The 115,037-nt window shown below is 71.1% G+C and carries 102 protein-coding genes, 1 tRNA gene and 1 riboswitch (2 of these 104 running past the window's edge); of the genes, 27 read left to right on the forward strand and 76 right to left on the reverse strand.

Annotation, left to right across the window (positions count from 1 at the left end):
* On the forward strand, positions 1-178 hold the final stretch of the coding sequence (locus ACGFNP_RS08845; protein WP_393316371.1) for an ATP-binding protein. It extends 257 nt beyond the left edge of the window; 178 of the gene's 435 nt are visible here — the last part of the coding sequence; the start codon falls outside the window, past its left edge; it ends in the stop codon at positions 176-178.
* 2 nt (positions 179-180) lie between these two features.
* Here the strand turns inward: ACGFNP_RS08845 and ACGFNP_RS08850 are convergent, their stop codons facing one another.
* Positions 181-1,965 carry an ABC transporter ATP-binding protein gene (locus ACGFNP_RS08850; RefSeq protein ID WP_393316374.1) on the reverse strand — a complete coding sequence of 595 codons (1,785 nt, stop codon included), beginning with the start codon at positions 1,963-1,965 and terminating at the stop codon, positions 181-183.
* Positions 1,962-3,740 carry an ABC transporter ATP-binding protein gene (locus ACGFNP_RS08855; protein WP_393316632.1) on the reverse strand — a complete coding sequence of 593 codons (1,779 nt, stop codon included), beginning with the start codon at positions 3,738-3,740 and terminating at the stop codon, positions 1,962-1,964. The genes ACGFNP_RS08850 and ACGFNP_RS08855 overlap by 4 nt, the downstream gene beginning before the upstream one ends.
* A gap of 113 nt (positions 3,741-3,853) precedes the next feature.
* Here ACGFNP_RS08855 and ACGFNP_RS08860 point away from each other — a divergent pair, with 113 nt between their 5' ends.
* The 3 genes from ACGFNP_RS08860 (at position 3,854) to ACGFNP_RS08870 (ending at position 6,239) form a co-directional block, all read left to right on the forward strand.
* Positions 3,854-4,483 (forward strand): TIGR03085 family metal-binding protein, encoded by a 630-nt coding sequence (locus ACGFNP_RS08860; RefSeq protein WP_358318594.1) that lies wholly within the window; start codon positions 3,854-3,856, stop codon positions 4,481-4,483.
* A gap of 171 nt (positions 4,484-4,654) precedes the next feature.
* Positions 4,655-4,816 carry a hypothetical protein gene (locus tag ACGFNP_RS08865; protein ID WP_358318593.1) on the forward strand — a complete coding sequence of 54 codons (162 nt, stop codon included), beginning with the start codon at positions 4,655-4,657 and terminating at the stop codon, positions 4,814-4,816.
* Positions 4,817-4,877: 61 nt separating this feature from the next.
* Positions 4,878-6,239 (forward strand): glutamine synthetase family protein, encoded by a 1,362-nt coding sequence (locus ACGFNP_RS08870; protein WP_358318592.1) that lies wholly within the window; start codon positions 4,878-4,880, stop codon positions 6,237-6,239.
* Here ACGFNP_RS08870 and hisF read toward each other — a convergent pair.
* The 9 genes from hisF to hisD are packed head-to-tail and all read right to left on the reverse strand — an operon-like array spanning position 6,236 to position 12,246.
* Positions 6,236-6,997, reverse strand: coding sequence for an imidazole glycerol phosphate synthase subunit HisF (gene hisF, locus ACGFNP_RS08875; protein ID WP_393316379.1), 762 nt, complete (start codon positions 6,995-6,997; stop codon positions 6,236-6,238). The two genes, ACGFNP_RS08870 and hisF, sit on opposite strands and share 4 nt — an antisense overlap.
* Entirely contained in the window at positions 6,994-7,386 is a 393-nt protein-coding gene (locus tag ACGFNP_RS08880; protein ID WP_358318590.1) for a Rid family hydrolase, read from the reverse strand. Before ACGFNP_RS08880 ends, hisF begins: the two co-directional genes overlap by 4 nt.
* Positions 7,387-7,414: 28 nt before the next feature.
* Positions 7,415-8,137, reverse strand: a complete 723-nt coding sequence (priA, locus tag ACGFNP_RS08885; RefSeq protein ID WP_393316382.1) for a bifunctional 1-(5-phosphoribosyl)-5-((5-phosphoribosylamino)methylideneamino)imidazole-4-carboxamide isomerase/phosphoribosylanthranilate isomerase PriA — start codon at positions 8,135-8,137, stop codon at positions 7,415-7,417.
* Entirely contained in the window at positions 8,137-8,466 is a 330-nt protein-coding gene (locus ACGFNP_RS08890; protein ID WP_358318588.1) for a hypothetical protein, read from the reverse strand. The genes priA and ACGFNP_RS08890 overlap by 1 nt, the downstream gene beginning before the upstream one ends.
* Entirely contained in the window at positions 8,459-9,094 is a 636-nt protein-coding gene (gene hisH / locus ACGFNP_RS08895) for an imidazole glycerol phosphate synthase subunit HisH (protein WP_358318587.1), read from the reverse strand. The genes ACGFNP_RS08890 and hisH overlap by 8 nt, the downstream gene beginning before the upstream one ends.
* Complete coding sequence (locus ACGFNP_RS08900) at positions 9,091-9,246, reverse strand: hypothetical protein (protein ID WP_358318586.1); 156 nt, start codon at positions 9,244-9,246, stop codon at positions 9,091-9,093. The genes hisH and ACGFNP_RS08900 overlap by 4 nt, the downstream gene beginning before the upstream one ends.
* Complete coding sequence (hisB, locus tag ACGFNP_RS08905) at positions 9,243-9,836, reverse strand: imidazoleglycerol-phosphate dehydratase HisB (protein WP_219538427.1); 594 nt, start codon at positions 9,834-9,836, stop codon at positions 9,243-9,245. The genes ACGFNP_RS08900 and hisB overlap by 4 nt, the downstream gene beginning before the upstream one ends.
* Positions 9,833-10,927 carry a histidinol-phosphate transaminase gene (locus tag ACGFNP_RS08910; protein ID WP_358318585.1) on the reverse strand — a complete coding sequence of 365 codons (1,095 nt, stop codon included), beginning with the start codon at positions 10,925-10,927 and terminating at the stop codon, positions 9,833-9,835. Before ACGFNP_RS08910 ends, hisB begins: the two co-directional genes overlap by 4 nt.
* Positions 10,924-12,246, reverse strand: a complete 1,323-nt coding sequence (hisD, locus tag ACGFNP_RS08915; protein ID WP_393316389.1) for a histidinol dehydrogenase — start codon at positions 12,244-12,246, stop codon at positions 10,924-10,926. The genes ACGFNP_RS08910 and hisD overlap by 4 nt, the downstream gene beginning before the upstream one ends.
* A 134-nt stretch (positions 12,247-12,380) precedes the next feature.
* Here hisD and ligD point away from each other — a divergent pair, with 134 nt between their 5' ends.
* Positions 12,381-13,370, forward strand: coding sequence for a non-homologous end-joining DNA ligase (gene ligD / locus ACGFNP_RS08920; protein WP_358318583.1), 990 nt, complete (start codon positions 12,381-12,383; stop codon positions 13,368-13,370).
* Between the two features lie 246 nt (positions 13,371-13,616).
* Here the strand turns inward: ligD and ACGFNP_RS08925 are convergent, their stop codons facing one another.
* A complete protein-coding gene (locus ACGFNP_RS08925; RefSeq protein ID WP_393316393.1) occupies positions 13,617-14,780 on the reverse strand; it encodes an MFS transporter in 1,164 nt (387 codons plus the stop codon).
* A 57-nt stretch (positions 14,781-14,837) separates the two neighbouring features.
* Here ACGFNP_RS08925 and ACGFNP_RS08930 point away from each other — a divergent pair, with 57 nt between their 5' ends.
* A complete protein-coding gene (locus ACGFNP_RS08930) occupies positions 14,838-15,578 on the forward strand; it encodes a helix-turn-helix transcriptional regulator (protein WP_358318581.1) in 741 nt (246 codons plus the stop codon).
* A 20-nt stretch (positions 15,579-15,598) separates the two neighbouring features.
* Positions 15,599-16,093, forward strand: coding sequence for a Cys-tRNA(Pro) deacylase (ybaK, locus tag ACGFNP_RS08935; RefSeq protein ID WP_358318580.1), 495 nt, complete (start codon positions 15,599-15,601; stop codon positions 16,091-16,093).
* Here the strand turns inward: ybaK and ACGFNP_RS08940 are convergent.
* Both ACGFNP_RS08940 and murA read right to left on the reverse strand, forming a co-directional pair.
* Positions 16,074-18,329 carry a transglycosylase domain-containing protein gene (locus ACGFNP_RS08940; RefSeq protein WP_393316397.1) on the reverse strand — a complete coding sequence of 752 codons (2,256 nt, stop codon included), beginning with the start codon at positions 18,327-18,329 and terminating at the stop codon, positions 16,074-16,076. The genes ybaK and ACGFNP_RS08940 overlap by 20 nt on opposite strands.
* Before the next feature lie 51 nt (positions 18,330-18,380).
* Positions 18,381-19,691 (reverse strand): UDP-N-acetylglucosamine 1-carboxyvinyltransferase, encoded by a 1,311-nt coding sequence (gene murA / locus ACGFNP_RS08945; RefSeq protein WP_358318578.1) that lies wholly within the window; start codon positions 19,689-19,691, stop codon positions 18,381-18,383.
* A 63-nt stretch (positions 19,692-19,754) separates the two neighbouring features.
* On the opposite strand from murA, the gene ACGFNP_RS08950 reads away from it, so the two are divergent.
* Positions 19,755-20,264, forward strand: a complete 510-nt coding sequence (locus ACGFNP_RS08950) for a hypothetical protein (RefSeq protein ID WP_393316400.1) — start codon at positions 19,755-19,757, stop codon at positions 20,262-20,264.
* A gap of 19 nt (positions 20,265-20,283) precedes the next feature.
* Here the strand turns inward: ACGFNP_RS08950 and ACGFNP_RS08955 are convergent, their stop codons facing one another.
* Positions 20,284-21,651 carry an amidase gene (locus ACGFNP_RS08955; protein ID WP_393316403.1) on the reverse strand — a complete coding sequence of 456 codons (1,368 nt, stop codon included), beginning with the start codon at positions 21,649-21,651 and terminating at the stop codon, positions 20,284-20,286.
* Between ACGFNP_RS08955 and ACGFNP_RS08960 the strand changes: the two genes are divergently transcribed.
* Positions 21,642-22,856: an SGNH/GDSL hydrolase family protein gene (locus ACGFNP_RS08960; protein ID WP_393316406.1), complete on the forward strand. Its 1,215-nt coding sequence runs from the start codon at positions 21,642-21,644 to the stop codon at positions 22,854-22,856. The genes ACGFNP_RS08955 and ACGFNP_RS08960 overlap by 10 nt on opposite strands.
* Here ACGFNP_RS08960 and ACGFNP_RS08965 read toward each other — a convergent pair.
* The gene (locus ACGFNP_RS08965) at positions 22,853-23,764 is read right to left on the reverse strand and encodes a chorismate mutase (RefSeq protein ID WP_393316409.1); all 912 of its coding nucleotides are present in this window, start codon (positions 23,762-23,764) and stop codon (positions 22,853-22,855) included. The two genes, ACGFNP_RS08960 and ACGFNP_RS08965, sit on opposite strands and share 4 nt — an antisense overlap.
* Before the next feature lie 283 nt (positions 23,765-24,047).
* Here ACGFNP_RS08965 and ACGFNP_RS08970 point away from each other — a divergent pair, with 283 nt between their 5' ends.
* Genes ACGFNP_RS08970 through ACGFNP_RS08995 form a run of 6 tightly spaced genes read left to right on the forward strand, consistent with a single transcriptional unit; the run spans position 24,048 to position 30,612 of the window.
* A complete protein-coding gene (locus tag ACGFNP_RS08970) occupies positions 24,048-25,778 on the forward strand; it encodes a serine/threonine-protein kinase (protein WP_393316412.1) in 1,731 nt (576 codons plus the stop codon).
* Between the two features lie 10 nt (positions 25,779-25,788).
* Complete coding sequence (locus tag ACGFNP_RS08975) at positions 25,789-27,369, forward strand: serine/threonine-protein kinase (protein WP_393316415.1); 1,581 nt, start codon at positions 25,789-25,791, stop codon at positions 27,367-27,369.
* 5 nt (positions 27,370-27,374) lie between these two features.
* The gene (locus ACGFNP_RS08980) at positions 27,375-28,220 is read left to right on the forward strand and encodes an AraC family transcriptional regulator (RefSeq protein WP_358318572.1); all 846 of its coding nucleotides are present in this window, start codon (positions 27,375-27,377) and stop codon (positions 28,218-28,220) included.
* A 10-nt stretch (positions 28,221-28,230) separates the two neighbouring features.
* Positions 28,231-28,893: an AzlC family ABC transporter permease gene (locus ACGFNP_RS08985; RefSeq protein WP_393316418.1), complete on the forward strand. Its 663-nt coding sequence runs from the start codon at positions 28,231-28,233 to the stop codon at positions 28,891-28,893.
* Complete coding sequence (locus ACGFNP_RS08990) at positions 28,890-29,201, forward strand: AzlD domain-containing protein (RefSeq protein WP_358318570.1); 312 nt, start codon at positions 28,890-28,892, stop codon at positions 29,199-29,201. The genes ACGFNP_RS08985 and ACGFNP_RS08990 overlap by 4 nt, the downstream gene beginning before the upstream one ends.
* 10 nt (positions 29,202-29,211) lie before the next feature.
* Positions 29,212-30,612 (forward strand): protein kinase, encoded by a 1,401-nt coding sequence (locus tag ACGFNP_RS08995; RefSeq protein WP_393316421.1) that lies wholly within the window; start codon positions 29,212-29,214, stop codon positions 30,610-30,612.
* A gap of 8 nt (positions 30,613-30,620) precedes the next feature.
* Here ACGFNP_RS08995 and ACGFNP_RS09000 read toward each other — a convergent pair whose 3' ends face one another.
* Genes ACGFNP_RS09000 through ACGFNP_RS09010 form a run of 3 tightly spaced genes read right to left on the reverse strand, consistent with a single transcriptional unit; the run spans position 30,621 to position 32,474 of the window.
* On the reverse strand, positions 30,621-31,550 hold the full coding sequence (locus ACGFNP_RS09000; protein ID WP_358318568.1) for an RluA family pseudouridine synthase: 930 nt from the start codon (positions 31,548-31,550) through the stop codon (positions 30,621-30,623).
* The gene (lspA, locus tag ACGFNP_RS09005) at positions 31,543-32,121 is read right to left on the reverse strand and encodes a signal peptidase II (RefSeq protein WP_308127526.1); all 579 of its coding nucleotides are present in this window, start codon (positions 32,119-32,121) and stop codon (positions 31,543-31,545) included. Before lspA ends, ACGFNP_RS09000 begins: the two co-directional genes overlap by 8 nt.
* A complete protein-coding gene (locus ACGFNP_RS09010; RefSeq protein WP_214637658.1) occupies positions 32,085-32,474 on the reverse strand; it encodes a TraR/DksA C4-type zinc finger protein in 390 nt (129 codons plus the stop codon). Before ACGFNP_RS09010 ends, lspA begins: the two co-directional genes overlap by 37 nt.
* A 441-nt stretch (positions 32,475-32,915) precedes the next feature.
* On the opposite strand from ACGFNP_RS09010, the gene ileS reads away from it, so the two are divergent.
* Positions 32,916-36,062, forward strand: coding sequence for an isoleucine--tRNA ligase (ileS, locus tag ACGFNP_RS09015; RefSeq protein ID WP_393316426.1), 3,147 nt, complete (start codon positions 32,916-32,918; stop codon positions 36,060-36,062).
* A gap of 262 nt (positions 36,063-36,324) precedes the next feature.
* On the opposite strand, the gene ACGFNP_RS09020 is transcribed toward ileS, so the two are convergent.
* The 18 genes from ACGFNP_RS09020 to mraZ all read right to left on the reverse strand — a co-directional run bounded on the left by ACGFNP_RS09020 (position 36,325) and on the right by mraZ (position 58,566).
* Positions 36,325-38,490, reverse strand: a complete 2,166-nt coding sequence (locus ACGFNP_RS09020) for a hypothetical protein (RefSeq protein WP_393316429.1) — start codon at positions 38,488-38,490, stop codon at positions 36,325-36,327.
* A 41-nt stretch (positions 38,491-38,531) separates the two neighbouring features.
* Positions 38,532-39,407 carry a DivIVA domain-containing protein gene (locus ACGFNP_RS09025; protein ID WP_219538410.1) on the reverse strand — a complete coding sequence of 292 codons (876 nt, stop codon included), beginning with the start codon at positions 39,405-39,407 and terminating at the stop codon, positions 38,532-38,534.
* 107 nt (positions 39,408-39,514) lie between these two features.
* Positions 39,515-39,808 carry a YggT family protein gene (locus tag ACGFNP_RS09030; protein ID WP_219538409.1) on the reverse strand — a complete coding sequence of 98 codons (294 nt, stop codon included), beginning with the start codon at positions 39,806-39,808 and terminating at the stop codon, positions 39,515-39,517.
* 80 nt (positions 39,809-39,888) lie between these two features.
* On the reverse strand, positions 39,889-40,389 hold the full coding sequence (locus ACGFNP_RS09035) for a cell division protein SepF (RefSeq protein WP_358318565.1): 501 nt from the start codon (positions 40,387-40,389) through the stop codon (positions 39,889-39,891).
* Positions 40,390-40,531: 142 nt separating this feature from the next.
* Positions 40,532-41,254 carry a YggS family pyridoxal phosphate-dependent enzyme gene (locus ACGFNP_RS09040; protein ID WP_393316434.1) on the reverse strand — a complete coding sequence of 241 codons (723 nt, stop codon included), beginning with the start codon at positions 41,252-41,254 and terminating at the stop codon, positions 40,532-40,534.
* Positions 41,255-41,566: 312 nt separating this feature from the next.
* Entirely contained in the window at positions 41,567-43,015 is a 1,449-nt protein-coding gene (ftsZ, locus tag ACGFNP_RS09045; RefSeq protein WP_358318563.1) for a cell division protein FtsZ, read from the reverse strand.
* A gap of 458 nt (positions 43,016-43,473) precedes the next feature.
* Positions 43,474-44,136: a cell division protein FtsQ/DivIB gene (locus ACGFNP_RS09050; RefSeq protein ID WP_393316437.1), complete on the reverse strand. Its 663-nt coding sequence runs from the start codon at positions 44,134-44,136 to the stop codon at positions 43,474-43,476.
* 246 nt (positions 44,137-44,382) lie between these two features.
* On the reverse strand, positions 44,383-45,783 hold the full coding sequence (gene murC, locus ACGFNP_RS09055; protein ID WP_358318561.1) for a UDP-N-acetylmuramate--L-alanine ligase: 1,401 nt from the start codon (positions 45,781-45,783) through the stop codon (positions 44,383-44,385).
* Positions 45,780-46,856: an undecaprenyldiphospho-muramoylpentapeptide beta-N-acetylglucosaminyltransferase gene (gene murG, locus ACGFNP_RS09060; RefSeq protein WP_358318560.1), complete on the reverse strand. Its 1,077-nt coding sequence runs from the start codon at positions 46,854-46,856 to the stop codon at positions 45,780-45,782. The genes murC and murG overlap by 4 nt, the downstream gene beginning before the upstream one ends.
* 12 nt (positions 46,857-46,868) lie before the next feature.
* The gene (ftsW, locus tag ACGFNP_RS09065; RefSeq protein ID WP_393316441.1) at positions 46,869-48,164 is read right to left on the reverse strand and encodes a putative lipid II flippase FtsW; all 1,296 of its coding nucleotides are present in this window, start codon (positions 48,162-48,164) and stop codon (positions 46,869-46,871) included.
* On the reverse strand, positions 48,161-49,540 hold the full coding sequence (gene murD, locus ACGFNP_RS09070; RefSeq protein WP_358318559.1) for a UDP-N-acetylmuramoyl-L-alanine--D-glutamate ligase: 1,380 nt from the start codon (positions 49,538-49,540) through the stop codon (positions 48,161-48,163). Before murD ends, ftsW begins: the two co-directional genes overlap by 4 nt.
* A complete protein-coding gene (gene mraY / locus ACGFNP_RS09075) occupies positions 49,525-50,583 on the reverse strand; it encodes a phospho-N-acetylmuramoyl-pentapeptide-transferase (RefSeq protein ID WP_358318558.1) in 1,059 nt (352 codons plus the stop codon). The genes murD and mraY overlap by 16 nt, the downstream gene beginning before the upstream one ends.
* Entirely contained in the window at positions 50,580-52,262 is a 1,683-nt protein-coding gene (murF, locus tag ACGFNP_RS09080; RefSeq protein ID WP_393316445.1) for a UDP-N-acetylmuramoyl-tripeptide--D-alanyl-D-alanine ligase, read from the reverse strand. The genes mraY and murF overlap by 4 nt, the downstream gene beginning before the upstream one ends.
* Positions 52,259-53,791 carry a UDP-N-acetylmuramoyl-L-alanyl-D-glutamate--2,6-diaminopimelate ligase gene (locus ACGFNP_RS09085; RefSeq protein WP_393316448.1) on the reverse strand — a complete coding sequence of 511 codons (1,533 nt, stop codon included), beginning with the start codon at positions 53,789-53,791 and terminating at the stop codon, positions 52,259-52,261. The genes murF and ACGFNP_RS09085 overlap by 4 nt, the downstream gene beginning before the upstream one ends.
* Positions 53,792-53,831: 40 nt before the next feature.
* Positions 53,832-56,444: a penicillin-binding transpeptidase domain-containing protein gene (locus tag ACGFNP_RS09090; protein WP_393316451.1), complete on the reverse strand. Its 2,613-nt coding sequence runs from the start codon at positions 56,442-56,444 to the stop codon at positions 53,832-53,834.
* Positions 56,441-56,965, reverse strand: coding sequence for a hypothetical protein (locus ACGFNP_RS09095; RefSeq protein WP_358318554.1), 525 nt, complete (start codon positions 56,963-56,965; stop codon positions 56,441-56,443). Before ACGFNP_RS09095 ends, ACGFNP_RS09090 begins: the two co-directional genes overlap by 4 nt.
* A complete protein-coding gene (gene rsmH / locus ACGFNP_RS09100) occupies positions 56,949-57,920 on the reverse strand; it encodes a 16S rRNA (cytosine(1402)-N(4))-methyltransferase RsmH (RefSeq protein ID WP_393316455.1) in 972 nt (323 codons plus the stop codon). The genes ACGFNP_RS09095 and rsmH overlap by 17 nt, the downstream gene beginning before the upstream one ends.
* 214 nt (positions 57,921-58,134) lie before the next feature.
* Positions 58,135-58,566: a division/cell wall cluster transcriptional repressor MraZ gene (gene mraZ / locus ACGFNP_RS09105; RefSeq protein WP_214637671.1), complete on the reverse strand. Its 432-nt coding sequence runs from the start codon at positions 58,564-58,566 to the stop codon at positions 58,135-58,137.
* A 408-nt stretch (positions 58,567-58,974) separates the two neighbouring features.
* Between mraZ and ACGFNP_RS09110 the strand changes: the two genes are divergently transcribed.
* From ACGFNP_RS09110 to ACGFNP_RS09120, 3 genes are read left to right on the forward strand one after another with little or no spacing between them, the layout of a single operon-like run.
* Positions 58,975-60,018: an AAA family ATPase gene (locus tag ACGFNP_RS09110; RefSeq protein ID WP_393316458.1), complete on the forward strand. Its 1,044-nt coding sequence runs from the start codon at positions 58,975-58,977 to the stop codon at positions 60,016-60,018.
* The gene (locus tag ACGFNP_RS09115; RefSeq protein WP_358318551.1) at positions 60,015-61,277 is read left to right on the forward strand and encodes a DUF58 domain-containing protein; all 1,263 of its coding nucleotides are present in this window, start codon (positions 60,015-60,017) and stop codon (positions 61,275-61,277) included. Before ACGFNP_RS09110 ends, ACGFNP_RS09115 begins: the two co-directional genes overlap by 4 nt.
* Complete coding sequence (locus ACGFNP_RS09120) at positions 61,274-63,703, forward strand: transglutaminaseTgpA domain-containing protein (RefSeq protein WP_393316462.1); 2,430 nt, start codon at positions 61,274-61,276, stop codon at positions 63,701-63,703. Before ACGFNP_RS09115 ends, ACGFNP_RS09120 begins: the two co-directional genes overlap by 4 nt.
* Positions 63,704-63,778: 75 nt before the next feature.
* On the opposite strand, the gene ACGFNP_RS09125 is transcribed toward ACGFNP_RS09120, so the two are convergent.
* From ACGFNP_RS09125 to ACGFNP_RS09135, 3 genes are all read right to left on the reverse strand, one after another.
* Entirely contained in the window at positions 63,779-64,174 is a 396-nt protein-coding gene (locus tag ACGFNP_RS09125) for a DUF3040 domain-containing protein (RefSeq protein WP_214637675.1), read from the reverse strand.
* Between the two features lie 203 nt (positions 64,175-64,377).
* Entirely contained in the window at positions 64,378-65,619 is a 1,242-nt protein-coding gene (gene dinB / locus ACGFNP_RS09130) for a DNA polymerase IV (protein WP_358318549.1), read from the reverse strand.
* Between the two features lie 42 nt (positions 65,620-65,661).
* Positions 65,662-66,381: a methyltransferase domain-containing protein gene (locus ACGFNP_RS09135; RefSeq protein ID WP_358318548.1), complete on the reverse strand. Its 720-nt coding sequence runs from the start codon at positions 66,379-66,381 to the stop codon at positions 65,662-65,664.
* A gap of 239 nt (positions 66,382-66,620) precedes the next feature.
* Between ACGFNP_RS09135 and ACGFNP_RS09140 the strand changes: the two genes are divergently transcribed.
* A complete protein-coding gene (locus ACGFNP_RS09140) occupies positions 66,621-67,301 on the forward strand; it encodes a hypothetical protein (protein WP_393316467.1) in 681 nt (226 codons plus the stop codon).
* 326 nt (positions 67,302-67,627) lie between these two features.
* Here the strand turns inward: ACGFNP_RS09140 and nusB are convergent, their stop codons facing one another.
* The 3 genes from nusB to ACGFNP_RS09155 are packed head-to-tail and all read right to left on the reverse strand — an operon-like array spanning position 67,628 to position 69,674.
* Positions 67,628-68,038 carry a transcription antitermination factor NusB gene (gene nusB, locus ACGFNP_RS09145; protein WP_358318546.1) on the reverse strand — a complete coding sequence of 137 codons (411 nt, stop codon included), beginning with the start codon at positions 68,036-68,038 and terminating at the stop codon, positions 67,628-67,630.
* Position 68,039: 1 nt separating this feature from the next.
* Positions 68,040-68,600 carry an elongation factor P gene (efp, locus tag ACGFNP_RS09150; protein ID WP_358318545.1) on the reverse strand — a complete coding sequence of 187 codons (561 nt, stop codon included), beginning with the start codon at positions 68,598-68,600 and terminating at the stop codon, positions 68,040-68,042.
* Between the two features lie 24 nt (positions 68,601-68,624).
* Positions 68,625-69,674: a M24 family metallopeptidase gene (locus ACGFNP_RS09155; protein ID WP_393316471.1), complete on the reverse strand. Its 1,050-nt coding sequence runs from the start codon at positions 69,672-69,674 to the stop codon at positions 68,625-68,627.
* Positions 69,675-69,776: 102 nt separating this feature from the next.
* Between ACGFNP_RS09155 and ACGFNP_RS09160 the strand changes: the two genes are divergently transcribed.
* Positions 69,777-71,654: a glycoside hydrolase family 9 protein gene (locus ACGFNP_RS09160; protein ID WP_393316474.1), complete on the forward strand. Its 1,878-nt coding sequence runs from the start codon at positions 69,777-69,779 to the stop codon at positions 71,652-71,654.
* Between the two features lie 32 nt (positions 71,655-71,686).
* On the opposite strand, the gene ACGFNP_RS09165 is transcribed toward ACGFNP_RS09160, so the two are convergent.
* The 4 genes from ACGFNP_RS09165 to ACGFNP_RS09180 all read right to left on the reverse strand — a co-directional run bounded on the left by ACGFNP_RS09165 (position 71,687) and on the right by ACGFNP_RS09180 (position 75,548).
* Entirely contained in the window at positions 71,687-73,171 is a 1,485-nt protein-coding gene (locus ACGFNP_RS09165) for a serine/threonine protein kinase (RefSeq protein ID WP_393316477.1), read from the reverse strand.
* Positions 73,172-73,425: 254 nt separating this feature from the next.
* Positions 73,426-73,731 carry a hypothetical protein gene (locus ACGFNP_RS09170; RefSeq protein WP_357639637.1) on the reverse strand — a complete coding sequence of 102 codons (306 nt, stop codon included), beginning with the start codon at positions 73,729-73,731 and terminating at the stop codon, positions 73,426-73,428.
* A 646-nt stretch (positions 73,732-74,377) separates the two neighbouring features.
* Positions 74,378-74,454 (reverse strand) — tRNA-Met (locus tag ACGFNP_RS09175).
* 53 nt (positions 74,455-74,507) lie between these two features.
* Positions 74,508-75,548 carry an LLM class F420-dependent oxidoreductase gene (locus tag ACGFNP_RS09180; protein WP_358318541.1) on the reverse strand — a complete coding sequence of 347 codons (1,041 nt, stop codon included), beginning with the start codon at positions 75,546-75,548 and terminating at the stop codon, positions 74,508-74,510.
* A gap of 104 nt (positions 75,549-75,652) precedes the next feature.
* Between ACGFNP_RS09180 and ACGFNP_RS09185 the strand changes: the two genes are divergently transcribed.
* On the forward strand, positions 75,653-76,540 hold the full coding sequence (locus tag ACGFNP_RS09185; protein WP_358318540.1) for an endonuclease/exonuclease/phosphatase family protein: 888 nt from the start codon (positions 75,653-75,655) through the stop codon (positions 76,538-76,540).
* A 46-nt stretch (positions 76,541-76,586) separates the two neighbouring features.
* Here the strand turns inward: ACGFNP_RS09185 and ACGFNP_RS09190 are convergent, their stop codons facing one another.
* The 11 genes from ACGFNP_RS09190 to ACGFNP_RS09240 all read right to left on the reverse strand — a co-directional run bounded on the left by ACGFNP_RS09190 (position 76,587) and on the right by ACGFNP_RS09240 (position 86,307).
* Positions 76,587-77,150, reverse strand: coding sequence for an NTP transferase domain-containing protein (locus ACGFNP_RS09190; protein WP_393316482.1), 564 nt, complete (start codon positions 77,148-77,150; stop codon positions 76,587-76,589).
* Positions 77,147-78,238: an XdhC family protein gene (locus ACGFNP_RS09195; RefSeq protein WP_393316485.1), complete on the reverse strand. Its 1,092-nt coding sequence runs from the start codon at positions 78,236-78,238 to the stop codon at positions 77,147-77,149. Before ACGFNP_RS09195 ends, ACGFNP_RS09190 begins: the two co-directional genes overlap by 4 nt.
* Positions 78,231-79,301 carry a VWA domain-containing protein gene (locus tag ACGFNP_RS09200; protein WP_393316488.1) on the reverse strand — a complete coding sequence of 357 codons (1,071 nt, stop codon included), beginning with the start codon at positions 79,299-79,301 and terminating at the stop codon, positions 78,231-78,233. The genes ACGFNP_RS09195 and ACGFNP_RS09200 overlap by 8 nt, the downstream gene beginning before the upstream one ends.
* Positions 79,294-80,160: a MoxR family ATPase gene (locus ACGFNP_RS09205; RefSeq protein ID WP_358318536.1), complete on the reverse strand. Its 867-nt coding sequence runs from the start codon at positions 80,158-80,160 to the stop codon at positions 79,294-79,296. The genes ACGFNP_RS09200 and ACGFNP_RS09205 overlap by 8 nt, the downstream gene beginning before the upstream one ends.
* A 93-nt stretch (positions 80,161-80,253) precedes the next feature.
* Positions 80,254-80,706 carry a PH domain-containing protein gene (locus ACGFNP_RS09210; protein ID WP_358318535.1) on the reverse strand — a complete coding sequence of 151 codons (453 nt, stop codon included), beginning with the start codon at positions 80,704-80,706 and terminating at the stop codon, positions 80,254-80,256.
* A 20-nt stretch (positions 80,707-80,726) separates the two neighbouring features.
* Positions 80,727-81,197 (reverse strand): 6,7-dimethyl-8-ribityllumazine synthase, encoded by a 471-nt coding sequence (gene ribH, locus ACGFNP_RS09215; RefSeq protein ID WP_358318534.1) that lies wholly within the window; start codon positions 81,195-81,197, stop codon positions 80,727-80,729.
* Positions 81,194-82,411 carry a bifunctional 3,4-dihydroxy-2-butanone-4-phosphate synthase/GTP cyclohydrolase II gene (locus ACGFNP_RS09220; RefSeq protein WP_358318533.1) on the reverse strand — a complete coding sequence of 406 codons (1,218 nt, stop codon included), beginning with the start codon at positions 82,409-82,411 and terminating at the stop codon, positions 81,194-81,196. The genes ribH and ACGFNP_RS09220 overlap by 4 nt, the downstream gene beginning before the upstream one ends.
* Positions 82,408-83,067: a nicotinamide riboside transporter PnuC gene (locus ACGFNP_RS09225; RefSeq protein ID WP_393316493.1), complete on the reverse strand. Its 660-nt coding sequence runs from the start codon at positions 83,065-83,067 to the stop codon at positions 82,408-82,410. Before ACGFNP_RS09225 ends, ACGFNP_RS09220 begins: the two co-directional genes overlap by 4 nt.
* Positions 83,064-83,654: a riboflavin synthase gene (locus ACGFNP_RS09230; RefSeq protein WP_219538381.1), complete on the reverse strand. Its 591-nt coding sequence runs from the start codon at positions 83,652-83,654 to the stop codon at positions 83,064-83,066. Before ACGFNP_RS09230 ends, ACGFNP_RS09225 begins: the two co-directional genes overlap by 4 nt.
* A complete protein-coding gene (gene ribD, locus ACGFNP_RS09235) occupies positions 83,654-84,967 on the reverse strand; it encodes a bifunctional diaminohydroxyphosphoribosylaminopyrimidine deaminase/5-amino-6-(5-phosphoribosylamino)uracil reductase RibD (RefSeq protein WP_393316635.1) in 1,314 nt (437 codons plus the stop codon). Before ribD ends, ACGFNP_RS09230 begins: the two co-directional genes overlap by 1 nt.
* Before the next feature lie 300 nt (positions 84,968-85,267).
* A riboswitch (FMN riboswitch) is annotated at positions 85,268-85,398 on the reverse strand.
* Positions 85,399-85,497: 99 nt separating this feature from the next.
* The gene (locus ACGFNP_RS09240; RefSeq protein WP_358318530.1) at positions 85,498-86,307 is read right to left on the reverse strand and encodes an oxygenase MpaB family protein; all 810 of its coding nucleotides are present in this window, start codon (positions 86,305-86,307) and stop codon (positions 85,498-85,500) included.
* Between the two features lie 269 nt (positions 86,308-86,576).
* Between ACGFNP_RS09240 and ACGFNP_RS09245 the strand changes: the two genes are divergently transcribed.
* The 5 genes from ACGFNP_RS09245 to ACGFNP_RS09265 are packed head-to-tail and all read left to right on the forward strand — an operon-like array spanning position 86,577 to position 92,450.
* Positions 86,577-87,578 (forward strand): ABC transporter permease, encoded by a 1,002-nt coding sequence (locus ACGFNP_RS09245; RefSeq protein WP_393316497.1) that lies wholly within the window; start codon positions 86,577-86,579, stop codon positions 87,576-87,578.
* A gap of 9 nt (positions 87,579-87,587) precedes the next feature.
* Positions 87,588-89,375, forward strand: a complete 1,788-nt coding sequence (locus tag ACGFNP_RS09250; RefSeq protein ID WP_358318528.1) for an ABC transporter substrate-binding protein — start codon at positions 87,588-87,590, stop codon at positions 89,373-89,375.
* Positions 89,376-89,428: 53 nt separating this feature from the next.
* On the forward strand, positions 89,429-90,409 hold the full coding sequence (locus tag ACGFNP_RS09255; protein WP_393316500.1) for an ABC transporter permease: 981 nt from the start codon (positions 89,429-89,431) through the stop codon (positions 90,407-90,409).
* Complete coding sequence (locus tag ACGFNP_RS09260; protein ID WP_393316503.1) at positions 90,409-91,422, forward strand: ABC transporter ATP-binding protein; 1,014 nt, start codon at positions 90,409-90,411, stop codon at positions 91,420-91,422. Before ACGFNP_RS09255 ends, ACGFNP_RS09260 begins: the two co-directional genes overlap by 1 nt.
* Positions 91,419-92,450, forward strand: coding sequence for an ABC transporter ATP-binding protein (locus tag ACGFNP_RS09265; protein ID WP_393316505.1), 1,032 nt, complete (start codon positions 91,419-91,421; stop codon positions 92,448-92,450). Before ACGFNP_RS09260 ends, ACGFNP_RS09265 begins: the two co-directional genes overlap by 4 nt.
* 159 nt (positions 92,451-92,609) lie before the next feature.
* On the opposite strand, the gene rpe is transcribed toward ACGFNP_RS09265, so the two are convergent.
* From rpe to carB, 18 genes are all read right to left on the reverse strand, one after another.
* Entirely contained in the window at positions 92,610-93,278 is a 669-nt protein-coding gene (rpe, locus tag ACGFNP_RS09270; RefSeq protein ID WP_358318524.1) for a ribulose-phosphate 3-epimerase, read from the reverse strand.
* A 186-nt stretch (positions 93,279-93,464) separates the two neighbouring features.
* Positions 93,465-95,210: an RsmB/NOP family class I SAM-dependent RNA methyltransferase gene (locus ACGFNP_RS09275; RefSeq protein ID WP_393316507.1), complete on the reverse strand. Its 1,746-nt coding sequence runs from the start codon at positions 95,208-95,210 to the stop codon at positions 93,465-93,467.
* Between the two features lie 8 nt (positions 95,211-95,218).
* Complete coding sequence (gene fmt / locus ACGFNP_RS09280; protein ID WP_393316510.1) at positions 95,219-96,148, reverse strand: methionyl-tRNA formyltransferase; 930 nt, start codon at positions 96,146-96,148, stop codon at positions 95,219-95,221.
* Positions 96,149-96,150: 2 nt separating this feature from the next.
* Entirely contained in the window at positions 96,151-96,699 is a 549-nt protein-coding gene (gene def, locus ACGFNP_RS09285; protein ID WP_219538371.1) for a peptide deformylase, read from the reverse strand.
* Between the two features lie 26 nt (positions 96,700-96,725).
* A complete protein-coding gene (locus ACGFNP_RS09290; RefSeq protein ID WP_393316513.1) occupies positions 96,726-98,063 on the reverse strand; it encodes a hypothetical protein in 1,338 nt (445 codons plus the stop codon).
* Positions 98,064-98,100: 37 nt separating this feature from the next.
* Positions 98,101-99,606, reverse strand: a complete 1,506-nt coding sequence (locus ACGFNP_RS09295) for a hypothetical protein (protein ID WP_393316516.1) — start codon at positions 99,604-99,606, stop codon at positions 98,101-98,103.
* Positions 99,607-99,655: 49 nt separating this feature from the next.
* Positions 99,656-102,460 carry a primosomal protein N' gene (locus tag ACGFNP_RS09300; RefSeq protein ID WP_393316519.1) on the reverse strand — a complete coding sequence of 935 codons (2,805 nt, stop codon included), beginning with the start codon at positions 102,458-102,460 and terminating at the stop codon, positions 99,656-99,658.
* 78 nt (positions 102,461-102,538) lie between these two features.
* Positions 102,539-104,743, reverse strand: a complete 2,205-nt coding sequence (locus ACGFNP_RS09305; protein ID WP_393316522.1) for an ATP-binding protein — start codon at positions 104,741-104,743, stop codon at positions 102,539-102,541.
* Between the two features lie 137 nt (positions 104,744-104,880).
* A complete protein-coding gene (gene metK, locus ACGFNP_RS09310) occupies positions 104,881-106,068 on the reverse strand; it encodes a methionine adenosyltransferase (RefSeq protein ID WP_358318516.1) in 1,188 nt (395 codons plus the stop codon).
* Positions 106,069-106,187: 119 nt separating this feature from the next.
* Positions 106,188-106,556 carry a hypothetical protein gene (locus tag ACGFNP_RS09315; RefSeq protein ID WP_358318515.1) on the reverse strand — a complete coding sequence of 123 codons (369 nt, stop codon included), beginning with the start codon at positions 106,554-106,556 and terminating at the stop codon, positions 106,188-106,190.
* Positions 106,557-106,583: 27 nt separating this feature from the next.
* A complete protein-coding gene (gene coaBC / locus ACGFNP_RS09320; protein WP_393316526.1) occupies positions 106,584-107,801 on the reverse strand; it encodes a bifunctional phosphopantothenoylcysteine decarboxylase/phosphopantothenate--cysteine ligase CoaBC in 1,218 nt (405 codons plus the stop codon).
* Positions 107,802-107,809: 8 nt separating this feature from the next.
* Positions 107,810-108,079, reverse strand: a complete 270-nt coding sequence (gene rpoZ / locus ACGFNP_RS09325) for a DNA-directed RNA polymerase subunit omega (protein ID WP_214637710.1) — start codon at positions 108,077-108,079, stop codon at positions 107,810-107,812.
* A 5-nt stretch (positions 108,080-108,084) separates the two neighbouring features.
* A complete protein-coding gene (gene gmk / locus ACGFNP_RS09330) occupies positions 108,085-108,657 on the reverse strand; it encodes a guanylate kinase (protein WP_358319171.1) in 573 nt (190 codons plus the stop codon).
* A 139-nt stretch (positions 108,658-108,796) separates the two neighbouring features.
* Complete coding sequence (mihF, locus tag ACGFNP_RS09335) at positions 108,797-109,120, reverse strand: integration host factor, actinobacterial type (RefSeq protein ID WP_214637712.1); 324 nt, start codon at positions 109,118-109,120, stop codon at positions 108,797-108,799.
* A 964-nt stretch (positions 109,121-110,084) separates the two neighbouring features.
* Positions 110,085-110,783, reverse strand: coding sequence for an orotidine-5'-phosphate decarboxylase (gene pyrF / locus ACGFNP_RS09340; RefSeq protein ID WP_358318513.1), 699 nt, complete (start codon positions 110,781-110,783; stop codon positions 110,085-110,087).
* Complete coding sequence (locus ACGFNP_RS09345; RefSeq protein ID WP_308127197.1) at positions 110,780-111,757, reverse strand: dihydroorotate dehydrogenase; 978 nt, start codon at positions 111,755-111,757, stop codon at positions 110,780-110,782. Before ACGFNP_RS09345 ends, pyrF begins: the two co-directional genes overlap by 4 nt.
* Before the next feature lie 116 nt (positions 111,758-111,873).
* A complete protein-coding gene (locus ACGFNP_RS09350) occupies positions 111,874-112,725 on the reverse strand; it encodes a dihydroorotate dehydrogenase electron transfer subunit (protein WP_214637714.1) in 852 nt (283 codons plus the stop codon).
* 56 nt (positions 112,726-112,781) lie between these two features.
* Positions 112,782-115,037, reverse strand: partial view of a carbamoyl-phosphate synthase large subunit gene (gene carB / locus ACGFNP_RS09355; RefSeq protein WP_358318511.1) — the 3' portion only. The gene runs 1,041 nt beyond the window's last position; only the last 2,256 of its 3,297 coding nucleotides appear in the window; the start codon falls outside the window, past its right edge — the gene reads right to left on this strand; the stop codon is at positions 112,782-112,784.

Genomic DNA, 115,037 nt, shown 5'->3' on the forward strand with positions numbered 1-115,037 from the left:
CGCCTCATGCACTCCGCCGGGGCACGAGTCGCGCGGGCGGGGGTTGTGGCTGACCCGCCTGCTCTGCGACGAGGTCACGGTCCTGTCCGGCCCTGGCGGCACCAGCGTACGGTTCGCCGCCAGGGAAGCGGACAGTGAAGCCAGCAGCGAAGCCGGCAGCGAAGCCGGCAGCGAATGAGCCTACGAGTGCGCGGCCGACACCCAGGAGGCGTGCAGGTCGGCGTAGACGCCCGGCTCGGTCACCAGTTCGGCGTGCGACCCTCGCTGCACCAGCCGTCCCGTGTCGAAGACGAGCACCTCGTTGGCGTTCTCGGCCGTCGACAGCCGGTGCGCGATCGAGATGGCCGTCCGGCCCCGGGTGACGCCTTCCAGCGCCCGCGCCAGCCGTACCTCCGTCGCCGGGTCGACCGCCGAGGTGGCCTCGTCGAGCAGCAGCAGGTCGGGGTCGGCCAGGTAGGCGCGGGCGAGCGCGACGAGCTGGCGTTCGCCCGCCGAGAGCGACTCGCCGCGCTGGCCGACCGGGGTGTCGAGGCCCGCGGGCAGGCCTTCCAGCCAGTCGGCCAGGCCGAGTTCGGTCATGGCCAGCACGATCTCCTCGCGCGTGGCGGCGGGGCGGCCGTACTGGATGTTCTGCTCCAGAGTGCCGTCGAACAGGAAGCCGTCCTGCGGCACCATCACGATGCGCTCGCGCAGCGAGGAGAAGCGCACGTCGCGCAGGTCGTGGCCGTCGACGGTGACGCGGCCCGAGACCGGGTCCATGAGCCGGGTGAGCAGTTTGGCGAACGTGGTCTTGCCGGAGCCGGTCTCGCCCACGATCGCGATGCGCGAGCGCGGCGGGATCGACAGCGTGACCTCGCGCAGCACGGGGACGCCGCCGGGGTAGCTGAAGTGCACGTCCTCGAAGGCGACGGAGATCGGGCCGCGCGGCAGTTCCACGCCGGAGTCGCCGGGATCGGCCACGTCCGGCGGCGTGTCGAGGACGCCGAGGATGCGCCGCCAGCCGGCGACCGCGTTCTGGGCCTCGTTCAGCACCTCGGTGGCGGTCTGCAGGGGCGAGACGAACAGCGTGACCAGGAACAGGAACGCCACCAGCCGCCCGGCCGTGATCTCGCCCGACAGCCCGAGCCGGACCCCGAGCAGGACGATCCCGGAGATGGCCACGGCGGCCACGATCTCGGTCAGCGGGAACACGAACCCGACGATCGTCTGCGCCTTGGTCTGCGCGGCCCTGTTGGCGTCGACGGCCGTGTCGATGCGGTCGGCGGTGCGCCGCTCGGAGGCGTACGCCCTGATGACGGTGGCGCCGACGACGGACTCGCTGACGGCGGCGAGCATGTCGCCGGTCCGCTCGCGGACGGTGGTGTAGGCGCCCGACAGCCAGCGCTGGAAGCGCGGCAGCGCGATCACCAGCGGGATGAAGCAGACCCAGACCAGCAGCGTGAGCTGCCAGGAGTAGACGAACATCAGCACGCTGGCCACGAGCACCTGGCCGAACGCCACGATGATCATCAGCCCGCCCCACTGCATGAACGTGCTGATCTGGTCGACGTCGTTGGTGACGCGGGAGACCAGGGCGCCGCGGCGCTCGGTGTTCTGGGTGAGCACGGACAGGTCGTGCACGTGGCGGAAGCCGCGGACCCGCAGGGTGGCCAGTGAGGACTCGGTCGCCTTGTAGAGGCGAACGTTCATGACATATCCGGCGATGGCGGTCAGGATCACGGCGGCGGCGCACAGGGCGACGGCCCGCCAGATGTACGGCATGTCGGGCGCGCTGCCCTTGAGGCCGGTGTCGATGGTCTGCTGCACCGCGATCGGCACGATGATCTTGCCGACGGTGGCGACGACGGCCAGCGCCAGCGTCCCCGCCAGGCCCCTGCGGAACTCCGGCGTGAGCGAGAACCCCTGGCGGATCGTGGCCAGCGCGGATCGCTCGGCGTTGCCGCGGATCCCCTGCTCCACGCTCATGCGCTGACCTCTTCCTCGGTGATCTCGATCTCGATCGCGGCCCGTTCGGCTTCCTCCCGCTCGTAGGCGGTCACCAGGTTCCGGTAGCCCTCGCAGCGCCCCAGCAGCTCCTCGTGGCCGCCTCGGTCCACGACCCGGCCCCGGTCCAGGTAGACGATCTCGTCGGCCAGGGCGATCGTGGCCATCCGGTAGGCGACGACCACGACGCTGGACGCCGCGTCGCGCAGGCCGTACAGGATCTTGGCCTCGACCTGCGGGTCGACGCTGGAGGTCGCGTCGTCGAGGATGAGCAGGCGCGGGCGGCGGACGACCGCGCGGGCCAGCGCGAGCCGCTGGCGCTGGCCGCCGGACAGTGACGTGCCGCGCTCGCCGACGCGCGTGTCGATTCCCGAGGCGAGCCTGCCGACGAACGCGTCGGCCTGGGCCACGCGCAGCGCCGCCCACACCTCCTCGTCGTCGACGTCCAGGCCGAGCGCGATGTTGCCGCGTACGGTGTCGTCGAACAGGAAGGTCTGCTGCGGCACCAGCGCGACGGACCCGGCCAGCGCGCCGTAGGCGAGCCGCCGCACGTCGACGCCGTCGAGCAGCACCTGTCCCGAGGCCGGGTCGACCAGTCGCACGAGCAGCTGGACCAGCGTCGACTTGCCGGAGCCGGTCGGTCCCACCAGAGCGACGGTTCGGCCGGCGGGCACGCCGAAGGTGACGTCGTGGAGCACCGCGTCCGTGCCGTAGGCGTAGGAGACGCCCGACACCTCCAGCTCGGCGGGCCGGGCCTCGCTCAGCTCGGCCTCGCCGTACTCCATCGACCCTTCGGCGTCCAGTACGGCCTGCACCCGCTGCCAGCCGACGACGCTGCGCGGCAGCTCGGCCAGCACCCAGCCGAGCGCCCGGATGGGAAAGGACAGCAGCGTGAACAGGTAGGCGACCTGCACCAGTTCGCCGGAGTCGATCGAGGCGGTGGACAGCCGCAGCGCGCCGACGCCGAGCACCGCGAGCACGCCGAGCGTGGGCAGCGCCTCCAGCATGGGGTCGAACAGCCCGCGTACCCGGCCGACCGCGATGTTGGCGTCGCGCAGCTCGTGCGCGCGCCGCCGGAAGCGCTCGGTCTCCGTCGCCTCCCTGCCCAGGGTCTTGACGACGAGCGCGCCGTCGAAGCTCTCATGGGCGATCTCGCTGACCTCCGCGCGCAGTTGCTGGGCGCGGGTGGCGAGCGGGCTCAGCCGGCGCTGGTACACCAGGTTCAGCACGGCGATCGCCGGGAAGATGAGGAAGCCCACCAGGGCGAGCATGGGATCGGTGAGCAGCATCCCGATCGCCGCGGTGAACAGCATGACGATCACGCCGACGGCCATGGGCAGCGGCGCCAGCGGCGCCCAGGCCGCCTCGGCGTCGGCGCTGGCGTTGGACAGCAGCTGTCCGGTCGGGTGCCGGTGGTGCCACGACAGCGGCAACTGCAGATACTGCCTGGTGACCGCGCGCCGCGACCGGGCCTGCATGCGGTACTGCATGAGCCCGGCCAGGATGCGCCGGCCCGCCACGCCGATCGACTTGAGCAGCGCGGCGCCCATGATGAGCAGCGTCCCGGTCCACAGCGCGCCCGCGGTGGCGTCGCCCTTGTCGAAGGCGGGAAGGACGACGTTCTGCGTGGCCCAGCCGAGCGCCCAGGCGGAGGCCACGGTCATGCCTCCATACAGCGCGCTGGCCAGGACGGCCGCGGCGAACACCGCCTTCTCCGCGCGAACGGCCACCCCAAGGACGCGCAACCCTTGACGCATGACAGCCGAGGTGACCTTGCTCGCCACTCGTAAAGTTTCCTTTCCCCGTCTATTTCTACATATGTGACTATCACGGCTGATCATCACGTTATTCCCGCGGGTAGGGTTGGCGGGTGACTCACGCTCGCAGCGAACGCGCCGCGCTATGCGACCTGCTCGACCGGCTCGGCCCGGACGCCCCGACGCTCTGCGAGGGCTGGAAGACCGCCGACCTGGCCGCCCACCTGGTCCTGCGCGAGCGCAGGCCCGACGCCGCGGGCGGCATCGCCCTCAGACCACTGGCCGGCTACACGGCCTCGGTGCAGGAGGGGCTGAAGGCCAAGCACCCCTACCCCGAGCTGGTCGACCTGGTCCGCACGCCGGGCGGCGTGTACGGCCTGCTCCCCTTCCTCGACGACGCCGTCAACACCCTGGAGTACTTCGTCCACCACGAGGACGTGCGCCGCGCGCAGCCGGAGTGGGAGCCACGCGAGCTGCCGGCCGACCTGGAGCAGATCATGTGGAAGCGGGTCGCCAGCGGCAGCCGGCTGATGCTGCGCAGATCCCCCGTGGGCGTGGTGCTGCACCGCCTGGGCGGCGGCGTCACGCTGGGCGGCGCGCGCCAGGGCCCGAAGGTGGAGGTGACGGGCCGGGCGGGCGAGCTGGTGCTGTTCTGCTTCGGGCGCCAGGAGCACGCGAGAGTCGAGCTGACCGGCGATGCCGACGCCATCGCCCGGCTCAAGAACGCCAGACTGGGTATGTGATCGGTACGCCAGGTTTCCGGGTTCGGTAGGCGCTCGGCCGATACCTCTTGGCCTTACCATGGCGTGAGAAACGAGCCCCCCGGTTAGGATCAAGGAACGTCTTCATAGAAGATGCCAAGGATCGCCCAGATCCGGGTATATACGGCTGGGAATGGACTGCAGGAGGCCCCCATGCAGGTCAAGAAGGTGGTCACGTACGTTGCAGTAGCGTTCGTGATCTTCTACCTTTTCACCAAGCCGACCCAGGCCGCAGCCGCGGTCAACGGCGTGTTCGACGGGATCGTCCACGGCGCCAACCAGTTGGCCGTCTTCTTTACCAATGTGTTGACCTGACGTGTGGTTCTGTCTGCGTTAGACGCTTCCCCACGATGCCAGATCGTGTTACGCAGGCAGAATGAGAGATCGTCCGAGCGTCACCAAGATCAATCAGCCTGATCCCCACGTCCGGCGCATCCTCGAACGCGCCGAGCTCGAGGGGATCGAGCTGATCCGCTTCCTGTACGCCGACCACGGAGGCGTCATCCGTGGGAAGGCGGCATCCCGGTCGCGACTCGCCGAGCGGCTCAACTCCGGGATCGGGCACACGGTGGCCATGATGGCGATGAACATGCTCGACCAGTTGCAGGAAGTCGAGCACCTCGGTCCGGTGGGCGAGGTGCGCATCGTCCCCGACCCCTCCACCTTCGTCCCCCTCCCCCACGCTCCCGGCGCCGCGGCGATGCTGTCCGATCTACGCAATCCGGACGGCTCCCCCTGGGACGCCTGCGCACGCACCTTCCTCAAGGACGCCATCGGGACACTGGCGGACGAGGGCTACACGCTGGTGGCCGCCTTCGAGCCGGAGTTCACGCTCGGGCGCCGGCTGCCCGACCCGGCGGGCGGCTTCGACCGGCTGGTGCCGCTCGACGACGCTCTCTGCTACGCCGGCACCGGCTTCGACACCGCCCACGACTACACGATCAAGCTGATGCACGCCCTGGAGACGCAGGGCCTGCGGGTCGAGCACTATCACCCCGAGCTGGGCCCGGGCCAGCAGGAACTGTCCGTACGGCACGCGCCCGCGCTGCGCGCCGCCGACAACCACGTCCTCTACCGCGAGACCGTGCGCGGAGTGGCGATGCGCATGTCGATGTGGGCGTCGCTGGCCCCCAAACCGCTGGCCGACCAGGCGGGCAACGGCGCCCACCTGCACCTGTCGCTCTGGAACGACACCCAGAACGTCTTCGCCGAAGACAGCGAGTTGCGGGAGTGCTTCATCGGCGGCCTGATCGCGCACCTGCCCGCCCTGACCGCGCTGACCTGCGGCAGCGTCAACAGCTTCCGGCGGCTGGCACCGCGCACCTGGGCCAGCGCGTACGCCGTCCACGGCCCCGACAACCGGGAGGCCGCGATCCGGATCTGCTCGCCGCTCGGCGAGAGCGGCGAACCGAACCTGGAGCTGAAGCCCTCCGACTCCTCGGCCAACCCCTACCTGTCGCTCGGCGCGGTCATCCACGCCGGGCTCGACGGGATCCGCCGCAAGCTGGACCCGGGCGAGGCCGTCGACGTCGACCCCGACACGCGGCCCGGCCGCTACCGGCGCCTGCCCGCCTCATTGGACGAGGCGCTCGACGCCCTGGAGGCCGACGAACTGCTCATGGAGGCGCTCGGCCCGCTACGGCGTAGCGCGTACCTGGCCGTCAAGCGGTCCGAGGCCGCCGCGTTCGCGGCCCAGGACGCCTCCTATGAGCTGTTCCACCACATGCGGGTGTTCTAGCGGACCGGATATCCGGCCATCCGCAGCGTGTCCTTGACCTCGGAGATCTTCAGCGTCCCGAAGTGGAACACGCTCGCCGCCAGCACCGCGTCGGCGCCGGCCGCGACCGCCGGAGGGAAGTCCTCCAGCCGCCCGGCGCCGCCGCTGGCGATCACCGGCACCCGGACCGCGGCCCTGACCGCGCGCAGCATCTCGAGGTCGTAGCCGTCGAGCGTGCCGTCGCCGTCCATCGAGTTGAGCAGGATCTCACCGACGCCGAGCTCCTCACCGCGCGCGGCCCACTCGACCGCGTCGATGCCGGTGCCGCGCCGGCCGCCGTGCGTGGTCACCTCGAAGCCGCTCGGGGTGCCCGGCGCCCGGCGCGCGTCGACCGACAGCACCACGCACTGCGCGCCGAAGCGCCGCGACGCCTCGGTGAGCAGCTCGGGCCTGGCGATCGCGGCGGTGTTGAGCGACACCTTGTCGGCTCCCGCGCGCAGCAGCGTGTTGACGTCGTCGACCGTGCGGATGCCACCTCCCACGGTCAGCGGGATGAACACCTGCTCGGCGGTCCTGCGCACCACGTCGAGCATGGTCTCGCGCTCGCCCGACGAGGCGGTGATGTCGAGGAAGGTCAGCTCGTCGGCGCCTTCGGCGTCATAGCGGCTGGCCAGTTCGACCGGGTCGCCCGCGTCGCGAAGGTTCGCGAAGTTGACGCCCTTGACCACGCGCCCCGCGTCCACATCCAGACACGGGATCACCCGTACGGCTACCGTCATGCCCGCAACGCCTCAATCTCGATCTCGACCAGCATCTTCGGATCGACCAGCCCGGCGACCCGCACACCGGTGCAGGCGGGGCGTACCCGCCCGAACACCTCGCCGATCGCCCGCCCGACCTGGTCGAAGTGGCCGTGCTCGACCACGTAGTAGCGGACCATGACCACGTCTTCCCTGGTCAGGCCGCCCATCTCGACCGCTTCCAGGGCGATGTCCATGGCGGTCCTGCTCTGCAGGTAGGCGTCGTCGTGGTGACGTACCTCGCCGTCGACGGTGGCGGTGCACCCTGACACGATCACCCGGTCGCCGACGACCACCGCCCTCGCGTAGCCGTACCTCTCCTCCCAGATGCCTCCGGAGAACACCCGTCCGGTGCTTTGCATACTCATGTTGCCCATCACGCCCCCTCCCGAGGAACTAAGCGCGTACCGCGATCAGTGCGCTCTCCAGCGTGAAAGCCTGAGCGTAAAGGGCCTTTCCCACGATGGCCCCCTCCACTCCGTCCGGCACCAGGGAAGCCAGCGCGACCAGGTCGTCGAGCGAGGAGACGCCGCCGCTGGCCACGACCGGCTTGTCGGTGCGCTTGCAGACCTCGCGAAGCAGCTCCAGGTTGGGGCCGCGCAAGGTGCCGTCCTTGGTGACGTCGGTGACCACGTAGCGGGGGCAGCCGTCGGCCTCCAGCCGGTCCAGCACCTCCCACAGGTCTCCGGCGTCCTGGGTCCAGCCGCGGGCGGCGAGAGTGGTGCCCCGCACGTCGAGCCCGACGGCGATCTTGTCGCCGTGCTCGGCGATGATCCGGCGGCACCATTCGGGGTTCTCCAGCGCGGCGGTGCCGATGTTCACCCGGCGGCAGCCGGTGGCCAGCGCCGTGGCCAGCGAGGCGTCGTCGCGGATGCCGCCCGACAGCTCCACGTTCACGTCGAGCCGGCCGATCAGGTCGGTGATCAGCTCCCGGTTGGCGCCCCGGCCGAAGGCGGCATCGAGGTCGACCAGGTGGATCCACTCCGCGCCCGCCTCCTGCCAGGCCAGCGCCGCGGCCAGCGGCTCGCCGTAGCCGGTCTCGGTCCCGGCCTCACCTTGGACGAGGCGTACGGCCTGGCCGTCCGCGATGTCCACGGCAGGGAGCAATACGAGCGACATCAGGTCCTCCGGTCGAAAGCAAGAGTCATGACAACAGGCGCCAGCAGCAGGGAAAACACGAAAACCGTCAGGCTCAGGAACGGCGAGCCCCAATAGAGCCATGCCATCACCTGCACCAGAACGAAGACCAGCCCCAGTACGGCGTTCTGGCCTCGGCGGCGGCGGGCCAGCAGGCCGCCCTGCCGGGCGATCCGGACCGGGCGCGGGATCAGCCGGGCGAGTAAGGCGCGGCGGCGCACGGCGCGCGCCTGCCGTTCCTCGTTGAGCCGGATCGCGCGCACCCGTTCGGCCTCACGCTCGGCCCGGCGGCGCGCCCGCTCCTTACTCAAGGGTGCCGAGCCAGTTGGACAGCAGCGCCGCCCCGGCGTCGCCGGACTTCTCCGGATGGAACTGGGTGGCCATCAGCGGGCCGTTCTCCACGGCCGCCACGAACGGCACCCCGTGCTCCGCCCAGGTGACCAGCGGGTCGGCGAAGCCCTCACCTGCCTGCAACTCCCAGTCGCGCACGCCGTAGGAATGCACGAAGTAGAAGCGCGTCGCCTCGTCGATCCCGTCGAACAGCACGCTGGCCGCGGGCGCCTTGACGGTGTTCCAGCCCATGTGCGGCAGGACGGGCGCGTCCAGCCGCTCGACCGTGCCCGGCCACTCGGCGCAGCCCTCGGTCTCGACCCCGTGCTCCACACCCCTGGCGAACAGGATCTGCATGCCGACGCAGATGCCGAGCACCGGGCGGCCACCGGCCAGGCGCCGGCCGATGATCCGCTCGCCGTAGACGCTCTTGAGGCCCGCCATGCACGCCTCGAACGCGCCGACGCCCGGCACGACCAGACCGTCGCAGTCGAGCGCGGCGGCGAAGTCGGACGTGACGGTCACGTCCGCGCCCACCCTGGCCAGGGCCCGCTCCGCGGAGCGCAGGTTGCCCGAGCCGTAGTCGAGGACGACGACGTTCTTCTTCACCACCACATCACCCCCGCCGTGATCGCCAGCGCGGCGCCGACCGCGCAGGCGGCGGCACCGATCTTGAGCCCCTGCCTGGCCAGCGAGAACACGCCGCCGATGAGGAACAGCCCGATGAACACCATGGCGATGGCGATCGCGTTGTCGGTCATAGGACGCCCTTGGTGCTCGGCACGCCCGTGGCGCGCGGGTCGAGCTCCGACGCCTCGCGCAGCGCCCTGGCCAGCGCCTTGAACTGGGCCTCGACGATGTGATGGGCGTTGCGGCCGTACGGGACGCGTACGTGCAGGCAGATCGCCGCCTGGGCGACGAACGACTCCAGGACGTGGCGCGTCATCGTCGTGTCGTAGTCGGGGCCGATCATCGGCGCCATGCCCTCGGGCTCGGCGTGCACCAGATAGGGGCGGCCCGACAGGTCGACGGTCACCTGGGCGAGCGACTCGTCCAGCGGGCACGACGCATTACCGAACCGCCTGATGCCCGACTTGTCGCCCAGAGCCTCGCGGAACGCGGCGCCCAGCGCGAGCGCGGTGTCCTCGATCGTGTGGTGCGAGTCGATGTGCAGGTCGCCCTCGGTCTTGACGGTCAGGTCGAACAGCCCGTGCTTGCCGAGCTGCGCCAGCATGTGGTCGAAGAAGCCGACCCCGGTCGACACGTCAACCCGGCCCGTGCCGTCGAGACCCACCTCGACCAGAACCGACGTCTCCTTCGTCGCGCGCTCGACGCGGCCTACACGACTCACAGGATCCCCTCCAGAGCGGCGCGGAACGCCGCCATCTCCTCACCGGTGCCGATCGACACCCGCAGCCATTCTGGCGGTCCCACCTCACGGATGAGCACACCGCTCGCCAGCAGGGCCTCCCACACCTTCCGCCGGTCGGGAAAACGCCCGAACAGCACGAAGTTGGCGTCGGAGTCGGCGACGGTCAACCCCTTGCCCCGCAGCCAGTCCACGATGTCGTCGCGCTCCTGCCGGAGCGTGTCGACCGTGCCGAGCAGCTCGGCCCGGTGCCGCAGCGCCACGCGGGCCGCCGTCTGGGTGAGCGTCGACAGGTGGTACGGCAGGCGTACCAGCAGCAGCGCGTCGATCACGGCCGGGTGCGCGGCCAGGTAGCCGAGCCGGGTGCCGGCCATGGCGAACGCCTTGGACATGGTCCGGGTGACGATCAGCCTCGGGTGGTCGGGCAGCAGGGTGAGCGCCGAGGGCGTGCCCTGCCTGGCGAACTCCGCGTAGGCCTCGTCGACCACGACCATGCCCGTGGCCACGTCGAGGACCCGGCTGATCGTCTCCATCGGCAGCGCGGTGCCGGTCGGGTTGTTGGGCGAGGTCAGGAACACGATGTCAGGCCGGTGCTCCTCGACCGCGGCGGCCGCCTTGCCCGGATCGAGCGAGAAGTCGGGCTCGCGGACGCCCGAGATCCACTCCGTGCTGGTGCCGGTGGTGATGATCGGGTGCATCGAGTAGGACGGCTCGAAGCCCAGCGCGGTGCGGCCATAGGAGCCGAACGCCTGCAGGATCTGCTGGAGGATCTCGTTGGAGCCGTTGGCCGCCCACACCTGGTCCTTCGTCAGCCCGTGACCCAGGTAGCCGGCCAGCTCGGCGCGGAGCGCCTCGGCGTCCCTGTCGGGGTAGCGGTTGAGCTCGGCCGCGCTGGCCCGCACCTCCTCGGCCAGGTCGGCGACCAGGGCCGGGGACGGCGCGTAGGGGTTCTCGTTGGTGTTGAGCCTGATGGGCACGTCGATCTGCGGAGCACCGTACGGCGTGCGACCCCGGAGGTCGTCGCGGATCGGGAGGTCGTCGAGATTCACGTGCTGATTCACGTGCTGATTCACGGGGTCTCTTTTCGCGATGGGACCTGCCAGTCGAAGCGGGCGCGGATGGCGGCGCCGTGCGCGGGGAGGTCCTCGGCGTCGGCGAGCACCGTTACGTGCTCGGCCGCCTCGGCCAGCGCCTCGCGGGTGTAGTCGACGACGTGGATGCCGCGCAGGAACGACTGCACCGATAGGCCACTGGAGTGGCAGGCGCAGCCCCCGGTGGGCAGCACGTGGTTGGACCCGGCCAGGTAGTCGCCCAGCGACACCGGCGCGTACGGGCCCACGAAGATCGCACCCGCGTTGCGGACCCGCGCCGCGACGGCCGCCGCGTCGGCGGTCTGGATCTCCAGGTGCTCGGCGGCGTAGGCGTCGACGACCTTGAGGCCGTCCTCGATGCTGTCGACCAGCACGATGCCGGACTGCCGGCCGCCGAGCGCCTCGGTGATGCGCTGGGCGTGCCGGGTGGCGCTGACCTGCCCCGGCAGCTCCTTCTCGACGGCCTCGGCCAGCCGGACGCTGTCGGTGACCAGCACGGCCGCCGCGATCACGTCGTGCTCGGCCTGGCTGATCAGGTCGGACGCCACGTGCACCGGGTCGGCCGTGTCGTCGGCCAGGATCGCGATCTCTGTCGGCCCCGCCTCGGAGTCGATGCCGATGCGGCCCTTGAGCAGGCGCTTGGCGGCGGCGACCCAGATGTTGCCGGGCCCGGTCACCATGCTCGCGGCCGGGCACTCCTCGGTGCCGTAGGCGAACATCGCCACCGCCTGGGCGCCGCCCACGGAGTAGACCTCCTCCACGCCCAGCAGCGCGCACGCCGCCAGGATCGTGGGGTGCGGCAGCCCGCCGTGCTCCTTCTGGGCCGGGCTCGTCACGGCCAGCGACGCCACGCCCGCCTCCTGGGCCGGGACCACGTTCATGACCACACTCGACGGATAGACGGCGCGCCCGCCCGGAACGTAAAGTCCCACGCGGTCGACCGGCACCCACCGCTCGGTCACGGTGCCGCCCGGGACGACCTTCGTCGTGACGTCGGCGCGACGCTGATCGCGGTGGACCAGCCTGGTGCGCCGGATCGCCTCCTCCAGCGCGGCCACGACCTCCGGCCGCAGCTGCCGCAGTGCCGCCTGGATCGCCTCCCCCGGAACGCGGGCCTGCTGGATCTCGACACCGTCGAACCTGGCGGTCAGCTCCCGTACGGCTGCCGCCCCGCGATGGCGCACCTCGTCGCAGATGGGCCGCACCTTCTCCAGGGCGGCCTCGACGTCGAGATCGGCGCGGGGCAGCACGTCGCGCAGGTTCGCCGGAAGGGAACCGCGCATGTCAATACGGGAAATCACCCTCCCAGTTTACGGAGTCCCACCCCTGAATCCGGTTCTGTCCACCATCCGGGACGGAGACCTCCTCCCTATTTGACCATCTGCAGACCTCCACCCCCTGGTGCCGATCATGAGGCAGGGGTATGCCAGGGGTCATGGCCCAGCTGCCGGTCTACGCGCCGATGCTGGCTCAGCTCGGCTCCCTGCCGTCGGTCCGCGGGGACGAGTGGGCCGTCGAGATGAAGTGGGATGGCGTGCGCGCCCTCGTCTACCTGGAGGAGCGCGGCGTGCGGCTGCTGTCGCGCAGCGGCAAGGACGTCACCGTGGCCTACCCCGAGCTGCAGCTGATGGCCGGTGCGAGCGGCGGGCGGGCGGCCGTCGTCGACGGGGAGATCGTGGCGTTCGACGAGGCGGGACGGCCCAGTTTCGGCGCGTTGCAACCGCGGATGCACCAGCGCCACCCGGCCAAGGTCGCCGAACTCGTCAGGGCCGTGCCGGTGACGTTCATGGCGTTCGACCTCCTGCACCTCGACGCCACCAGCACCGTCAGCAGGCCGTACACCGAACGCCGTGAGCTCCTGGAACAGGTCCTGACGCCCGGCTTCCGCTGGCAGGTGCCGGTGTGGTTCCACGATCACGCCGAGCGCGCGCTGCTGTCCTCCCGTCAGCTCGGGCTGGAGGGCGTGGTGTGCAAGCGCCTGTCGTCGCCGTACCGGCCGGGCAGGCGCAGCGCCGAGTGGACGAAGGTCAAGAACCTCACGGCCGTCGAGGTGGTCATCGGCGGGTGGAAGGCCGGCGCGGGCCGGCGGGCGGGCACGATCGGCTCGCTGCTGCTCGGCGCGCACGACCGGGACGGGCGGCTGCTGTTCGTCGGCCACGTGGGCACCGGCTTCACCGAGGCGATGCTGAACGACCTGTACGAGCGGCTCACCGCACTGGAGCGGCCCGACCCGCCGTTCGACGCACCGGTGCCCCGCGAGCACGCCCGAGACGCGCACTGGGTCGAGCCGCGCCTGGTGGGCGAGGTCCGCTACGCCGAGTTGACCGGCGACGGCCGCCTGCGCCACCCCGCCTGGCGCGGACTCCGCCCCGACCGCGAGCCGGACGAGGTACGACTGGACAGCGGCGACTGGGCGACCGGCTGAAAAGCCCCGCGGCGCCGCACGTCATCACGGCTGGCCCATGTTTCCGCACTCCCCGCCGTACTGCGGCTGGGGTCCTTCTGAGAAGCGGGCGCGGCGATCGTCCAGGTCCTTCTGAGAAGCGGGCGCGGCGATCGTCCAGGTCCTTCTGGAGAGCGAGAGCGTCGATCGCCCAGGTCCTTCACACGGGAACGCGAGTGGCGATCACTCGCGGTGCCGGCGACGAAGTGGTGCGTGCGGAGAAGGCGGCTAGTCACCGGCGGCCGAGCTGCGCGCGGGGGTCGGCTCCGCCACGACCGGAGCGGGGTCCTTGAGCGTGCGGGCCAGCAGCCAGGACAGGGCCGGAAAGACGATCAGGCAGGCGAGCGCGACCCGCAGCGAGGAGGCCTCCGCCACCGCCCCGACCAGCGGGCTGGTCAGACCGCCGGCGCTCACCGCCAGGCCGAGCGTGACGCCGCTGGCCGTGCCCAGCCGGTTGGGCAGGAAGTCCTGCCCCAGCGTCACATGCAGCGAGAACGGCGCGTACAGGGTGATCGACGCGGCCGCGATGAAGACGTACGCGAGAAGACCCGGCGCGAGCACCACCCCGGCGACCGCGGGGACGGCCGCCGCGTAGGCCACCCGCATGGTGCGGACCCGCCCCCAGCGGCCCGCGAGCCGGCCGCCGAGCACCGTCCCCACGGCACCCCCGGCGAACAGCACGAACAGCGCCACCGCCCCCGCCGCGCCACCACCCATGTAGAGGGCGACGAACGCGCTCAACCCCACGTACGCGATCGACCGGAAGACGATCACCAGCGTGAGCCGGACGAACGACGCCCAGTCGTCACGCCCGGCCGAACGCGCATCGGCCCGAGCCCGCTCGCCGTGACGGGCCAGCGAGCGGATCACGGTCAGCGTGAGCAGGGCGCCCACCACGGCGGGCAGGACCAGCAGCGGCGAGGCGCCGAGCCCCCACAGCGACAGCAGCGGCGTGACGATGATCGGCGCGGTGGCGAAGCCGAGCGTGCCGCCCAGCGAGAACCAGCTCATCCGCACATGACTGCCCTCACTGGCGATCCTGGCCAGGCGGGCCGACTCCGGGTGGTACGCCGCCACGCCGAGACCCGACAGCGCCACCGCCAGCCAGGTGAGCACGTACGCGTCGGTGACCCCGCTGAGCGCCACCCCGAGCCCGGCCGTGAGCATGCTGACCGGGATGAGCCACGGCATCCGCCGGCGGTCGGTCAGCGCGCCGAAGACCGGCTGCACGATCGAGGACAGCAGCGTCGCGGCCAGCACGATGCCCGACGCGGCCACATACCCGTATCCGCGCTGCGCCACGAGGAAGGGCACCAGAGCCGGGACCGCCCCCTGATAAACGTCCACACCGGCATGGCCCACGGCCAGCATCACGATCCTGTTCGCCTTCACGCCTCGATCGTCACCCCGTGACCAGGTGGCCCGCTTCCGATAAAATGCCAATCCATCATGGAAATCCGCCATCTTCCGGAGGCGCCCACCGGCATACGGCCGCTGGCGCCGGGCACCGGGATCGACGCGCACCGCCACGACACCCACCAGATCACCTACGCCTGCCGGGGCGTCCTGTCGGTGACGACGAGCGCGGGCACCTGGGTGGCCCCGGCCAACCGGGCCATCTGGGTCCCGGCCGGCACCGTCCACGAGCACCGCGCGCACGGCGACACCGACCTGCGGCTCGTCGGCCTGCCCGTCGCCGACAACCCCCTGAACCTCCAGCGGCCCGCCGTGCTCGCCGTCGGCCCGCTGCTGCGCGAGCTGATCATCGCCTACACCCAGGACCCCGACGACGGCGGCGCCGAGCGGCAGCGGCTGCGGGCCGTCCTGCTGGACCAGTTGCGCCGCTCCCCCGAGCAGCCGTTCCACCTGCCCACGGCCAGGGACCCGCGACTGGCCGCCGTCTGCGCGATCCTGCACGACGACCCGGCCGACCGCCGTACGCTCGCGCAGCTCGGCAGGCAGGCCGGCACCAGCGACCGCACGCTCGCCCGGCTCTGCCGGGGCGAGCTGGGGATGACGTTCCCGCAGTGGCGTACGCAGCTCCGCCTGCATCACGCGTTGCTGCTGCTGGCCGACGGCACCCCGGTCACCACCGTCGCGCACCGCTGCGGCTGGGCCTCCGCCAGCGCTTTCATCGACGCGTTCCGGCGAGCCCTCGGGTACACCCCGGGCCGCGCCTTTACATTGTAGATTCGCTACAATGGCATCCTGTGAGCAGAGCGAAAGCCCCAGGGGGCACTCCGGCCACGGTGGCGCTGGCGAAGGCCAAGGCGGAGTTCACCCTTCACCCGTACGCGCACGACGCCAACGCGCAGGCCTATGGCGAGGAGGCGGCCGACGCGCTCGGCGTGCCGCACGAGCAGATCTTCAAGACGCTGGTGGCCGAGGTCGAGGGCGGGCTCGCGGTGGCGGTCGTGCCGGTGTCGGGCAAGCTCGACCTCAAGGCGCTGGCGGCGGCGCTCGGCGCCAAGAAGGCGGCCATGGCCGACGCGGCGAAGGTCGAGCGCGTCACGGGCTACGTCGTCGGCGGCATCAGCCCGCTCGGCCAGCGCAAAAGGCTGCCGACCGTGGTCGACGCGTCGGCTCTGGAGTTCGGCACGATCTACTTCTCCGCGGGCAAGCGGGGGCTGCAGATCGAGACCGCGCCGGCCAACCTCATCTCGCTGACCGGCGCCGTCACCGCCGCTATCGGTAGCGCCAGTTGACCCTGTGACGCCGCTGGCGCTGTCCCGGGACGTCACGGCGATGCCGTGGTTCCAGGAAGTCGCGGCGATGGAACGGCGGCCACGGGAACGCGAAGCGCCGGCGGTGGGCGATCGTCCGGTCCTGGTCGCGGCGGGCTTTCGCCTCCGCCTCCAGAGCCTCCTTCAGGCCCGGAGTGAACCCGCCGCCGAAGCGGGACATGTCAGGACCGGGGAAACCCGACGGCCGGGTACGCCGCAGGGCCGCCCGCATCGAGTCGATCCAGATCGGGCCCGGTAGCGACGCGCCCTGGACGGCGCCGTAGTAGTCGTCGCCGATCTCCACGTCCCGCAGGGGGTAGCGGTAGGCGCCCCTGATGTCGCCGACGCTGACCGCCGCCGCCAGATCCGGGGTGTAGCCGGCGAACCACGCCGAGGTGTAGCCGTTGTTCGTGCCCGTCTTGCCCGCCGCGGGACGGTCGAGGCTCTGCCCGCGCATGGTGCCCTGGGTGAAGACGCCGCTCAGCACCCAGTTGACCGCGTCGGCCACCTCCCGCTCGATGCCCTGCTCGCAGGCGGGCGGCACCTGGGTGCGTTCGCCGGCCCGGTCGGTGATCTCCACGATCGCCAGCGGCCGGCAGTACCTCCCCCTGGCCGCGAACGCCGCGAACCCCGCCGCCACCGTCACCGGATCCATCTCGTTCACCCCGAGCGTGAACGTGGGCACCTCGCGCAGCGGCGTCCCGTCGGCTCGGGAGATGCCCAGCGCCTTGGCGGTCTTGACCACGTTGCAGAGGCCGACCTTGCGCTCCAGCATCATGTAGAAGATGTTGACCGACTTCCAGGTGCCGGTCTCCAGGCTGTGCGGGCCGCCGGTGCCCTCGCCGCTGGCGTTGTAGACGGTCGTCTTCGGGTCGTTGACGCGCCTGCCCTGGCAGTCGCGATAGCCCTGCCCAGGCGTCAACTCCCCCGGGGTCTGGAAGCCGTCCCCGAACCGCCACCCCTGCCGCAACGCCGTGGCCAGGGTGAACACCTTGAACGTGGAGCCCGCCTGGAACCCCTGCCCGCCGCCGTGCAGCACGTCGGCCGCCAGGTTGAACGTGGTCCTGGCCCCGTTCTTCCTGTTGCCCGGGTTGCGGCCGAAGCGCTTGCTGGCGGTCATCGCCGTGATCCGCCCGGTGCCCGGCTCGACCATGGCCTCGGCGGCCACCTCGGTGTCCTCGGGCCGTACCCGCCGCTGGATGGCCTGCTCGGCGGCCCGCTGCGCCAGCGGGTCGAGGCTCGTACGGATCACCAGCCCGCCCCTGCTCATCCTGGCCTGCCGCTTGGCCGCGGTGTTGCCGAACGCCGGGTTGGTCAGCAGCTCCCGCTGCACGTAATAGCAGTAGTACGGATAGGCGCTCTCCGCGCAGCCGCCGGGCTCCGGGTGCAGCCGGAGACCGAGCCCGGTCCGCTGAGCCGCGGTCGCCTCCTGCCGCGTGATCAGGCCCACCCCGGCCATCCGGTCCAGGACGATGTCGCGCCGCTGCCGAAGCCGGGCCTGCTGCCTGTCGCCCAGCGAGGGATCGGTCGAGTACGGCACGCGGACGGCCCCCGCCAGCGTGGCCGCCTGGGTCAGGGTGAGGCGGGCGGCCGTGGTCGAGAAGAACCGCCTGGCCGCCGCCTCGACGCCGTGGGCGCCGGCGCCGAAGTACGCGATGTTCAGATATTTCTCAAGAATCTCGTCCTTGCGGTACTTCTCCTCCATCGCCAGCGCGTACCGCAGCTCGGTGATCTTCCTGCCCAGGTTGGGCGCGCGGGCCCGGTCGCGCTCGGCGTCGGTGCGGGCGGCCTCCACCAGGATGTTCTTCACCAGTTGCTGGGTGAGGGATGAGCCGCCCTGTTTGATCCCGCCCGCCTGCGTGTTGGTGAGCAGCGCCCGGATCGTGCCCTTGACGTCGAGGCCGCCGTGCTCGTAGAACCGGGCGTCCTCGATGGCCACGATCGCCTGGCGCATCACCGGCGCCACCTGGTCGAGCCGGACCGTCGTCCGGTTGGCCTCGTAGAACTGGGCGAACTGCTTGCCGTTGCGGTCGAGGAGCCTGGTCACCTGGGAGAGCGGCTCCTCACGCGGCGCGGGCGGCAGGTCGACGAACGTCAGGGCGACGTTCTTGGCGGACAGGCCCGCCCCGGTCACCACCGGCGCGGCCAGCGCCGCCGCCAGGAAGCCGCCGATCGCCCCGGCCACGGCGAGCACGCCGATGGATCTGAGCACAGTCACTCAGATGATCTGCGGCCCGGGGAACACCGGCAAACACCGGCTTCCCCGTCTTTACTGTTGTCTGCTGATATTCAGACCGAGTGACGCGAACTGCTCGAACGGCTGGTGATAGCCCCGCTCGATGTGGTTGACGCCGCGCAGCGTCGAAGTGCCGTCGGCCACCGCGGCGGCCAGCACGGCCGAGAACCCGGCCCGGATGTCGGGCAGCGTCACGTCCGCGCCCCGCAGCTGCGACACACCCCGCACGACGGCCGAGTGCCTGGCGTTGGTGTCGTGGTAGCGGCAGGCCGGGCCGCCCAGGCACTGGTCGAACACCTCGATCTCGCAGCCCATCTTCTGCAGCGCAGGGACGTACACCAGGCGGTTCTCGAAGACGGTCTCGTGCAGCACCGACATGCCCTGGCTCTGCGTGAACAGCACCATGAGCGGCGTCTGCCAGTCGGTCATGAACCCGGGGTGCGTGTCGGTCTGCACGGCCGCCGCGCGCAGCCCCTCGGGCGGCGCGGTGGCGCACAGGTACTCGTCGTTGATGTCGAACTGGGCGCCCATGCGGGCCAGCGTGGTGATCGCGGTGACCAGCCGGTCCTGCGGGCAGCCGTGCACGCGCACCTCGCCGCCGGTGATCAGGCCCGCCGCGAGGTAGGAGAACGCCTCGATGCGGTCGCCCGCCAGCCAGATGGAGGCGCCATGGAGCCGCTCGACGCCCTCGATGACGATCCTGCGGTCGGGCGAGAGCTCGATCCTGGCGCCCATCCGCTGCAGGAACAGCGCCAGCTCCACGACCTCGGGCTCCATCGCGGCGTTCTTCACCACGGTCTTGCCCTCGGCCAGCACGGCGGACATGAGGATCGTCTCGGTCGCCCCGACACTCGGATACGGCAGCTCCAGCCGGGTCCCGTTCAGGCGCTTGGCCTTGGCGAAGATCCCGGTGTCGCCCACCTCGACCTCGGCGCCCATCGCGCGCAGCGCCTCGACGTGGAAGTTCACCGGCCGCCGGCCGATGGGGTCGCCGCCGACCAGCGGCACGAACGCCTCCCCCGCCAGGTGCAGCAGCGGGCCCAGCATGAGGATGGGGATGCGGTTGAGCCCGGTGAACGCGTCGGGCACCCGCGGTCTGATCTCCGGGCCCTGCCCGATGTGGATCTCCCCCCGTTTGATCTCCACGTTGATGCCCAGCGCGTCGAGCATCGCCGCCGTGATGCCGACCTCGCCGACCTCGGGAACGTTGTGGATGATGCTCTCCCCGGTGCCCAGCATGGCCGCGACCATGTGCTTGGACACGGCGTTCTTGGAGCCGCGTACCTCGACGTCACCCCGGAGCGGGCCGGAGGGTTCGATCATCCAGACCTTGTCTTCAATCACGAAGTGAGCCTAGCCGGGAGATACGATCGACCTGATTCAGACGCGAATGTGAGGGGGAGCGGCGTGGCGAGGCATGTGCGCGCATTTGCGGTTACTGTCCTCACGCTCGCCACCCTGGCCGTACTGGCCGGGCTGCTGTGGTCACACCTGTCCCCTCGCGCGCCGTACCAGGTCACGGCGGAGGGGCCGATACTGGCGGATCCGTCCACACAGGCGCTGATCAGCGCTGACGGATGGTACGCGGTGATCACCGGCGGGCTCGGGCTGGCCTGTGGCGCGCTCGCGTGGTTCCTCGGCCGGCGGCACCAGCTCGCCGTGCTGCTGGGGCTCGGCGCCGGCGGGGTGCTGGCGGCCTTCCTCACGCTCTGGGTGGGGTCGACGTTCACGCTCGGGGTGGTGGTCGTGGAGGCGGCGGCCACGCCCGGGGTGAAGATCGTCCCCGGCTCGCTGACGCTGACGGCCACGGGTGTGATCGTGTCCTGGCCGCTGGTCGCGGTGGCCTTCTTCGGGCTGATGGAGGGCATGCACGGGTATCGCGAGTCGCCGCTGCGCAAGCCGTACGGGCTCGGCTGACGCGGTTCACCGTCAGCGCTCAGAGGGGCGGGCGGCGCAGGCCGTGTCCGGTGGCCTGCTCGAAGGCGCGGGCCGCGCGCAGCACCGTGGCGTCGGCGAACGGCCGGCCGATGATCTGCACGCCGACCGGCAGCCCCGACGGCGTGAACCCGGCGGGGACGGACGCGGCCGGCGCGTGCAGCACGCTGATCCAGTAGGCGGACCGCATCCACGCCAGGTAGTCGGGCAGCCGCACCCCGTTGATCTCACTCACGTAGGGGTCCTCGACGGGGAACGGCGGCACCTGGCTGACGGGCGCGATCAGCACGTCGTAGGTGTCGAAGAAGGCCGCCATCCGGTGGTAGAGGACGCTGCGCGACCGTTCGGCCCTGGCCAGGTCGGCGCCGGTGACCTTGCGGCCCTGCTCGACGTTCCAGCTGGTGTTGGCGCCCAGCCCGTCGAGCTCGCCGAAGGCCAGCGCGTAGTACCACGCCCGGTAGACGCGGAAGGCGTCCTCGGCCTCGGACAGGTCCAGCTCGACCTGCTCGACGCGCGCGCCGAGCCGCTCGAACACACCGGGCGCGGTCGCGGTGACCGCCGCCGTCCCGGGGTCCACCGGCAGCCCGCCCAGGTCGGGGCTCCAGGCCACACGCAGCCCCGCGACGTCGCGCTCGTCGGGGGTGAAGTCCTCGGTGATCGAGTACGGCGAGCGAGCGTCGAATCCCGAAATAACCGACATCATCAGCGTCAGGTCGTCGACCGTCCTGGCCATCGGCCCCGGAACGGACAGCGTGTACCAGGCGGCCTGCTCCGACAGGGCGGGTACCCGGCCCGGCGTCGGCCGCAGCCCCACCACGTTGCAGAACGAGGCCGGGTTGCGCAGCGACCCGCCCATGTCGGATCCGCCGGCGAGCGGCACCATCCCGGACGCCAGCGCCGCCGCCGCCCCGCCGCTGCTGCCTCCGGCGGACCGGGTCAGGTCGTAGGGGTTGCGGGTGGCCCCGAACACCTCGTTGACGGTGTGGGAGCCGGTGCCGAACTCCGGCGTGTTGGTCTTGCCCACCAGGATCGCCCCGGCCGCCCGGAGCCGCTCCACGATCACGTCGTCCTTGTCGGGAACGTGGTCGGCGTAGAGCGGCGAGCCGTAGGTGGTGCGGATGCCCTTGGTGTCGACGAGGTCCTTGTGCGCCACCGGCACCCCGTGGAGCGGCCCCGTCGCCTCACCGGCGTCGGCCGCCTCGGCGGCGTCGAGCGCCTGCTCGGCGACCAGCGTCACGATGGCGTTGACCTGAGGGTTGGTCTGCTCGATGCGGTCGAGGTGGGCCTGGACCAGCTCGACGGCGCTCACCTGGCGGGTCTTGACCAGGTGGGCCATCTCGGTCGCGGTCAGGTAGTGCGGTGCGGTCACGTTCCGATTGTCGCTCAAGCCGCCACCCCGTCGGCGCCGGTACGGGATCGGGATCCTCACCCTCAGGGGCGGGCCGCGTCGATCACTCGTCGATTAGGCTTCCTGGCGGAGTTTGTCGCTACATTGTCGCCGCTCGGGAGGCCGCGCTGAACGGGACGAGATGGAAGATCGTCCAGGTCACCGCGGCCGCGCTCCTCGGTGCCGCGCTGGCCCTGGCGGGGGCTCCCCTGGGCCTCTACACGTCGCTGGCCTGCGCCACCATCGGCGCGGGCTGCCCCGCCGGGCCGCCGCACGGCCGGCTCCCGGTCCTGACCCGCCTGACGCCGGTACAGGCCGCGCAGAGCGGCACGTACGTGGCGCTGGGCGACTCCTACTCCTCCGGCGAGGGCGTCTACGACCGCGCCGCGCGGCCGATCAACAGCGGCGCCGACCGCTGCCACCGCTCGCCGGGCTCCTACGTGCCGCTCGTCGCGGGCGCCCACCGGTTCGGCGGCGGCAGCGCCTTCTGGGCCTGCAGCGGCGCCACCACCGGCCAGCTCTTCTCCGGCCAGTACGGCCAGCAGCCGCAGATCGAGCGCGTGGGCGCCGCCGCCAGCCTGGTGACGCTCAGCATCGGCGGCAACGACGCCGGGTTCACCAGCGTGCTCACCGGCTGCATCGTCAAGCTGCCCTGGTCCTCGGCCTGCCTCGACCAGCAGTCCGAGGTGACCAAGCGGATCGCGGCGCTGGGGCCGAGCATGACGAAGGTGCTGCGGGAGCTCAGACGCCGGGCACCGAGCGCGCGCATCATCGTGCTCGGCTATCCCCGGCCGTTCCCCGCCGCGCCCCCGGACGGGATCGACAATCTGACCGTCGAGGACCAGCGCTGGCTCAACGGCATGACCCGGCAGCTCAACGATGTCGCGGCGCGGGTGACCGCGGAGTTCGACCGGGAGATCGTGGCGTTCGGGGGCACGGGGAGCGTCGAGTACATCGACGCCTACGACGCCTTCGACGGGCACGAGGCGGGGCGGCCCGACCCGTACCTGAACGGGCTGGCGCTGGACCTGGACGAACTCGTCGTCAACAGCCGCAGCTTCCATCCGACCGGGGCGGGGTACCGGCGGTTCGCCGAGCTGATCAACGCGCGGATCGCGGCCGGGCCGGGGCGGCCGATGAACAACTTCCGCCTGACGACCCCGGCCCCCACCGACAGCCGCTTCTAACCGGCGGCCGACCGTTCTTCGGCAAGGCTCAGGCCCGCCTCGATGACGGCGTTCATGATGGGCGCCAGCCGGGCCTCGCCCAGTTCGGGGGCGCGGTTGGCCATCCGGGCGACGAGCGCTTGCTCGCGCCCCATGTCCCGGCCCGCGAAGCCGCCGACCGGCTTGAGGGTCTGCACGATCCCGGCGAGCGCGGCACGGCGTTCCAGCAACGTGGCCAGCGCCGCGTCCACCCGGTCGATCGCCTGCCTGCACTCGGGCAGCGTGGCGGGGGTCTCAGGACGGACCAGCGGCCCGACGAGCGTGACCGCCTCCTCCGCCAGCCGTACGCCCGCCTCACCGGCTGCGCCGCGCTCATCCGCACGGTGGGCGTCGCCCGTGCCGCCCTCCGGCCCGTCCGCCGGAGGGCGGGACACGATCAGGCCGTCGGCGCCCGCCGCCACCACCGCCGCGGACAGCCCGAGGTCCGCGCTCACGTCCGCGAGCACCGGCCGCCCCGACGCCGCCCGCGCGGCCCGCAGCAACCCCAGGTCCAGCCGTCCCGTCTCGCACAGGATCACCCGGTCGTCGCACTCCAGGGCGCAGTAGTCGGCCAGCCCGAGCCACTCCTCCAGCGTCGCCGACGCCCTGCGCTCCACCACCACCGGCAGTCCCAGCCCGGCCACGGCCCGCACCAGCGGGATGTCGCGCGTCCACGCCGCCCCGATGACCACCCCGTCGGCCGCCCCGGCGATCGCCGGCAGGTCGGCCGCCGAGCCCGGCTCGACCAGCGTCACCCCGTCACGCGCGCGCCACATCTCGGTGGCACCGCCCGGCCCGCGCAGGCTGGTCCGGCTGATCACCACGGCCGGGCCGTCGCCCACCCGAAGCCCGCCCACGGTGACCACGTGCCGTTCCAAGGTCGATGACATTTCGGCTCCCCACATCGGCCGGCTCCCCTGGAACCGGCGGGAAATCAAAAAGGCAGAGACGATGGCGTCTCTGCCTGTTGCCGACTCCGGGTGTCGCTAGCCGACCGGCCCTCCCGGAGCCGGCTCGGTAAACGCGTAGCGACAAGTCATGTCTGAACCTTACACCCGGTCCTCCACCTGCTGGACTTCCCTTCTCACATAGCGGACTAGCCTTCAGGCGAGTCGCCGTTGATCCCTCGCTATGGGAGTATTTCTTGGCCTAGAGGAGGGTACGAGGCCGTTGATGTCGGATCGCAAGCGGGACGGACGCCGCATCGCCGGTCGTTACCAACTGCAGGAACCCATCGGCAGAGGTGGCATGGGCATCGTCTGGCGAGCCCATGACGAACTTCTCGACCGCACCGTCGCGGTCAAGGAGGTCAGATACGCCGCCGCCCTGGGTGACGAAGTGCAGTTGCTGAACCGGCGCACGATGCGCGAGGCGAGGGCCGCGGCCAGGTTCGAGCACCCCAACGTGATCGTCGTACATGACGTGATCGAAGAGGACGGTCGTCCCTGGATCGTTATGCAGCTCGTCCAGTCACGCTCCCTGGGAGCAGTGATCAAGCAGGACGGGCCGTTGCCGCCCAAACGGGTGGCTGAGATCGGCCTGGCCGTACTCGACGCGCTGCACCGCGCGCACGAGGCCGGCGTCCTGCACCGGGATGTCAAGCCGGAGAACGTGCTGCTCGCCGATGACGGCCGGGTGGTGCTCACCGACTTCGGCATCGCGACGCTGGAGACGGAGACGCAGCTCACGGTGACGGGGCTGGCGGGCACTCCGGCGTTCATCGCGCCCGAGCGGCTCAAAGGGCTGCCCGCGCGGCGCGAGTCGGACCTGTGGTCGCTCGGCGCGACCCTGTACACGGCGGTGGAAGGCCGCTCGCCACACGAGCGCGGAATGGCGCTCGCGACCATGCACGCCGTACTGACCGACGAACCCGACCCGGCGCCCCATGCCGGGCCGCTCTCCGGCGTGATCAGCGGCCTGCTGACCAAGGAGCCGGTGCAGCGCCTCGGTTACGAGGAGACCGGCGAGTTGCTGCGGGCCGTCATCACGCAGCAACGGCCACGGAAGTCCCCGATGTCGGCGCCCGCGCCGACCGCGGTGATCCCGCCCGCCGTGGACGAGACTCCGACCGACCCCGACCTGGTGGTCCCGGACGCCCCCGTCCCCGAGACCGGTTTACGGTTCACCCCGGCGACCGGCGACCGTGGCGAGGAGCAGCTCCCGTCCACCAGGAACGCCGTCAGGCCCGACGGCCGCCGGTGGGGCCCGATCATCGGCGTGCTCGTCGCGGTCGTGCTCGTGGCGGGTCTGGGCGGCTATCTCGGCCTGCGCTCGGCCAAGGGCAGCCCTGAAGACGGCGATACGAAGTCCGCGTCCGTCACCTCATCTCCCAAGGAGTCCGCCAAGCAGCCGACGGCCACCGCCGATCCGACGAAGAACCCGCCGAGCAGCGCCCCGCCGTCCACCCCACCCCCGTCTCCGACGCCAACGGCCACGCCCAAGCCCACCAAGACGGCCGCCTCGGCGCCGGAGGGCTGGAAGATGTACACCAACAAGAAGCTGAAGTTCTCCGTCGCGCTGCCGAAGGGCTGGACGAAGTACAGACACAGCAGCAACCAGATCGCGTTCCACGGCAAGGGCGCGGGCAGCAACGCGTACATCATGTTCGAGATGACGGAGAACCCCGGCAAGGACCCCGTCAAGGACTGGAAGAGGCAGGAGAAGACCGCCAAATACGGGTTCGGCGGCTACAAGAAGATCAGCATCAAGGCGGTCGACTACATGGACGGCGCGGCGGACTGGGACTTCACCTGGAACACCAACACCGGCCCGACCAGGGTCCGCAACCGCGGCTTCATCGCCAACGGCCGCGGCTACGCGATCTACTGGCACAACCTCTCCAGTCGGTGGAAGAAGGACAAGCACTTCTTCGACACGTTCGCCGCGACCTTCATCCCGAAGTAGGCTTTTCTGCGTGGAAAGGCAGGTCAGCAACCGCTACCGGCTCATCGAACCGCTCGGCGAGGGCGGGATGGGCGTGGTCTGGCGTGCCTACGACGAGCTGCTCGACCGTACGGTCGCGATCAAGGAGGTCCGCTACACCGGCGTCGGTGACGACAAGCGGGCCGAGCTCAATCGCCGGACCATCAGGGAGGCCAGGGCGGCGGGCCGCCTCGACCACCCCTCGGTGATCGTCATCCACGACGTCGTCGAGGAGGGCGGCCGCCCGTGGATCGTCATGCAGCTGATCCGCTCGCGGTCGCTGGCCGAGGTGATCCGCGAGCACGGGCCGCTGCCGGTCGCGCAGGCCGCGCTGATCGGCGGCCGGGTGCTCGACGCGCTGCGGGCCGCGCACGCGACCGGTGTGCTGCACCGCGACGTGAAGCCCGAGAACGTGCTGCTCGCCGACGACGGCCGGGTGGTGCTCACCGACTTCGGCATCGCCTCGCTGGAGGCCGAGGCCGGTCTGACGGCCACCGGGGGCCTGGTGGGCACGCCCGCCTACATGCCGCCCGAACGCCTCAACGGTGAGCCCGCCCGGCCCGAGTCCGATCTGTGGTCGCTGGGCGCGACGCTGTACGCGGCAGTCGAGGGTGTGCCGCCGTTCAAACGGGACTCATGGGCGGCCACGGTCGCGGCGGTGCTGCGCGATCTGCCCGGACAGCCGGCCAGGGCGGGCGTGCTCGGCCCGGTGATCATGGGCCTGCTGCAGCGGGACCCGGCCGCGCGCATGTCCGCCGACGAGGCCGCCCATCTGCTGCGGGCCGCCGCGTCCGAGCCCGCCCCGTACGGATATGCCGGACCTCCGGCGCCCCCGCCCGGCCCTGGCGCGTCCGGGTCGGACGTGACCGGGCCTGGCGATCGGGGGCCCGCGGGGACCGTTTCCCTGCGGGCCCGGCGGCGTGGGTGGTTCCTGGGCGTGCCCGCGGCCGTGCTCGCCGTCGCGGCGCTGGGCACGGGCGGCTGGTACGTCGTCACCACCTCCCAGTCGCCCCCGGTGAGCACCCCGGCCCCGACACCCACCTCGACCCCCAGCCGCGAGCCGTCGTCCACCCCCACGGACACCCCCGAACCGTCCACCACCCCCGCCACGCCACGTCTGCCCACCGGCTGGCGCCGGCTCGCCAACTCCGCCGGGGACTTCTCGATCGGCATCCCCCAGGGCTGGCAGGCCAAGAAGAGCCCCAGCAGGGACAGCATCACCGTCACCGGCCCCGGCACGCCGGGCATGCTGATCGTCGAGTGGACCGTCCCCGAGAAGCCCATGGCCGATCCCGCGCGCGCCTGGGTGGAGCTGGAGAAGGAGATCCAGGCCAAGGGCGAGTTCGTCGGCTATGACCGGATCGCCATCAGGTCCACGACCTACCTCGGCCGGCCGGCCGCCGACTGGGAGTTCACCCGGCAGCGTGGCGGCACGCTGATCCACGTGATCAACCGGGGCTTCCGCACCGCCGACGGCCGCCACTACGCCCTCTACTGGGACACGACCGACGCGCGCTGGGACCAGGACCGGCGCTACTTCGACCAGTTCGTCAAGACGTTCAGGCCCGAGTGACGGCCATGGAGCAGGAACAGGCGCTCTTCTGGCGGCACCCGGCGGTGCCCCAGGTGGACCTGCTCAAGGCCCGCTACGTCACCCACCGTTTCGCCCGGCACGTGCACGACGGCTACGCGATCGGCCTCATCCTCCAGGGCGTGGAGGAGTTCGACTACCGGGGCAGCCTGCACCGGGCTGGCGCGGGCGAAGTGGTGCTGGTCAACCCGGACTCGGTGCACACCGGCCAACCCGGGATGGCGGGCGGCTGGTCGTACCGGATGCTCTACCCGTCGGTGGAGGCGCTCTCGGAGCTCGCGGCCGAGCTCGGCCTGCCGTACGCGACGCCGTTCTTCCCCGAGCAGGTGGTGCGGGACCCGGCGGTGGCGACGCTGCTCAGCCGGGCACACCTGACCGCCGAGCGCGGTGACGCGCTGGCCGCCCAGTCGCTGATGCGCGGCTTCTTCGCCCGCCTGCTGATCCGGCACGCCACGCCGCGCCCGTCCGCCGTTCTGCCCGCCGAGGGCGGGCGGGCGGTCGCCGAGGCGCTGGACCTGCTGCACGAGAGCCTGGTGGACCCGCCGTCGCTGGACGATCTCGCGCTGACCGTCGGGGCGCGGCCGTTCCCGCTGCTGCGCGCGTTCAAGGCGGCGACCGGCCTGCCGCCGCACGCCTACCTGACCTCGCTGCGGATCCAGCGGGCGCGCCACCTCCTGAACTCGGGGGTACGGCCGGCGCAGGTGGCCGCCGAAGTGGGCTTCACTGACCAGGCTCACCTGAACCGCCATTTCAAGCGCATCGTGGGCGTTCCACCCGCGGCCTACCAACGTGCGGCAGGAACGTACAAGACTGGCGATCCCCACCTCACCTAGCGTCACCTGCATGGAACAGACAACACACCGTTCCGCCGCCATACGGGACGGTCTGGGCGTGGGCCTGGCCGTGGGGCTGTCCGGGCTCGCCTTCGGCGCCGCGGCCATCACCGCGGGCCTCAGCGTGGCGCAGGCGTGCGTGCTGAGCCTGCTGGCGTTCACCGGCGCCTCGCAGTTCGCGCTGGCCGGCGCGGTGGGCGCGGGCGGCGATCTGGTGGCGGCCGCCGCGGGCGCGCTGCTGCTGGGCGGCCGCAACACCCTCTACGGGCTGCGCCTGGCCGATCTGCTGCGGGTACGCGGCCCGCGCAGGCTGCTCGCCGCGCAGGGCGTGATCGACGAGACCACCGCCGTCACACTCGCCCAGCCGTCGCCCGAGACGGCGCGCGTCGGATTCACGATCACGTTCGCCAGCCTGTACGTCACCTGGAACCTCACCACGCTGGCCGGAGCGCTCGGCACGTCGTTCCTCGGTGATCCGGGGATGTTCGGGCTGGACGTGGTCGGCCCGGCCACGTTCCTGGCCATCCTGTGGCCGCGCCTGGCGGGCAGCGTCCAGCTCAGGTGGCTGGCGGTGGCCGGCGCGGCGGTCGCGCTGTGCGCCACCCCGTTCTTCCCGCCTGGCGTGCCGGTGCTGCTGTCGGCGGTCGTCGTCCTGGTGGTGCTGGTCCGATGACGCTGTGGTGGGCGATCGCGGCGGTGTGCGCCGGGTGTTACGCGCTCAAACTGGCCGGGCTGGCGGCGCCGCGCCGGGTGCTCGACCATCCCCGGGTCCGCCGCTTCGCCGAACTGGTGCCCGTGGCGCTGCTGGCCGCGCTGATCGCGGTGCAGATGTTCGCCGAGCACGGCGAGCTGCGCTTCGACCCCGCCCGGACGGCCGGGCTGTGCGCGGCCGTGGTGGCGCTCCTGCTCCGCGCCCCATTCCTGGTCATTCTGGCCACAGCGGCAGCAATCACCGCGCTTGTCCGGGTCTTTATCGGGTAGGCGCGGAGGCATGTCCGATTCTGCGCTGCTGGTCGGTGGACGTTACCGGCTGATCAAGACCATCGGCCAGGGTGGGATGGGAACCGTCTGGCAGGCCCATGACGAAGTGCTCGGCAGGGACGTGGCGGTGAAGGAGATCCATCCCCCTCCGGACCTGACCGACCCCGAGCGAGACGTGTTCAGCGTCCGTACCTTCCGCGAGGCCAGAGCCGCGGGGCGGGTGGCGCATCCCGGCGTCGCCACCGTCTACGACGTGCTCGAAGAGCATGGCCACCCGTGGATCGTCATGCAGCTCATCCACTCGCGCACCCTCGGCGAGATGGTGCGCGACGACGGCCCGATGCCACCGGCCGACGCCGCCGACATCGGGGTGCAGCTGCTGGAGGCGCTGCGCGCGGCGCACGCCGCCGGGGTCCTGCACCGCGACGTCAAACCGGACAACGTGCTGCTGACCGAGGACGGCCGGGCGGTGCTCACCGACTTCGGCATCGCCACCACCGAGGGAGAGACGCCCGTCACCAGGACCGGGGTGCTGGTCGGCACGCCCGCGTTCATGGCGCCCGAGCGGGCGGCGGGCGGCGAGGCACGCGTCGCCTCGGATCTGTGGGCGCTGGGCGCGACCCTGTACTTCGCCGTCGAGGGCCACTCGCCGTTCCAGCGCCCGCACGCGCTGGCCACGCTGGGCGCGGTCCTGCACTCCGAGCCGGCCCCGATGGCCCGCGCGGGCATGCTGGCCCCGGTCATACTCGGGCTGCTGCGCAAGGACCCGGCCGAGCGGATGACGCTGGACGAGGCCGAGCACCGGCTGCACCGCGTGATGATCAGCGATTCCGTGGAGTCCACCGCGCCGGTGGGCATCCCGGTGCCGCTCCAGGTGCCTGTACGGGACGCGGCGGCGGACGCGGGCGCGATGGCCGGGCCCGGCGCCATGTCCGCGCCCGACCCGGTGGATGAAGCGGCCCCAGTGGCGGGCCCCGGCACAGCCGCGCCCGGGAGGAAACGCCGGCCGCCGCTGACCGCGGTGGCGGCGTGCACGCTCGCTCTCGCGGTCCTGACCGCGGGCGCGGCGTGGTGGACGAACCGGCAGACCGGCGTCCGCTCACCGACGACGGTCCCGGCCGTGGTGCGCACCTCCAGCGTCAGCCCTTCGGGCCCGACCCCCGCGCCGACGCGCACGCGGCCGACCACCTACCAGAACCCGGTACGGCAGGACACCCCGGCCCCCACAGGCCGGACCGGGGAGCCCACCCCGAGCCCAACCGGCACGCCGACGAAGAACAAGCCGACCGAGAAGGCCTCGGCCACGCCCAGCAAGAGCAAGACCCCCGAGAAGAACACCAAGACCACGAAGAAGGCCACCGAGCCCACCGATGTCCCCCCTGCCGACGACAGCGAGGACGCCGCCGAGTAATCGGCCGGTCAGGACTCCTCGCGCACGATGTCGAGGGCCCGCCGCAGGTCATCCGGGTAGTCGGTGGAGAACGACAGCCACTCGCCCGAGCTCGGGTGCTCGAAGCCGAGTGACACCGCGTGCAGCCACTGCCGCGTGATGCCCAGCCGGGCGGAGATCGTCGGGTCGGCGCCGTACATCAGGTCGCCCACGCATGGGTGGCGGAGCGCGGCCATGTGCACCCGGATCTGGTGCGTGCGGCCGGTCTCCAGCTTGATGTCCAGCAGCGAGGCTGCCCGGAACGCCTCGATCGTGTCGTAATGGGTGACCGACGGCTTGCCCCCGGCGACCACGGCGAACCTGCCGTCGCCGGACGGGTGCCGGTCGATGGGCGCGTCGACCGTGCCCCTGAACGGGTCGGGATGGCCCTGCACGAGCGCGTGGTAGCGCTTGTCGACCGTACGCTCCTTGAAGGCGCGCTTGAGGTGGGAGTAGGCGTGCTCGCTCTTGGCCACGACCATGGCGCCGGTCGTGTTGGCGTCGAGCCGGTGCACGATGCCCTGCCGCTCGGCCGCGCCGCTGGTGGCGACCGTGTGGCCGGCGCCGAGCAGGCCGCCGATCACGGTCGGTCCCGTCCAGCCGACCGTCGGGTGGGCGGCCACCCCGATGGGCTTGTTGACCACGACGATGTCGTCGTCCTCGTACACGATCGCCATGCCGGGAACCGGCTCGGCGACCGGCATCGGCATGCTGACCGGCGGCGGGAGCGTCACGTCGAGCCAGGCGCCGGCGTGCACGCGGTCGGACTTGGCGGGCGAGCGGCCGTCGACGAGCACCTCGCCCGCGACGATCAGCTCGGCGGCGCGGGTGCGGGAGAAGCCGAACAGCCGCGAGATCGCGGCGTCGAGCCGCTCACCCTCCAGCCCGTCGGGCACGGCCAGACTACGCTGGTCAGCCATGCTTGACCTCCCTGGTGCCGTCGATCTGGTAGCCCCGCCAGGCCAGGATCACCGCGAGGATCCCGCCGCACACGATGGCCGAGTCGGCCACGTTGAACACCGGGAAGTAGTCGATCACCGGGAAGTGCCCCGGCAGCACCTCGATCCAGTCGACCACGTGGCCCTGGAACTGGATGGACCTGCCGATGCCGGAGGGGTAGCGCAGCAGCCGGTCGGTCAGGTTGCCCAGCGCCCCGCCGAGCAGCAGCCCCAGGGTGATCGCCCACGGCAGGCTGCGCATCTTGCGGGCCGTGCGGAGGATCGCGATCACCACGCCCGTCGCGATGAACGTGAAGACGATCGTCATCCCGGTGCCGAGGCTGAAGGCGGCACCGGAATTGAAGATCACCCGGAGCTGCAGCACGTCCTGGATCACCACCAGGGGCGCCTTGCCCTCGAGCGTCCGCAGCACGATCGTCTTGCTGATCAGATCTGCCGCGTAGATCACGACCGCCAGCACGACGAGGACCGCGAAGAGGCGGCCGCGCCGCCCCTCTACCGGCGCTCCTCCTTCTGCTTGCAGGTCACGCACAGCGTCGCCCTCGGGAACGCCTGCAGGCGTTCCTTGCCGATCGGCTTGTGGCACGATTCGCACACTCCATAGGTCCCTGCGTCGATCCTGGCGATCGCACGTTCGTTCTGCGCGACCAGGTCGCGTGCATTCAGGGTAAGGGCGATCTCGCGTTCGCGCTCATACGTCTTGGCTCCCGCGTCCGCCTGGTCGTCACCCGCTCCCTGGGTGACGTCACCCGAGGCGATCTCCGACTCATGGCGAAGAATGTCGGTGTTGAGCTCGTCGATCTCGCTCTGCAGCTGGCCGCGGACCTCGGCGAGCTCCTCCTCCGACCACATCGGCGGTGTAGCGGTCTGCGTGACTGGCGTCATGGTGCTACCTCCAGGCTGAACCAAGGCCGTAAATGGTGCGGGCAGCTTAGGTCTCCCATAACAGAACAGCAAACGACCCGCCGGACGATTTACCTCTCCCGTACTATCCCGCCCCGGCGGTTCAACGCCTCCGCTGCCGTGCGCGTTCCCACAACTTTGTCGGGCTTTACGAGTTCGCTACCTGCTCACTGCAAACGCGGAAGCTTTGCGGTCCACTCTGCGTTATCGTGTGAAGCTGCAAGGCGTTGATGGGGCCCCGCTGTGAGGGATATCACCCCGGAGCCGCCGGAAGAACGGCTCTCGCGAGCTCACTAGACCCGGCCGCAGCAAGAAATGAAGAGGGCCTCACCTGAGGTCAAGAAGGGTGGTACCGCGGAGCCGCACGGCTTCGTCCCTTCACGCCGACCTGTCAGCCAGTGATCGCGTGGAGGCCCGCCCGAGATGTCTTCCCCTTCTTTCCGCCCTCTTCCCGCGCAGGTCGACCTGCCCGCGCTCGAGCGCGAGGTCCTCGACCGGTGGCGGGACGGGAAGATCTTCGAGCGGTCCGTCGAGCAGAACGACGGCAACCCCTCCTGGACCTTCTACGAGGGCCCGCCCACCGCCAACGGCCTGCCCGGCGTCCACCACGTCGAGGCCCGGGTGTTCAAGGACCTGTTCCCCCGCTACAAGTCGATGCGCGGCTTCAGCGTGCCGCGCAAGGCGGGCTGGGACTGCCACGGCCTGCCGGTCGAGGTCGGCATCGAGCGAGAGCTCGGCCTCACCGGTAAGAAGGACATCGAGGAATACGGCATCGCGGAGTTCAACGCCAAATGCCGCGAATCCGTGCTGCGCCATGTCGACGCCTTCGAGCAGATGACCGAGCGGATGGGCTACTGGATCGACCTGTCCACCGCCTATCGGACCATGGACCCGTCCTATATCGAATCGGTCTGGTGGTCGCTCAAGGTCGTCTTCGACAAGGGCCTGTTGTTCCGCGACTTCCGCATCACTCCTTACTGCCCGCGCTGCGGCACCGGCCTGTCCGACCACGAGCTGGGCCAGCCCGGCGGCTACGAGAACGTCTCCAGCCCGTCGGTCTACGTGCGCATGCCTGTCACCTCCGGCCCGCTGAGCGAGCTCGGCGCCGCCCTGCTGGTGTGGACGACGACGCCGTGGACGCTGGTCTCCAACACCGCTGTGGCCGTACACCCCGAGGTGACCTACGTCGCGGCCCGTACGGCGGACGGCGAGGTCCTGGTCGTCGCCGAGCCGCTGCTGTCGGTGCTCGGCGAGGGCGCGACCGAGGTGGCCCGCTTCACCGGCCGCGAACTGGAGCACACCTCCTACACCCGGCCGTTCGACCTGGTCGACATCCCCGGCGCCCACTACGTGGTGCTCGGCGACTACGTGACGGTCGAGGACGGCACCGGGCTGGTCCACCAGGCTCCGGCGTTCGGCGCCGACGACCTGGCCGTGACCAAGCGTTACGACATGCCGGTCGTCAACCCGATCGGGCCCGACGGACGCTTCCTGGACGACGTGCCGATGGTCGGCGGCCAGTTCTTCAAGGACGCCGACGAGGGCCTCACCGCGGACCTGCGCGCCCGCGGCCTGCTGTTCCGCGGCGGCCACTTCGAGCACAGCTACCCGCACTGCTGGCGCTGCCACACGCCGCTGCTCTACTACGCGCTCCCCTCCTGGTACATCAGGACCACCGCGGTCAAGGACCAGATGCTGGCCGAGAACGCCAAGACCAACTGGTACCCCGACACCATCAAGTGGGGCCGCTTCGGCGAGTGGCTGCGCAACAACGTCGACTGGTCGCTGTCGCGCTCCCGCTACTGGGGGACCCCGCTGCCGCTGTGGGTGTGCACCGAAGACGAGTCCCACGTGACGTGCGTCGGGTCGATGGAGGAGCTGGGCACGCTCGCCGGCCGCGACGTCTCCGCGCTCGACCCGCACCGCCCGTACGTCGACGACGTCACCTTCCCCTGCCCGTCGTGCTCGGCCGAGGCCCGCCGCGTGCCCGACGTCATCGACGCCTGGTACGACTCCGGCTCCATGCCGTTCGCCCAGTGGGGCGCGCGCGGCAAGCCGGAGGGCGTCTACCCGGCGCAGTTCATCTGCGAGGCGACCGACCAGACGCGCGGCTGGTTCTACTCGCTGATGGCCGTGGGCACGCTGGTGTTCGGCCAGTCGTCCTACGAGAACGTGCTCTGCCTCGGGCTCATCCTGGCCGAGGACGGCCGCAAGATGAGCAAGCACCTGGGCAACATCCTGGAGCCCATGCCGCTGATGGACGAGCACGGGGCCGACGCGCTGCGCTGGTTCATGGCCTGCGGCGGCTCGCCGTGGGCGGCCCGCCGCGTAGGGCACAACGCCCTTGAGGAGATCGTCCGCAAGGTCCTGCTGACGTACTGGAACACGGCCTCCTTCTTCACCCTCTACGCCAACGCCGAGTCATGGTCTCCCGACCGCCTGGCGCAGGCGACCCCCGCGGCCGAGCGTCCGCTGCTCGACCGCTGGGCACTGGCGGAGCTGCACAGGACGGTGGCCGAGGTCACGGCCGCGCTGGACGAATTCGACACCCAGCGGGCCGGGCGCCGGCTGGCCGAGTTCCTCGACGATCTGTCCAACTGGTACGTGCGCCGCTCGCGCCGCCGCTTCTGGCAGGGGTCGGCCGACGCGTTCGCGACGCTGTACGAGTGCCTGGAGACGGTCACGCGGCTGATGGCGCCCATCGCGCCGTTCGTCACCGACTACCTGTGGGACGTGCTGCGCGGCGACGGCGCGCCCTCCTCCGTCCACCTGACCTCGTGGCCCGCCGTACGCGACGACCTGCTCGACCCCGCGCTGTCGGAGCGGATGGCACTGGTACGGCGGCTGGTGGAGCTGGGCCGCTCGGCCCGCGCCTCGTCGGGCGTCAAGACCCGCCAGCCGCTCGGCCGGGCCCTGGTCGGAGCACACGGCTGGCCCTCGCTCCCGCCGGAACTGCGCGACCTGATCGCCGACGAGCTGAACGTCCAGGCTCTCGAGGACATGTCCGGCTTCAGCGCCGATCTCGTGTCCTACACCGTCAAGCCCAACTTCCGGGCCCTCGGTAAGCGGTTCGGCTCGCAGACCAAGCTGGTGGCGGCGGCCGTCGGCACGGTGGACGCCGCCTCCCTGGCCCGCACCCTCCGCTCCGGCGCCTCCGCCACGGTGGACGTTCCGGAGCTGGGCACGGTGTCACTCGGCCCCGACGACGTGATCGTCACCGAGCAGCCCCGCTCCGGCTGGGCCGTCGAGACCGGCGCCGTCGACACGGGCACCGGCGAGACGGTGGCGCTCGACCTGGAGCTGACCGACGAGCTGCGCCAGGCCGGCCTGCTGCGCGAGGTCATCCGCCTGGTACAGGAAGCCCGCAAGTCGACCGGCCTGTCCATCACCGACCGTATCTCCCTGTGGTGGTCGGCCTCCGACCCGGCCGCGGCGCAGGCGCTGCGGTCGGGATGGCAGGTGGTGGCGGACGAGGTACTCGCCACGACCGTCACAGAGGGCGCTGAGGACGGGCTGCCGTCACACTCGGACACGGACCTGGGGCTGACGTTCCAGCTACGCCGCGCCTGACGGAACCGTACGTTGTGGGACGCGCCATGCGGGCGCGTCCCCTTCGGCTGACGGACTCGCGGCCGTAGACCCGCGGTCCCTCAGCGAACGACCTCGCGGCCCGTTCTGGCCCACCCACTCTCGGCCGCCCGACCCACAAACTCGCGCTCGTCCGTGACGACCGGGACGACTCACGGTCGCGCAGCCGACGGACTCCACTCGTACAGCCGGGGCAACTCACGGTCGCTCAGCCGGTTACACACGCGGACCCACTCGCGGTCGGTCAGCTGACGGACTCGCGCTCGTGCTGGCAGACGGAGCAGCTCGTCAGGCCGGCCGACTCGGCTTGCGTGATCGTCATGGTCTCCACGCCGGTTTCGCCCGCGCCTCGAATGAGGGGGCAGGCGGTGCTGTGGTAGCGGCTGGTGCCCACGATGACCTTCACGGTGACCGACCGTCCGGCCTTCGCCGCGCCTTCTCCGTCGGACTTGCCCTTGGCCGTCGTTTCCTTGGCAGGAGCGGTGTCTCCCCTGCCTGGAGTCTCCTCACCGGACGCGGAACTGCCGCGCTTGGCAGCGGCACTGTCCGGCTTGGCGGGCGCGGGCTCGGACGTTCTGGCCGCTGCCTTGGCGCTCTCAGCCGCCTTAGCGCTCTCAGCTACTCTGACGCTCTCAGTTGCCTTGGCGCCTTCAGCTGCCTTTGAGCTCTCAGCCGCCTTAGCGCTTTCTGCGGGCGTGCTCTCCGCAGGCGTCGTTCCCGCAGCGGGCTTCGCCCCGGCCGGACGTGCCCCGCTCGTAGGCTCGGCACGCTCGGGCTTGGACGTAGCCCCAGAGGCCGGTCCGGACTGCACAGGCATGATCACGGTCCCGCCCACCGACTCGGACCGCTCTCCCTTGCCCCCGGACCCGCTACCGACCCCGCCAGCCCCGCTGCCGGACTCGGGCCGCTGAGGCTTGCCCGACGCGCTCGGCCCCTTAGGCAGGGGGCCCTGAGGCTTGGCAGCGGACTCGGCGGCCGAGGCGGGACGTTCGGGCACCGCGGTGGGGCGCTCGGACTGCCCCGACGACGGCCGACCGGCCTTACCCGGCGCGGAACGCTCCGGCGCGGGATCACCCGGCTGTATGGCACGCTGAGGCGCCGTCACGGGCCCCGAGTCGTCGAGGTCCGGGGCGGAATCACGATCTCGACCAGCGCGCTCGAAGGCGCCACGATCTTGACCAGCACGCTCGGAGGCACCACGGTCCGCGCCGCCACGACTCTGGTCACGGCCCTCTGCGGCGAAAGCCGACGGACGCTCTCCGGACCCACCTGCTCCAGGCTTGCCGCTCGCGGGCTTACCGGTAGACGGTTGGTCACCCGTGGACTGCCCCGCCCCGGACCTGCTGGACGACGGCTGGCCACCCCTGGACGGACCGGAACCGGGCTGCCTGGATGACGGCTGACCCGCCCCGGACCTGCTGGACGAGGGTTGGTCGCCTCTGGGCTGACCGGACGGCGGCCGATCGGACCCGGGCTTGCCGGGCGATGGCGGGCCGGACGACGGCATGGTGGTGATGTAAGGGGCGAGCCTCGGGCCCGCGGAGGGGTCGGCGGCCGGGGGTTCCGTGCCAGGCCCCGGAGTGGCGGGCTTTCGCGTGCCGCTCGACGGGGCGGGCTCCGCCGGGGGGCGGGCGAACCATCCGGTCGGCTCGGCCGGGGCGTCGGCGTCCGGGGCGGGGGTGGAAGCCTTCGAGTCGGACTTCGGCTGGGCCGCACCGGCGGACACCGGGGGGCGCAGGTCGCGCGTGGACCCGGGCGCCTCGGCCCGGAGGTCCGCGGGGACCTTGGGAGCCGGCGAAGGCTCGGAGCCGGGCTTGGGGGTGGCGGCGGACTCAGGGCCGCCGGGCTTGGGGGTGACGGCGGGCTCGGGGCCGGCGGCAGGCGGCAGCTGCCGTCCGCCGAGCGCTGCGTCCGGCAGGCACGCCGTGCAGGGCGTGAAGCCCTCCTCGCGCGCCTCCTCGTACGTGAGCTCCTCTTGATCCCGTCCGATCAGCTGGCGGCAACCCGGGACGTGGTAGCGCTTGCGTCCGGGGATCACCAGGACCAGCGCGTCCGGGGAGATGCCGCGCACTGCGGGACGGCGTTGCGCCGGTGCGGTGACCGTCCGCTGGAGCGTCGGTGGACGCGGCGACGGCGGCGCTCCCATGGGGGCACCGATCGGGCCTGGCTGGGTCTGGCCGTGCGGCATGCCGACAGGCGTGAGCCCCACCGGCGGGGTGGCCGGCGCAGCGGCCCGCCCACCACCGGGAAACAGCTCGTGACGCCGCAGCAGCGCCCCGATCACCAGGAACAGCGCGGACAGCACGCTGACCACGATGGACCACATGATCAGGAACGGCTTTGCCAGAACGAAGCCCGCGATCAGCAAGACAACCGCCGCGAGCACCAAACCAGCACTGATTAGGATCACAAAGGGCTCTTTCGAGTGACGGGTCCGGGTGACCCGCTACTTTACCGGCGGTCGTTGTGCGGACCGTCACCGCCGGGGAAAGCGCCCTGCGGGGATTCACCGCCGAAGGGGTTGGGGCCACCGGGAAGAGGCTGCTGAGCGCCCTGGGGGACCGCGTGCGACATGGCCGGAGCAGCCGCCGAAGGACCACCGCCCGTCATGACGGGGAAGCCACCGCTGCCTTCCGCGGAGACGTTCAGCTCGGCGAGCTGGTTCTCCAGGTAGAGCTTGAGGCGGCTGCGGTATTCGCGTTCGAAGCTGCGCAGCTCCTCGACCTTGCGCTCCAGCTCGTCGCGGGTCTGGACGAGGGAACCCATGGCCTGACGGTGGCGCTCCTGCGCGTCGCGCTCGAGCGTCTCGGCGCGGGCGCGGGCGTCGCCGATGACCTGCTCGGCCTGGCGGCGAGCCTTGGTCAGGATCTCGTCGGCCTCGCGGCGGGCGCGGGTGACGGTCTCGTCGGCCTCGCGGCGGGCGTCGGAGATCGCCTGGTCGGCGGTCTGCTGGGCCAGCGCGAGCACGCGGGCCGCGGTGTCCATGTTGTCCTCGGCCGGAGGCATGTTCATGGCGACGGGGACCGGCTGGGGCTGCTGCTGCGGCTCGGGGGCCCGCATGGGCTCCGGCTGCGGCGGCGCCATCATCTCGGGCTTCGGCTGCTCCTGGACCGGCGCGGAGGCCATGGGCATGCTCATGCCCCCGGGCACCTTTCCGCGCAGGCACTCGGCCAGCTTCGCGCGGAGCTCCTCGTTCTCTTGGATCAGGCGGTCAAGCTCAGCCTCGACTTCGTCGAGGAAGGCGTCGACCTCTTCCTCGTCGTAGCCCGGCCGTAGCCGGGTGGTACTGAACTGCTTGTTCCGCACATCAGCGGGCGTCAGCGGCATCTTTTGGTCTCCTTGGCGCGCTTGGAGTCTGTCCGGAGGGACGGTTAACCCGAATCACTTCAGCGCGGACACGAGTTGGATCACGACCGGGGGGACACGGCCCTCCATCACCGCGCGCCCAGCGATCCAGCGATCTGGATCAAGATCAGAACGACGATGAAGAGGACAGTGAAGCTTAGGTCAAAGGCCACCGTACCCAACCGGAGCGGGGGAATGAAACGGCGGAGGAACTTGAGAGGTGGGTCGGTTGCGGTGTACGTGGCCTCGGCGAGCACCAGCACGACGCCGGAGGGGCGCCACTGCCTGGCGAACGCCTGGACCGTCTCAAAGATCATCCTGCCGATGAGCAGCACCAGATACAGAGACAGGACTACGACCAAGATCTGACTTACGATCCCCACGGCCTGGCCGCGCCTCCACTTCTGATGCGCCCGCCCGGCCTCTGTGAGACCGGGTTGGGTGCGATAGACATACAGAGACTCTAACTCTGGTTGAAGAACCCGCGTTCCGCGATTCGAGCCTTGTCCTCGGCGGTCACCTCGACATTGGCTGGGGACAACAGGAACACCTTGTTGGTAACACGTTCAATGCTGCCATGTAGGCCAAAGACCAGACCTGCCGCGAAATCGACCAGGCGTTTTGCGTCGCTGTCAACCATCTCGGTCAGGTTCATGATGACCGGGGTGCCATCGCGGAAGTGCTCGCCGATCGTCCGGGCCTCGTTGTAGGTCCGGGGATGGAGCGTGGTGATGCGCGCCAGATCGGTCGTACGGCGCTCCAGGACGGTCGTGGATGGCCTCGGCGCGGGGACGCCTGTGTCAGGTTCATCGTCGCGGTCCTGGACCGCTACGGCCCGTTCCTCGCCGGTTCGCGGGGGCTCATCCTCGTAGGCGTACTCGTCCGGGTAGGTCTCGTACCTCTCGTAGCGGTCGTCCTCCACGAGACCGAGGTAGACCGCCATCTTGCGCATCGCGCCGGCCATCGCTACGTCGTCCTCCTGCTCATGGTCGCACTCGCTCGGGCCTGTCGCCGGGTCCGAGGCGGCAGCCGCACCCCCTTGGAGCTCACCGCTGATCGACCTCTACTGGGTAGTGGCGGGCCTGTAAGACCCACTTGACGGGACATTACCTGACGAAGGGCTTGCGACGACCGAGCAACGCCGTACCGACCCGAACGTGTGTCGCGCCATGCGCGACGGCCGCGCCGAGGTCATCGCTCATGCCCGCCGACAGCATCGTGGCATGGGGGTGGCGCTCCCGCACGGCGGCGGCCAACTCTCGCAGCCGGGCGAACGCCTTGCCCGGCTCCTCGCCCAGCGGCGCCACGGCCATCAGCCCGCCCAGCCACAGGTGCGGAGCCGCGGCGATCAGGCCGGCGAGCTCCGGCACGTCCGCGGGCCTGGCGCCGCCTCTGGCCGGGTCGTCGTCCAGCGCCACCTGTACGAGGCAGCCGACCTGGCGCCCCTGCTTGCCGGCCTCGCGGCTGATCACCTCGACGAGCCGGGCCCGGTCCACGGAATGGATCACATCCGCGTAGGAGACCACGGAACGGACCTTGTTGGTCTGCAACTGGCCGACGAAGTGCCAGGTCAGCGGCAGGTCCTGGCATTCGCGCGCCTTGGGGGCGGCCTCCTGGTCGCGGTTCTCGCCGACCTCACGGACGCCGAGCTCATAAAGGAGACGGATGTCGGAGGCGGGGTAGGTCTTGGTCACGGCGATCAGGGTGACCTCATCGCGGTCACGCCCGGCCGCCCGGCACGCCTCGCCGATCCGCTCCCGCACCTCCGCCAGCCCGGCCGCGATCTCATCCCGCCGCGTCCGCCGGCCCTCGTCCGTACTCACGCTCACGTCCACCTCTCCGTTCGGCTCGTGTGTCTCTGTGCCACAGGCGCGCCTCCCGTGTGGTGCGGCACTCTTCTTTCCGGTACGGCAAGCCCGGTGGGCCCCACCCGCCGCACGGGGCCGGGGGCCTCCAGGAAGACGGCCGCTGACCCCGCACGGGGCCGGCCGCCGTGACGAGGCAAGTGAGTTCGATCACTCCGGCACCCCGGGCCGACGCCATGAGCGACTTCCCGAACCGACCCCGGACGCGGCTGCGCCGCTCCATTCCCCCGGTGAGGCCCCTGGAGGCCGGTGAGGAAGGAGCGGCGGAGAGTCGGGCTACTTGAGGAAGTCGGGGACGTCGAGCTCCTCCTCCTGCTCCTCGAAAACCACCGGACGGCGTTTGGCGGGCTCCGACATGCGGGAGGTGATGGGCGTGGGCGGATTGGCGGGCTCGGGCGTGGGGCGGGGGATCGAGACGGGGCCGGAGGGCTCGTCGGCGATCGGCTCGTGGACTGGCTCGGGCGCGTTGTCCATCGGACGCATCGGCTCGGCCCGGTGGTCGCCCCGGAAGTCGGAGCCATGGTCCGGGCGGGGCGGTTCGGGGCGGAGATCGGCGCGGGGCTCGGGACGGGGCTCGGGGCGAGGCTCCGGCCTGAAGTCGGCGCGCGGCTCGGGACGCGGTTCGGGACGGGGCTCGGGGCGCGGCTCGAAACGCTGCGGCGCGGGCTCGGCCTTCACGCTGGGCACGCTCGGTCGTACCGGCGACGACACGGGCGGGGCCGTGGGCGCGGCGGCCGGGCGGCTCTGCGGGCGCGGCAGCGGCTTCTCCACCGGCGGCGGCACGTCGTCGAACCCGGCGGCGATCACGGTGACCCGCACCTCGTCGCCGAGCGCGTCGTCGATGACCGTACCGAAGATGATGTTGGCGTCGAGCGCGGCCGCCATCGACACGAGCTGGGCGGCCTCGTTGATCTCGAACAGGCCGAGGTCGGAGCCGCCGGCGATCGACAGCAGCACGCCGTGAGCGCCGTCGATGCTGGCCTCCAGCAGCGGGCTGGAGACCGCCATCTCGGCCGCGGCGACCGAGCGGTCGTCACCGCGGGCGTGGCCGATGCCCATCAGCGCCGAACCCGCGCCGGACATGACCGACTTGACGTCGGCGAAGTCGAGGTTGATCAAGCCGGGCGTGGTGATCAGATCGGTGATGCCCTGCACACCGGACAGCAGCACCTGGTCGGCCGCCTTGAACGCGTCGAGCACGCTCACCTGCCGGTCGGAGATCGACAGCAGCCGGTCGTTGGGAATCACTATCAGCGTGTCGACCTCGTCGCGCAGGGTCTCGATGCCGGCCTCGGCCTGGGAGGCCCGGCGACGGCCCTCGAAGCTGAACGGCCGGGTCACTACGCCTATCGTGAGCGCGCCGAGCGATCTGGCGATGTTGGCCACGACGGGCGCGCCGCCGGTGCCGGTGCCGCCTCCCTCGCCCGCGGTCACGAAGACCATGTCGGCCCCCTTGAGGACCTCCTCGATCTCCTCGCGATGGTCTTCGGCCGCCTTGCGCCCCACATCGGGGTTGGCGCCGGCACCCAGCCCGCGCGTGAGCTCGCGGCCCACGTCGAGTTTGACGTCGGCGTCACTCATCAGCAGCGCCTGGGCGTCGGTGTTTATCGCGATGAACTCGACGCCCTTGAGTCCCTCCTCGATCATCCGGTTGACGGCGTTCACTCCGCCGCCGCCAATGCCGACGACCTTGATGACCGCGAGGTAGTTCTGCGGTGCTGCCACGACGAGGGGCCTTTCCGCTCGTTGACTTGCCATTTCGGTGCGGATCGTCTCCGCGTTCACTTGCTTCGTTAACTCTCAACCTCAAGTTGAGATTCAGATTTATGTCAACCTGAGGATTGATACGGACAGTAGGAGTTACGCTCCAGGCGGGTCAACTAACCGCGCCGCAAGCACGTCCGGCGTGTCGCGGGCTGTCCGTTTCGCTCCGTCGTCACGCCTGGTCGGGGTCCTCCTCTGCCACGCGCCGTGTTAAGGCTCTCACGCCGGGACCCCTATCCCGGACAGGCTCGGCCATCGCCCGGCGGCACGTTTGGCGCAGTTTGACGGGCACGTCGCCCTTTATGCGACGCATATCCCCTAGGACGCCCCATCCCCATCCGTGGATCACGCCGATGGCGAACGCCGGCGATCCGCCTCGGCCCCAGCGGCTCCCGTCGCGGCGCCTGCGCCGGGCTCACTCACTTGAGTGTCACCACGTCGGGTGAGCTCACGTCATAGACGTCGGCCTTGCGCCGCAGGAGGGACGCCAGGATGCGGGCCTTGTCCGCGCCCCGGTCGGAGCCGCCCCAGACCACGCTGCGGCCGTCGGAGAGCTCCAGCGACACGCCGTCGGGTGAGGAGGCGCGGACCAGCCGTACCTTGGCGGCGAGATCGTCGGGCAGCGACTGGATCACCTGGAGCGCGGCCATGGTCGTGGGGTCTCCGGCGGCCGGTCGGTCCACCTTGAGCGCCGGCAGGCCGGGCGGGACCGTGTCCTTGATCTCGATGACGACGCCCGTCTTGTCGATCAGCGCCGCCTTCCCCCCGGCCGTGACCGCGGCGACCGGCTCGCGCTCGACCACCTCGATCCTCAGCGTGCCCGGCCAGACCCGGTCGACCTTGGCCGAGGCGAGCTGCCTGATCTTCATCACGCGGCCCTCCACCCCGGCGAGGTCGACGGTGGCCAGCGGGTGCAGTTGGGGCACTCCGGCCTGCTGTTCGATGCGCTCAGCAGGCACTGTGACATTTCCCACGATGTCAATCGAACGTACGCCGAGCACCGGTGAGAAGAACACCAGCCAGGCGGCGGTGCCGACCACTCCGGCGGTCAGCAGCACCAGGAAAGCGTCGCGCGCCTTCATCGCCCTCCCAAGGTCGCCCGCCTCGCGCAACCGACACGCCGTGCGCCACCGAACCTACGCCGCCCGCGGCCACCGCCCACGGCGCCACGCCAGAACACACCGCCCGAGCGCCCGTGGCGCCACGCCAGAACCACCACCACCCGAGCACCCGCGACCACCGGCCCCACCACCCACCGACCGGCGGCGGCCACCGGCCATGCGGGAGCACGAACCCTGAGAGACCGCGGCCCCTCAGGGACCGCGGTGTCATCCCGCGGAGAGCTCCGCGAGGATCTGGGGGCCCAGCTCGGTCACGTCGCCCGCCCCCATCGTCAGCACGATGTCGCCACCCCGGGCCCGGCCCGCCACCAGGGCGGGCACGGAGGCGCGGTCCGGAGCGTAGACCACCTGCGACTCGGGCAGCCGCACGCGGTCCGCCACCATGGCGCCCGAGACGCCGGGCTCGGGGTCCTCGCGGGCCCCGTAGACGTCGAGCACGATCGCCTCGTCGGCCAGCCCGAGCGCCGCCCCGAACTCCTCGGCGAAGAACCTGGTGCGCGAGTAGAGGTGCGGCTGGAAGACCGCGATGACCCGCCCGCTGCCAGAGTAGGAGGCCACCACGTCACGCGCGGCCCGGAGGTCCGCGGACAGCTCGGTCGGGTGGTGGGCGTAGCTGTCGAACACCGCGACCCCGCCCGCCTCGCCCTTGGCCTCGAAGCGCCGCTTGGCCCCGGTGAAGGTCGCCAGCCCGTCTCTGATCTCCTCGAACGGCAGCCCCAGCGCCACGGCCACGGCGACCACGGCGGTGGCGTTGAGCGCGTTGTGCGCCCCGGGGACGGCCAGCCGGACCTCGCCCATGCCCTCGATAGTGAATGTGGTGCCGAACCCGTCGGGCCGGACATCGCTCACGCGGTAGTCGCCCGTCTCGCCGTACGTGATGACCTTGAGGCCGCGCGCCCGCGCCACGTCGGCGAGCTCCGCCGCGCCGGGGTCGTCGGCGCAGGCGATCAGCAGCGACCCGATGCGCTCGGCGAAGCGGGCGAAGCTGTCGTGCACGGCCCGCGGATCGCCGTAGTTGTCGAGGTGGTCGGCCTCGACGTTGGTCACCACGGCGATGTCGGGCGCCAGCATGAGGAACGAGCCGTCGCTCTCGTCGGCCTCGGCGATGAACACCTCGCCCGACCCCTCGTCGGCCCCCAGCCCGGTGGTGACGAGCTGGCCGCCCACGCAGTAGGACGGGTCGGCGCCGCACTTCTGCAGCGCCACGGTCAGCATCGAGGCGGTGGTGGTCTTGCCGTGGGTGCCCGCGACGGCGACGCCGGTGCGCCCGGCCATCACGGAGGCGAGCGCGGCGGCCCGCGGGATGATCCGCAGCCCCTGCTTGAGCGCCTCGCCCAGCTCGGGATTGGAGTCGCGGATCGCGGTGGACACCACCACGGTGTCGACGTCCCTGATGTGGGAGGCGGCGTGGCCGATGTGCACGATCGCGCCCAGCTCACGCAGCTCGCTCACCTGCTCGGTGCTGCGGGCGTCACTGCCGGACACGCGTACCCCGCGCTTGAGCAGGATGCGGGCGATCCCTGACATCCCCGCGCCGCCGATGCCGATGAAGTGCACGCGCCCCAGCTCTTCTGCGGCGACGGGATCGACCAGCTTGACGAGACTCATCGGACTATCTCCAACACTTTCCTGGCCAGAATGATATCGGCGTCCTTCCGGCCGAGTCTGGAGGCGGCCTCCGACAGGGCCACGACCCGCTCGGGACTGTGGAGCACCGGAAGGACGTTGTGGACGATCCAATCAGATGACAGGTCGGCGTCGCCGACCACGAACCCACCACCGCCCGCGGCGATGCGCTCGGCGTTGATCCGCTGCTCGCCGTTGCCGTGCGGCAGGGGCACGTAGGCGGCGGGCAGCCCGACCGCCGTGAGCTCGGCGCAGGTCAGCGCGCCGCTGCGGCACAGGGCGAAGTCCGCGGCCGCGTACGCGAGATCCATGCGATCGACGTAGGGCAGCAGGACGTATTGGGGGTCGCCCGGCGGCGGCTCGCGCTCGACGGTGTTCTTGGGGCCGAGCACGTGCAGCACCTGCACCCCCGCCGAGCGCAGGATGGGCGCGGCGGCCAGCGCGGCCTCGTTGAGCGACCTGGCCCCCTGGGAGCCGCCGAACACCAGCAGCGTGGGCCGGTCGGTCTGCAGCCCGAACCAGGAGCGCGCCTTGTCGCCCATCGACAGCCGGTCGAGCGTGACGATCTCGCGGCGCAGCGGGGTGCCGATGTATTCGGCCTTGCCCAGCACGTGGTCGGGGAAGCCGGTGAAGACGTGGTCGGTGAGCCGGGCGCCCAGCCGGTTGGCCAGGCCGGGCCGCGGGTTGGCCTCGTGCACCACGATCGGCAGGCCGCGCCGCTTGGCCGCCAGGTAGGCGGGGGTGGCCACGTAGCCGCCGAAGCCCACCAGGACGTCGGCCTGGACCCGGTCGAGTATCGCCGCCACCGCGTTGACCGCCCCCGCCAGTCGTCCGGGCACGGTCAGCAGCCGCGGCGTGATCGCCCTCGGCAGCGGCACGGCCGGCACCAGCTCGAGCTCGTATCCCCTGGCCGGGACCAGGCGGGTTTCGAGCCCGCGTTCGGTGCCCACGCAGGTTATGCCGATGCGCTGGTCAAGATGGCGCAGCGCGTCCGCAAGGGCGAGAGCCGGCTCGATGTGCCCGGCCGTCCCGCCACCGGCGAGGACCACCCTCATGTCGGTCACTCCCTAACGTCTCACTCGGCCTTTGGTCGTTCCCCCCAGGCCAAGCCAGCTTAGGGCCCGTGCGGCCGGTCCGGGGCCACGAGCGGCCAGAGCCTCACGTGCGCCTGGCTCGCGTTTCGCGAAGGACAGGAGCATCCCCAGGGCCGCGAGGGTGGGCAACAGCGCCGACCCGCCGTAGGAGACGAGCGGCAGCGGGATGCCGGTGATGGGCACCACGCCGAGCACCGCGCCCATGTTGACGACGGCCTGCCCGACGATCCAGGCGATGATGGCGGCGGCGGCGAGCCGGACGAAGGAGTCCTTGACCCGGGAGGCGACCCGCAGGCCCGCGTAGCCGAGCAGCCCGAACAGCACCACCACGATCAGGGTCCCCATCAGCCCGAGCTCCTCGCCGAGGATGGCGAAGATGAAGTCGCTCTCGCCGTGGGGCAGCCAGCTCCATTTCGCCCGGCTGCTGCCCAGGCCGAGCCCGAACCAGCCCCCGGAGCCCATCGCGATCTGCCCCTGCACGGCCTGGTAGCCGTCGCCCTGCGCGTCGGCCCACGGGTCGAGGAAGGCGCCGATGCGCGCCATACGGTACGGCTCCACCTTGATCATGATCAGCGTGGCCAGCACGGCGAGCGACAGGATGCCGCCGAACAGCTTCACCGGCGCGCCCACCACCCACAGCAGCGACAGGAAGACCAGGAACAGCACCAGCGTGGTGCCCAGGTCGCGGCCGAGCATGACCATGACGGCCAGGAGCGCGGTGCCCGGCATGAGCGGGATCAGCAGCTGCCGCCACTCGATGCGGCCGTGCCGCGCCCTGCGGGCCAGCAGGTCGGCTCCCCACAGCGCGAGGGCCAGCTTGGCGGGCTCCGAGGGCTGGATGCTGTACGAGCCGACGTCGATCCACCGCTGCGCGCCCAGCTGGGACGTGCCGATGAACAGCACCATGACCAGGCCGATGAACGCCAGCGCCATCAGCGGGTAGCCCGCCCAGCGGAAGAACTTGTGCGGCAGCCGCGAGCAGGCCCACATGAGCAGCACGCCCATGCCGGCCGACAGCGACTGCTTGGCGAACCAGGTGAACGGGTCGCCGGTCTTCTGCATCGCCTCGATGCTGGAGGCGGACAGCACCATCATCAGCCCGAGCGCGAGCAGCAGCCCGCTGCAGCCGAGGATGAGGTAGTAGGTCGTCAGCGGCTTCTCCAGCAGCTCCTTGACGACGGCGAGCTGGTCGCGGATCCAGCCGATCGGCCCTTCGACCGCGCTCTGCGGTGGCCGCTCCGGAGCCTGCGGAGAAGTGGTCGTGCTCACGTCGCCGCCTCCAGGCCGCGTACGGCTCGCGCGAAGGCCTCCCCTCGGGCCGGGTAGTTGGCGAACATGTCCAGCGACGCGCCGGCCGGGGACAGCAGCACGGTGTCCCCTGGGGAGGCGAGCCTGGCGGCTTCGGTGACGACACGGTCCATCGCACCAGTGTCTTGGGCGGAGATGTCCACGACGGGGACATTCGGCGCGTGTCGCGCCAGAGCTTCGGCGATCCGGGCGCGGTCCACGCCGAGCAGCACGGCGCCGCGCAGCCTGGGCGCCGCCCGCCGTACCAGGTCGTCCACGTCGGCGCCCTTGAGCTGGCCGCCCGCGATCCACACGATCGAGGGGTACGACGACAGCGCCGCGGCGGCGGCGTGCGGGTTGGTGGCCTTGGAGTCGTCGACGTAGTCGACCTCACCGACCCGCTCGACGTGCGCCATGCGGTGCGGGTCGGGCACGAAGTCGAGCAGGCCCTGCCGTACGGACTCGGCGGGGACGCCGAGCGTGCGGGCCAGCGCGGCGGCGGCCAGCGCGTTGGCCACGTTGTGCGGCGCGAGGGGGCGCACGTCGGCGAGCGTCGCGAGCTCCTCGGCGGACTCGGCGGGGTTCGGCACGAACGCCCGGTCCACCAGCAGGTCCTCCACCACGCCGAGCTGGCCCGGCTTGGGCACGAGCAGCGTGAAGCCGACCTTGTCCGGGTAGGGCGCGGCGAGCCGGGAGGCCTCGGGATCGTCGGCGTTGTAGACCACCGTGCCCGCGCGCTCGAAGATGCGGCCCTTGGCCGCGGCGTAGGCCTCCATCGAGCCGTGCCAGTCGAGATGGTCGGGCGCCAGGTTGAGTATCGCGGCGGCGTGCGGGGCGAGCGTGCTCGACCAGTGCAGCTGGAAGCTCGACAGCTCGACGGCCAGCACGTCGTACGGCTCCGCGACGGCCTCGACCACGGGCACGCCCACGTTGCCCACGGCGAGCGCCTTGCGCCCGGCGGCGAGCAGGATGGAGGTGAGCATGCGGACGACGGTCGTCTTGCCGTTGGTGCCGGTCAGCGCGAGCCACGGAGCCGCCTGGGCGGGCCGCAGCCGCCAGGCCAGCTCCACCTCCCCGACCACCTCGACGCCCGCCTCCAGAGCCGCGGCGATCAGCGGGTGGTGCGGCGCCCAGCCGGTGGTGACGAGCCGGGTGACGCCCTCCGGCAGCTCCATCGGGCCGAAGCGCACCTCGACGCCGAGCCCGGCGAGCTCGGCGGCCACGGCGCGCTGGCGTTCGCCCTCGGCGCCCTCGACCACGACGACCGGCTCGCCCCGCGCGGCGAGCACCCGCGCCACCGCGGTGCCCGACACGCCGAGCCCGGCCACGCAGGTGAGGGCCATTACTTGGGCATCCATTCGACGTAGAACAGCCCGAGCCCGAGGGCCGCGCACAACATGGCGATCAGCCAGAAGCGGACCACGATCGTGGTCTCGGCCCAGCCCTTGAGCTCGAAGTGGTGCTGCAGCGGCGCCATCCTGAACACCCGTTTACCGGTCATCTTGAAGAAGCCGACCTGAATGATCACCGACATCGTGATGATCACGCACAGCCCGGCGAGGATGATGAGCAGCAGCTGGGTGCGGGTGGTGATGGCCAGCCCGGCCAGCACGCCGCCCAGGGCCAGCGAGCCGGTGTCGCCCATGAAGATCTTCGCGGGCGGGGCGTTCCACCACAGGAACCCGATCAGCGCCCCGAGCACGGCCGCGGCCACCACGGCCAGGTCGAGCGGATCTCGTACCCAGTAGCAGTTGGGGCCGAGCTGGTCGATGCAGTTGTTGCGCAGCTGCCAGTTGCCGATCAGCACGTAGGCGCCCAGCACCACCCCGGTCGCGCCGCTGGCCAGGCCGTCGAGGCCGTCGGTGAGGTTCACCGCGTTGGAGAAGCCGACGATCATGATGAGCACCCAGATGGTGAAGCCCACGAGGCCGATCGACGGCGGCCCGAAGTCGCGCAGGAACGACAGCCGGGGCTCGGCGGGGGTGATGCCGTAGATGTTGGCCTGCCGGGTCACCAGCACCGCGAAGATCGCGCCGATGACGAGCTGGCCGAGCGCCTTGGCACCGCTGCGCAGGCCGAGGCTGCGCTGCTTGTAGATCTTGATGAAGTCGTCGAGGAAGCCGACCGCGCCGAGCCCGGTCATCAGGAACAGCACCAGCATCCCCGAGACGGTCGGCGCCGCCAGCGTGGCGAGGTGGGAGCCGCCGTAGGCGAGCAGCGACGCCAGCACGATCACGGTGCCGCCCATGGTGGGCGTGCCCCGCTTGTCGTAGTGCCCTGACGGGCCCTCCTCACGGATCTCCTGACCGTAGCCGCGCCGGGAGAACAGCCGGATGGCCAGGGGCGTCCCGAGCATCGAGAGGACCAGCCCCACCGCACCGGCGATGACGATATCGATCACTGTTGGGCCCCCCCGAGCAACAGCTCGGCCGTCCGCTCCAGGCCCATCGCCCGGGGCCCCTTGACCAGCACCGCGTCACCCGGGCGCAGCCACCCGGCCAGCTCGGCCGCCGCCGCGGCGGCGTCGGGCACGTGCAGGATGAGCGTCTGTTGCGGGTTCGCGGAACCGCCGGCGAACGGTGGGCCCCCGACGACCGGCGGGACCGGCACGCCGCCCACGCCCTGCGGGCCGGCCGGGCCCTGGGGGAACACCGGAGCACCCACGGGGGGCGGGACGTGCGGTCCACCCACGTGGGGCGGAACCTGCGGTCCACCCACGGTCTGGGGGAACACTGGAGCGCCTACGGGCGGCGGGGCCTGCGGTCCCCCCATGGGGAGCGGGGGCCCGCCCGCGGCGGGTGGGAACGGTGGTGCTCCCGCGAGCGGTGGGCCCGCGGCGGAGGCCTCCTGGACGGCCGCGTAGGCGCCCTGGAGCACCGGCTGGGCGTCGGGGCCGGCGACGATGAGGCCCGCGAGCCCCGAGCCGCCCGCCAGGCGGCCCAGCTCCTCGTTCAAAGTGGCGCTCTCCTCGCCCAGCTCGCGCAGCGCGGCGATGACGGCGAAGCGGCGACGGCCCTTGCCGAGCACGCCGAACGCCTCGAACGCGGCCCGCATCGAGTCGGGGTTGGCGTTGTAGGCGTCGTTGACGACCGTGACCCCGTCGGGCCGGTCGGTGACCTCCATCCGCCACCGGCTGACCGGCGTGGCCTCGGACAGCTCCGCGGCGATGGTGGCGACGGGCAGGCCGAGCTCGTAACCGGCCGCGGCGGCGGCCAGGGCGTTCTCCACGGCGTGCGCGCCGTACAGCTTGAGCTGGACCTGCCCGGAGCCCGAAGGGGTGCGCAGCGTGAACGAGGCGCGCCCGCGCTCGTCGACGGTGACGTCCTCGGCGCGGATCGCGGCGGCCTCGGACCGGCCGAACAGCGTGACCCTGGCGTCGGTGCGCGAGGCCATCTCGAGGACCAGCGGGTCGTCGGCGTTGAGCACGGCCACACCGGTCCGCGGCAGCGCCTCGACCAGCTCGCCCTTGGCCTTGGCGATGGCCTCCTTGCCGCCGAACACGCCGATGTGCGCGGTGCCGACGTTGAGCACGATGCCGATCTGCGGCGGCGCGATGCGGGCGAGGTCCTGGATGTGGCCGATGTTGCGGGCGCTGAGCTCCAGCACCAGGTAGCGGGTGTCGGCGTCGGCCCTGAGCACGGTCAGCGGGTGGCCGAGCTCGTTGTTGAACGAGCCGACGGGCGCGATGGTCGGCCCGATCCGCGCGGTCAGCCTGGCCAGGAGGTCCTTGGTGGAGGTCTTGCCGGCCGATCCGGTCACGCCGATCACGGTGACCTGGGGCAGCGCGGCGACGTGGGCCCTGGCCAGGTCGGCGAGCGCGGCGGCGGCGTCGGGGACGATCACCGTGGGCGCCTCGACCGGCCTGGTGGCCAGCACGGCGACGGCGCCGGCCCGGATGGCCTGGGCGGCGAAGTCGTGGCCGTCGACCCGCGCGCCCTTCAAGGCGACGAACAGGGATCCCGGTTCTACGCCCCGTGAGTCGATCACGACGGGACCGCGCACCACGGCGCGAGGGTCGGCCATGCCCGACAGGGCGCCCGAGGTTATCTCGGCGATCCTGGCCAGAGGCAACGGGATCATGCGTGCTTCCTGCTTTCCTTACGTGCGTCGATCGCACCGGCGACCACTTCGCGATCGTCGAAGGGGATCACCTCGCCTGAAACGTACTGGCCCTGCTCGTGACCCTTGCCTGCCACGACGATCACGTCGCCGCGCCCGGCCCGGCCGATCGCCAGGTCGATCGCGGACGCGCGGTCGGGCTCAATGATCACATGAGCGCGGTCATGCTGCGGAACGCGGAGCGCTCCCTCCATCATCGCGGCCAGAATGTCCAAAGGGTCCTCGGAACGAGGATTGTCGCTCGTGAATATGGCCACATCGGCCAGCCGCGCGGCGGACTCGCCCATGACCGGCCGCTTGCCCGCGTCCCGCTCGCCGCCACAGCCGAGCACGACGACCAGGCGGCCCGCGGTGACCTCGCGCAGCGAGCGCAGCACCGACTCGACCGCGGCGGGCTTGTGCGAGTAGTCGACGATCGCCTGGAACTCGTCGCCCGCGCCCGTGATGCGCTGCATGCGGCCGGGGACGCCGATGAGCGTGCCGACGCCGTGGACCGCGGTCTGCAGCGGCACCCCGGCCTCGACGAGCGTGACGATCGCGCCGAGCGCGTTGGCGACGTTGAACGGGCCGGGCAGCGAGATCTGCGCGTCGGCCTCGACGCCGCCGGGACCGGTCACCCGGAACGTGCTGCCGTCGGCGCCCAGCCGCACGTCGAGCGCGCGCCAGGCGGCGTCGAGCGAGCCCAGCGCGGAGAAGGTGGTCATCGGCACCTTCGCGATCGACAGCAGCTCGCGGCCGTAGGGGTCGTCGAGGTTCGTCACACCCACACGGGCCAGATCAGGCTGGAAGAGCCTGGCCTTGGCGGCGAAGTAGTCGTCGAAGTCCTTGTGGAAGTCGAGGTGGTCCTGCGACAGGTTGGTGAACAGGGCGACGTCGTAGTGGAGCCCGTCGACCCGGCCGAGCGCCAGGGCGTGGCTGGAGACCTCCATGGCCGCCGCGGTGACGCCTGTCTCTCGCATGAGCGCGAACAGGCCGTGCAGCTCGGTGGCCTCGGGGGTGGTGAGCCGTGGCTCGAAGCGGAACTGACCGGCGCGGATCTCGACGCCGCCGACCAGCCCCGTGCTGTGGCCCGCGGCGCGCAGGCCGGCTTCGAGCAGGAACGTGGTGGTGGACTTGCCGCTGGTGCCGGTGACGCCGAGCAACTGGATGTGGTCGGCCGGCCGACCGTACACCCAGGAGGCGACCTGCCCGAGCACGGCCCGGACGTCGGGCACGACGAGGACGGGCAGGCCGGTCGCGGCGGCGGCCGCGCGGCCGCCGGGATCGGTCAGGACGGCCACGGCGCCGCGCGCCATGGCCTCGGCGGCGAAATCGGCGCCGTGGGACTGGTTGCCCGGCAAAGCCACGTAGAGATCTCCGTGCCGGACCTGGCGGGAGTCGATCGTGACACCGGTGAGCGGGGCGTGTGGCGACCGCGACGTGCCGGAATCGGCGTCGAGCATGGTCGCCAGCCCGGTCAGCGGGCGGGGCGGACTGGTCGTTGGACGCATAGACGACGGGGGACGCACGGCGGCAGCGTACCTTCCCTGGTCACTGTCCCGCGCCAGCCCGCACCGCGGGCGCGGTCGAGCCGGTCGGCGGAATCTTCTTGCTCTTGATGGCGAACGTCATCACGTCCTTGAAAACGGGCGCGGCGACCAGGCCTCCGAAGTGGTCTTTCTTCGGATTCTGCAGCACGGACAGCACGACGAGCCGAGGCGCGTCGGCGGGGGCGAATCCGGCGAACGACGCCGTATAGCCGTCGTAGCGGCCGAGCTCCGCGTCATAGCGGTTGGCCGTGCCGGTCTTGCCCGCCACCCGGTATCCCGGGATGGCGGCCAGCTCGCCGGTGCCCTCGGCGCTCACCGCGGTCTCCAGCATGGTGGTGATCTCCTTGGCGGTTCTGTCGCTGACCACCCTGGTCTTCTTACCGGGAGCGGACGGTACGAACCTGCCCGACGCGTCGGTGGTGCCCGCGACGATCTGCGGCTCGATCTTGACGCCGCCGTTGGCGATCGTCTGGTAGACGCTGGCCATCTGCAACGCGGTCACGGACACGCCCTGCCCGTAGGCGATCGTGCAGCTCTGGCTGCCCGACCAGTTCTTGTAGTTGGGCAGCAGACCGGCCTCCGCGTTCGGCACGCCGCCGCCCGGCCGCTCGCCGAAGCCGAAGGCCTTCAGCATCTGGTAGAGCCGCTCGCTGCCGACCTTGCGCGCGGCCATGATGGTGGCCACGTTGCTCGACTCGGCCACGGCCTGGCGGTAGGTCATCGGCTCCGGCTTGTGCGGGTGCGCGTCGTGCAGCACCCGGTCCGCGCACTTGATGTTGTCCTTGACCTGGAAGACCGTGTCGGGCGTGACGGCCCCGGCCTCCAGGGTGGCGGCGGCGGTGATCACCTTGTTGGTGCTGCCGGGCTCGAAGACGTCCGAGGCGGCCCGGTTGATGTACTGGGAGGCGGGGGCGTTGCGCCAGTTGTTCAGGTTGAGCTCGGGGGCGTTGGCCATGGCGATGATCTGCGCGGTGCGCACGTCCATGACGATGACCGTGCCGCTGCTCGCCGCGGAGTCGGTCACCTGCTGGGCCACCGCCTGCTGGGCGGCCCATTGGATGTCGCGGTCGATGGTCAGCCGCACGTCGGCGCCGTCGACCGGGACCGTGCGCTGGCTGCTGGTCATGGGGATGCGCTGGCCGTCGCGGCCCGTCTCGACGCGCTGCTCACCGTCGCGCCCCTTCAGCAGGGTGTTGCGCGCCTGCTCCATACCGCCCAGGCCGCTCTGCTCATCACCGACGAACCCGATCAGGCTGCCCGCCAGGTCGTCTCCCGGATAGACGCGACGGTAGGTCTTCTTCGAGGTCAGCGCGGGCACGCCGGACTTGAGCACGCGGCTGGCCACGACCGGGTCGACGTCCCTGGCCAGGAGCTGGTAGCGGGTGTCGACCCTGGCCAGCTTGGCGGCCATCTCCTGCGGGGTCCGGCCGAGCTGCTTGGCGAGCAGGGCGGCGACGTTCGCCCGGACCGCGTCCTTGATCTTGGTGGGGTCGATGGCGATCTCGCGGGCCTCGACGGTGACGGCCAGCGCGTGCCCCTTGACGTCGGTGATGGTGCCGCGCTTGGCCGGGATGTCCTCGGTCTGCGTGCGCTGGCCCACCGCCCGCGCCTCGTACACCTTGGAGTCGAGGCCCTGCATCTGGATGAGCCTGCCGCCGAAGATCGACAGGATGAACGTCATGCCGATCAGGCCGATGTTGATGCGCCTGCGCGGGTTGCCCAGACGCAGCACGGGCGGCGGCTTGGGCGGGCGCGGCGGCGCGGGGGGCCTGCGGGGCGGCCCCTCGCCGCCGCGCCGCCCGAAGCTCTGCGCGCGCGTGCGATCGTCGTCCCCGCTACGGCGGAGCCTGGCGTCGTCCCCGCGGCCCTCGTCGCGGGAGCGCCGGACGTCACGGGGGGCTTCTTCGCGGGTACGGCGCAGCGGGCCGTCGTCCTGGCGGCCACGGGACCGGTCGTCCCTGGCCTGCGGGACTCGGCCACCGGCGCGTTCGGCCTCTGGGCGCGGGCGTCCGGAACGCTGGCGGGCCCGGTCCTTGGCGGCGTCGTCCCCGTCAGGCCTGGAACGCCACCTCGGCCCGTCGCCACCCGGCCGGGGACGCCCGCCGATCCCGTCCCCGCCGCCTGAGCGAGACCGCCCACGCGAACCGTCATCGTCGCGCGACCGCCCAGGCGAGCCCTCGCCATCGCGAGACCGCCCACGCGAACCGTCATCCTCGCGGGACCGCCCACGCGAACCATCGCCGTCACGAGACCGGCCGCGGGACCCGTCGCGCTCGTCGCCACGGGAGCGGCTTCGCGGGCCGTCGGACTCGTCGTCGCGGGAGCGGCCGTGGGACCCGTCAGCCGGGTCCTGCGGGCGTCGGGCGCGGTCCTCCGCGTCCTCGCGGCCGCCGTCCCGGCCGAGAAGGCCGAAGGGGAGGTCCAGTGGGTCCGGGCGCTGCCTCGGCTCTTTGGGTGGATTGTCGGGCCGGCCCGCCCCCTCCGAGCGAGCCGACCCCGCTTGCCGGCCCTGACGCCCCGGCCCCGCCGGGGTACGGCGAGCGGCGCCGGGCCCTCCCTGAGAGCCGGCGCCGCCGCGGCCGGGACCCTGCCCCCTGCCGCCTGTGTCTCTCACCGTCCTGGGTCCACCTGGCCGCTGTCGGCCCCGGCGTCGGTCAGGACGTTGGGCTTGTCCCAGTCACGATGCTGGCCCTGCAGTTCGGCGTTGTCGGCGACCTGCTGGGGGCCGGTGTTCTTCTCGTTCGCGAGCCTGGCCTCCTCGTTGGCCTGCCGCGCCACCGCGATCTCGTCACGCAGGTTGGCCGCGGTGATGGAGTCCTGCGCGAGAACGGTGTTGAGCAGCAGCAGGCTCACCAGGCCGCCGCACATCAGCCCGACGACGAGCAGCACGAACGGAGCCCGCTGGCGCCCGCGCGACGGACGTCGCTTGAGTGCCGGGCGCGCCCGCTCGGGGCTCGCCGGGATCTCGCCGTCGCCGAGACCGGTCGTCTCCGGTCCGCCGGGACGCGAGCGCGGGATGGGCTTGGACTGGTGAGGCACGCCGGGCCTGCGCGGGCCGGTCTTGGGCGCCGTCTTCGGCAGGACGCCGCGGACGGCCGCGCCCCGCCTGCTCTCCTGCTCAGTCCTCGTGGTCAACACGGATCCTCTCTGCCGCCCGTAGCCGGGCCGAGGTCGCCCGCGGGTTGCGGGCCAACTCTTCTTCGCTTGGGAGCTCAGCTCCCCTCGTCAACAGGCGGAACCGCGGCTGATGGGCCGGCAGCGGGACAGGCAGCCCGGGGGGGCCGGTGTCCTTGGTTCGCGCCGCGAGGACCTGCTTGGTGAGCCGGTCCTCCAGGGAGTGGTAGGAGAGCACGACGACTCTCCCACCGAGCACGAGCGCGTCGAGTGCCGCGGGCAGCGCCGCCTCCAGGGCGGCGAGCTCCGCGTTGACCTCGATGCGCAGTGCCTGAAAAGTTCTCTTGGCGGGGTTGCCCCCGGTGCGCCGGGTGGCGGCTGGAATGGCCTGACGAACGATCTCGGCCAGCCGCTTAGTCGACGTTATGGGGTCCTTGGCCCTTTCCTTGATAATTAGGCCAGCGACACGCGGTGCGAACCGTTCCTCGCCGTAAACGCGGAGGATGCGGGTTAGCTCCGCAGCCGAGTAGGTATTGACCACCTTCTCGGCGGTGAGCTCTTGATCCGTATCCATCCGCATGTCGAGCGGAGCGTCATAGGAATAGGCGAACCCGCGTTCGGCCTCGTCGAGCTGCGGCGAGGACACCCCCAGGTCGAACAGCACCCCGTCGACGGCGGTGCGGCCCGCGTCGGCGAGCACGTCGGCCAGTTCGTCGGACGAGGCGTGGACCAGCGTGGTCCGGTCGGCGTAGGGGGCGAGCCTGCGCGTGGAGAACTCGATCGCGAAAGGGTCGCGGTCGATGCCGATCAGGTGAAGAGACGGATGAGCGGCGAGCAGGGCCTCCGAGTGGCCACCGAGGCCGAGGTTGGCGTCGACGACGACGGCCTCCCGGCCGGTCAGCGCCGGAGCCAAGAGCTCCAGTACGCGGTCGAGCATGACCGGAACGTGACCGCCTGTGCCTGTGTTGTCGTACATCTCCAACCCCCCTCTCGCGTCCTTGCTCGCGGACGACGCGTCCGGACGATCATCGGCCCACCTGGCCCCCACCCGGCGCCGTCCGGCCAGGTCCCCATCCGCACCCTCTTCGTGGAGCCTGCCATCTGACACCGGGGAAGGTGCATCAGCTGGCCGGCAGTGGTTGCGGGTGGAGACCTCGCCGAACGACATCTCCGACGGATCGACCGTGGCTCTAGAGAATCCCTGGCAGCACCTCCTCCGACAGATCGGCGAACGCCTGCTCCTGCGCGTCGAGATAGGTATCCCAGGCTTGGGCGTCCCAGATCTCCAGCCGGGTGTTGGCCCCGATGACCGCGCAGTCACGCACGAGGCCCGCGTATTGGCGCAAGCTCTGCGGGATCGTGATGCGCCCCTGCTTGTCAGGCGTCTCGTCGGACGCGCTGGCGAAGAAGACGCGGCTGTAGTCGCGCACCGCCTTGGCGGTGACCGGGGCGGTGCTGAGAGCCTCGGTAATGCGCTGGAACTCCTCTACGGGAAAGACGTAGAGGCATCGCTCCTGGCCTTTGGTGATCACAAGACCCTCCGCCAGCTCCTCACGGTACTTAGCCGGCAGGAACAGCCGTCCCTTGTCGTCCAGACGCGGCTGATGGGTGCCGAGGAACATCGGCCCCACCTCCCGTGCCTAGCGAAGCGCTCAGCGCTGGCGCACCGGGCCCTCCACTGCGCACCACCATACTCCACTTCTCCCCACCGTCAACTGATTCAACTGCTCTTCGTCGTCCGTCCGCCGCGCGTTACCGCAGGTCAAAGCCATGAGGTCGAGTGGGGGGCGCCAGGGCGCGGCCCAACCCTCATGGGCGTGTCGAGGGTTGAAATGACCATCGAATTAGCGGATCGCGCGCTGCGCGAAGCGCCGCGTGGTGGAAAGTGGAGCGCGCCGTCAGGGCGACTGTCACGAGATTCGACCCCGTATGCCACAAGAACCGGAACCTTGGGCAGGTTCTCTGGAATATCGGTAAAAGTCGCTCCAGAACCCGCAGCGTCGTAGGGTCGTACACACAATGGAAAAGGAATGGCATGGCTCCCGCTATCACACTCTCACGTGCGGGACTGCCGTAGCACTTCTCATGGAGGCCTGGTGGCAGTAACCCATGACGTCCCGAGCCGGCTCGATGAGCTGGTCTCCACCGCGCACCGGATCCGGCAGGCCATCGAGTCGGTGATCGAGGGCAAAGGGGACGCCGTCCGCCTCACTCTGACCGTCCTGCTGGCCGAGGGCCACCTGCTGATCGAGGACGTGCCGGGGGTCGGCAAGACCATGCTGGCCAAGGCGCTGGCGAAGTCCATCGACTGCCCGGTCCGGCGCATTCAGTTCACGCCGGACCTGCTGCCCAGCGACATCACCGGAGTGAGCGCCTACAACCAGCAGACCCGGGAGTTCGAGTTCAAGCCGGGACCCGTGTTCGCCAACATCGTGGTGGGCGACGAGATCAACCGGGCCTCGCCCAAGACGCAGTCGGCGCTGCTGGAGTGCATGGAAGAGCGCCAGGTGACGGTTGACGGGGTGACCTACCGGCTCGACGCGCCCTTCATGGTGATCGCCACGCAGAACCCGATCGAGATGGAGGGCACCTACCCTCTGCCGGAGGCGCAGCGCGACCGCTTCACCGCGCGGGTCGCGATGGGCTACCCGGAGCCGTCGGCCGAACTGGAGATGCTCGACGTGCACGGCGGCACCCCGCCGCTGGACAAGCTGGAGCCGGTCGCGACGACCGCCGAGGTGCGCGCGCTGATCGACGCGGTGCGCGGCGTCTACGTCTCGCAGCCGGTCAAGAAGTACGCCATCGACCTCGCGGTCGCCACCCGCCACTCCCCCGACCTGCGGCTGGGCGCCTCGCCGCGCTCGACGCTGCAGCTGGTCAGGGCGGCCAGGGCGAACGCGGCGCTGTCCGGGCGCGACTACGTCATCCCGGACGACCTGCAGGAGCTGGCCGTGCCGGTGCTCGCGCATCGGCTGCTGCCCAGCATCGAGGCCCAGGGCCAGCGCCGCCTGCCGGAGCAGGTGGTGGCCGAGCTCGTCAGACGCGTACCCGTGCCGGAGACGCGAGCGTCGTGAGAGACGGACTGCGGGCGCTGACCTCCAGGGGACGTTCGTTCCTGGCCTCCGGGGTGGCCGCCATGCTGATGGCCTTCCTGCTGGGCGAGAACGACCTGTTCAGGATCGGGGTGCTGGTGACGGCGCTGCCGCTGCTCGCCGCGATGGTGGTGGCGCGCACCCGCTACCGGCTGAGCTGCGCGCGGCGTCTCGACCCGGCCAGGGCGGAGGTGGGCGGCGAGGCGACCGTGACGCTGCGCCTGGAGAACGTCACCCGGCTGCCCACCGGGCTGCTGCTGATCGAGGACACCGTGCCGTACGCGCTGGGTGTGCGGCCCCGGTTCGTGCTGGACCGGGTGGAGTCGCGCGGGGTCCGGGAGATCGACTACCGGGTCCGCTCCGACCTGCGGGGCCGCTACACGATCGGCCCGCTGTCGGTGCGGATCACCGATCCGTTCGGGCTGGTGGAGCTGACCCGCGGGTTCACGATCAGCGACACGCTGGTGGTGACGCCGCAGGTGGTGGCGCTGCCCCACGTACGGCTGTCGGGCGAGTGGACCGGCGGCGGCGACAGCCGCACCAGGAGCGTGGCGGCGGCGGGCGACGACGACGTGGCCCCGCGCGAGTACCGGCAGGGCGACGACCTGCGCCGGGTGCACTGGCGCTCCACCGCCCGCCACGGCGAGCTGATGGTGCGGCGCGAGGAGCAGCAGTGGCAGAGCCGCGGCGCGCTGCTGCTGGACACGCGCCGCTACGCCCACCGCGGCGAGGGCCCGCGCTCCTCCTTCGAGGTGGCGGTCTCGGCCGCGGCCTCGATCGGCGTGCATCTCGCCCATGAGGGGCTCGGCCTGCGGCTGGTGACCGACCAGGGCGCCGAGCACCTGACCGACACCGGGCTGAGCTGGTCGCTGCTCGACACCCTCGCGGTGGTACGGAACAGCACCGCCCGCTCGCTGGAGATGGGGGTGTCCGCGCTCCGCCAGGGCGGCGGCGACGGACTGATCGTGGCGGTGCTCGGCTCGCTGGACCCGGAGGAGGCCAGGGAGCTGGCCAGGCTCCGGCACGGCGGCATCACCGGTGTGGCCGTACTCCTCGACGTGAGCACGTGGGACGGCGGCGAGCCCGGCTCCACGGAGAACTACGAGGCGGTGCAGGGCGTGCTCGCCGGTTACGGATGGCGCATCGTGCGGCTGCCCGCCGGCGTCTCGGTCGCCTCCGTCTGGCAGGACGCCGCCAACCGCGGCAGGTACGCCCTCAACTCGGCGGGAGGTGCGGCATGAGGCTGTCGGTCGCCGCGGCGGTGGCCACGTTCTGCGCGGCCGTCATGCTCTATCCGCTGTTCCAGGGCGGCTTCTGGTTCTGGGGGTCGCTGGGCGCGGTGCTCTCGGTGATGTGCGCCGGCCTGGTGAGCGGGCGGCTGTCGCTGCCCGCGTGGGCGGCGGCCCTGGTGAGCGTGGCCGCGCTGTGGATCTACCTGACCCTGTCCTTCGCCTCCGACAAGGCGTGGGCGTGGGTGGTGCCGACCAAGGGGTCGGTGGTGGAGCTGGGCAAGCTGCTGGGCACCGGCTGGGCCGACATCCAGCGGTTCGCCGCGCCGGTGCCCGGCACCGAGGGCATCGCGCTGCTGACGGCCGGCGGCGTGGGGCTCATCGCGATCGTGGTGGACCTGTTCGCCGCCCGGTTGCGGCGGGCGGCGCTGGCGGGGCTGCCGATGCTGGCGCTGGCGACGGTGCCGGCCACGATCCTGCCGGATCCGATCAGCTGGCCCGCGTTCATCATCGCCGCCCTCGGCTTCACCAGCCTGCTGATCGCCGACGGCCGCGAACGCATCGGCCACTGGGGCCGCGCGGTGCTGGTCAGGCGGACCCGCATCGCCACCTCGCCGGTGCCGGGCGCCGAGCGCGAGACGGCCGACACGCGGGGGCTGCGCCTGTCGGGCAAGCGCATCGGGTTCGCCGCGATCGCGCTGGCGGTCCTGGTGCCCGCGGCGCTGCCGGCGATGGAGCCGGTGTCGTTCTTCAGCTTCGGCGTGGGCGGCAGGGGCTCGGGCAAGGGCAACTCGATCAGCATCCCCGACCCGATCGCCGGCCTGAAGGGCCAGCTGGAGCTGCCGGAACGGCGCACCGTGCTGTCCTACACCAACAGCGACGACCAGCCCCGGTACCTGCGGATCTACTCGCTCGACACCTTCGACGGCGAGAAGTTCGGCATGACGGAGCCGAAGGGCGCGCCGGACAACAAGACGGAGAACGGCCCGCTGCCCGCTCCGCCCGGCCTGTCTCCGGCGACCAAGGTCTCGAACGTGACGACCAGGATCCAGATCAGCGACGAGATCGAGCGGCTGGTGTTCCTGCCCCTGCCGTACCCGGCGCGGCAGATCCGCATCGACGGCGACTGGCGCGCGGACGTCAGCACGCTGATGGTCTTCTCCACCAGGGACGAGGCCGCCGGCCTCGGCTACGACGTGCTCACCACCGAGCCCGACGTGACCTCGACCCAGCTCGACGCGCTGCCGCAGGCCAGGGCCGCGGCCAGCGACCCGCGCTACCTGAAGCTGCCGGAGAACCTCCCCTCGGAGATCAGGGACCTGGCGCTCAAGGTGACCGCGAACGCCCATACGAGCTACGAGGCCGCGGTGAAGATCCAGGAGTTCTTCACCAAGACCGGCGACTTCACCTACAGCCTCAGGACGCAGGGCTCCGGCAACTCCGCGCTGAAGGACTTCCTGCTGCGCAGCAGGGCGGGTTACTGCGAGCAGTTCGCCGCGTCGATGGCGCTGCTGGCCAGGATCGCGGGCATCCCCTCCAGGGTGGCGATCGGCTACACGGGAGGTACGAAGGTCGGCGACAGGTGGACGGTCGGCACGAACGACTCCCACTCGTGGCCGGAGCTGTACTTCGACGGCGTGGGCTGGCTGCCGTTCGAGCCCACCCCGACGGGCTCGCTCGGCCAGGGCAGCGCCCGGGTGCCCGCCTACACGCAGCCGCTCCCCCGCTCGACGAGTGACAACGCCTCACCGACGCCCGGAGCGACCAGCACGGGCGACGACTCGCCGCTCAACCCGCAGAACCGGGAGAACCCCCGCGTACTCGACCGCGAGGCCACCCTCGCCGACAGCGGGCTGCCCGTGGACGACTCGATGCCGCTGATCGGCAAGCTCGGCATCGGCGCGGGCGTGCTCCTGCTCATCCTGCTGATCCCGGCCGGGATCCGGCTGATCACCAGGAGCAGGCGGGTCCGCGCGCTGAGCTGGAAGGTGTCCGAGCCGTCGGACGAGGTGACGGCCAAGGTGGTGGCGGGCAGCCACCCGTCCGTGGCGGCCGCCTGGGCGGAGCTGGACGACGTGCTGTTCGACTACGGAATGGCCCGCCAGCCCAGCGAGACGCCCCGGGCGCTGGCGCGGCGGCTGACCGAACGCTATGAGTTCGACGCCGAGTCGGCCGCGTCCGTCTCGGCGATCGCCTCGGCGGTCGAGCGGGCGCTGTTCGCGCGGAACGTCGGCGAGCTCACGCCGATGCGGAAGGACCTGCGGAAGGTACGGCAGGCGCTGGCGGCCACGGTGTCGCGCCGGCGGCGGGTGCGGGCCGTGCTGCTGCCCCCCTCGACGCTGCGGCGGCTGCGGCGGATGGGCGAGCGGGTGCTCGACGGATTCGACCGGCTGGAGAACATCAGGTTGCGGCGGACGGCAGCCCAGAAGGGCTCATGACCGTCTGACTCGACCGTGCGGTCGTTCCCCCTCGCCGGGGGGCGGCCGCACGGTCGTATGGAGGCTCTTTCGCGCTCAGCGCTCGTCGTGACGACGGCGCCAGCGCTCTTCCATGCGCTCCATGAAGCTGCCACGGTTGCCCCGGCGGGCCGGCTTGCCCGAAACGGACGCCCCCGAGGCGGGCGCGGCGTCACCGAACCCGTTCATGCGTTTCCAGCTCGACAGACCCCACAGACACGCGGCGAGCATGACCACGAAACCGCCGACGCCGAGCGGAATCAAATTGATCACTACGCCGACCATCAGCAGGACGACGCCGAGGGCAAAGCCGATGGAGGCCTTGATGAGGCGACGCTTGTAATGGCTGCGCGGGTCACTGATCCTTACGGTGTTGGCCCACTTCGGGTCCTCGGCGTAGAGGGCCTGCTCGATCTGGTCGAGCAAGCGCTGCTCGTGCTCAGAGAGCGGCACGGCGCCTCCCAAGGACGGCCCCAGGACGGGGAAGACGGCTACGGACGACACGGGGTGTCCGAACCTCGCGGTCGGTTATCCCCAGAATACGAGGCTGTAGGCGTGGGCGAAAGCAAACGCCCAACGCAGACCAAACCGGAGGTGACGTCATGACTCCATTGTGGGTCATCCGCCGCCCCTCCCCAGAAATCCTGACATTGACGTCATGCCTCCATTTCATCAAGTCTGCCGCGTACAAGCGACGCTGGGAGCACCGCATCAGGACCAAATCTTCGGATCGCCTGATCCATGGCTTGCTCGGCCTCCCGCCAGCCGGTCTCCCGATCGCCCAGGCCGAGCTGGCGCGAGGCCGAATCGGCGGGGCGGAGATTCTCCATCCGGACCCCGACGAGGCGCAGTCGCACCCGCTCAAGCCCTGCCGCCTCGAAGAGCTCGCAGGCGGTCGCGTAGATCTCCTGGGCCACGTCGGTCGGCTCTCTGAGGGTCCTGGACCGGTTGATGGTGGAGAAATCGGCACGGCGCAGCTTCACGCTCACAGTCCTGCCCACGTGGCCGGCCTTACGCATCCGGGAGGCCACTCGCTCGGACAGACGCAGCAACTCGCGTTTGATCACTTCGGGGTCGTCGATGTCGGCCGCGAAGGTCTCCTCGTTGCCGATGCTCTTGTCGGGCACGTGCGCGGTCACCGGGCGCTCGTCGCGCCCCCAGGCCAGCGCGGCCAGATGGCCTCCCACGGCCTGGCCCAGCTCGCGCCGGAGGGTGGGGACGGGGACCCTGGCCAGATCGCCGACCGTGCGGATGCCGAGACGCACCAGGGACTGCTCTGTGCGCTCACCGACGCCCCACAGCGCCGACACGGGCAGCGGGTGGAGGAAATCCACCACCTCGCCCTCAGGGACCACCAGGAGGCCGTCTGGCTTGCACTGTTTTGAGGCGAGTTTCGCCACGAATTTGCTGCTCGCCACACCCACCGAACACGTGATGCCGTAACGCTCCAGCACCTGGGCCCTGATCATCGAGGCGATCGCGACGGGCGAGCCCAGCCTGCGCCGGGCACCGCCGACGTCGAGGAACGCCTCGTCGGAGGCGATCGGCTCGACCATCGGGGTGATCGCGTGGAAGACCTCCATGACACCCTTGGAGACCTCGGAGTATTTGCCGTGGCTGGGCGGGATGATCGTGGCCTGCGGGCACATCCTGCGCGCCCTGCTCATCGGCATCGCCGAGTGCACGCCGAAGGACCTGGCCTCATAGGTGGCGCTGAGCACCACGCCGCGCCCGGCCGGCGAGCCGACGATCACCGGACGCCCCCGCAGCTCCGGGCGGTCGAGCAGCTCGACGCTGGCGAAGAAGGCGTCCATGTCGACATGCAGGATCGGGCAGCCGCCGTCATCGGCCCCGGTCTGTGGAGCGGGGCCGATGCCCGTGATCTGCTTACGAGACACGCCACCATTCTATCCGAACACGCGTTCTATGCTAGGAGCTGATCAGCCACAATGGCCGAGGACGTGGAGCTGAGTGGCGATGTCACGCAGCACGGGGTGGGCCGCGGCGGCCTGTTCGAGAGCGACGAGGGCCTCGGCCGCGCCCGGCTCGCCGTCGACCAGCCTGCTGGGCACCAGGTCGGCGAACACCCGCACGCCGTGCACCTCCCCGACCGTGAAGCCGGTCGCGGCCAGCAACTGGGCGAGCGCCTCGGCGGTGTAGCGGCGCGGCGTGGGGTCGCGGTCGCCCCAACTGCCCCGCGGGTCGCTCAGCACGGCCCTGGCCTCGTCGAACTGCCCCGCGAGCGCCCGGTGGATGGCACTGGCCACCGGGTTGGCGGCCAGCACGCTGACCGCGCCGCCCGCGCGCAGCACGCCGGCCACGGCCGTCAGCGCGCTGATCGGGTCTTCCACGTATTCGAGCACGCTGTGGCAGAGGACCAGGTCGACGCTGTCGCGGTCGAGCAGGTCGCCCAGGTCGGCGGCGTCGCCCTGCAGGGCGCGCACGCCCACGCCCTTCTCCTTGGCCCTGCGCTCCAGCGCGGCCAGCGAGTCGGGACTCGGGTCGACCACGGTGACCGTGTGGCCCAGCTCGGCCAGCGGCACGGCGAACCCGCCGGTCCCGCCGCCGGCGTCGACGATGTCGAGGTCATCACGCCCCGTGGCGGCCGCCCGCTCGGCCAGCACCGCCCGCAGCGCCGCCCAGACGACGGCGGTCCGCACCGCCGGAGTCCTCGTGACGCCTGCGACACGTCCTTCAGCACGCAACGTCGGCTCGCCTCCCTTTGCTCCCACAACCCCGCCCCAGCCTACGCGGTGTGGGAGATCGCCCGCTCCGCCTCCTCGCTTCCAGGATCGTCGAAGCGCGCCCGCGGGTGACGCCTGATGCGGTGGGGTCGGGAGCTACTTATCTACATACAGAGGGATTTATGAGGATTTTGTGGCGAATCTCGCTATTTGCGGTGGTGCTGGGGTCGCCGGCGGCCGTACCGGCTCAGGCCGAGACGGTGGGTGAGGTCTACGGCGCGTACTCGCGGATGACCTCGCGCAGCGCCGGTCAGTTCTGGGCCGATGGGCGGGCGGCCGGGCAGTGGGCCTGGAAGCCGTTGTCGGCCACCACATCGGAGATCAGCTGGGGCGACCCCGCCAAGTGGCCGCCGAACTACGCGGAGAAGTTCGTCCACGAGGGCGGCTGGGTCATGCTCGACGGCTGGCGCGACAACGGCACCTACTACCGCCTGCGGATCGCCAAGGAGCAGATCGGCGACGCCAAGTGCGGGAACCTGCGCACGCTGGCCACCAGCGGCCGACAGCACTACGTGAAGTGGGACATCCCCAGCCAGATCTACTGCCTCAAGGCGTGGGGCACCATCACCGAGGAGTCATCGGGCAAGGTCGTCGACTTCGGCCACACACAGATCTGGTCGCCGCCCGCGCCCTGCGACAACGCGAAGTACGGCGCGCAGACCTGCGTCAAGCAGTGGGAGTCCTGGTGGGACAACCAGGGGCAGCCCGGCAAGCCGATCACCAGGAAGCTGGAGCGTGACCAGTTCATCGCCCGGGGCATCGGCATGGCCTTCGCCATCCGGCAGTACTTCCCCAAGGCGTGGCAGGCCGACGCGCACTCCGACTGGACCTGGTAGGACACCGGTGCCCCGCCGGCTGGGATGGACCGGCGGGGCGTTTTGTGGGGCGTCGGCGCCCATGGCCAGCGCTGAGTTCCTGACGCGGGACGGGACCGGGGCGGGTGGGCTCCTGTCGAAGCCGCACGGTCAACCAGGCGACAGCAGGCATCGAACGGTTGACCGTGCGGTGTACACGTCCCTCGCCTAGCGCAAGCCGTGCAGGCCGCGTGTCTGGAACGTACCTCGCCCATATGGACGGCCTTCGGGGCAGAAGTAGGAATTTCTTCTACCCGGAGGGACAGGAATCCCCCGACGGTAGAACCGGATTCACCTGAAGAGGGTGTCTAAAGGGTGATACTTGGCTTCAGTTGCTTGAAGCGGGCCAGCAGCCCGTTCACGAACTGGGGCGACTCGTCCGTGGACAGCTCGCCCGCCAGGTGCACCCACTCGCTGATGACCACGCCCTCGGGGACGTCGGGCATCCACAGGAGCTCGTAGGTGCCCCCACGCAGCAGGTTGCGGTCGACCGCGGGCATGCGGTCGAGGGTCCAGCCTTCGGAGTAGGTGGTGATGAGCTCGTCGATGCGGGCCTGGTGACGGGCGACGCCCTCGACGATGGTCGAGGTGTATTCGTTGACCGGGGGGTCCTGCCGTTCGACCCGCTCGGCGAGGATCCGCAGGGGATCCTCGCTGCGGAGTTCGGACTCGAAGAGGATGTCGAGCGCGCGCCTGCGTGCTTTGCCTCGTGCCGACACCTCAGGCCCGGCCGAGGTATTCGCCGCTGCGCGTGTCGACCTTGATCTTCTCGCCGGTGGTGATGAAGAGCGGGACCTTGACCTCGGCGCCGGTCTCCAGCGTGGCGGGCTTGGTGCCGCCGGTGGAGCGGTCGCCCTGCAGGCCGGGCTCGGTGTTGGAGATGGTCAGCTCGACCGCGGCGGGCAGATCGACGTAGAGCGCGGAGCCCTCGTTGAAGGCGATCGTGGCCAGGGTGTTCTCGAGCATGTAGTTGGCGGCGGTCCCGACCGTGCCGGTGGGCACGTTGACCATGTCGTAGGTCTCGGTGTCCATGAAGACGAAGTCGTCGCCGTCCTTGTAGGAATACTGCATCTCGCGCTTGTCGACGTTGGCCACGTCGACCTTCACGCCGGCGTTGAAGGTCTTGTCGACGACCTTGCCCGAGAGCACGTTCTTGAGCTTGGTGCGGACGAACGCGCCGCCCTTGCCCGGCTTGACGTGCTGGAACTCCACAACGGCCCACAGCTCACCGCCGTCGAGCTTCAACACCATGCCGTTCTTGAGGTCGTTGGTCGTCGCCACTCGTATTCTCCCGCGTGTGGCCGCTCAAAGGACGAGCAGCTCCTTGGTCGTCTTCGTGAGGAGTTCCGGCCCGCCCGTGCGGGTCACAAGGGTGTCCTCGATGCGAACACCGCCCCGGTCCGGAAGGTAGACCCCCGGCTCGACGGTGACAGGAACTCGATCCTCTAGTCTACCGGTCCGCAACGGGCCCAGGAACGGGTCCTCGTGGATCTCCAGTCCGACGCCGTGACCGAGCCCGTGCCTGAAGTGACCGCCGTGGCCGGCCGCCTCGATGACCGAACGGGCGGCCGCGTCCACCTCCTTGGCCGTCGCCCCCGGTGCCAGGGCATTCCTGCCCGCGCGCTGCGCGTCGGCGACCAGGTCGTAGATCTCCCGCTGCCAGGCGGCGGGGGTGCCCAGGGCGACCGTACGCGTCATGTCCGCGTGGTAGCCCTGGTAGCAGGCGCCGAAGTCGATGGTGATCAGGTCGCCGGTGCGCAGTTCCCTGCCGGTGGGCGCGTGGTGCGGGATGGCGCCGTTCTCGCCCGCCGCGACGATGGTGGCGAAGGCCGGCCCGTCGGCGCCGAGCTCGATCATGCGGGCTTCGAGCAGCCGGGCGACGTCCCGCTCGGTGACGCCCGGGCCGATGTTGCCCGTGACGTCGGCGAACGCCTGGTCGCTGATCGCGCAGGCCGTACGGAGGAGCTCCAGCTCGTCGTCGTCCTTGACCGCCCGCAGCAGCTCCACGAGCGGCTCCAGGGGCACCGGCCCGCTCTCCAGCAGGCTGCTCAGCCGGTTGAACGTCGCCACGGTCATGCTCGCCGCCTCGATCCCGATGCCGGGCGCGGCCAGCCTGGCCGCCACGTCGGACGCCTCCACGGCCGCCACGTCCAGCCCGCGCGTCTTCTCGATGTAGCGGTTGTCGGTCACCAGCAGCGCGGAGCCGTCGGCCTTGATGAGCACGGCGGCGTTCGAGCTCTCCAGCCCGGTGAGGTAGCGCACGTTGACGCCCGAGGTGACGAGGATCGCGTCGACCTCGCGCGCGGGCAGCATTTCCGCGACCCGCGCCCGGCGTTCCGGATAATTGACGGTCATTTCGTCAATGTACGTGTATTAACCCTCGCGCCACTATTGACCTCCCCTGTCACACGCGAATACCGTGCTGAACGCTGTTCACATAATTCCATGGAGCGCCCCATGATGAGGTCCGCCTTAGCTGTCGCCTTGACCGTCCTGACCATGGGGAGCACCCCGGCCGTCGCCGCGCCTCCGCCTCCCGGTCATATCCGGGTCGATCAAGTCGGTTTCGCGCCCGCCGAGTCCAAGCACGCGTACCTGATGACCCGCGCGGGGTCCGCGGGCGCCCGCTTCAGCGTCGTCCGCGACGACGGGCGCGAGGTGCTCAAGGGTACGGCGGGCAGCGACCTGGGCTCGTGGAACAGCGCGTACAAGCACGTGTACGGCCTGGACCTCACCCCGCTGAAGGAACCGGGCCGCTACCGGATCAAGTCGGGCACGATGACCTCCCCAGCCTTCCAGATCGCGCCCGCCTCGCCCACCTCGAAGATTCTCACTTTCTTCGAAGGGCAGCGGGACGGCGGTCGCCGGCACCGCAACGACAAGGCCGCCTCGGTCTATGACTGGCCGGTGTTCACCGGGGCGGACACCGACGAGATCAAGGGCAAGCTGACGAAAATCGGCGGGCCCGTGAACGTCGAGGGCGGATGGTTCGACGCCGGTGACTATCTCAAGTTCACCCACATCCTGGCTTATGTCGACACGCTGCTCTGGGCCTCGGCACGAGACGGCGGACCCGACCAACGCCTCAGCAGCGAAGCCACCCACGGCCTGAAATATCTGGACAAAATGTGGGACGGCGCTTCTAAGACTCTCTACATCCAGGTCGGCATCGGCGCGGGCAACGAGGAGGCCACCTACGTCGGCGACCATGACGTCTGGCGGCTGCCCGAGTCCGACGACTCCTCCCGGCACCGCTTCCTGCGCCATCGGCCGGTGTTCCGCGCGGCCGCCCCCGGCAAGCCGATCAGTCCCAACCTGGCCGGCCGTACCGCGGCGGCCTTCGCGCTGGCCGCGCAGGTGGAGCCGTCCCCCGAGCGGGCGGCGGCGCTGCTGGGCAAGGCGGCGGCGGTCTACGCGATGGCCAAGACGGAGAAGGTCGGGCAGCTCGTCACATCGCTGCCGCACGCCTTCTACCCGGAGAGCGCCTGGCGCGACGACATGGAGCTGGGCGCCGCCGAGCTGGCGCTGGCGGCGCAGCGGCTGGGCGACGACCGGGCCGCGGGCTGGCTGGAGAAGGCGGCACACTGGGCCGAGCAGTACCTGGAGCACGAGGCCGGGGACGACACGTTCAACCTGTACGACGTGAGCGCGCTCGCCCACACCGACCTGATCAAGGGGATCCGGCAGGCGGACGCGGCCGGCTCGGTGCAGGCCATCCAGGTGACGGGCCCCGACGGGCAGCCGGCGCTCGTCGGCACGTCGGGTCAGCAGCAGATCTCCGACGGGCTCGCCGTCTCCGAGTGGCAACTGGTGGACGATCTACGGGCGCAGCTGGAGATCGGTTCCGCGCGGGCCGGGAAGGATCCGTTCCGCGCGGGGGCCGCCTACTCCGAGTTCGACGCGGTGCCGCACGCGTTCGGGATGGCGGCGACGTCGCGGCTGTACCGGTCGGTGAGCGGGGACCGAGCGTATGACGCCTTCGGGACGCGGCAGCGCGGGTGGGTGTTCGGCGCCAACGCGTGGGGCGTGTCGTTCGTCGCCGGGGCGGGTGAGAACGCGATCCGCTGCCCGCACTACCAGATCTCCGACATCACCCGGAAGCCCGCCACGGGGGCCGTGGTGAACGGACCGAACGACGCGTCCCTGTTCCACGACGGGCTGGGCGACCATCTGGAAGGGATGGTGCCGTGCCCGAAGGACGGCGTGGACCGGTACGCGCCGTTCACCGGGCGGGGCAGCCGGTTCGTGGACGATGTGCGGTCCTGGCAGGCGTCGGAACCGGCGGACGACTTCGCGGCCATCGGCGTCTACGCGCTGACGCTGATGTCGCGATAGCCGCCGCCGGTCGCCGGCGCCGGTTGCCGGGGTCAGGGTTTCCAGTCGTCGAGGAACTCCGCGAGGGGTCCGGAGGAGGGCACATCACCCTTCTCCTGGGCCTTGCGCAGGTCGCGCATGATGTCCGCGATCTGGTTGAATGCCGGGCTGCCAGGTTTCTGCACGAGTTTCCGGCCGACCTTCCTGATCTTTTCGTGGGCCTTTCTGGCGACACCGGGCTCGATGTCGCCGATGGTCTCCTGAGACGTCACGGCCTTGTCGAACTCGCCCAGCCAATGCGCCCAGCCTCCGGACGGGACGCTGTTTCCCAGGGTCCCCTTGGGGGTGGGTGTGGGGCCTCCTGGATCGGTGGGGATGGGTGCGACGGACGTGCTCGGTTCGGGGGTCTCGGTCGGTTCCGGGGCCGGGGCGCTGGTGGTGGCCGTCGGTGAGGGGGTCGGCTCGGCCACGGGCTCACCGCGTGATCCCGCCCACAGGATCAGGCCCACGGTGACCGCCGCGATGGCGGCCAGGGCCACGCCCAGTTGCACGAACAGGCGGCGGTTGGACGACGGCTCGGGTGGCGGCGCGTCGTAGATCGCGGTGTCGCCCTTGCGCGGGCCGCCACTGTCGTGAAACACCCCGGCGGGCATGACGTGCGTTTCACCGGCCCCCATCCCGGCCGCACCCGCCGCATGCCCGCCAGCGCCTGGCCCGCCCGGCTGGGCCATGGCCTGGCCGGGCTGGGGGCGAGATGGCCGGGCGATGGCGGCCAGCGCTCTACGTACCGGCTCGCCACCGGCCGGCCGGGCGGCGGGGTCCTTGGCCAGCATGGCCAGCACCAGCCGGTCCAGCTCGCCCGGCACCTCCGCCCGATGGCTGCTCGGCGGGGCGGGCTCGGCGTGCAGGTGCAGCTCGCCCACCTCTTCCGGCGACCCTTCGAAAGGCGGGCGCCCGCACAACACCTCGTAACAGACGCACCCCAGCGCGTACAGGTCGGCGGGGGCCGCCCCGCCGCGCCCGTCGATCACCTCGGGCGCCCGATACCGTACGCCGTCATCCGACGGCACCTGGTCGGCCAGCCCGAACCCCACGACCTTGAGCACCCCGCTCCCGGCCCGCCGGAAGCTGTCGGGCCCGATCTGGCCGTGCACCACACCGGCCCGGTGCGCCGCCTCCAGCCCCGCGGCCGCCTGCCCGATGAGGTCACACGCCTCCACGATGGGCAGCGGCCCCTCCCCTGCCACCTCCTCACCGAGGCTCTCCCCCGTCAGGAACTCCATCACCAGGTACGGCGCTCCCTCGTGGTCGCCCACGTCGAGCACCATGGCCACGTTCGGGTGGATCACCCGGGCCACGGCCTGGGCATGCTGCCGGAGCACCTCGGGCGTGGCCGCCCGCGTGTCCAGCACCTTCACGGCCACGGTCCAGTCGGCGCGCTGGTCGTACCCGCGCCACACCTCACCCGTCGGCCCGCTGCCGATGAGCTCATCAAGCCGGTACCGGCCGGCGATCACGGACGGCGTCGCGTCGGACATATCTCCGCCAATAACTACAGAAACGGCAATTTCTGCCCCACACTAGGCCCCCACGGACCTCACCCGCCCCACAACACGGCTTGAAGGGATCGGCTCCGGCACAGTCGGTGCCGGGACCCGGTCGCCGTCCCTGTCAACCCACCGGTTCGCGAAGGCGTCTCACAACACGGGGCCGGTGCGGCCCATGGCGATCGAAGGACGGTGGTGCGCAGATTCCAGGACGTTCGCCGTACGGCATGTGACGGGCCCGGGCCTCACGCCCGGGGCGCATCGTCCTCGGGCCAGTCCTCGGCGTAGATCAGCGCGAGCTCTTGCCACACCTCTTCCACCGGCCGTCCCTGGACCCGTGCGAGATGCCGTACGAGCAGGAGGATGAGATGCAGGGACGCCATCGCGGCGACCTCCCGTGGCACCTCGTTGATGACCCGGCTGATCACCTGCAGGCCGACCGGGTCGCTGGTGTCGCCGCTCTCCCGTGCTTCCAGAGCGACGGTGACCATCGCCAGCACGGCGTTCATGTGCTCTTTGAGGAAAGCGCCCCGCTGAGGGCTGCCTGTCATGACGCATGCACCTTCCGGCATGGAGGGATGGCGCCCTTGGGCGCCCGAACCAGCATGCCGTCTCGGCCGGTGCGATGCGCATCGATTCGCCCAGGAGACCGCTTACCGTCACGGGCAGTCTTTCTCACCTCACACCCGCCATGCCAACTGCCGTACGCCCGGATTCGATGACGCGCCGACGACCGACACATCCGACGCACGACATGAAGAACGCCCGCCCTCGCGGAGGAGAGCAAGGCGCATTGTGACCGGGGCAGAATTTGAACCTGCGACCTCTGGGTTCACCAGCAGGTTGCCAGACGCCTCAGGCGTCGTATCCGCTCTCGCCCCGACTCCACCACAGCGACATCGTACGCATGCCGCCGCCCCTGGCATGAAGGTCTCCATGCGGCCCGGCACATCAACTACGTCAACCAAAATCTCATGAGTCCGATAGAGCGGGCCACCGGTTGCGGGCCTTGGAGGTCGAGGTCCGGGCGAGTGATCATGGCCGTCGACTCCGGTCAACAGGCGGCCGCAAGCGCCGACCGTAGGGGGTTGCGCGCCGAAGGCGCGCCCGAGGAAGGCGGTCCGAGCGAAGCGAGGCCCATTGTGAATGAACGCGCGAAAAGGCCCTCCAGGATGATCCTGAAGGGCCTTTTCGTCTTGGTAGCGGGGGCAGGATTTGAACCTGCGACCTCTGGGTTATGAGCCCAGCGAGCTACCGAACTGCTCCACCCCGCGTCGCAAGAGAAAGACTATCGGGTCCTGGGAGTGCTTCGGTCGCCCGAAGGGGATCAGGAGGCGATTTCCTTGATCTGCTCGATCAGTTTCACCCGATCTTCGTGCGTCGCCCCGAACGGCGCGATGTTGAGCGTCGTCACCCCCGACTCCTTCATCGCCGCCACCCGGTCCCGCACGAACCCCTCACTGCCGATGAGCGACATGCTCTCCAGCAGCTCGTGCGGCACCAGCGCCGCCGCCTCGGTCTTCTTCCCGTCGAGGTAGAGCTCCTGGATCGCCTCCGCCTCCTTCTCGTAGCCGTAGCGCCGCGCGAGGTCGTTGTAGAAGTTGCGGCCCTTGGCGCCCATCCCGCCGATGTACAGCGCGGCCATCGGCCGGCCGAACTCCAGCAGCCCCGCCACGTCGTCGCCGATCGCCAGCGACGCCTGCGCGATCACGTCCAGCTCGCCGAGCTCGTCCTGCCGCTTGGCCCGCCCGGCGGCCAGCGACGGGCCCCACACGTCGGCGGCCTTCTCGGGGACGTAGAAGATCGGCTCCCAGCCCTCTGCGAGCTCCGCGGCCAGTTCGACGTTCTTGGGGCCGATGGCCGCGACCACGATCGGGATGCGGGGGCGTACCGGATGGTTGATCAGCTTCAGCGGCTTGCCGAGCCCGGTCCCCTGGCCGGGCGGCAGCGGCAGCGTGTAGTGCTTGCCCTCGTACTCCAGCCGCTCGCGCCGCCACACCCGGCGGCAGATCTCGATGATCTCCCTCGTACGGCCCAGCGGCGCCGTGTACGGCACGCCGTGGAAGCCCTCGATCACCTGCGGCCCCGAGGCGCCGAGGCCCAGCGTGAAGCGCCCGTCGGAGACGTAGTCCATGCCCGCGGCGGTCATCGCCAGCAGCGTCGGGGTGCGCGAGTAGATCGGCAGGATGCCGGAGGCGATCTCCAGGCGCTCGGTCCTGGCGGCGATGTAGCCCATCTGGCTCACGGCGTCGAAGCTGTAGGCCTCGGCGACGAAGACGATGTCGAGGCCCGCCTTCTCGTAGTCGGCCAGCTCGGCGACCGACTCCTTGAAACCGCCGGAGTAGTTGAGTGCCATACCGATGCGCATGCCGGGCTCCCGATGAACCGAAAGATGAACCGAATGTTGTTCCGTTGCGACGGCAACAGGTTAGCGCGCCGCGTCCCCGGCAGCGAGCGGCTAGCCTGGGTCGAATGCTGAAGCGCCTCGTCATCGTCGTGTCAGCCGTGCTCGCCGTGAGCCTGGCGGGGCACCAGCTGATCCCGGCGCTAGGTGGGTTCACTCCTGTGATGGAGAGCCTGCTGCCCTGGTTCGGGATCATCGTGCCGCTGCTCATCGTGGGTGGCCTTGTGTCCCGGTCCACGGTGGCCACGGTGGCGGCGCTCGTGCCGGGGGTGGTGTGGGCGGCCATGTTCGGCGCCACGCTGATGCGCACCCCGCCCGGCGGCCAGAGCGATCTGGCGGTCGGCACGGTGAACGTGGGCGTCACCAACGACGCCTCGGGCGAGGCCGTACGCCGCATCGCCGAAGACCTCGACCTGCTGGCGGCGCAGGAGCTCACCAGCGGCGGCCCGGCCGCCAAGCAGCTCAACAAGATGTTCAAGTACCACTATCCAGTGAGCACGGTCGGCCTGTGGAGCCGCTACCCGATCACCGAGACCAAGCCGCTCGACGTCGGCATGGGCTGGCCGCGCGCGCTGCGGGCCGTGGTGGCCACGCCCAAGGGCAAGGTCACCGTGTACGTCATGCACCTGGCCTCCGCCCGCCCCGGCCAGACCGCCTCGCGCGACGAATCTCTGGCCTCCGCCCGCAAGCTCATCGACGCCGACCCGAGCCAGCGGATCCTGCTGCTGGGCGACCTCAACACCGCCACCACCGACCGGGGTATGCAGGGGCTCACCCCACCGCTGATCGACGCGCAGGTCACGGCGGGCGACGGTTTCGGGTTCACCTGGCCGTCGGAGTTCCCGATCACCAGGCCGGACCACATCCTGTTCAAAGGGATGACGGCGACCAAGGCCGGGGTGGCCCCGGCGACGGGCAGCGACCACCGAGCCGCGGTGGCCTCGCTCCGTCTCTGAGCGCACATCTCCGAGCCCACGTCTCCGAGCGCACGCCTCCGAGCGTCTACGTCTCCAAGAGTGACAGGTCCCCGGGCGTGTCGATGTCCGCCGGGTCGCCCAGGCCGTCGCACAGCACCTCGGTGACCAGCTCGGGATGCGCCTTCAGGAACGGCCGCGCGCCCACGTCACCCACGGCCAGCGCCGCGACCTCACCGAAGTGGCGTCGGGCGATCAGCACGGGGTTCCTGCGCTTGCCGCCGTAGGTCGCCACGGCCACCTCGGCCTGGCCGGCGATCAGGGCACGGACCGCCTCGGGCCTGATGAACGGCTGGTCCACCAGCGCGATGACCACCGACTCCGCCTCCTCGGGCAGCGCGGCCAGCCCCACTCTCAGGGACGAGCCCATGCCCGTCGGCCAGTCCGGATTGCGTACCGTCACCGCCCTGCGCACCTGTACGGTAGCCGCGCCGAGCACGACAACCACGGGATGGCAGCCGCCCTCCTCCAGCAGCCGCACGCCCCGGTCGACCAGCCGTTCGCCCTCATACTCGACCAGCGCCTTGGGCGTGCCCAGCCGGGCGCCCTGCCCGGCGGCGAGCAGCAGCCCGGCCACCCGGGAGCCTCTCATGGCGTCTCCTGGTGGATGCGCCCCTCGGTGTGGGTCAGCGGCCGTCCCGAACCGCCCCAGCGGAGCTGGATCAGCTCGGCGGCGATCGACACCGCCGTCTCCTCCGGGGTCCGGGCGCCCAGGTCGAGGCCGATGGGCGACCTCAGCCGGGCCAGCTCGTCCTCGGTCAGGCCCGCCTCGCGCAGCCGGTCCAGCCGGTCCTCGTGGGTGCGGCGGGAGCCCATGGCGCCGACGTAGCCCGCGCCGGTGCGCAGCGCCACCTCCAGCAGCGGCACGTCGAACTTGGGGTCGTGGGTGAGCACGCAGATGACCGTGCGCTCGTCCACCTGTACCGAGGCCAGGTAGTCGTGGGGCCACTTGACCACCACCTCGTCGGCCTCGGGGAAGCGCTTGGGGGTGGCGAAGACGGGCCGCGCGTCGCAGACGGTCACGTGATAGCCCAGGAACTTGCCCACCCGCGCCACCGCCGCGGCGAAGTCGATCGCGCCGAACACCAGCATGCGCGGCGGCGGCGCGAACGAGTGCACGAACACCGCGAGGTCGTCCAGCCGCCGCTCGCCCTGCCCGCCGTAGTGCCTGATGCCGGTCGTGCCCTGGGCCAGCATGCCGCGGGCGTCGTCGTCGACGGCCTCGTCGAGGCGGTCCACGCCGAGCGTGCCCGAGGAGCGGTCCGGCCAGATGACGCGGCGGGCGCCCATCCGGCCGGGGCCGGAGACGATCGTGGCGACCGCCACGGGCTCGTGCGCGTTCACAGAGGCCGAGATCTCCCCCAGTTCGGGGAACGTCTCGATCGAGATGGGCTCGACGAGGACGTCGATGATGCCGCCGCAGGTCAGCCCGACGGCGAACGCGTCGTCGTCGCTCACGCCGTACCTCTGCAGGACGGGCGTGTCGATCTCGGCGGCCAGCTCGAACACCGCGCCCTCGACGCACCCGCCGGACACGCTGCCGACCACCTCGTCGCCACGTACCGCCATGGCCGCGCCGGGCGGCCGGGGCGCGCTGCTGAACGTGCTCACCACCGTGGCGAGCCCGAACCTGAGCCCCGACCGCCACCAGGGCATGATCTCCGACAGCACATCACGCATGGGCGAGCCTCTCGCTCAGTTGCTCGAAGGCGGCCAGGCTGTGGCCGGCCACCAGATCGTCCAGGTACGGCAGAGCGGCTCGCATGCCGCCGGTCAGCGGCTGGTAGTCCGCGTACCCCTTGTGCGGGTTGACCCAGATGACCCGATGCGCCTGCCGAGCCAGCCGGGCCATCTGGGTGCCCAGGAGCTCCGGATCGCCGCGTTCCCAGCCGTCCGAGGCGATCACCGCGATCGCCCCCCGCGCGCTGGACCGGGTGAGGTACTCCCTGAGCTCCTCGCCCAGCCTGGTCCCGCCGCTCCAGTCGGGCACGGCCTTGGACACCTCGTTCAGCGCCGTGCCGGGGTCGCGGTGGCGCAGCTCGGCGGTGATCGGGGTGAGCCTGGTGCCGATCGAGTACACCCGGGTGGCCCGCGGCTCGCTCCTGACCAGGGCGTGCGCGAAGCGCAGCAGCGTCTCGGCGTAGGGCGCCATGGAGCCGCTGACGTCCACGAGCAGCACGACGCGGCGCGGCCTGGTGGCGTGCCGTTTGCGCCGCAACCGCGCGACGTCGCCCTTCCTGAGCGCCTCCCGGATCGTGCGCCGCTGGTCCAGGACTCCCCGGTGCGCGGCCGCGAACCGCCGCGACCGCCGCTGCGCGCGCCGGCCGCGCAGCAGCGACAGCATCCGGTGCACCTCCGCCCGCTCGGCCTCGGTCAGCCTGGCCACGTCCCGGTGCCGCAGGATCTCGATACGGCTGGCGGTGCCGGGCACGGCATCCGCCTCCCCTTCCTGCTCGTCCTGGTCGGCCGCGGCGGTGTGGCGGGTGACGGTCGTGGTGCTCGTACGGCTGACCTTCGCGGTCCTGCCGCCGAAGTAGGCGGCGAAGCAGCGGTCGTACCTGGGCAGGTCGTCGGGGGTGGCGCAGAGGGTGAAGCGGCCGGCCCAGTAGACCTCGGCCGGAGCGGTCACGTCGAGGTGGTCCAGGGCCAGCAGCAGGTTGCGGGTCCGCTCGTGGTCGGCGGCGACGCCCGCCGCGCGCAGCGTCCTGGCGAAGCCCGTCATGGTCGCGGCCAGCTCATCCATGGTTGAGCAGCCCGTTGTTCAGAACGTTCTCGACGTCCTCGCGGTACTTCAGCGCGGCGCCCAGCGTGGCGGCGGCGCGGCCGGGGTCGAGCTCCTTCGCGCCCAGCGTGAGCAGCGCCTCGGTCCAGTCGAGCGTCTCGGCGACGCCCGGCGGCTTGACCAGCCCGGCCCGCCGCAGCCGCGCCGCCGCCTGGGCCACCTGTACGGCCAGCGTCTCGGTGCACTCGGGCAGGCGGCGCAGCAGGATCGCCACCTCTCTGTCGAAGTCCGGGTGCTCCAGCCAGTGGTAGAGGCAGCGGCGCTTGAGCGCGTCGTGCACCTCACGGGTCCGGTTGGAGGTGACGACGACCACCGGCGGCGTCCTGGCGCTGATCGTGCCCAGCTCGGGGATGGAGATCGTGAAGTCGGACAGCACTTCGAGCAGGAACGCCTCGAACTCGTCGTCGGCCCGGTCGATCTCGTCCACCAGCAGCACGCTGGGCTGCGTCTCGACGGCCTTGAGCAGCGGCCTGGCGATCAGGAACCGGCGGTCGTAGATCTCGCCTTCGAGCCGGCCCACGTCGGTGATCCCGGCGGCCTCGGCGGCCTTGAGGTGGAGCAACTGGCGGGCGAAGTCCCAGTCGTAGAGCGCCTGGGCGGCGTCGAGCCCCTCGTAGCACTGCAGCCGGATCAGCGGCGCCTTCAGCAGCGCGGCCAGCGTCTTGGCCAGCTCGGTCTTCCCTACCCCCGCCTCACCTTCGAGGAAGAGCGGCCGTCCCATCCTGAGCGCCAGGAACGCGGCTGTGGCCAGTCCCTCGTCGGCCAGATAGGCGTGCCGGTCGAGCAGCTCGATGAGCTTCTCCGGAGACTCGATGTCCATTGCCCTGATTGTCCGCCGCAGCACGCCTTCAGGCTACGCGCCGCTCGGTCTTCGCGAGAATTCGCGACCTCATTCGGACGTAGATCAGGAGGCTCAGTCCTCCCTCGCCTCACCGCGCTCGCGGATCAGGGCCGCCAGCTCGGCCGTGGCCCGGCGGGCGCGGGCCTTCTCCGAGCCCTGGATGCCCATCGCGCCGATGCTGCGGCCGTCGGAGAAGTCCAGCTTCGGCCACGGCTCGCCGACCAGCAGGGTCACGTCCAGGACCTCCGGCCAGCTGTAGCGGTGCGTGCGGATGGCGTTGACGATCGTCAGGCCCGTCTCGTCGGCCTCGACCCGCACCCGGCCCAGCAGGTGCAGGACGAAGGCCACGAGACAGCCGAACAGCACGAGCATGATCCGGTCCGGCAACTGGAACGGCTCGGCGATGAGGGCGGCCATCACCACCGAGCCCAGGACGACCAGCGTCGCGAAGCCGTACGCGACGATTCTCCCCCGGCGGGGACGCCAGGTGATGGGCAACGGCGGGGGAGGCAGCGGATCGGACACGAACGGAAACCTACCGCAGGTCAGTGGAGGTCCCGCAGGAGGAGTGCGGTCTCCAGCGCGGCGATGGTCGACTCATACCCCTTGTCCTCCTTGCTGTCCGGCAGGCCCGAGCGGTCGAGTGCCTGGTCGAGCGTCTCGCAGGTGAGTACGCCGTTGCCGACCGGGGTCTCCTCGTCGAGCGAGATCCGGGTCAGACCGGCGGTCACCGAGTCGCAGACGTACGCGAAATGCGCGGTCTCCCCCTTGATGACCGCGCCCAGTGCCACCACCGCATCGCAGCGGCGGGCCAGCGCCTGGACGACGACCGGGATCTCCAGCGAGCCGGGCACCCGTACGACGGTGGCCGTGGCGCCGCTGTCGTCGCACGCCTGCAGCGCCCGCGCGAGGAGCTGGTCGGTGATCTTGGCGTGCCAGGAAGCGGCGACCACGCCCACCGTCAGGCCCGCGGCGTCCGGTACGGCGGATACCGCGGGACGTCCCTGCCCGCTCATGAAGCCTCCGAGATGTCATGGCCGAGGCGGTCGCGCTTGGCCTTCAGGTAGCGCTCGTTGTAGGGGTTCATCGCGACCGGCATGGGCTCGCGGCCGAGCACCTTGATGCCGTAGCCGTCCATGCCCTTGAGCTTGGCCGGGTTGTTGGTGAGCAGCCGCACGGACTTGACGCCGAGGTCGGCCAGGATCTGCGCGGCGTTGGAGAACTCTCGGGCGTCGACCGGCAGTCCCAGCTCGATGTTCGCGTCGACGGTGTCGCTGCCGTTGTCCTGGAGGCTGTACGCCCTGAGCTTGGCCAGCAGGCCGATGCCCCGGCCCTCGTGGCCGCGCAGATAGACGACGACGCCGCGGCCCTCCTCGGCGATCGCGGACATGGCGTGTTCGAGCTGGACGCCGCAGTCGCAGCGCAGCGAGCCGAACACGTCGCCGGTCAGGCATTCGGAGTGGGCGCGGACCAGGATGTTCTCGCCGTCGGACAGGTCGCCGTAGGCGAGCGCGATGTGCTCGCCGCCGTCGAGCGCGCTGGCGTAGCCGTAGGCCCGCCACATCCCGTACGCGTTGGGCACGTTCGTCTCGGCGACCCTGGTGACCATGCTCTCGGTCCTGCGCCGGTAGTCGACCAGTTGCTCGATGGAGATGAGCGCCAGGTCGTGCTCGTCGGCGAAGGTCCGCAGCTCGGGCAGCCTGGCCATGGTGCCGTCGTCGTTGACGATCTCGGCCAGGACGCCCGCGGGGGACAGCCCGGCGAGCCTGGCCAGGTCGACGGCGGCCTCGGTGTGACCGCGCCGGCTCAGCACGCCGCCCTCGTGGTAGCGCAGCGGGAAGACGTGGCCCGGCCGGACCAGCTCGTAGGGCTCGGTCGCGGAGTCGGCGAGCGTGCGGATCGTCCTGGCGCGGTCGGCGGCGGAGATGCCGGTGCTCACGCCGTCACGGGCGTCGACGCTGATCGTGTACGCCGTGCGCAGCCGCTCCCGGTTCTGGAACACCATGAGGGGCAGGCCCAGCCGGTCCAGCTCCTTGCCCTCCATGGGCACGCAGATGACGCCGCTGGTGTGCCTGATCGTGAACGTGAGCAGCTCGGGAGTGGCCTTGGAGGCGGCGAAGATGATGTCGCCCTCGTTCTCCCTGTTCTCGTCGTCGACGACCAGGACGGGCTTGCCGTTACGGATGTCCTCGATGGCCCGTTCGACCGGGTCGAGAATGGTCTCGGTCATGACGCCACCACCAGATCCTTGGGAACGCTCTGGTACTCCCTCAGCCACTTCACGAAGCCGATCAGCACGAGGATGAAGAACACGCCATAGACGGCGCCGGAGACGACCAGCCCCGAGCTGAACGCCAGCGGCACGCCGACCAGGTCGACGGCCACCCACACGATCCAGAAGTCGACCAGCGCCCTGCCCTGCGCCCAGGTGGCGACCGCGCTGCCGACGAAGATGTAGGCGTCGGCGGCCACCAGGAACGCGCCCTTCGGCAGCGGCACGGCGGCCCCCCACGACAGGTGCGTGACGAAGAACAGCACGCCGACGAGCGCGGTGCCCAGCACCATCGCGGTGATGTAGCCGGTCCGCTCCCGTGCCGTGGCCGGCCGCACGGCCAGTTGCTTGCCGTCCTGCGTGCCGCGCCGCCACGCCCACCAGCCATAGACGGCCAGCGCCCCGAACATCGCCTGCTTGAGCGCGTTGCCGGTGATGTTCGCGTTGATCGAGGCGATGAACAACAGCACCGAGCCGGTCAACTGCACCGGCCACGTCCACATCGACTTGCGCATCGCCAGCAGGACGGTGCTCAGCGCGGCGATGTTGCCGACCAGGTCCGTCCAGAGGACGTGCGTGCCGAATACCTCGAATCCGGCGTCAGCCCAGTTCACTGCTTGCCCACCAGCCTTTCCACATACTTCGCGATCACGTCGACCTCGATGTTCACCGTGTCGCCCACTGCGAGCTCGCCCATCGTGGTCAGCTTCAACGTGGTGGGGATGAGACTCACGCCGAAGCTGTCGTCGTCAACCGTGGTGACCGTCAGGCTGATTCCGTCGATGGCGATCGAACCCTTCTCCGCCACGTACCGGGCGAAGGACTCGGGGAGGGAGAAGCGGAGGTTGTCCCAGTTCGCTCCGGGTTCCCTGGACCGCAGTACGGCGGTGCCGTCGACGTGGCCCTGCACGATGTGGCCGCCGAGGCGCTGGTCGGCCCGTACGGCGCGCTCCAGGTTCACCGCGGAGCCCGCGTCCAGGGCGCCGAGCGAGCTGCGGTCGAGCGACTCCTTGATCACGTCCACGGTGAACACGTCGCCCTGGACGTCCACGACCGTCAGGCAGACGCCGTTGACGGCGATCGAGTCGCCGTGGCGCGCGTCGGAGGAGACGATCGGGCCGCGGACGGACAGCCGCGCCGAGTCGCCCACCGCCTCGACGGCCACTATGTCGCCCTTTTCCTCGATGATTCCGGTGAACATCAACTCTCCTTGCGTGGTGGTGCGAGCACCGGCCGCGCGGTCAGCCGCAGGTCCGGTCCAATGGGGGAAATGTCGTCGAAGACCAGCCGGTGGGTGCCGGCGATGGTCGCCACGCCCGCGTCGCCGAGCGCGGCGGGCCCGGCGCCCAGCAGCGCCGGGGCCAGGTAGGCGATGACGCGGTCGATCAGGCCCTGGCGCAGGAACGAGCCCGCGAGCGTCGGGCCGCCTTCCAGGAACACGCTGACGACCTGGCGCGCGGCCAGCTCGCGGAGGAGCGCGTGCAGATCGAGGCCGCCGTCGTGACGGGGCAACCGGATCAGCTCCGCTCTGTGGCCGGCCTCGCCGGAGCTGGTCTGGGCAAGATCGGTCTGGGCAAGGCCCGTCTGGGCAAGGCCCGTCTGGGCGAGGCCGGTCTCGATGTCGTCGGCGATCGCGATGAGCGCGGGCGCCTCACCGTCGAGCACCCTGGCGCCGGGCGGGGTCCGCCCCTCGGAGTCCACCACGACCCGCAACGGCACCCGCGCGGCGGCCCGCGTGCCGCCACCCTGGCTCGCCGGATGGCTGGGGCCGACAGGGCTGCTCGCCCCGGCAGGGCCGATCGGGTCAGCCGGGCCGATCGGGTCAGCCGGGCCGCCCACATGGCTCAGGTCAGCCGGGCCGCTTGAGTCGGCCGGGGTGACCGTCGGACTCGGGTCGGCTGGGGTGGGTGGGCGGGCGGTGAGGCGGGGGTTGTCGGTGAGGACCGTGCCGATGCCGGCGATGATCGCGTCGGACTCGGCGCGCAGCCGGTGGACGTCGGCTCGGGCCTCGGGGGAGGTGATCCACTGGCTGGTGCCGTCCGGGGCGGCCGACCTGCCGTCAAGGGTGGCGGCGAACTTCCAGGTCACGTACGGCCTGCCGAGCCGGGCGTAGGTGAGCCACTCGGCGTTGACCCGCTCCGCCTCCTCGGCGAGCACCCCGAACTCCACGGCGACCCCGTGCGCGCGCAGCCTCGCGCCCCCGCCGGCGGCCTTCGGGGTGGGATCGGCGACCGCCACGACCACCCGGGCGATGCCCGCGTCGAGCAGCGTCAGGCTGCACGGCCCGGTCCGGCCGGTGTGGTCGCACGGCTCGAGCGTCACGTACGCGGTGCCGCCACGCGCCCGCTCGCCCGCCGCACGCAACGCGACGACCTCGGCATGCGGGCCACCGGCGTAGGCGTGGAAGCCCTCCCCCGCGACATTGCCGTCCGCGTCGAGCACGACGCAGCCGACCACGGGGTTCGGACTGGTGGCCCCACGCCCGCACGCGGCCAGCTCGACGGCCCGCGCCATGTGCACGGCGTCAGGAACGAGCTGCGCTTCGCGGACGGCGTCCGAATCGGCGTGCGCTTCGTGTGCGACGTCGGTGGCGGCCTGCGCTTCGCGGACGGTGTCGGAAACGGCATGCGCTTCGTGTGCGGCGTCGGTGACCGCCTGCACCTCAGTGACCGCGCGCGCCGAATGCGCGGCGTCCTCAGCGGGTGTCTCCACCCCGGGCCTCCTACTCGCCAGTAGCTCCAAGCCACGGCGGGCCCCGGGGGGTATGGCGGTGCGCGTACGCACCACTGCGGCGCCCGGCTCGACACCGGACACCCGCGCGCTTCCTCCCATCCGGACTTTAACCGTCGGTCCCGGAATTTCACCGAGTCAACCGGCCGATGGCATCGGCCGGGTCGCGGACTATCACCGCCGGTTCGGAATTTCACCGACCCCGGAGCACGCTAGCTCTCTTCTCACACCAGTCTGCCATGCCGGAAAAACCGGATGCGACCGCCCCCCACTATGACAACCAAGCGCTCGCTTGGTCAATATGCCCAGGGCGGTCAGGCGGCCATGAGCCGGCGGGCCAGCCGGGCGGCCGGGCTGTAGCGGACCTGCGCCGGGACCAGCCCCAGCCCGGTGTGCAGCGCCTTCAGCGTGGCCGTCGCCCACAGGTCGCCGACCGGTGTGGCGGGCAGGCCGTACAGCCTCCTCGCCCAGCGCGGGAGCGTCGCGAACGCCAGCAGCGTCACCCCCGGCACGACCGGCTTGAGCGGGGTGAGCAGCAGCGGGAGCGGCGCGTTGAGCGACAGGCGCAGCGGGTGCGCCGCCTCGGGGACGAACCGCAGGCCGGGGCGCTCCCCCTCGATATAGTCGTGCAGCTCGCCCACCGTGCCGGGGACGGAGGCCGGGTCGAGGCCGACGACCTCGGCGGCCCGCCGCCATTCCGCCACGAACGTGTCCGCCTCGGCGTCCGTCAGCTTGACGCCGCCCCGGCGGGCCACCGACAGGTAGGAGTCGACCTCACCCGCGTGCACCCAGCGCAGCGCGGCCGGGTCGTCGAGGTGGAACCGCTCGCCCGTGTCGGGATCACACGCGGTCAGCGTGGCGTGGATCTTGCGGACCCGGCGGCCGGCCCGCTCGACCTCCTCGCGCGTGCCGTACGTGCGGACGCGGACGAATTCCGTCGTGCGCACGAAACGCGACCACGCCTCATTCGGATCCATCAGTGAGGAGTTCTGCAGTACGCCGCGCATCGCCCTGGGGTGCAATCCCTGCATCAGCAGCGCGCGGAACCCGCCTATCAGCAGGATCGGCTCGCCCATGACCCGCCAGGTCACCGAGCGGGGCCCGAAGAGTCCGTGGTCCACCATAAGTGGACAGTTACCCAGGTGAGCCAGAGTTTATGTCACGACAGCATCTTGTTTATGCCTTGATTCCGTGATTAAGCAGGCTTTACCTACATAGATCATGACATCCCATATATACGCAGGTCAACGGTATATATGGCACGACCGGGTCGACATTGCACAACGAAATAGTGAAGCCTCTGGAAACCATTGCCCCGGGGTGATCTGGCCTGCAAATGTGCCATATGGCCTGATACTTCCAGTTCTGGCATGTTGCTTGGGGGCCCTGTTAGATGACCACACCGACGTCCACCGCACCAGAGATCGACGCGACGTCCGTGACCCGAACACCGGAGGCCGTAGGCCGCTCGCCCGGCCAGCTCATGTGGCTGCGCTTCCGGCGGGACCGCACCGGGGTCATCTCGGCCGTGATCGTGATCTTCTTCTTCCTGGTCGCCATCCTCGCGCCCGTCATCTCCTTGGTGTACGGCAAGGACCCGTACACCCTGTACGGCCAGGACCGGCCAGGACTGCTCAACGACTTCGGCTACGCGATGGCGCCCAACGGCGGGATCAGCTCGGAGTTCTGGTTCGGCATCGAGCCCAACCTGGGCCGTGACGTGTTCATGCAGCTCGTCTACGGCATCAGGACCTCGCTGCTGATCGCGGTGGTGGTGACGATCCTCACGGCCGCCATCGGTGTCGTGGTCGGCATCGTCGCCGGGTACGTCGGCGGCAAGACCGACTACTTCGTCGGCCGGGTCATCGACCTGATGCTGTCGTTCCCGCAGGTCCTGTTCATCATCGCGTTCACGCCGGTGGTGGACCAGCTCCTGGTGCCGTCCAACGAGGAGACCCCGGTGTGGCTGCGGGCGGTCACGCTGACCATCCTGCTCACCGTCTTCGGCTGGGCCGGGCTGGCCAGGCTGCTGCGTGGCCAGGTGCTGTCGATGCGCGAGCGGGAGTTCGTGGAGGCGGCCAAGGTCACCGGCGCCTCCCCCGCCAGGATCGTGTTCAAGGAGCTGCTGCCCAACCTCTGGACCCCGATCCTCATCCAGTCGACGCTGCTGCTGCCCGCCATGGTCACGGCCGAGGCGGCGCTGTCCTTCCTGGGGGTCGGGATGGGCGAGGGAGTCCCCGACTGGGGCCGGATGTTCCTGCGCGCCACGCAGGTCTACCAGAACGACATCACCTACCTCATCTTCCCGGGCGTCGCACTGCTGATCTTCGTCATCGCCTTCAACCTGCTCGGTGACTCGGTCCGCGACGCCTTCGACCCCAAGATCAAGCGCTAGAGGAGAGAAATGAATCACCGCAAACGGTCGGCTCTCGCGGTTCTCGCGTCGGCCTCGCTGGCGTTGGTCGGCGCCTGCGCGCCGGGAAACGCGGGCGCCCCGTCGAGCGCTCCCGCCAGCGCGGGCGCCTCGTCGGCGCCGGCGGCGGAGGCGTACAAGCCCCCGACGATCACCCTGGGCACCGCGGAGGACTCCAAGGGCCCCGCCATCCCCCCGGAGGGCGTGGTCAAGGGCGGCACCGTCACCATGATCGACCGGGATGACTTCGCCCACTTCGACCCGGCCCAGATCTACGTGAACACCGACGCGAACTTCGGCCTGCTCATCAACCGCGGCCTGACCGGTTACAAGCGGGTCGCCAAGGGCGACTACAAGCTGGTCGGCGACCTGGCCACGGACGCGGGCACGGTCTCCGACGCCGGCAAGACCTGGACGTTCACCCTGAAGGACGGGGTGAAGTGGCAGGACGGCAGCCCGATCACCTCCGCCGACGTGAAGTGGTCCGTCGAACGGATGTTCGCCCCCTTCGTCACGTTCGGGCCGAACTACATTCAGACATGGCTCACCTCCGAGAACTACAAGAAGGACTACCCCGGCCCGTACGGCGGCAAGGAACTCGACAACGTCGAGACCCCTGACGACAAGACCATCGTCTTCAAGTTCAAGACCCCGCACGCCGACGCCAACTACGCCTTCGCCATGGCCGGCTACAACATCGTGCCCAAGGCCAAGGACACCAAGGAGAAGTACGACAAGGAGCCCGTCTCCTCCGGCCCGTACATCATCAAGTCGCACGTCGTCGACAAGTCGCTCGAGCTGGCCCGCAACCCCAACTGGGACGCCGCCACCGACCCGATCCGCGGCGCGTACCCGGACGTGTGGAAGATGGAGTTCGGCCAGGAGGCCACCCAGGTGACCGACCGGTTCGTGGCCGACTCGGGGCCCGACCAGACGGCGTTCACGTTCTACTCCAACACCCCGGCGGAGCGGCTGCAGCAGGTGCTGGGCGACGCCAGCCTGGCCGACCGCCGCATGATCAGCCCGTCGCCGTACGGCAACTACTACTACTTCAACCTCGACCGGGTGAAGGACCAGAAGATCCGCCAGGCGATCAACTACGCCTGGCCGTCCAAGCAGATCCAGCAGGCGCTGGGTGGCCCGCAGGCCGTGGCGCTGCCGACGACGATCCTCAACGAGAACACCACGGTCGGCTACAAGCCGTACGACCTGTTCGGGAAGCTGGCCAAGCCCGAGGGCGACATCGAGAAGGCCAAGCAGCTGCTGGCCGAGTCGAGCAACCCCCACCCGACCATCGTCTACGCCTACAACAACCTGCCCACCCAGGAGCCGGTCACCTTGGTGATCAAGAACGCCCTGGAGAAGGCCGGGATCAAGGTCGTGGCCAAGTCGCTGGACCGTAAGACGTACTACGACTCGATCAGCCAGACGAAGAACGAGTTCGACCTGTACTGGGGCGGCTGGGGCGCCGACTGGCCGTCCGGCTCCACCGTGATGCCGATCATCTTCGGCCCGGTCTCCGACGGCGGCCAGAACATGAGCCACCTCAACGACCCGACGGTCAAGGCCGAGATGAAGAAGATCGAGGAGAACCCGGACATCGACGCGGCCAACGCGGCGTGGATGAACCTCGACAAGCAGATCCAGGAGACGATCACCCCGATGGTCGTGGCCGAGAACCGGATCGGCACCTTCCTGCACGGCTCCAAGGTGGGCGGCGCCGAGATCGATCCGCAGCAGTGGATCGTCTCGCCGAACACCATCTTCGTGAAGCAGTAGCACCCCCGCTCCGGGCGCCGCCACGGCGCCCGGAGCACCCTTTTGGAGATCTCGTGCTTCGATTCCTGACCCGTCGCATCATCGGCGCCGCGGTCATCCTCGTGATCATCTCGGGGGTGACCTTCTTCCTGTTCTTCGTGATCCCCGCCGATCCGGCGCGGCTCGCGTGCGGCAAGGTCTGCCCACCGGAGACCCTGGCGCAGGCCAAGCACAACCTGGGCCTGGACCAGCCGGTCGTGGTGCAGTTCGTGTCGTGGCTCGGGGGGATCTTCGTCGGCCGGGACTACCCGGGCCTCGGCCACTGCCCCGCGCCCTGCCTCGGCTACTCCTTCGTCAACCGCGCCCCGGTCTTCGAGACCATCATCGACCGGCTGCCCGTCACCATCGCGCTGACGATCGGCGCCTCGGTGATCTTCCTGACGTTCGGCGTGGCCACCGGCATCATCGCCGCGCTGCGCCAGGGCAAGCCGCTCGACAAGATCGCCAGCATCTCGTCGCTGGTCGGCGCCTCGATGCAGATCTACTTCGTCGGCACGCTGGCCATGTACTTCTTCGTCTACCAGGCGCACGTCTTCCCGCAGCCCAAGTACATCCCGATCACCGAGGATCCGGTCGGCTGGTTCAGCGGTCTGCTCCTGCCCTGGATCGTGCTGGCGATCATCTTCACCGCCAACTACACCAGGATGACCCGCTCCACGATGGTGGAGAACCTCAGCGAGGACTACGTCCGGACCGCCCGGGCCAAGGGCATGTCCGGCAGGAGCGTGGTGATGCGCTTCGCCCTGCGCGGCACGCTGACCCCGATCGTCACCATCTTCGGCGTGGACCTGGGCCAGCTCATCGGCGGCGCGATCATCACCGAGACCACCTTCGGGCTGCAGGGGATCGGCCGCCTGTCGGTCCGCGCGGTCGACTACTCCGACCTGCCCACCCTGATGGCCACCGTCCTGGTCGCGGCGGGTGCGATCGTGGTGATGAACATCGTCGTCGACGCCCTGTACGCCGTCATCGATCCCCGCGTGAGGCTGAGCTGATGTTCCTTGAGGTCAACGAGCTCACCGTCGACTTCCACACCGAGGACGGCGTGGTCCACGCGGTGGACCGGCTCTCGTTCCAGGTGGAGCGCGGGAGCACGCTCGGCATCGTGGGAGAGTCGGGCTCGGGCAAGTCGGTGACGAACCTGGCCGTGCTCGGCCTGCACAACCCGGAGACCGCGAAGATCTCCGGCAGCATCACCTTCGACGGCCAGGAGCTGATCGGCGCGTCCAGGTCGACGATGGAGAAGCTGCGCGGCGACCGGATCGCGATGATCTTCCAGGACCCGCTGACGTCGCTGTCGCCGTTCCACACGATCGGCGCGCAGATCGCCGAGGTGTACCGCAAGCACAAGGGCGTCTCGCGCTCGTCCGCGCGGGACCGGGCGATCGAGATGCTGGACCGGGTCGGCATCCCGCAGCCCAAGCTCCGCGTCGACGACTATCCGCACCAGTTCTCCGGGGGCATGCGCCAGCGCGCGATGATCGCCATGGCGCTGGTCTGCGACCCGGGCCTGCTCATCGCCGACGAGCCGACCACCGCGCTCGACGTCACCGTACAGGCGCAGATCCTCGACCTGCTGAGCGAGCTGCAGGAGCAGTCGGGCACGGCGATCGTCCTGATCACCCACGACCTGGGTGTGGTGGCCAGCACCGCGCACAACGTGCTGGTCATGTACGCGGGACGGGCCGTGGAGCGGGGCACGACGCGGGAGGTGCTGCGTGAGCCGCGCCATCCGTACACGTGGGGGCTGCTGGGCTCCATGCCCAGCCTGCGGCGCCCGGTGGACCTGCCGCTGGCGCCGGTGCGCGGCACCCCGCCCAGCCTGATCAACCTGCCGTCCGGCTGCCCGTTCCACCCGCGCTGCGACTACGTGAAGCTGCTGGGCAAGGAGGTGTGCGCCGGCGAGCGGCCCGAGCTGTCGCCGGAACACGGCCACGGCGACGCCTGCTACCTGACGCTCAAGCAGAAGGCGGAGCTGCGCGACCCATCAGTTGAGGAGACGAAGTGACGGAGAAGCTGCTGGAGCTGTCCGGGGTGGTCAAGCACTTCCCCGTCAGAGGCGGCTTCCTGCTCAAGCACCAGGTCGGCGTGGTGCACGCGGTGGACGGCATCGACCTGACCGTACACGCGGGCGAGACGCTCGGCCTGGTCGGCGAGTCGGGCTGCGGCAAGTCGACGACCGGCCGGCTGGCGGCCCGGCTGCTGGAGCCGACCGGCGGCAGCATCACCTACGACGGCCGCGACATCACCCACTCGGGCCGCCGCGAGCTCAAGCCGATCAGGCCCGAGATCCAGATGGTCTTCCAGGACCCGTACTCGTCGCTGAACCCCCGGCACACCGTCGGCTCGATCATCCGCGGCCCGATGGACATCAACGGCATCAACCCGGCCGGCGGCCGGGAGGCCCGGGCCAGGGAACTGCTGGAGATCGTCGGCCTGAACCCTGAGCACTACAACCGCTTCCCGCACGAGTTCTCCGGCGGCCAGCGGCAGCGCATCGGCGTCGCCCGCGCGCTGGCCCTGGAGCCGCGGCTGATCGTCGCCGACGAGCCGGTGTCCGCGCTGGACGTCTCGATCCAGGCTCAGGTGATCAACCTGCTGCAGCAGTTGCAGCGGGACATGGGGATCGCGTTCCTGTTCATCGCGCACGACCTGGCGGTGGTCAGGCACTTCTCGCAGCGGGTCGCGGTCATGTACCTGGGGAAGATCGTCGAGATCGCGGACCGGGACTCCCTGTACGAGCGGCCGCGCCATCCGTACACGCACGCGCTGCTGTCGGCGGTGCCGGACGCGGACGTGGAGGGGCCCGCGCGGCAGCGCATCCGGCTGGCGGGGGACGTCCCGTCGCCGCTCAACCCGCCGTCGGGGTGCCGCTTCCGTACGAGGTGCTGGAAGGCGCAGGAGAAGTGCGCGGTGGAGGAGCCGCCGCTGACGCGACTGTCCGGCAACCACGAGGGCCACCTGACCGCCTGCCACTTCCCCGAGGCCCCGACCACCCAGGGCGAAGACGTGGTACTGGATCCGGCGCTGGCGTAATCTCTCATTTTCGTACCGGCCCGCCGTACTCCCACTGCGGGCCGGACGTCTTTCACCAGCATTTCTCTTGTACGGCAAGCATGGGGAACCCGCCACCCGCCGACCGTGGCTGAGGGCCTCCAGGAAGACGGCCTCTGACCGGATGGTGGCCGAGCGCCGTTACGCCCCGCCGGCAGCCCGTTCGGCCTGGAACCGGAGGGCCTCGACCGCCGCCGCCGGGTCGGAGGCGCCATAGACGGCGCTGCCCGCCACGAAGACGTCCGCGCCCGCCACCACGCAGCGTTCGATGGTGCCCGCGTCCACGCCGCCGTCCACCTGGAGCCAGATCTGGCCACCGTGCCGCTCGATCAGGGCGCGCGCCCGGCGGATCTTGGGCAGCACCATGTCGAGGAACTTCTGCCCCCCGAACCCCGGCTCGACCGTCATCAGGAGCAGCATGTCGATCTCACCCAGCAGCCCCTCGTAGGGCTCGATCGCCGTCGCCGGGTTGAGCGCGAGACCCGCCCTCGCGCCCAGCGAACGGATCTCGCGCAGCGTCCGCACCGGGGACTTCGCCGCCTCCGCGTGGATCGTGACGCTGCCCGCACCCGCCTCGGCGTACGGCGGTGCCCAGCGGTCGGGATCCTCGATCATGAGGTGGCAGTCGAGCGGTGTCGAGGTCGCCTTGCGCAACGACTCGACCACGGGCAGCCCGAGAGTCAGGTTGGGCACGAAGTGGTTGTCCATGACATCCACGTGCAGCCAGTCGGCGTTGGGAACGGCTGCGGCTTCGTCGGCGAGCCTGGCGAAGTCGGCGGCGAGGATGCTGGGAGAGATCTGTACGGCCATGATGCTCCGAGTCTATTGAACGGCGCCCACCCGAGTAGCCCGCGCCCCGATCCCAAGCCTGACGAACGCCACAGCTTTCTCGGGTTGAGGCGCCTCAGAACGGACACTCACGCCGGAAGGCGAGGACCGCTTGAGGTACCTCAAAACGGACACTCACGCCAGAGGGCAACGACCGCTTGAGGTACCTCAGACCGGACGCTTGCGCAGAAGGGCGAGGAACATCGCGTCGGTGCCGTGACGGTGCGGCCAGAACTGGGCGTGCGGACCGTCGCCCAGCCCGTCGATCTCCGGCAGGTAGTCGCGCGCGTCGAGCTGCTCCACGTCACCGCGCCGACCGGCGACGTCACCGACGACGACCCGGGTCTCGGCGAGGTGCGGCGAGCAGGTGACGTACGCGACGACCCCACCGGGCCGTACGGCGTCGAGCGCTGCGTCGAGCAGCCGCCGCTGCAGCCGGCCCAGCTCGGCGATGCCCGCGGGATCGCGACGCCACCGCGCTTCGGGGCGACGGCGCAACGCTCCCAGCCCGGTGCAGGGCGCGTCGAGCATGATCCGATCGAACGCCCCCGGCCGCCAGGCAGACTCGGTCCCGTCAGCGGTGACCACGGCGGCGTCCCGAGTGGTCTGCCAGACCAGCCGCGCCCGGTGATACTGAACATCAGCGGCCACCAACCGCGCCCCACCCGGATAAGCCACCGCCCGTCCACCAAGCCCGACCTGCCCTCCGAAACCGGCGGACCCGAAGGCCACCCGCCCCCCGGAGCCCGGACCACCATCGGAGCCCGCATATGCGCTGGACTCGGCATCGTCGCCCGAGCCCGCGCTCCCACTGAAACCCGCACGATCGCCGGAAGCGGGGATGTTGCCGGCGGCATCACGGTCGCCGGCATCGGCGAAGTCGTGGCCGCCGGAGGCAGCGAGGTCGCCGTAGGTGGCGATGGCGTCGAGGAGGCCTGCCTTGCCGCCCGGCCCGGCGCACATGTCGAGCCACAGCTCGTCCCGGCCGTCGAGCGGCACGCGGGTCAGGGCGAGCGCCACGAGCTGACTGGCCTCGTCCTGGACGGCTGCGCGGGTCTCGGCGACCGCCGGGATCCTGCCAGGGTCGCCTTCCGGCAGATAGGCGGCGTACGGCGAGTAGCGGCCGGGGTCGGCGCCGCTCTCCGTCAGCTCCTCGACCGAGCTGCGGCCGGGCCTGGCCACCAGCGTCACCAGCGGCCGCTCGTTGTCGGCCGCGAGCAGGTCGGCCACCTCGCCGGCCCGGCCGCCCAGAGCGTCGCGGAACGCGCTCACGATCCACCGCGGATGGCTGTAGGCGACGGAGAGGTGCCCGGCCGGGTCGCGGGCCTCGTCGGGCGCCACGATCGGGATCCACTCTTCGATGGTCCGCGAGCCGATCTTGCGCAGCACGGCGTTGACGAACTTGGCGGCACCCGCCCCGATACGCAGCCGTACGAGATCGACCGTGGTGCCGACGGCGGCGTGCGGCGGGACGCGCATCTTGAGCAGTTGGTGGGCGCCGAGCCGCAGGGCGTCGCGCACGTCGGGATCGGGCGCCCGGTCGACGCACATCTCGATGATCGCGTCGTACGTCCCGAGCCCGCGCAGCGTCCCGTAGGCCAGCTCGGTCGCCAGCGCCGCGTCGCGCCCCTTCACGCCGCGCTCGCGCAGCAGGCGCGGCATCAGCAGGTTGGCGTACGAGTCGCGCTCGTCGACGGCTCGCATGACGTCGAAGGCGGCATTGCGCGCCTGATCACGCGCCGGCCCCCGCGACCGGCCACGCGCCTGACCCCGGCCACCGCCACGACCTCCGCCCTGACCGCCGCGACCAGCCTGGCCACCGGCCTGGCCGCCCCGAGCACTGCCCTGACCGCCCCGGCCACCGCCCTGCCCGGTCGGCGTTGCCTCGTTGCGGTGGCGCGGGCCCTGTCCCATGTCGTTTCTCACTCGAACCTGTCGTCGCTCTCAGGACGCACACCGCGCGCCCACTCCCCCGCGCTCATCAGCCGCTTCCCCTGCGGCTGGAGCTCGCCCAGCTCGACCGGATGGGTCGCGGTGCCGACCAGCACGGTGTTCTTGGTGACGGCGAAGGCGCCGGGGGCGAGCGGCTCGGCCGAGGGGACGACCCGGATCGGGCCGAGCTTCAGCCGGTGGCCGCGGAACTCGCTCCAGGCGCCCGGGTTGGGCGTGCAGGCGCGGATGAGGCGGTCGACGCGCATGGCGGGCGCGGACCAGTCGACGCGGGCATCGGTCACGTTGATCTTGGGTGCGATGCTGACCCCGTCGGCCGGCTGGGGACGTGCCTCCAGCTTGCCGTCGGCCACCCCGTCGAGCGTGGCCGACAGCAGCTCGGCGCCCGAGAACGACAGCCGTTCGAGCAGGGTGCCGCTGGTGTCGTCGGACCGGATCTCCTCGGTGACCACGCCGTAGACGTCGCCGGCGTCGAGCGCCTTGACGATCTGGAACGTCGAGGCGCCGGTGATCTCGTCCCCGTGCAGGATCGCGTGCTGGACCGGCGCGGCGCCCCGCCAGGCGGGCAGGATCGAGAAGTGCAGGTTGATCCAGCCGAACCGCGGCACGTCGAGCGCGGACTGCGGCAGCAGCGCCCCGTAGGCGACCACGGGGCAGCAGTCGGGCGCCAGCCCGCGCAGCCGGTCGAGGAACTCGGGGTCGCCGGCCTTGGCCGGGCGCAGCACCTCGATGCCCGCCTCCTCGGCCAGCTCGGCGACCGGTGACGGGTGCACCTTGCGGCCGCGCCCCGACTGGGCGTCGGGCCGGGTGACGACCGCGACCACCTCGTGCCGTGGCGAGTCGATCAGTGTACGCAGTGACGGCAGCGCCGTCTCGGGCGTGCCCGCAAAGACCAGGCGCATCGTCAGAGTGCCCTCCCGCCGGTGATGTGCGGGGAGAACTTGACCGCGGGAACGGACAGGCCGCTCCACTCCGCCTCGCGGACGGCCTTCATCGCCAGCTTGCGCTGCTTGGGGTCCATCCGGTCGATGAACAGGATGCCGTCGAGGTGGTCGGTCTCGTGCTGGAAGCAGCGGGCCATCAGGTCCGTGCCCTCCAGCGTGACCGGCTCGCCGTACATGTCGAAGCCCTTGGCGACGGCGCGGATGGCCCGCGGCGTCGGGAACGACAGGCCGGGGAAGGACAGGCAGCCCTCCTCGCCCTCCTCGTCGATGTCGGCGGAGAGGTCGAGATCGGGGTTGATCAGGTGGCCGAGCTGCTCGTCGACGTAGTAGGTGAACACCCGCAGCCCGACGCCGATCTGCGGGGCCGCCAGCCCGGCACCGGGGGCGTCCATCATCGTGTCGGTGAGGTCTTTGACCAGCTTGCGGAGCTCCTTGTCGAAGTCGACGACCGGCGCCGCCGCGGTGGTCAGCACCGGGTCTCCGAACAGGCGGATCGACTGGATCGCCAAGGGGGTCACTCCGTTTCGTCAGTGGGTCAGCCCAGTTTAGTGTGCGCCAGCGATCGGGCTTTCATCGCGGCTTTGCGGGCTGCCTTGACGACGGCCTTGTCGTCGTGCGCGGTGGCGAGCATGTCGAGCACCGCGATCGTGTCGGGGTGCTCGACGGCGGGCATCTCGGTGACGAGCCGGATGAGGTCCTCGCCCGGTTCGGGCGGGTCCAGGCGGCCCGCGGCGGGGGCGGACAGGTGCATGAGTGCGGCCAGCGAGTCGACCGCGATCCAGGTGTGGTCGTCGGTGCTGAGCGTGGGGGCGTCCAGGTCGCGGATGTGCAGCCAGGACGCGGCGTAGCGGCGCATCAGCGGCAGGCCGAGCGCCTCGCGGACGGGAGCCTCGGCCTCGGGCCCCAGCTCCTCCAGGATGGCGCCGACGGCGCCGCGCTGCCCCGCCGTGCCCTCCGCCGCGATCTCGATGAGGTCGTGCGCGGCCTGCGCGGGCGGACGGCGCTCCAGCCAGCCGGCGACGGCGCTCTGGGTGGCGGAGCCCTTGACGAGGGCCTCGACGAGCTCGGCGGCGGACAGGTCGGCGAACACCTCCACCTCGGCCGTCGTCGGCGCGTCGTGCCCCTCGCGCAGCAGGTCCCTGCGGATGGCCCAGACGCCGAGCGGGGTGAGCGCGGTGCGCCCGGCCGCGGTCTGCTCGACCAGGCCGCAGTAGGCCAGCAGCGACAGGGCGTCGAGCAGCTCGGCGGGCAGCGAGGCGGCGAGCCTGCGCATCTCGACGGCGCCCGGCTCGCAGGCGACCTCGTGCGACTGCAGGATGCCTCTGGCGAGGTTGGCGATCGCGACACCGGAACGTACGGAGTAGACCGTGGCCAGCATCTCGGCCAGGTGCTCGTCGACGACGGCCGAGCCGGTCAGGCCGTCGTCGGCGCGGTCGAGCACGTCCATGACCACGCCGTCCCAGAACTCCAGCGTCGCCTCGGTCGTGAGCCGCGCCGGCAGCGGCCCGCGCGAGGCTTGGCCGCCGGAGATCTGGAGCAGCCCGGTGTTGACGGCGACCACCCAGACGAGGCGCAGCCGGGCGGCGTCGATGCCGAGCTCGGCGGCGGCGGCGCGGGCGTCGGCCTCGGCCGGCAGCCCTTCCGGGGTGACCTCGCGGGTGCCGGTCCAGCTCATGAGCCGGATGGCGTCGGCGACGAGCGGCACCGTGGGAACGATCTCGGCCAGCTCGGCGTCGGCGGCCAGCATGACGGGCGGGAAGGTCAGCGCCTCTTGCTCCACCTCGGGGGTCTCCTCAGGTGGCCGTGGGGCCACGGCGGCCTGCTCATCGATCAGCTTCCGCAGCTCGGCGAGGTCGAAGACATTGTTTGCCACCTACGAAACTTACTGCACACGAGTCACATGAACGTACTCAACGGATGGCTCGGGAGCGCGCTTTGAAGGCGGCCTTGCGCGCGGCCTTGGCCACCGTACCGTCGGGCAGCGAGCGTCCGAGCAGCTCCAGCACATCGACGACGTCCGGGTGGTCCACCCGCCACATCTCTTCGATGAGGTGGGCGGGCGGGCCGGAGGCGGACATGTTCTCGGCGAAGATCTCGGGGTCCTCTTCGGCCGCGGGCAGCGCCAGGGCCAGCATGTCGATGCTGACCCACAGCAGCTCCTCCTGGCTGAGCTGCGGGGCGGCCAGCCCCCTGGCGGTCAGCCAGTGGATGGCGTGCGGGCGCAGCTCCTGGTCCTCCAGGCAGGCGCGTACCTCGGGCTCCGCCTCGGCGCCGAGCCGGTCGACGATGGTCACCGCGATGCCGCGCGCCACCGCCGGGGCGCCGGACGCGGCGGCGAGCAGTTCGGCCGCCGCCGTGATCGGGGTGCGCCCGGCCAGCCAGCGGCTGATGTCCTCTTCGGCCAGCTCGGTGGGCATGCCGTCGAGCAGCCCCTCGATGAGCCCGGTCGCGTCGGCCTCGGCCAGGTCGGCGGCCTGCGGGGCGTCCAGGCCGAGCGCCAGGTAGTGTTCGCGCAGCCCCCACACCGCCAGCGGGGAGAGCCCGGCGCTGTCGCCCTCGACCACGACCATCCCGCACCAGGCCAGCCGGTCGAGCACCGCGCCCAGATCGGCGCCGCCCGCGTCGGCGACCTCCTCCAGGTAGTCGCCGATCATGGTGACGGGCGCGGGCGCCCGCAGCCGGTAGAGCATGTCGAACAGGTCGTAGAGCTCCTCGTCGAGCTCGGCCGCGCCGGTGATCGTGCCGCGCGTGTCGCGTTCGACGACATGGGCGACGATCTCGGCCCAGGTCTGGAGCGGATCGTCACCACCATCACGCCACAGCTCTTCTCGCAGCTCTTCGTACGGTCCGGCGTCTCCCCCGGCCAGGAGCGGCACGTTCGCCAGCTCGGCCAGGAGCGTGCCGGGCTCGGCCAGCCGTACGGCGGGCAGCGGGGCGCACCCCGGGCAGTCGCAGGGCGCCTCTCCGAGGTCGGGCAGCTCGCCCGAGGGGATGGCGACCGACTGCTCAAGCGACTCGGGGCCGATGGAGCTGAACAGGCTCTTGGCCATGCCGAAGTTGGCCGTGTCGGCGAGCGCCTCCGGCATCTTCGGCTCGATGCCGGCCAGCTCCTCACGCATGGCCGCCACGGTCTCCGCATCGACCGCGCCGGACTGCTGCAGGTAGTCGACGAGGGTACGGGCGGCGGCGACGGTCTCCTGCGCGCTCTCGGGCGGCGCGATGACCTTGCGGGGGTAGATGGACAGCAGCAGCTCGTCGAAGGTCGCGGGAGTGAAGTCGCCCAGTTCGTTGACGTTGAGATAGTCGCTGGCGTAGTCGCAGAGCAAGCGGACCTCGTCCGCGTCCACCACGACACCCCGCGCACGCCCCCAGGCACGGAGGTCGTCGATGGCCTGGTTCACCCATTCGATCGACACAGGGGCACGCTAACGGCTGGCTTACAGATGAGCGAATCGGGGAAACCGCCTAAATCAGGTCGAGGGGGTCAACGCTCACCCGGACGACATCAGGCGCCTTACGCGCCGCACGTACCCCACTGGCCCCTTTGAGCGCGGCGGCCAGCGCGGCGCCGCCGCCGCGCGGAACGCGGATCATGGCGCGTTCCCGGCCCGCCTCGTCCACCGGCACGGGGCCGAGCACCTGCGCGCCGTCCGGCAGGCGGGTCTCGTCGAGCATCTGCCGGACGGCGGCGGCCGCACCCGTGAGCGTCGCCATCCGTACCGCGGGCGGGAAGCCCAGCTCGGCGCGTTCGGCCAGCTCGCGCTCGGCGTGGGTGATCGGGTCCCAGCGCACCAGCGCCTGTACGGCCGGCAGCCCGGCGTCACCGAGCACCACCACCTCGGCGCCGGGCCGGAGCAGGGCGGCGGCGTTCGTCCAGCGGCGCAGCGCCTCCTCGGCGGCCCGCAGGTCGGCCCGGCCGAGCAGCGCCCACCCGTCGAGGAGCACGGCCGCCGCGTAACCGCCCTCGGCCACCGGCTCGGCGCCGGGCGTGGCGACGACCAGGGCGCGGGTGGCGGGCACGGTGGCGAGGACGCCGTCGCGGCCGGACGTGCGTACCGGGACCGACGGGAACGCCCTGCCCAGCTCCTCGGCGGTACGGCGGGCGCCCACGACGACGGCACGGAGTCGGCGGCCACCACAGTTCGGGCACCGCCAACCGGCGTCCACGCGGCCGCACCAGCGGCAGTAGGGGGCGGTGTGACCGCCTCGGAGGGCGAGCGGGCCATGACAGGACGGGCTCCGCGACCCCTCGCCGATGGAGGTGGGGCCTCCGAGACTCTCAGCCGGTCCGCGACTGGATCCCGGCCCTTCGACCGAGCTGTCACGTGATCCCGGCCGGTCGGCCGATCGGTCACTGGACCCCGACCTCTCGACCGGCCGGTCACCGGACCCCGGGCCTCCGCCCAGCCGGTCACCGGGCCCCGATCTTCCGCCCGGGCGGTCACCGGGCCCCGATCTTCCGCCCGGGCGGTCACCGGACCCCGGCCTCTCGTTCGGACGGTCACCGGCCCCTGGCAGGCCACCCGCCCGGCCGCCGGACCCCGGCAGGTCGGCCAGCCCGCTGCCGAGCCATAGACCTTCCGCGGATCCGCCGCCGGAAGCCGGCCCTGCGGCTGATCCGCCCGCGTCCTTCGCCGCTCCGCGCCTCGTTCCTCCGTTTTTCGCGCCTCCGTTTTTCGTCCCGACGGCCGACCTGCGGCCGGCCGTCGTCGCCACCGCGGGGCCCGGTACGGCGTGTGGCTCGTTCGCCTGGGCGTCGGAAGCCGTGGGGACGCTGAGGCGGGTGGGCGGGAGCGCGCAGCGGGCGGGGGCGCGGCAGTTCTGGCAGGCCAGCGCGGGCAGGTAGCCGCGCCGGGGCACCTGGACCAGCACCGGACCGGACTCCAGCCCCTGGCGAAGCGCCCGCCAGGCCAGGCTGGGCAGCCTCGCCTGCCGTGCGGCCTGGTCCTTGGCGAGCTCGGCGTCCTCTCCGGCGGGATGTACACGGGGGGCGAGGCTCCTGATCGTGGCGCGGGGGGCGACGATCGGCCTGGCCCAGCGGCTGGCGATGAGCTGCGTGGCCTCGGCGGTACGCGTGTAGCCACCGATCAGCATGGCCGCGCCCGTACGGTGGGCCCTCAGGGCGAGGACCTCGCGGGCGTGCGGGTAGGGAGCCAGCCGTTCGGCGTGAAGGTCGTCCCCGTCGTCCCAGATGGCCACCAGGCCGAGCGCGGCCACGGGGGCGAACGTGGCGGCCCGGGTCCCCACGACCGCCCTTACCTGCCCTCTCAGGACGCGCAGCCAACGCCGGTAGCGTTCCGCCGGGCCCAGGTCGGCGGTGAGCGCCACGTGCATCCCGTCGCCGAGCACCCGGGTGAGCTCGGCATCGGCCAGCGCCACGTCCTTGCCGTCAGGCACCACGACGACCGCTCCCCGCCCACCGTCGAGCGTCGCCCGCACCGCCTCGGCCACCGCCCCGGCCCAGCCCTTGGCGCCGGGCAGCGCCGACCAGACGGCCCTGGGCGCTCTGCCGTTCCGGAGCGCGTCGAGAAACGACGGCCCCATCGGGTAGTCGTCCCAGGGCCCGGCGGACGCGCGGTCAGACCCGTCCCCGGCCTCGACCACCGCGCTCCGGGGCCTGTTCCCGGCCTCGACCGGCGCGCTCCGGGGCCCGCCGCCGGCAGCCGGGCCGTGCCCGCTGTCCGCTCCGGCCGGAGTGCCTCCGGGTGTGTCGCTCGTGGGACGGCTGGATGGGCCGGCAACCGGACCGCTGGAGATGTCATTGGCTGGGGCAGCCGGGCCGGCGGGCTGGGCCGGCGAAGCCGTGGGTGTGCCGGCCGTGGCGGCGGGCTTAGGGGTGGTCGCTTCGGCTCTGGCGTGGCGGGGTGGGATGGCCAGGCGGAGGACGTCGGCGAGCGTGCCCGCGTAGCGGTCGGCGACCGCCCTGGCCAGACCCGCGATCTCCCCGGTCAGCACCTGCTCACCCGACACGACCCGTTCGAGGGCGGTGAGCTTGCCCGTGTGGTCGCTCTCCTCGACCCGTTCGAGCACGAACCCGTCCACCAACTGGCCCGCGAACCGCACCCGCACCCGCACCCCCGGCTCGGCCGTCTCGTGCATCGACGCCGGCACCAGGTAGTCGAACGGCCGGTCGAGGTGCGGCAGCGGGTTGTCGACCGCCACCCGGGCCACCGGCCGCGAAGGAGCGGGGACCGGCGCTCCCTTGCCGGGCTTCGACGGCTCTGCCCTCCGCACGGCGTCGAGCGGCAGGAGGGCATCGGAGTCGGTCACGCATTACGTCTACCAGACCCAGCCAGTAGGCAACGCCCGCTACCTGTCGGACCGGTGGCTCCCAGGAGGCCCTCGGGCTCAGCCGTTCTCCCGCTGCCGCCGCCCCATCACCCACGCGGCGACCTGACCCCGTCCGGAGAATCCGAGTTTGGCGAAAATGTTCTCCATGTGGGAGTCCACTGTGCGCCGGGCGACGAGCAGCCGCTGCGCGATCAGCCGGTTGGTCAGCCCGTCGGCGACCAGTTCGGCGACGTCCGCCTCGCGCGGGGTGAGCGGCGCCCAGAACGGTACGACCGCGACCGGTGGGGCGCCGCCCGCGGAGAGCGCCTCGGCGATCGCCTCCTCGGCCGACATGGCGCGGCCTGCCGCGACGGCCTTGCCGTACTGGCGGCCGAGGGTCTCGCGTAGTTCCCGCTGGTCGGGGTCGCGTTCGGCGGCGAGGATCGGCGCGCCGAGCAGCGGGTTCACCTCGTACCCCCACAAACGTTGCACCGCGCTCAGCAGCCGTACGGCGCGCGCGGGGCGGCCCTGGTCGGCGGCGAGCCGGCCGAGGACCTCGACGCAGAGCGCCCGCCCGAACGTGATGTGCAGCGCCACCTGTGTCCGCAGCGCCGCCGTGGCCAGGGTGTCCGCCTCCGCGTACCGGCCGGCCGCCCGCCGGGCCAGGGCGAGTGCGAGCTCCGTCCAGGCCGCGGTGGCGGCGTCGCCTGATTCCCCGCAGAGCGCGCGGGCTCGGGTGAGGACCTCGTCCGCCTCTCCGGTACGGCCGGCGAGCATGAGCGTGACGCCCAGTTCGACGGTGGCGTCGACCACGCCGTCGGGCGACAGGCCGTTGATGCTCTCGGTCAGGTGGCGTTCGGCCGCTGCCAGATCGCCCGCGCAGAGGCTGACCGTGCCGCGCGTCTTGGCCAGGTGGCAGCCGCCGCACGCGCCCACACGCGCCGCGGGCGCCTCGGCCTCGTCGAGTGCCTCGCGCGCCGCGGTCAGGTCGCCTCCACCCGCCGCCAGCTGGGCGACCTGCAGCAGGGCGCGGAGCCGTACCGAATCGGGGCACGAGGTGATGGGCAGCAGGCGCGCCAGGTAGCGGCGGCCGTATCGGGCCGGCCCGCCGAACGCCCACAGGCGGCCCAGCCGCAGCCCCATCCTCAGCCCGCGCTCGCGGGTGGCCGGGTCGGCGGCGAAGGACTCCAGCGCGGCCCGCAGGTTCGCCCAGTCGGCCCGGCCGCCCGGCCACTCGGCGCCGAATGCCTCGGCGACGGCGTAGTAGTGCTCGCGGTGGCGTGTCCGCAGCCGTTCCTGCTCGCCGGTGCCCTCCAGGCGGGCGGCGGCGAACTCGCGCACGCTGTCGGGCATGCCGTACGCCGTGCGCCGCTCGTCCCGCTCCTCGGTCACGATCGACTTCTCGACCAGCGACGCCAGCGTGGGGTACACCCGTGCGGCGGGCAGCGCGCCGCCGGAGCAGACGGCCTCGGCCGCCGCCCGCTCGAACGTCCCCGCGAACACGGTCAGCCGCTCCCACAGCAGGCGTTCCTCGGGCGAGCAGAGCTCGTGGCTCCACGCGATCACCGCCCGCATGGTCGAGTGCCCACGCTGCGGACCCAGCGGACCGTACGCGTCCATCAGCGTCAGCAGTTCGTCCACGGGCAGGTGCCGCGCACGGGCGGCCACCAGCTCGATGGCCAGCGGGATGCCCTCCAGGCGGCGGCAGACCTCGGCGACGGCCGCCGCGTTCCGCTCGGTGAGCTCGAAGCCGGGATCGACGGCCGCGATCCGGTCCAGCAGCAGCGACACCGACTCGACCCGCGCCACGTCGGCGAGCGCCGACTCGCCACCGGGTACGGCCAGCGGCCGGACGATGAGCGCCTGCCCGCCGGGGACACGCAGCGCCTGCCTGCTCGTGGCCAGCACGTGCAGGCCGGGGGCGGCGCGCAGCAGCGAGCGTACGAGGCCGGAGCACGCGTCGGCCAGGTGTTCGCAGGTGTCGAGCACCAGGAGCTGGCGACGGCGCGACAGTTGCGCGGTCAGGTCACCCGTGACGTCCAGGGCCTGGGCGATGACCTGTTCGAGGGAGGCGGGGTCGGTGTGCCCGGACAGGTCGACGAACTCGACGCCGTCGGTGAAGGCCCGCCGCATGAGCTGGGCCGCCCGGATGGCCACCCGGGTCTTGCCGACGCCGGCGATGCCGGTGACGCTGACGAGGCGGCGGCGCTGGAGCATCCGCCGGACGTCCGCGACCTCCTGACGGCGACCCACGAAGCTGGTCGGCGTGGCACGCCATGGCATGATCCATTCCTCAGTTTCCGGAAGATCCAAGAAGACCACGTTACGTGCCCCCAGGTTCGCCTCCGGGGACGGCCCCCGCCGTGAACGCGCAGATGCCGCACCCCACAGTCGGGGATGCGGCATCCAGCGCGATCGCGTTACAGACCGGCGGCGGACCTCAGCGCCTCGGCGCGGTCGGTCGACTCCCAGGAGAAGCCCTCGCGGCCGAAGTGCCCGTAGGCGGCGGTCTCGGAGTAGATCGGGCGCAGCAGGTCGAGGTCGCGAATGATCGCGGCCGGGCGCAGGTCGAACACCTGGAGCACGGCGGCCTGGATCTTCTCGACCGGCAGCTTCTCGGTGCCGAAGCACTCGACGAACAGGCCGACCGGCTGAGCCTTGCCGATGGCGTAGGCGACCTGGACCTCGCAGCGGTCGGCGAGCCCGGCGGCCACGACGTTCTTGGCGACCCAGCGCATGGCGTAGGCGGCCGAGCGGTCGACCTTGGACGGGTCCTTGCCGGAGAACGCGCCGCCACCGTGACGGGCCATGCCGCCGTAGGTGTCGATGATGATCTTGCGTCCGGTGAGGCCGGCGTCGCCCATCGGGCCGCCGATCTCGAACCGGCCGGTCGGGTTGACCAGCAGGCGGTAGCCCTCGATGTCGATGTCGAGGCCCGCGAGCACGGGGTCGACCACGTGCTCCTTGATGTCGGGCGTCAGCATCTCCTTGAGGTCGATCTCGGCCGCGTGCTGCGTCGAGACGACCACGGTGTCGAGCCGGACCGGCTGGTCACCGTCGTACTCGATGGTGACCTGGGTCTTGCCGTCGGGCCGCAGGTAGGGGACGGTGCCGGACTTGCGCACCTCGGACAGGCGCTGGGCCAGCCGGTGCGCGAGCGTGATCGGCAGCGGCATCAGCTCGGGCGTCTCGCGGCACGCGTAGCCGAACATCAGGCCCTGGTCGCCCGCGCCCTGACGGTCGAGCTCGTCGATGTCACCGTCGACACGGTGCTCGTAGGCGTCGTCAACGCCCTGGGCGATGTCCGGCGACTGCGCCCCGATGGACACCGACACGCCACAGGAGGCGCCGTCGAAGCCCTTGTGGGAGGCGTCATAGCCGATTTCCAGGATCTTCTCCCGGATGACGCCGGGGATGTCGACGTAGGTCTCAGTCGTGACCTCGCCTGCGACATGGACCTGGCCGGTAGTGATCATCGTCTCGACGGCGACCCGGCTCTTGGGGTCGTCCTTGAGCATGGTGTCGAGAATCGCGTCACTGATCTGGTCGGCGATCTTGTCCGGGTGGCCTTCGGTGACCGACTCGGAGGTGAACAGGCGACGTGACAACTCAGTGGCTCCTCATGCAGCGGCTGCTGACGGACGTGCGGGCTCCGGCGACTGTACACCCCGGCCAGTGCCTCGCCGAAGTCTAGCCCTACCCACCGGCATGTCGCGAAACGGGCCCTTCACAGGTCGGGCAGGGGATCGGGGGGCAGTGTCTCCGGCGCGAAGATCTCCGCGTCGGCGGCGGCCACCACGGCGGCGTACTCCTCCTCGAACTCGAAGGCCATCACGCCCAGCTCGATCACCGGCAGGGAAGCCTGCATGATCGGCCCGAGCCTGGTGTGGCGCGGGAACGTCGCGTGGACCGCGACCGGGCGGTCACTTCTGAGCATCCTGGTGGCGAGGATGGAGATGGCCTTGTCGGTAACCACGATCAGGAAGTTCGCCGTGTCCTGCGGTCCTAAGGACAGCGCGGGGAAGACGTAACGGATCTCCCCCTGTTCGCCGAGCAACGTCCTGCAGCGTTCCCTGACAGCGGAACTCACCGGCATTCCCCGCCCCCTTTTGCCCCCTTTTGACTAAGTATCGGCAGGCGTTTGGGGATGCCGCAACAGGTTGGCGACTTGATCCCAGACGGCGTCGGCGACGTCGTCCTTGGGACCGCGCGGGATCTCCACCGGCTCGCCGCCCGCGACGAGCACGGTCGCGGCGTTGTCGGGCGTGCCGAAGGCCAGGTGGGGGCCCACCTGGTTGACGACGAGCAGATCGCAGCCCTTGCGGGCGAGCTTGGCCTGTCCGTTGGCGAGCACGTCGTCGGTCTCGGCCGCGAACCCGACGATCACCTCGGGCTTCGGCCCGCCGGCGTGTCGGCGCTCCCCCAACTCAGCCAGGATGTCCGGATTTTTCACCAGATGGATGGGGTCGGGGTCGCTGTCGGACTTCTTGATCTTGGAGTCGTGCCGGGCGGCGGGCCGGAAGTCGGCCACGGCCGCCGCCATCACCACCACGTCCGCGGCGGTGGAGGCGGTCAGCACCGCCTCGCGCAGCTCGGCCGCCGACTCGACCCGCACCACGTCGGCCCCTGCCGGATCGGGCAGCGACACGTTGGCCGCCACCAGGGTCACGCGGGCCCCGCGGGCGACGGCGGTGCGGGCCAGGGCGTAGCCCTGCAGCCCGGAGGATCGGTTGCCCAGGTAGCGGACCGGATCGATGGCTTCGCGGGTGCCGCCGGCGGAGACGACGACATGCCGCCCGGCCAGGTCTCGCGGACGTCCGGCCAGTACGCGCAGGCAGATCTGGAAGATCTCGGCGGGATCGGGCAGACGCCCGGGCCCGCTGTCGGCGCCGGTGAGGCGCCCGACCGCGGGATCGATCACCACGGAGCCCCGCTCGCGCAGCGTCGAGACGTTGGCGCGGGTGGCGGGGTGCTGCCACATCTCGGTGTGCATCGCGGGCGCGAACACCACCGGGCAGCGCGCGGTCAGCAGCGTGTTGGTGAGCAGGTCGCCCGCCAGGCCGTGGGCGGCCTTGGCGAGCACGTCGGCGGTCGCGGGCGCCACCACGACGAGGTCGGCCCGCTGGCCGATCCGCACGTGGGGCACCTCGTGAACGTCGTCCCACACGTCGGTCGTCACCGGGTTGCCGGACAGTGCCGCCCAGGTGGGCTCGCCCACGAATCGCAGGGCGTCGCGGGTCGGGACGACCCGCACCTCGTGCCCAGACTCGGTGAACAGGCGCAACAACTCACACGCCTTGTACGCGGCGATGCCCCCGCTGACGCCCAGGACGACCTTCATGTGAAGGGTCAGACCGCGCCTTCGATGGGCTCGGCGTTGAGCAGGCCCTCGGCGACCTCGCGCAGGGCGATGGACAGCGGCTTCTCCTGCGCGTGCGTCTCGACCAGCGGTCCGACGTATTCGAGCAGGCCCTCGCCGAGCTGGGAGTAGTAGGCGTTGATCTGGCGGGCGCGCTTGGCACCCATGATCACCAGGGAATACTTGCTGTCGACGATGTCGAGCAGCGCGTCGATCGGCGGGTTGGTGATGCCCTCTGCGACCGGGGCAATTCCTGCCACGATTGTCAGACCTCTCGGTTGGTGGTTTTGATGACCCCCTGAGGGTCAGTCATCAAGGCTATCAGCCGGCGGCACACCTCTTTGACACTCGTGTTCACCAGCGTGAGGTCGAATTCCTTCTCGGCCGCCATCTCGACGTGTCCGGCCTCCAGCCGGCGGGCGATGACGTCCTCGGGCTCGGTGCCGCGGCCGCGGAGCCGCTTCTCCAGCTCCTCCCAGGAGGGCGGGGCCAGGAAGACCAGCAGGGCGTCCGGCATGCTCCGGCGTACCTGCCTGGCGCCTTCCAGGTCTATCTCGAGCAGCGTGGGCATGCCCTGGGCGAGCCGGTCGAGCACGGCCGCGCGCGGCGTGCCGTACCTGTTGCCCGCGAACTCCGCCCATTCGAGCAGCTCACCCGACTCCACGAGCCGGTCGAACTCCTCGTCGTCGGCGAAGAAGTAGTGGATCCCGTGCACCTCGCCGGGCCGGGGTTTTCTGGTTGTCACCGAGACCGACAGCCACACCTCAGGGTGTGCCCGCCGAATCTCGGCGACGACCGTTGACTTACCGACGCCCGACGGTCCCGACAGGACCGTCAGGCGCCGCTCACTCGAGGGGAGGAAGTCGCCGACCCTCGTTCCAGATCCAACTGCCTCATGGGCCCAAACACTGCCAGACCTGGACCGGTCGGTCACTTCCTACCCCCCATTGAACCTGCGCTTTCGTGTGGAACCGAGATTAGCTCTCGTTGCCACCGAACTCGCGCTCGAGGGAGGCCCTCTGGTTCGCACCGAGACCCCGCACGCGGCGGGACTCGGCGATGGCAAGCCGCTCCATGAGCTGCTTGGCGCGGACTTTGCCCACGCCTGGGAGCGATTCCAACAAGGCCGACACCTTCATCTTGCCGATGACGTCGTCGGTCTGCCCATCCTTGAGCACCTCAGCCAGAGAAACCGCGCCATGCTTGAGCCGGTTCTTGACCTCGGCACGCTCTTTACGGGCCTTGGCAGCCTTTTGCAGGGCTGCGGCGCGCTGCTCAGGGGTCAGGGGAGGAAGAGCCACGCCGGGTCACCTCGAATTTCTGTCGATGTACTCGGACGGGAAGGGAAACTAGCTGGTCATCGCCCCCTAAGCAACGTCAAACCCAGTTTCTCCCCTCACAAAATCCACTTCATCACTCTCTGTGTCTGGAAAACTACAGACTGCTGATCAAATCGCCTTCACTTCCCGCTTCTTCCTTACACACAGGAAGCGCGGGCGGGGTACGATGATGATCACCTACCCGTCAGGGAGAGGTGTCCGAAACGTGCGCGGGATCGGGTCCGAAACCCCGCCCGAGGTGGGCGTCCGCGCGCGCTGCGGGAGTGTTTTCACGATCATGTACGGTCGCTGTGAGGCATCCCCGGGCACCGCCATCTCTCCGGGGAGGCGCTCACCGTGCGTACACGGCCACCCGCCGTAGCGCGTGTCCACGGAGGGCGGCCTACGTGGGTCCGCGTCGCCGTGGGCCCGAGCCGTACCCGCATGCTCCGCACACCCCGCGGTGGCGCGCAGGGCACCACCGCATGACGTCCGGCCGACCCGGCACCGGGCTGACGCTTCACGACCAGAGCGGCCGCCAGCCCTGCCCCTACGGGGGACCGAGCCACACGCGGCCGGTCGGCCCGCCAAAGGCGGTGGCGCCTTGGACATCGGCGCACGACGTCCAGGCGGCCTTGCGCGAGGGCTGAAGGCGCACCACGACGGGAGTCGCTGCCCGGCTCGCCCGGGGTCCGAGCCCCACGCGAGCGCGAGTGGCAGTTCCCCTCATGCCCACACAGACCGGGCCCACGAACAGGCGCCCGAACTCACCAACAGGTCCGAGCCCCCTGACAGACAGCCCCTCGCCTTCACGAGTGGCCCTTCACGAACGGGCCCTCATCCTCACAAGCGAACCCTCACAGACAGGCCCCCGCCCTCACAAACGGGTTCTCACGGACGGACCCCTATGAAAGAAGGACCACTCCATGAAGGGCGCCAGAAGCCCTCAGGAGGGGATCGTGCGGCGCAAGGAGGACGCGATGGCGGCCGCCGTGGCGCCCGGGTCCGGGGAGGCGGTGATCGGGCGGCCGATGACCAGGAGGTCGGCGCCGTCCGCCAGCGCCTGTTCGGGCGTCGCGACCCGCGCCTGGTCCTGGCTGTCGGCCCCGACCGGTCGTACGCCGGGCGTGATGAGCGTGATCTCCGGCCCCACCTCCGACCGTAGGGCGACGACCTCGTGCGGCGAGCACACCAGGGCGGTGGCCCCCGACTCGACCGACAGGGCGGCCAGGCGACGGACCGCGTCCGAGGCGGGGCCCGCGAGCCCGATGCGGCCCAGGTCGGCCTCCGACAGCGACGTGAGAACCGTCACCGCCGCGATCTGGGTGTCCGGGGCCGCCTCGACGGCCGCGCGGATCATCGCGGGGCCGCCCGCCGCGTGGACCGTGAGGATGGCCGGGCGCAGGCGGGAGACCGCTTTGGCCGCGCCGGCGACCGTGTTGGGGATGTCGTGCAGCTTCAGGTCCAGGAAGACCTGTACGCCGCTCGCGCCGCGGACCGAGGCGATCACGTCGGGGCCGTAGCGCAGATAGAGCTCCAGCCCGATCTTCACCGTGGTGACGTGCGGTGTCACCAGGGCGGCCCATCTGGCGGCGGTCTCCAGGTCGGGGGCGTCGAGGGCGACGGCAATAGGTGCGGGCGTCAAGGGGAGCTCTCCTCGGAGTCGACGAGCAGGTGCCGGGGGGCGCTCCCCGGCGGACGGTGGGCCAGGCCGACCGCGTCGGCCAGGCGCTGGAAGCCGCGTGCCCTCAGCAGGTCCTCAAGCTCTCGCTCGATGCGCAGGCACGCGTAGGGGTCGTGGAACAGCGCCGTCCCCACTCCGACCGCGCAGGCGCCCGCCAGGATGAGCTGGAAGGCGTCCCTGCCGGTCGTCACGCCGCCGACGCCGATCAACGGCACCCCGGGCAGGGCGGCGTGCACCTGCCACACGCACCGTACAGCCAGGGGCAGGATGGCCGGTCCCGACAGCCCGCCGGTCACGGCCGCGAGCGAGGGCCGCAGCGCCTCGGTGTCGATGGCCATGCCGAGCGGGTTGTTGATCATGGACAGCGCGTCGGCTCCGGCGTCGACGCAGGCTCGGGCGACCGACACGATGTCGGCCACGTCGGGGGCGAGTTTGGCGACCACCGGCACGTCGTACCGCATGATGGACCGCACCGACGCGATCACCTCGGCGGCGGCGCTGCCTTCGCGGGCGAAGACCCGGCCGCGGTCCTCGATGTTCGGGCAGGACAGGTTCACCTCCAGCGCCGTGACGCCGGGCGCGTCGGCCAGCCTGCGGGCCAGCGCGGAGTACTCGGCCACGGTGCCGCCGCCGATCGACACGATGGTCCTGATGCCGCGCTGGGCCAGCCAGGGCAGCTCGCGTTCGAGGAAGGCGTCGATGCCTGGGCCCTGGAGGCCGACGGCGTTGAGCATGCCTGAGGGGGTCTCGGCCATCCGGGGGGTGGGGCGGCCGGCGCGCGGGGCCATGGTGATCGAGCTGGTGGTCAGGGCGCCCAGGCGGTGGAGGTCGAAGAACTGGGCCAGCTCGCGGCCCGAGGCGGCGCAGCCGGCGGCGGTGGTGATGGGGTTGGCCAGCTCGACGTGCGCCAGGAAGGTCCGCATATCTACTGACACGTCAGGTCACCGCCGCAGAGAGAACTGCGCCATCGACAACAAGGCGGAGGTCCTTCGGGGCACACGGGAGTGAAGATCCTTGGCGCCGTACGAAGCCGAGACGCGGGCCGCAGGGGTCAGCCCGCATGGCGAGCACCGCCCCCGGGCGCCCCCAGCGCGTCGAACGGGATCGTCCCCACGTCCTCGAACCGCACCCGCTCCCCCCGGAACACCGGCCCCTCGGCGCAGGCCCGCACCATCCGGGTCACCCCGTCGTCGCCGATGACCGGCAGCACGCACGTCATGCAGACCCCGATCCCGCAGGCCATCGCCTCTTCCACCGCCACCTGCACCGGGATGTCGAACTCCATCGCCACCGCCGTGACCGCCCGCAGCGTCTCCATGGGCGCGCACGCGTAGACCACGTCGGCCCGCGTGTCGGCGATCACCGCGGGCAGCGCGTCGGTCACCCTGCCGCGCAGCCCGAGCGAGCCGTCCTCGGTGGTGAGTGTGGTGGTCTGCGCCATCCGCCTGGCCCGCATGGCGCCGAACACCCGGTCCGCGCTGGCCCCGCCCAGGACGAAGTCGACCCGGCAGCCGCGTTCGATGAGCTGGTCGGCCACCGGGAACAGCACCGCCGAGCCGTACTCGGAGCCGACCAGCACGCAGTGGACCGGGTCGCGGGGCAGCGGGAAGGGCCGGCCGAGCGGCCCGACGAGGTCGATCGTGTCACGCGCGCGGCGTTCGGCCAGCCACGCGGTGCCGGGCCCGCGCACGGTGAAGACGAGCTCCACCGTGCCGCCGTAGTCGGGCTTGACGTCGTGGATGGAGAAGGCCCGCCGCGTCACCATGGACGTGTGAGCCCCGCCCACGGCGACGGACACGAAGTGGCCGGGGCGGTAGCGCTCGGCGATGCCGGGCGCCACCACGGTCAGCGCATGGTAGGCGTCGACCCGGCGCGTCGTCAGCACCGTGCCCGTCACCTGCACCGGGGTGCCGGCCAGTCCTCTTCACCTCCCGCGGGAGCCTGCCGTCGATCGAGCCCCTACGCCCCTGCCGCCCGCAGCGCCCGCGCGTGCTCCTGGAGGGACCGTACGCCGACATCGCCCCGCACGATGGCCTGGATGCCCGCGGCCGCGGCGGCGAGCCCGGCGACCGTGGTGATGCACGGGATGCCGCGCAGCACGGCTGCGGTGCGGATGTCGTAGCCGTCGAGCCGCGGACCCGACTGGCCCGGGCTGCCGAACGGTGTGTTGACGATCAGGTCGACCTCGCCGTCGAGGATGTACTGCACACTTGTGGGCTCACCTCCCGGTCCTGGCCCCTCGCTCTGCTTTCGCACGATCTTGGCATGGACACCGTTGCGGCGCAGCACCTCAGCGGTCCCCTCGGTGGCCAGGATCTCGAAACCGAGGTCGGCCAGCGCGCGCACCGGGAAGATCATCGCACGCTTGTCCCGGTTGGCCACGGACACGAACGCCCGGCCCTTGGTGGGCAGCTCGCCGTAGGCGGCCGCCTGCGACTTGGCGTAGGCGACGCCGAAGGACTCGTCGATGCCCATGACCTCGCCCGTGGAGCGCATCTCGGGGCCGAGCACGATGTCGACGCCGCGGAACCGGTTGAACGGCAGCACCGCCTCCTTCACCGCGATCGACGCCTCCAGCGGCAGGGTGCCGCCGTCTCCGGTGGCGGGCAGCATGCCCTCCTCCCGCAGCGAGGCGATCGAGGCGCCCAGCATCACGCGAGCCGCCGCCTTCGCCAGTGGCACCGCCGTCGCCTTGGAGACGAACGGCACGGTACGGCTGGCGCGCGGGTTGGCCTCCAGGACGTACAGGACGCCGGCCGACATGGCGTACTGGACGTTCAGCAGCCCGCGGACCCCGACGCCGCGGGCGATGCCCTCGGTGGCGGCGCGGATGCGCTTGATGTCGTTGCTGCCGAGTGTGATCGGCGGCAGCGCGCACGCTGAGTCGCCGGAGTGGATCCCGGCCTCCTCGATGTGCTCCATGACGCCGCCCAGGTAGAGCTCGTCGCCGTCGAACAGCGCGTCCACGTCGATCTCGATGGCCTCGTCGAGGAACTTGTCGACCAGCACCGGGTGGCCGCCCTCCTGGGCCGCCATGTAGGTGGTCAGGGTCGCGTCGTCGTAGACGATGGCCATGCCGGCGCCGCCGAGCACGTACGAGGGCCGCACGAGCACGGGGTAGCCGATCTCCTCGGCCACGGCCAGCGCCTCGGCCACGGTCGTCGCGGTGCCGTGCTTGGGCGCGGGCAGCTGCGCCTCCGCGAGCACCCGGCCGAACGCGCCGCGCTCCTCCGCCAGGTGGATCGACTCGGGCGAGGTGCCGACCACGGGCACGCCCGCGTCCTTGAGCGCCTGCGCCAGGCCGAGCGGCGTCTGCCCGCCGAGCTGCACGATCACGCCCGCGACCGGGCCGGTCTGCTGCTCGGCGTGTACGACCTCCAGCACGTCCTCCAGGGTGAGCGGCTCGAAGTAGAGCCGGTCGGAGGTGTCGTAGTCGGTCGAGACCGTCTCCGGGTTGCAGTTGACCATGACGGTCTCGAACCCGGCCCGCGACAGCTCGAAGGAGGCGTGCACGCAGGCGTAGTCGAACTCGATGCCCTGGCCGATGCGGTTCGGTCCGGAGCCGAGGATGATGACCTTCTCCCGCTCGCCGTACGGGACCTCGCTCTCCTCGTCGTAGGCCGAGTAGAGGTAGGGGGTCTTGGCGGCGAACTCGGCGGCGCAGGTGTCGACCGTGTTGTAGACCGGCCGCAGGCCGAGCGCGTGGCGCAGGTCGCGCACGCGCGCCTCGTCGATGCCGCGGATCTCGCCGAGTTGGGCGTCGCTGAAGCCGTGACGCTTGGCCCGCTCCAGCACCTCGGCGGTCAGCTCGGTCGCCTCGCCGACGGCCCGCGCCTCCTCGTCGATCAGGAACAGCTGGTCGAGGAACCAGGGGTCGACATTGGTGGCCTCGAAGAGCTCCTCGGCCGTGGCGCCGGCCCGGATGGCCTGCTGCATGGTGCGCAGCCGGCCGTCGTGCGGGACCCGCGACTCGTCGAGCAGCTCGGCCTTGGGCCGGGGGGAGCCGGTCCAGGAGAAGGAGGAGTCCTTCTTCTCCAGCGACCGCAGCGCCTTCTGCAGCGCCTCGGGGAAGGAACGGCCGATGGCCATGGCCTCGCCCACGGACTTCATGTGCGTGGTGAGGGTCTGGTCGGCGCCCTTGAACTTCTCGAAGGCGAAGCGCGGCACCTTGACCACGATGTAGTCGAGCGTGGGCTCGAACGACGCCGGGGTCTC

Origin of the sequence: Nonomuraea sp. NPDC049269, assembly GCF_043197155.1 — a bacterium.
Lineage (GTDB): Bacteria > Actinomycetota > Actinomycetes > Streptosporangiales > Streptosporangiaceae > Nonomuraea.

Coding starts and splice junctions, on each gene's coding strand:
- ACGFNP_RS08850 (WP_393316374.1), bottom strand. CDS start 1,965: ATGAGCGTGGAGCAGGGGATCCGCGGCAACGCCGAGCGATCCGCGCTG.
- ACGFNP_RS08855 (WP_393316632.1), bottom strand. CDS start 3,740: ATGCGTCAAGGGTTGCGCGTCCTTGGGGTGGCCGTTCGCGCGGAGAAG.
- ACGFNP_RS08865 (WP_358318593.1), top strand. CDS start 4,655: ATGCAGGTCAAGAAGGTGGTCACGTACGTTGCAGTAGCGTTCGTGATC.
- ACGFNP_RS08870 (WP_358318592.1), top strand. CDS start 4,878: ATGAGAGATCGTCCGAGCGTCACCAAGATCAATCAGCCTGATCCCCAC.
- hisF (WP_393316379.1), bottom strand. CDS start 6,997: ATGACGGTAGCCGTACGGGTGATCCCGTGTCTGGATGTGGACGCGGGG.
- ACGFNP_RS08880 (WP_358318590.1), bottom strand. CDS start 7,386: ATGAGTATGCAAAGCACCGGACGGGTGTTCTCCGGAGGCATCTGGGAG.
- priA (WP_393316382.1), bottom strand. CDS start 8,137: ATGTCGCTCGTATTGCTCCCTGCCGTGGACATCGCGGACGGCCAGGCC.
- ACGFNP_RS08900 (WP_358318586.1), bottom strand. CDS start 9,246: ATGACCGACAACGCGATCGCCATCGCCATGGTGTTCATCGGGCTGTTC.
- ligD (WP_358318583.1), top strand. CDS start 12,381: ATGGCCCAGCTGCCGGTCTACGCGCCGATGCTGGCTCAGCTCGGCTCC.
- ACGFNP_RS08930 (WP_358318581.1), top strand. CDS start 14,838: ATGGAAATCCGCCATCTTCCGGAGGCGCCCACCGGCATACGGCCGCTG.
- ACGFNP_RS08965 (WP_393316409.1), bottom strand. CDS start 23,764: ATGTCATCGACCTTGGAACGGCACGTGGTCACCGTGGGCGGGCTTCGG.
- ACGFNP_RS08970 (WP_393316412.1), top strand. CDS start 24,048: ATGTCGGATCGCAAGCGGGACGGACGCCGCATCGCCGGTCGTTACCAA.
- ACGFNP_RS08980 (WP_358318572.1), top strand. CDS start 27,375: ATGGAGCAGGAACAGGCGCTCTTCTGGCGGCACCCGGCGGTGCCCCAG.
- ACGFNP_RS08985 (WP_393316418.1), top strand. CDS start 28,231: ATGGAACAGACAACACACCGTTCCGCCGCCATACGGGACGGTCTGGGC.
- ACGFNP_RS08990 (WP_358318570.1), top strand. CDS start 28,890: ATGACGCTGTGGTGGGCGATCGCGGCGGTGTGCGCCGGGTGTTACGCG.
- ACGFNP_RS08995 (WP_393316421.1), top strand. CDS start 29,212: ATGTCCGATTCTGCGCTGCTGGTCGGTGGACGTTACCGGCTGATCAAG.
- ACGFNP_RS09000 (WP_358318568.1), bottom strand. CDS start 31,550: ATGGCTGACCAGCGTAGTCTGGCCGTGCCCGACGGGCTGGAGGGTGAG.
- ACGFNP_RS09010 (WP_214637658.1), bottom strand. CDS start 32,474: ATGACGCCAGTCACGCAGACCGCTACACCGCCGATGTGGTCGGAGGAG.
- ileS (WP_393316426.1), top strand. CDS start 32,916: ATGTCTTCCCCTTCTTTCCGCCCTCTTCCCGCGCAGGTCGACCTGCCC.
- ACGFNP_RS09025 (WP_219538410.1), bottom strand. CDS start 39,407: ATGCCGCTGACGCCCGCTGATGTGCGGAACAAGCAGTTCAGTACCACC.
- ACGFNP_RS09035 (WP_358318565.1), bottom strand. CDS start 40,389: ATGGCCGGCGCGATGCGCAAGATGGCGGTCTACCTCGGTCTCGTGGAG.
- ACGFNP_RS09050 (WP_393316437.1), bottom strand. CDS start 44,136: ATGAAGGCGCGCGACGCTTTCCTGGTGCTGCTGACCGCCGGAGTGGTC.
- murC (WP_358318561.1), bottom strand. CDS start 45,783: ATGAGTCTCGTCAAGCTGGTCGATCCCGTCGCCGCAGAAGAGCTGGGG.
- murG (WP_358318560.1), bottom strand. CDS start 46,856: ATGAGGGTGGTCCTCGCCGGTGGCGGGACGGCCGGGCACATCGAGCCG.
- murD (WP_358318559.1), bottom strand. CDS start 49,540: ATGGATGCCCAAGTAATGGCCCTCACCTGCGTGGCCGGGCTCGGCGTG.
- murF (WP_393316445.1), bottom strand. CDS start 52,262: ATGATCCCGTTGCCTCTGGCCAGGATCGCCGAGATAACCTCGGGCGCC.
- ACGFNP_RS09085 (WP_393316448.1), bottom strand. CDS start 53,791: ATGCGTCCAACGACCAGTCCGCCCCGCCCGCTGACCGGGCTGGCGACC.
- rsmH (WP_393316455.1), bottom strand. CDS start 57,920: ATGTACGACAACACAGGCACAGGCGGTCACGTTCCGGTCATGCTCGAC.
- mraZ (WP_214637671.1), bottom strand. CDS start 58,566: ATGTTCCTCGGCACCCATCAGCCGCGTCTGGACGACAAGGGACGGCTG.
- ACGFNP_RS09110 (WP_393316458.1), top strand. CDS start 58,975: ATGGCATGGCTCCCGCTATCACACTCTCACGTGCGGGACTGCCGTAGC.
- ACGFNP_RS09120 (WP_393316462.1), top strand. CDS start 61,274: ATGAGGCTGTCGGTCGCCGCGGCGGTGGCCACGTTCTGCGCGGCCGTC.
- ACGFNP_RS09155 (WP_393316471.1), bottom strand. CDS start 69,674: ATGACCGTCAATTATCCGGAACGCCGGGCGCGGGTCGCGGAAATGCTG.
- ACGFNP_RS09160 (WP_393316474.1), top strand. CDS start 69,777: ATGATGAGGTCCGCCTTAGCTGTCGCCTTGACCGTCCTGACCATGGGG.
- ACGFNP_RS09165 (WP_393316477.1), bottom strand. CDS start 73,171: ATGTCCGACGCGACGCCGTCCGTGATCGCCGGCCGGTACCGGCTTGAT.
- ACGFNP_RS09170 (WP_357639637.1), bottom strand. CDS start 73,731: ATGACAGGCAGCCCTCAGCGGGGCGCTTTCCTCAAAGAGCACATGAAC.
- ACGFNP_RS09180 (WP_358318541.1), bottom strand. CDS start 75,548: ATGCGCATCGGTATGGCACTCAACTACTCCGGCGGTTTCAAGGAGTCG.
- ACGFNP_RS09185 (WP_358318540.1), top strand. CDS start 75,653: ATGCTGAAGCGCCTCGTCATCGTCGTGTCAGCCGTGCTCGCCGTGAGC.
- ACGFNP_RS09190 (WP_393316482.1), bottom strand. CDS start 77,150: ATGAGAGGCTCCCGGGTGGCCGGGCTGCTGCTCGCCGCCGGGCAGGGC.
- ACGFNP_RS09195 (WP_393316485.1), bottom strand. CDS start 78,238: ATGCGTGATGTGCTGTCGGAGATCATGCCCTGGTGGCGGTCGGGGCTC.
- ACGFNP_RS09200 (WP_393316488.1), bottom strand. CDS start 79,301: ATGGATGAGCTGGCCGCGACCATGACGGGCTTCGCCAGGACGCTGCGC.
- ACGFNP_RS09205 (WP_358318536.1), bottom strand. CDS start 80,160: ATGGACATCGAGTCTCCGGAGAAGCTCATCGAGCTGCTCGACCGGCAC.
- ribH (WP_358318534.1), bottom strand. CDS start 81,197: ATGAGCGGGCAGGGACGTCCCGCGGTATCCGCCGTACCGGACGCCGCG.
- ACGFNP_RS09220 (WP_358318533.1), bottom strand. CDS start 82,411: ATGACCGAGACCATTCTCGACCCGGTCGAACGGGCCATCGAGGACATC.
- ACGFNP_RS09230 (WP_219538381.1), bottom strand. CDS start 83,654: ATGTTCACCGGAATCATCGAGGAAAAGGGCGACATAGTGGCCGTCGAG.
- ribD (WP_393316635.1), bottom strand. CDS start 84,967: ATGGCGCGGGCCGTCGAGCTGGCCGCGTGCGGGCGTGGGGCCACCAGT.
- ACGFNP_RS09240 (WP_358318530.1), bottom strand. CDS start 86,307: ATGGTGGACCACGGACTCTTCGGGCCCCGCTCGGTGACCTGGCGGGTC.
- ACGFNP_RS09245 (WP_393316497.1), top strand. CDS start 86,577: ATGACCACACCGACGTCCACCGCACCAGAGATCGACGCGACGTCCGTG.
- ACGFNP_RS09250 (WP_358318528.1), top strand. CDS start 87,588: ATGAATCACCGCAAACGGTCGGCTCTCGCGGTTCTCGCGTCGGCCTCG.
- ACGFNP_RS09260 (WP_393316503.1), top strand. CDS start 90,409: ATGTTCCTTGAGGTCAACGAGCTCACCGTCGACTTCCACACCGAGGAC.
- rpe (WP_358318524.1), bottom strand. CDS start 93,278: ATGGCCGTACAGATCTCTCCCAGCATCCTCGCCGCCGACTTCGCCAGG.
- ACGFNP_RS09275 (WP_393316507.1), bottom strand. CDS start 95,210: ATGGGACAGGGCCCGCGCCACCGCAACGAGGCAACGCCGACCGGGCAG.
- fmt (WP_393316510.1), bottom strand. CDS start 96,148: ATGCGCCTGGTCTTTGCGGGCACGCCCGAGACGGCGCTGCCGTCACTG.
- ACGFNP_RS09305 (WP_393316522.1), bottom strand. CDS start 104,743: ATGCCATGGCGTGCCACGCCGACCAGCTTCGTGGGTCGCCGTCAGGAG.
- ACGFNP_RS09315 (WP_358318515.1), bottom strand. CDS start 106,556: ATGCCGGTGAGTTCCGCTGTCAGGGAACGCTGCAGGACGTTGCTCGGC.
- coaBC (WP_393316526.1), bottom strand. CDS start 107,801: ATGAAGGTCGTCCTGGGCGTCAGCGGGGGCATCGCCGCGTACAAGGCG.